Source organism: Thiovibrio sp. JS02 (assembly GCF_053485635.1).
Window position 1 is genome coordinate 2,796,547 of record NZ_CM130715.1, and the last position, 113,105, is coordinate 2,909,651.

At 58.6% G+C, this 113,105-nt stretch carries 110 protein-coding genes, 1 other RNA gene and 1 pseudogene (2 of these 112 only partly in view); 21 read left to right on the top strand and 91 right to left on the bottom strand.

All coding sequences use genetic code 11. The annotated features are described in order from the left end of the window. The 11 genes from ACUUL3_RS12815 to ACUUL3_RS12865 form a co-directional block, all read right to left on the bottom strand. Positions 1-2,299: the 5' portion of a type I restriction endonuclease subunit R gene (locus ACUUL3_RS12815; RefSeq protein ID WP_448551958.1), read on the bottom strand. The gene continues 656 nt to the left of window position 1, outside the view; the window shows 2,299 of its 2,955 coding nt (coding positions 1-2,299); the start codon lies at positions 2,297-2,299; its stop codon lies beyond the left edge, outside the window. Then, positions 2,292-3,512: a restriction endonuclease subunit S gene (locus ACUUL3_RS12820; RefSeq protein ID WP_448551960.1), complete on the bottom strand. Its 1,221-nt coding sequence runs from the start codon at positions 3,510-3,512 to the stop codon at positions 2,292-2,294. The genes ACUUL3_RS12815 and ACUUL3_RS12820 overlap by 8 nt, the downstream gene beginning before the upstream one ends. Next, positions 3,509-5,005, bottom strand: coding sequence for a hypothetical protein (locus ACUUL3_RS12825; RefSeq protein ID WP_448551962.1), 1,497 nt, complete (start codon positions 5,003-5,005; stop codon positions 3,509-3,511). Before ACUUL3_RS12825 ends, ACUUL3_RS12820 begins: the two co-directional genes overlap by 4 nt. 11 nt (positions 5,006-5,016) lie before the next feature. Beyond that, the gene (locus ACUUL3_RS12830) at positions 5,017-6,540 is read right to left on the bottom strand and encodes a type I restriction-modification system subunit M (protein ID WP_448551964.1); all 1,524 of its coding nucleotides are present in this window, start codon (positions 6,538-6,540) and stop codon (positions 5,017-5,019) included. Then, the gene (locus ACUUL3_RS12835) at positions 6,537-6,764 is read right to left on the bottom strand and encodes a hypothetical protein (RefSeq protein WP_092193052.1); all 228 of its coding nucleotides are present in this window, start codon (positions 6,762-6,764) and stop codon (positions 6,537-6,539) included. The genes ACUUL3_RS12830 and ACUUL3_RS12835 overlap by 4 nt, the downstream gene beginning before the upstream one ends. After that, positions 6,761-8,278, bottom strand: a complete 1,518-nt coding sequence (locus ACUUL3_RS12840) for a type I restriction-modification system subunit M (protein WP_092193054.1) — start codon at positions 8,276-8,278, stop codon at positions 6,761-6,763. Before ACUUL3_RS12840 ends, ACUUL3_RS12835 begins: the two co-directional genes overlap by 4 nt. Continuing rightward, on the bottom strand, positions 8,275-8,484 hold the full coding sequence (locus ACUUL3_RS12845; protein WP_063142412.1) for a helix-turn-helix domain-containing protein: 210 nt from the start codon (positions 8,482-8,484) through the stop codon (positions 8,275-8,277). The genes ACUUL3_RS12840 and ACUUL3_RS12845 overlap by 4 nt, the downstream gene beginning before the upstream one ends. A gap of 157 nt (positions 8,485-8,641) precedes the next feature. After that, the gene (locus tag ACUUL3_RS12850) at positions 8,642-9,166 is read right to left on the bottom strand and encodes a gamma-glutamylcyclotransferase family protein (protein WP_448551967.1); all 525 of its coding nucleotides are present in this window, start codon (positions 9,164-9,166) and stop codon (positions 8,642-8,644) included. Then, positions 9,163-9,960, bottom strand: coding sequence for a glucosamine 6-phosphate synthetase (locus tag ACUUL3_RS12855; RefSeq protein ID WP_448551969.1), 798 nt, complete (start codon positions 9,958-9,960; stop codon positions 9,163-9,165). Before ACUUL3_RS12855 ends, ACUUL3_RS12850 begins: the two co-directional genes overlap by 4 nt. Next, positions 9,945-10,466 (bottom strand): DUF5049 domain-containing protein, encoded by a 522-nt coding sequence (locus ACUUL3_RS12860; RefSeq protein WP_448551971.1) that lies wholly within the window; start codon positions 10,464-10,466, stop codon positions 9,945-9,947. The genes ACUUL3_RS12855 and ACUUL3_RS12860 overlap by 16 nt, the downstream gene beginning before the upstream one ends. Positions 10,467-10,477: 11 nt before the next feature. After that, positions 10,478-11,440: an amidoligase family protein gene (locus tag ACUUL3_RS12865; RefSeq protein WP_448551973.1), complete on the bottom strand. Its 963-nt coding sequence runs from the start codon at positions 11,438-11,440 to the stop codon at positions 10,478-10,480. A gap of 246 nt (positions 11,441-11,686) precedes the next feature. On the opposite strand from ACUUL3_RS12865, the gene ACUUL3_RS12870 reads away from it, so the two are divergent. Genes ACUUL3_RS12870 through ACUUL3_RS12885 form a run of 4 tightly spaced genes read left to right on the top strand, consistent with a single transcriptional unit; the run spans position 11,687 to position 14,336 of the window. Continuing rightward, positions 11,687-12,097 carry a MerR family transcriptional regulator gene (locus ACUUL3_RS12870; RefSeq protein WP_200174498.1) on the top strand — a complete coding sequence of 137 codons (411 nt, stop codon included), beginning with the start codon at positions 11,687-11,689 and terminating at the stop codon, positions 12,095-12,097. Continuing rightward, positions 12,094-12,705, top strand: a complete 612-nt coding sequence (merTP, locus tag ACUUL3_RS12875; protein WP_200174500.1) for a mercuric transport protein MerTP — start codon at positions 12,094-12,096, stop codon at positions 12,703-12,705. Before ACUUL3_RS12870 ends, merTP begins: the two co-directional genes overlap by 4 nt. Beyond that, entirely contained in the window at positions 12,705-14,156 is a 1,452-nt protein-coding gene (gene merA / locus ACUUL3_RS12880; protein ID WP_448551976.1) for a mercury(II) reductase, read from the top strand. Before merTP ends, merA begins: the two co-directional genes overlap by 1 nt. Before the next feature lie 24 nt (positions 14,157-14,180). Further along, positions 14,181-14,336, top strand: coding sequence for a hypothetical protein (locus ACUUL3_RS12885; RefSeq protein WP_200174504.1), 156 nt, complete (start codon positions 14,181-14,183; stop codon positions 14,334-14,336). 145 nt (positions 14,337-14,481) lie between these two features. Here the strand turns inward: ACUUL3_RS12885 and ACUUL3_RS12890 are convergent, their stop codons facing one another. The 35 genes and pseudogenes from ACUUL3_RS12890 to ACUUL3_RS13060 form a co-directional block, all read right to left on the bottom strand. After that, positions 14,482-14,739 (bottom strand): hypothetical protein, encoded by a 258-nt coding sequence (locus ACUUL3_RS12890; RefSeq protein WP_013219032.1) that lies wholly within the window; start codon positions 14,737-14,739, stop codon positions 14,482-14,484. A gap of 12 nt (positions 14,740-14,751) precedes the next feature. After that, positions 14,752-18,300 carry a DUF4815 domain-containing protein gene (locus tag ACUUL3_RS12895; protein ID WP_448551978.1) on the bottom strand — a complete coding sequence of 1,183 codons (3,549 nt, stop codon included), beginning with the start codon at positions 18,298-18,300 and terminating at the stop codon, positions 14,752-14,754. Positions 18,301-18,315: 15 nt separating this feature from the next. Further along, complete coding sequence (locus ACUUL3_RS12900; protein WP_448551980.1) at positions 18,316-18,849, bottom strand: hypothetical protein; 534 nt, start codon at positions 18,847-18,849, stop codon at positions 18,316-18,318. A gap of 12 nt (positions 18,850-18,861) precedes the next feature. Continuing rightward, positions 18,862-19,323 carry a hypothetical protein gene (locus ACUUL3_RS12905; RefSeq protein WP_448551982.1) on the bottom strand — a complete coding sequence of 154 codons (462 nt, stop codon included), beginning with the start codon at positions 19,321-19,323 and terminating at the stop codon, positions 18,862-18,864. Continuing rightward, positions 19,310-19,441, bottom strand: coding sequence for a hypothetical protein (locus ACUUL3_RS12910; protein ID WP_448551984.1), 132 nt, complete (start codon positions 19,439-19,441; stop codon positions 19,310-19,312). The genes ACUUL3_RS12905 and ACUUL3_RS12910 overlap by 14 nt, the downstream gene beginning before the upstream one ends. A gap of 4 nt (positions 19,442-19,445) precedes the next feature. Beyond that, on the bottom strand, positions 19,446-20,435 hold the full coding sequence (locus ACUUL3_RS12915; RefSeq protein ID WP_448551986.1) for a hypothetical protein: 990 nt from the start codon (positions 20,433-20,435) through the stop codon (positions 19,446-19,448). Positions 20,436-20,445: 10 nt separating this feature from the next. After that, complete coding sequence (locus ACUUL3_RS12920; RefSeq protein ID WP_448551987.1) at positions 20,446-21,039, bottom strand: hypothetical protein; 594 nt, start codon at positions 21,037-21,039, stop codon at positions 20,446-20,448. A gap of 10 nt (positions 21,040-21,049) precedes the next feature. Continuing rightward, the gene (locus ACUUL3_RS12925; RefSeq protein WP_448551989.1) at positions 21,050-22,624 is read right to left on the bottom strand and encodes a phage tail protein; all 1,575 of its coding nucleotides are present in this window, start codon (positions 22,622-22,624) and stop codon (positions 21,050-21,052) included. Then, positions 22,624-24,033, bottom strand: a complete 1,410-nt coding sequence (locus ACUUL3_RS12930) for a baseplate J/gp47 family protein (protein ID WP_448551991.1) — start codon at positions 24,031-24,033, stop codon at positions 22,624-22,626. The genes ACUUL3_RS12925 and ACUUL3_RS12930 overlap by 1 nt, the downstream gene beginning before the upstream one ends. Positions 24,034-24,132: 99 nt before the next feature. After that, positions 24,133-25,098 (bottom strand): GPW/gp25 family protein, encoded by a 966-nt coding sequence (locus ACUUL3_RS12935; RefSeq protein ID WP_448551993.1) that lies wholly within the window; start codon positions 25,096-25,098, stop codon positions 24,133-24,135. Next, positions 25,068-25,958: a hypothetical protein gene (locus ACUUL3_RS12940; protein WP_448551995.1), complete on the bottom strand. Its 891-nt coding sequence runs from the start codon at positions 25,956-25,958 to the stop codon at positions 25,068-25,070. Before ACUUL3_RS12940 ends, ACUUL3_RS12935 begins: the two co-directional genes overlap by 31 nt. Before the next feature lie 12 nt (positions 25,959-25,970). Beyond that, entirely contained in the window at positions 25,971-26,981 is a 1,011-nt protein-coding gene (locus ACUUL3_RS12945; RefSeq protein ID WP_448551997.1) for a YfaP family protein, read from the bottom strand. Next, positions 26,978-27,286 (bottom strand): hypothetical protein, encoded by a 309-nt coding sequence (locus tag ACUUL3_RS12950; protein WP_020886740.1) that lies wholly within the window; start codon positions 27,284-27,286, stop codon positions 26,978-26,980. Before ACUUL3_RS12950 ends, ACUUL3_RS12945 begins: the two co-directional genes overlap by 4 nt. A gap of 10 nt (positions 27,287-27,296) precedes the next feature. Beyond that, positions 27,297-27,560: a PAAR domain-containing protein gene (locus ACUUL3_RS12955; RefSeq protein ID WP_448551999.1), complete on the bottom strand. Its 264-nt coding sequence runs from the start codon at positions 27,558-27,560 to the stop codon at positions 27,297-27,299. Continuing rightward, positions 27,557-27,928, bottom strand: coding sequence for a hypothetical protein (locus ACUUL3_RS12960; protein ID WP_448552001.1), 372 nt, complete (start codon positions 27,926-27,928; stop codon positions 27,557-27,559). Before ACUUL3_RS12960 ends, ACUUL3_RS12955 begins: the two co-directional genes overlap by 4 nt. Positions 27,929-27,940: 12 nt before the next feature. Continuing rightward, positions 27,941-28,990, bottom strand: coding sequence for a phage baseplate assembly protein V (locus ACUUL3_RS12965; RefSeq protein ID WP_448552003.1), 1,050 nt, complete (start codon positions 28,988-28,990; stop codon positions 27,941-27,943). Beyond that, positions 28,983-29,402, bottom strand: a complete 420-nt coding sequence (locus ACUUL3_RS12970; protein ID WP_448552005.1) for a DUF1353 domain-containing protein — start codon at positions 29,400-29,402, stop codon at positions 28,983-28,985. The genes ACUUL3_RS12965 and ACUUL3_RS12970 overlap by 8 nt, the downstream gene beginning before the upstream one ends. Next, positions 29,399-29,773, bottom strand: coding sequence for a YcbK family protein (locus ACUUL3_RS12975; protein ID WP_448552007.1), 375 nt, complete (start codon positions 29,771-29,773; stop codon positions 29,399-29,401). Before ACUUL3_RS12975 ends, ACUUL3_RS12970 begins: the two co-directional genes overlap by 4 nt. Further along, positions 29,766-31,049 (bottom strand): phage late control D family protein, encoded by a 1,284-nt coding sequence (locus ACUUL3_RS12980; RefSeq protein WP_130958189.1) that lies wholly within the window; start codon positions 31,047-31,049, stop codon positions 29,766-29,768. The genes ACUUL3_RS12975 and ACUUL3_RS12980 overlap by 8 nt, the downstream gene beginning before the upstream one ends. A 66-nt stretch (positions 31,050-31,115) precedes the next feature. Beyond that, on the bottom strand, positions 31,116-31,406 hold the full coding sequence (locus ACUUL3_RS12985; RefSeq protein WP_013219047.1) for a LysM peptidoglycan-binding domain-containing protein: 291 nt from the start codon (positions 31,404-31,406) through the stop codon (positions 31,116-31,118). Further along, positions 31,403-31,873 (bottom strand): CIS tube protein, encoded by a 471-nt coding sequence (locus ACUUL3_RS12990; protein ID WP_011366981.1) that lies wholly within the window; start codon positions 31,871-31,873, stop codon positions 31,403-31,405. Before ACUUL3_RS12990 ends, ACUUL3_RS12985 begins: the two co-directional genes overlap by 4 nt. Positions 31,874-31,876: 3 nt before the next feature. After that, positions 31,877-32,188: a DUF7768 domain-containing protein gene (locus tag ACUUL3_RS12995; RefSeq protein ID WP_448552010.1), complete on the bottom strand. Its 312-nt coding sequence runs from the start codon at positions 32,186-32,188 to the stop codon at positions 31,877-31,879. Between the two features lie 2,444 nt (positions 32,189-34,632). After that, positions 34,633-35,832 (bottom strand): annotated as a pseudogene (locus ACUUL3_RS13000) (phage tail tape measure protein); the annotation flags it as partial. 143 nt (positions 35,833-35,975) lie between these two features. After that, positions 35,976-36,653 (bottom strand): T4 family baseplate hub assembly chaperone, encoded by a 678-nt coding sequence (locus ACUUL3_RS13005; RefSeq protein ID WP_448552012.1) that lies wholly within the window; start codon positions 36,651-36,653, stop codon positions 35,976-35,978. 15 nt (positions 36,654-36,668) lie between these two features. After that, the gene (locus ACUUL3_RS13010; RefSeq protein ID WP_227501130.1) at positions 36,669-37,115 is read right to left on the bottom strand and encodes a phage tail protein; all 447 of its coding nucleotides are present in this window, start codon (positions 37,113-37,115) and stop codon (positions 36,669-36,671) included. A 30-nt stretch (positions 37,116-37,145) separates the two neighbouring features. After that, the gene (locus ACUUL3_RS13015; protein ID WP_448552015.1) at positions 37,146-38,675 is read right to left on the bottom strand and encodes a phage tail sheath C-terminal domain-containing protein; all 1,530 of its coding nucleotides are present in this window, start codon (positions 38,673-38,675) and stop codon (positions 37,146-37,148) included. 2 nt (positions 38,676-38,677) lie between these two features. Beyond that, positions 38,678-38,935: a hypothetical protein gene (locus tag ACUUL3_RS13020; RefSeq protein WP_028577512.1), complete on the bottom strand. Its 258-nt coding sequence runs from the start codon at positions 38,933-38,935 to the stop codon at positions 38,678-38,680. Between the two features lie 12 nt (positions 38,936-38,947). Next, entirely contained in the window at positions 38,948-39,496 is a 549-nt protein-coding gene (locus tag ACUUL3_RS13025; protein ID WP_448552017.1) for a hypothetical protein, read from the bottom strand. 59 nt (positions 39,497-39,555) lie between these two features. Beyond that, entirely contained in the window at positions 39,556-40,041 is a 486-nt protein-coding gene (locus ACUUL3_RS13030; protein WP_448552018.1) for a hypothetical protein, read from the bottom strand. Further along, positions 40,031-40,390 (bottom strand): hypothetical protein, encoded by a 360-nt coding sequence (locus tag ACUUL3_RS13035; RefSeq protein WP_448552020.1) that lies wholly within the window; start codon positions 40,388-40,390, stop codon positions 40,031-40,033. Before ACUUL3_RS13035 ends, ACUUL3_RS13030 begins: the two co-directional genes overlap by 11 nt. Beyond that, positions 40,377-40,841 (bottom strand): hypothetical protein, encoded by a 465-nt coding sequence (locus tag ACUUL3_RS13040; RefSeq protein WP_015721246.1) that lies wholly within the window; start codon positions 40,839-40,841, stop codon positions 40,377-40,379. The genes ACUUL3_RS13035 and ACUUL3_RS13040 overlap by 14 nt, the downstream gene beginning before the upstream one ends. After that, positions 40,828-41,187 carry a hypothetical protein gene (locus ACUUL3_RS13045; RefSeq protein ID WP_448552022.1) on the bottom strand — a complete coding sequence of 120 codons (360 nt, stop codon included), beginning with the start codon at positions 41,185-41,187 and terminating at the stop codon, positions 40,828-40,830. The genes ACUUL3_RS13040 and ACUUL3_RS13045 overlap by 14 nt, the downstream gene beginning before the upstream one ends. A gap of 18 nt (positions 41,188-41,205) precedes the next feature. After that, positions 41,206-42,069, bottom strand: a complete 864-nt coding sequence (locus ACUUL3_RS13050; protein WP_022992997.1) for an HK97-fold major capsid protein — start codon at positions 42,067-42,069, stop codon at positions 41,206-41,208. An 18-nt stretch (positions 42,070-42,087) separates the two neighbouring features. Continuing rightward, on the bottom strand, positions 42,088-42,450 hold the full coding sequence (locus ACUUL3_RS13055; RefSeq protein WP_013219066.1) for a hypothetical protein: 363 nt from the start codon (positions 42,448-42,450) through the stop codon (positions 42,088-42,090). Positions 42,451-42,462: 12 nt separating this feature from the next. After that, positions 42,463-44,871: a DNA adenine methylase gene (locus ACUUL3_RS13060; RefSeq protein ID WP_448552025.1), complete on the bottom strand. Its 2,409-nt coding sequence runs from the start codon at positions 44,869-44,871 to the stop codon at positions 42,463-42,465. Positions 44,872-45,100: 229 nt separating this feature from the next. Here ACUUL3_RS13060 and ACUUL3_RS13065 point away from each other — a divergent pair, with 229 nt between their 5' ends. Next, positions 45,101-45,310 carry a helix-turn-helix domain-containing protein gene (locus ACUUL3_RS13065; RefSeq protein WP_239882984.1) on the top strand — a complete coding sequence of 70 codons (210 nt, stop codon included), beginning with the start codon at positions 45,101-45,103 and terminating at the stop codon, positions 45,308-45,310. Further along, the gene (locus ACUUL3_RS13070) at positions 45,307-50,100 is read left to right on the top strand and encodes an AAA domain-containing protein (protein WP_448552026.1); all 4,794 of its coding nucleotides are present in this window, start codon (positions 45,307-45,309) and stop codon (positions 50,098-50,100) included. The genes ACUUL3_RS13065 and ACUUL3_RS13070 overlap by 4 nt, the downstream gene beginning before the upstream one ends. On the opposite strand, the gene ACUUL3_RS13075 is transcribed toward ACUUL3_RS13070, so the two are convergent. From ACUUL3_RS13075 to ACUUL3_RS13095, 5 genes are all read right to left on the bottom strand, one after another. Continuing rightward, entirely contained in the window at positions 50,097-50,960 is an 864-nt protein-coding gene (locus ACUUL3_RS13075; protein ID WP_448552028.1) for a phage head morphogenesis protein, read from the bottom strand. The two genes, ACUUL3_RS13070 and ACUUL3_RS13075, sit on opposite strands and share 4 nt — an antisense overlap. Next, positions 50,960-52,507 carry a phage portal protein family protein gene (locus tag ACUUL3_RS13080; protein ID WP_448552030.1) on the bottom strand — a complete coding sequence of 516 codons (1,548 nt, stop codon included), beginning with the start codon at positions 52,505-52,507 and terminating at the stop codon, positions 50,960-50,962. Before ACUUL3_RS13080 ends, ACUUL3_RS13075 begins: the two co-directional genes overlap by 1 nt. Positions 52,508-52,582: 75 nt before the next feature. After that, the gene (locus ACUUL3_RS13085; RefSeq protein ID WP_448552032.1) at positions 52,583-54,106 is read right to left on the bottom strand and encodes a terminase large subunit domain-containing protein; all 1,524 of its coding nucleotides are present in this window, start codon (positions 54,104-54,106) and stop codon (positions 52,583-52,585) included. Beyond that, positions 54,106-54,384, bottom strand: a complete 279-nt coding sequence (locus ACUUL3_RS13090; protein ID WP_448552033.1) for a hypothetical protein — start codon at positions 54,382-54,384, stop codon at positions 54,106-54,108. The genes ACUUL3_RS13085 and ACUUL3_RS13090 overlap by 1 nt, the downstream gene beginning before the upstream one ends. Continuing rightward, positions 54,381-54,653, bottom strand: coding sequence for a hypothetical protein (locus tag ACUUL3_RS13095; RefSeq protein WP_029917946.1), 273 nt, complete (start codon positions 54,651-54,653; stop codon positions 54,381-54,383). The genes ACUUL3_RS13090 and ACUUL3_RS13095 overlap by 4 nt, the downstream gene beginning before the upstream one ends. A 140-nt stretch (positions 54,654-54,793) precedes the next feature. Here ACUUL3_RS13095 and ACUUL3_RS13100 point away from each other — a divergent pair, with 140 nt between their 5' ends. Genes ACUUL3_RS13100 through ACUUL3_RS13110 form a run of 3 tightly spaced genes read left to right on the top strand, consistent with a single transcriptional unit; the run spans position 54,794 to position 56,291 of the window. Further along, complete coding sequence (locus tag ACUUL3_RS13100; RefSeq protein ID WP_302413079.1) at positions 54,794-54,988, top strand: hypothetical protein; 195 nt, start codon at positions 54,794-54,796, stop codon at positions 54,986-54,988. A 33-nt stretch (positions 54,989-55,021) separates the two neighbouring features. Beyond that, a complete protein-coding gene (locus ACUUL3_RS13105) occupies positions 55,022-55,396 on the top strand; it encodes a hypothetical protein (RefSeq protein ID WP_448552036.1) in 375 nt (124 codons plus the stop codon). Further along, positions 55,377-56,291, top strand: coding sequence for a tyrosine-type recombinase/integrase (locus ACUUL3_RS13110; protein ID WP_448552037.1), 915 nt, complete (start codon positions 55,377-55,379; stop codon positions 56,289-56,291). The genes ACUUL3_RS13105 and ACUUL3_RS13110 overlap by 20 nt, the downstream gene beginning before the upstream one ends. Positions 56,292-56,891: 600 nt before the next feature. Here the strand turns inward: ACUUL3_RS13110 and ACUUL3_RS13115 are convergent. The 16 genes from ACUUL3_RS13115 to lexA all read right to left on the bottom strand — a co-directional run bounded on the left by ACUUL3_RS13115 (position 56,892) and on the right by lexA (position 73,919). Next, positions 56,892-57,392: a hypothetical protein gene (locus tag ACUUL3_RS13115; RefSeq protein WP_015721258.1), complete on the bottom strand. Its 501-nt coding sequence runs from the start codon at positions 57,390-57,392 to the stop codon at positions 56,892-56,894. Positions 57,393-57,483: 91 nt separating this feature from the next. Then, complete coding sequence (locus ACUUL3_RS13120; RefSeq protein WP_097010695.1) at positions 57,484-57,762, bottom strand: hypothetical protein; 279 nt, start codon at positions 57,760-57,762, stop codon at positions 57,484-57,486. A 3-nt stretch (positions 57,763-57,765) separates the two neighbouring features. After that, the gene (locus ACUUL3_RS13125; protein WP_039644758.1) at positions 57,766-58,536 is read right to left on the bottom strand and encodes a hypothetical protein; all 771 of its coding nucleotides are present in this window, start codon (positions 58,534-58,536) and stop codon (positions 57,766-57,768) included. A gap of 454 nt (positions 58,537-58,990) precedes the next feature. Next, a complete protein-coding gene (locus ACUUL3_RS13130; protein WP_082021130.1) occupies positions 58,991-60,502 on the bottom strand; it encodes an ATP-binding cassette domain-containing protein in 1,512 nt (503 codons plus the stop codon). 343 nt (positions 60,503-60,845) lie between these two features. Beyond that, entirely contained in the window at positions 60,846-64,157 is a 3,312-nt protein-coding gene (locus ACUUL3_RS13135; RefSeq protein WP_039644760.1) for a CHC2 zinc finger domain-containing protein, read from the bottom strand. After that, on the bottom strand, positions 64,154-66,382 hold the full coding sequence (gene recD2 / locus ACUUL3_RS13140) for an SF1B family DNA helicase RecD2 (protein WP_448552041.1): 2,229 nt from the start codon (positions 66,380-66,382) through the stop codon (positions 64,154-64,156). Before recD2 ends, ACUUL3_RS13135 begins: the two co-directional genes overlap by 4 nt. Then, complete coding sequence (locus tag ACUUL3_RS13145; RefSeq protein ID WP_039644764.1) at positions 66,334-66,816, bottom strand: ERCC4 domain-containing protein; 483 nt, start codon at positions 66,814-66,816, stop codon at positions 66,334-66,336. Before ACUUL3_RS13145 ends, recD2 begins: the two co-directional genes overlap by 49 nt. After that, entirely contained in the window at positions 66,816-67,289 is a 474-nt protein-coding gene (locus ACUUL3_RS13150; protein WP_011367844.1) for a DUF669 domain-containing protein, read from the bottom strand. Before ACUUL3_RS13150 ends, ACUUL3_RS13145 begins: the two co-directional genes overlap by 1 nt. 12 nt (positions 67,290-67,301) lie before the next feature. Then, positions 67,302-68,072 carry an ATP-binding protein gene (locus tag ACUUL3_RS13155; protein WP_011700579.1) on the bottom strand — a complete coding sequence of 257 codons (771 nt, stop codon included), beginning with the start codon at positions 68,070-68,072 and terminating at the stop codon, positions 67,302-67,304. A 26-nt stretch (positions 68,073-68,098) separates the two neighbouring features. Further along, positions 68,099-69,115 carry a PD-(D/E)XK nuclease family protein gene (locus tag ACUUL3_RS13160; protein WP_448552044.1) on the bottom strand — a complete coding sequence of 339 codons (1,017 nt, stop codon included), beginning with the start codon at positions 69,113-69,115 and terminating at the stop codon, positions 68,099-68,101. Then, a complete protein-coding gene (locus tag ACUUL3_RS13165; protein ID WP_039644770.1) occupies positions 69,112-69,447 on the bottom strand; it encodes a hypothetical protein in 336 nt (111 codons plus the stop codon). Before ACUUL3_RS13165 ends, ACUUL3_RS13160 begins: the two co-directional genes overlap by 4 nt. Before the next feature lie 104 nt (positions 69,448-69,551). Continuing rightward, positions 69,552-70,136 carry a sigma-70 family RNA polymerase sigma factor gene (locus ACUUL3_RS13170; RefSeq protein ID WP_015721267.1) on the bottom strand — a complete coding sequence of 195 codons (585 nt, stop codon included), beginning with the start codon at positions 70,134-70,136 and terminating at the stop codon, positions 69,552-69,554. Between the two features lie 195 nt (positions 70,137-70,331). Next, positions 70,332-70,658 (bottom strand): hypothetical protein, encoded by a 327-nt coding sequence (locus tag ACUUL3_RS13175; protein WP_013514524.1) that lies wholly within the window; start codon positions 70,656-70,658, stop codon positions 70,332-70,334. 167 nt (positions 70,659-70,825) lie between these two features. Continuing rightward, positions 70,826-72,091 (bottom strand): hypothetical protein, encoded by a 1,266-nt coding sequence (locus ACUUL3_RS13180; protein WP_052269415.1) that lies wholly within the window; start codon positions 72,089-72,091, stop codon positions 70,826-70,828. Beyond that, positions 72,084-73,250: a hypothetical protein gene (locus ACUUL3_RS13185; protein ID WP_039644774.1), complete on the bottom strand. Its 1,167-nt coding sequence runs from the start codon at positions 73,248-73,250 to the stop codon at positions 72,084-72,086. Before ACUUL3_RS13185 ends, ACUUL3_RS13180 begins: the two co-directional genes overlap by 8 nt. Positions 73,251-73,295: 45 nt before the next feature. Next, entirely contained in the window at positions 73,296-73,919 is a 624-nt protein-coding gene (gene lexA / locus ACUUL3_RS13190; protein WP_039644776.1) for a transcriptional repressor LexA, read from the bottom strand. Positions 73,920-74,221: 302 nt separating this feature from the next. Here lexA and ACUUL3_RS13195 point away from each other — a divergent pair, with 302 nt between their 5' ends. From ACUUL3_RS13195 to ACUUL3_RS13210, 4 genes are read left to right on the top strand one after another with little or no spacing between them, the layout of a single operon-like run. Beyond that, positions 74,222-74,464, top strand: a complete 243-nt coding sequence (locus ACUUL3_RS13195; RefSeq protein ID WP_039644785.1) for a hypothetical protein — start codon at positions 74,222-74,224, stop codon at positions 74,462-74,464. Positions 74,465-74,498: 34 nt separating this feature from the next. Then, the gene (locus ACUUL3_RS13200) at positions 74,499-75,023 is read left to right on the top strand and encodes a DUF2924 domain-containing protein (protein WP_039644787.1); all 525 of its coding nucleotides are present in this window, start codon (positions 74,499-74,501) and stop codon (positions 75,021-75,023) included. After that, positions 75,016-76,602: a recombinase family protein gene (locus ACUUL3_RS13205; RefSeq protein WP_448552050.1), complete on the top strand. Its 1,587-nt coding sequence runs from the start codon at positions 75,016-75,018 to the stop codon at positions 76,600-76,602. Before ACUUL3_RS13200 ends, ACUUL3_RS13205 begins: the two co-directional genes overlap by 8 nt. Then, a complete protein-coding gene (locus ACUUL3_RS13210) occupies positions 76,599-77,021 on the top strand; it encodes a hypothetical protein (RefSeq protein WP_448552052.1) in 423 nt (140 codons plus the stop codon). The genes ACUUL3_RS13205 and ACUUL3_RS13210 overlap by 4 nt, the downstream gene beginning before the upstream one ends. A gap of 419 nt (positions 77,022-77,440) precedes the next feature. Here the strand turns inward: ACUUL3_RS13210 and ssrA are convergent. From ssrA to ACUUL3_RS13250, 8 genes are all read right to left on the bottom strand, one after another. Beyond that, positions 77,441-77,795: a transfer-messenger RNA gene (gene ssrA, locus ACUUL3_RS13215) on the bottom strand. A 102-nt stretch (positions 77,796-77,897) separates the two neighbouring features. Continuing rightward, positions 77,898-78,347, bottom strand: coding sequence for an SsrA-binding protein SmpB (smpB, locus tag ACUUL3_RS13220; protein WP_448552054.1), 450 nt, complete (start codon positions 78,345-78,347; stop codon positions 77,898-77,900). A 126-nt stretch (positions 78,348-78,473) separates the two neighbouring features. Then, the gene (locus tag ACUUL3_RS13225) at positions 78,474-80,276 is read right to left on the bottom strand and encodes a GspE/PulE family protein (protein ID WP_448552056.1); all 1,803 of its coding nucleotides are present in this window, start codon (positions 80,274-80,276) and stop codon (positions 78,474-78,476) included. A gap of 89 nt (positions 80,277-80,365) precedes the next feature. Continuing rightward, entirely contained in the window at positions 80,366-86,257 is a 5,892-nt protein-coding gene (locus tag ACUUL3_RS13230; protein WP_448552058.1) for a hypothetical protein, read from the bottom strand. 53 nt (positions 86,258-86,310) lie between these two features. Next, positions 86,311-86,922 carry a pilus assembly PilX family protein gene (locus ACUUL3_RS13235; RefSeq protein WP_448552060.1) on the bottom strand — a complete coding sequence of 204 codons (612 nt, stop codon included), beginning with the start codon at positions 86,920-86,922 and terminating at the stop codon, positions 86,311-86,313. A 16-nt stretch (positions 86,923-86,938) separates the two neighbouring features. Continuing rightward, a complete protein-coding gene (locus tag ACUUL3_RS13240; protein ID WP_448552062.1) occupies positions 86,939-87,328 on the bottom strand; it encodes a type IV pilus modification PilV family protein in 390 nt (129 codons plus the stop codon). A 24-nt stretch (positions 87,329-87,352) separates the two neighbouring features. Continuing rightward, positions 87,353-87,994: a PilW family protein gene (locus tag ACUUL3_RS13245; protein ID WP_448552063.1), complete on the bottom strand. Its 642-nt coding sequence runs from the start codon at positions 87,992-87,994 to the stop codon at positions 87,353-87,355. A gap of 17 nt (positions 87,995-88,011) precedes the next feature. Next, positions 88,012-88,584 carry a GspH/FimT family pseudopilin gene (locus ACUUL3_RS13250; RefSeq protein WP_448552065.1) on the bottom strand — a complete coding sequence of 191 codons (573 nt, stop codon included), beginning with the start codon at positions 88,582-88,584 and terminating at the stop codon, positions 88,012-88,014. 565 nt (positions 88,585-89,149) lie between these two features. On the opposite strand from ACUUL3_RS13250, the gene ACUUL3_RS13255 reads away from it, so the two are divergent. The 5 genes from ACUUL3_RS13255 to ACUUL3_RS13275 are packed head-to-tail and all read left to right on the top strand — an operon-like array spanning position 89,150 to position 92,511. After that, the gene (locus tag ACUUL3_RS13255; protein WP_448552067.1) at positions 89,150-89,377 is read left to right on the top strand and encodes a type IV pilin protein; all 228 of its coding nucleotides are present in this window, start codon (positions 89,150-89,152) and stop codon (positions 89,375-89,377) included. 57 nt (positions 89,378-89,434) lie between these two features. Further along, positions 89,435-89,866 (top strand): hypothetical protein, encoded by a 432-nt coding sequence (locus ACUUL3_RS13260; protein ID WP_448552068.1) that lies wholly within the window; start codon positions 89,435-89,437, stop codon positions 89,864-89,866. A gap of 6 nt (positions 89,867-89,872) precedes the next feature. Next, on the top strand, positions 89,873-90,679 hold the full coding sequence (locus ACUUL3_RS13265) for an ABC transporter permease subunit (RefSeq protein ID WP_448552070.1): 807 nt from the start codon (positions 89,873-89,875) through the stop codon (positions 90,677-90,679). Then, positions 90,676-91,527 carry a tetratricopeptide repeat protein gene (locus ACUUL3_RS13270; RefSeq protein WP_448552072.1) on the top strand — a complete coding sequence of 284 codons (852 nt, stop codon included), beginning with the start codon at positions 90,676-90,678 and terminating at the stop codon, positions 91,525-91,527. The genes ACUUL3_RS13265 and ACUUL3_RS13270 overlap by 4 nt, the downstream gene beginning before the upstream one ends. A gap of 3 nt (positions 91,528-91,530) precedes the next feature. Continuing rightward, positions 91,531-92,511 carry an ABC transporter ATP-binding protein gene (locus ACUUL3_RS13275; protein WP_448552074.1) on the top strand — a complete coding sequence of 327 codons (981 nt, stop codon included), beginning with the start codon at positions 91,531-91,533 and terminating at the stop codon, positions 92,509-92,511. Here ACUUL3_RS13275 and ACUUL3_RS13280 read toward each other — a convergent pair. Continuing rightward, complete coding sequence (locus tag ACUUL3_RS13280; RefSeq protein WP_448552076.1) at positions 92,423-94,573, bottom strand: STT3 domain-containing protein; 2,151 nt, start codon at positions 94,571-94,573, stop codon at positions 92,423-92,425. The genes ACUUL3_RS13275 and ACUUL3_RS13280 overlap by 89 nt on opposite strands. A 31-nt stretch (positions 94,574-94,604) precedes the next feature. Between ACUUL3_RS13280 and ACUUL3_RS13285 the strand changes: the two genes are divergently transcribed. From ACUUL3_RS13285 to ACUUL3_RS13295, 3 genes are all read left to right on the top strand, one after another. Beyond that, a complete protein-coding gene (locus tag ACUUL3_RS13285) occupies positions 94,605-95,513 on the top strand; it encodes a glycosyltransferase family 2 protein (protein ID WP_448552077.1) in 909 nt (302 codons plus the stop codon). A 21-nt stretch (positions 95,514-95,534) separates the two neighbouring features. Continuing rightward, positions 95,535-96,269, top strand: coding sequence for a methyltransferase domain-containing protein (locus ACUUL3_RS13290; RefSeq protein WP_448552079.1), 735 nt, complete (start codon positions 95,535-95,537; stop codon positions 96,267-96,269). Positions 96,270-96,523: 254 nt separating this feature from the next. Next, positions 96,524-97,600, top strand: coding sequence for a UDP-N-acetylglucosamine 2-epimerase (locus tag ACUUL3_RS13295; protein WP_448552081.1), 1,077 nt, complete (start codon positions 96,524-96,526; stop codon positions 97,598-97,600). A 63-nt stretch (positions 97,601-97,663) separates the two neighbouring features. On the opposite strand, the gene ACUUL3_RS13300 is transcribed toward ACUUL3_RS13295, so the two are convergent. The 15 genes from ACUUL3_RS13300 to ACUUL3_RS13370 form a co-directional block, all read right to left on the bottom strand. Then, positions 97,664-98,878 carry an IS256 family transposase gene (locus ACUUL3_RS13300; RefSeq protein ID WP_448550836.1) on the bottom strand — a complete coding sequence of 405 codons (1,215 nt, stop codon included), beginning with the start codon at positions 98,876-98,878 and terminating at the stop codon, positions 97,664-97,666. A 99-nt stretch (positions 98,879-98,977) separates the two neighbouring features. Then, positions 98,978-99,970, bottom strand: coding sequence for a hypothetical protein (locus ACUUL3_RS13305; protein WP_448552082.1), 993 nt, complete (start codon positions 99,968-99,970; stop codon positions 98,978-98,980). Beyond that, complete coding sequence (locus ACUUL3_RS13310) at positions 99,963-100,970, bottom strand: glycosyltransferase family 4 protein (RefSeq protein WP_448552084.1); 1,008 nt, start codon at positions 100,968-100,970, stop codon at positions 99,963-99,965. Before ACUUL3_RS13310 ends, ACUUL3_RS13305 begins: the two co-directional genes overlap by 8 nt. Further along, entirely contained in the window at positions 100,967-101,737 is a 771-nt protein-coding gene (locus ACUUL3_RS13315) for a glycosyltransferase family 2 protein (protein WP_448552086.1), read from the bottom strand. The genes ACUUL3_RS13310 and ACUUL3_RS13315 overlap by 4 nt, the downstream gene beginning before the upstream one ends. Beyond that, a complete protein-coding gene (locus ACUUL3_RS13320) occupies positions 101,734-102,981 on the bottom strand; it encodes a glycosyltransferase family 4 protein (protein WP_448552087.1) in 1,248 nt (415 codons plus the stop codon). The genes ACUUL3_RS13315 and ACUUL3_RS13320 overlap by 4 nt, the downstream gene beginning before the upstream one ends. A 1-nt stretch (position 102,982) precedes the next feature. Continuing rightward, positions 102,983-104,044, bottom strand: coding sequence for a glycosyltransferase family 2 protein (locus ACUUL3_RS13325; RefSeq protein WP_448552089.1), 1,062 nt, complete (start codon positions 104,042-104,044; stop codon positions 102,983-102,985). Then, positions 104,041-104,940 carry a glycosyltransferase gene (locus tag ACUUL3_RS13330; protein WP_448552091.1) on the bottom strand — a complete coding sequence of 300 codons (900 nt, stop codon included), beginning with the start codon at positions 104,938-104,940 and terminating at the stop codon, positions 104,041-104,043. The genes ACUUL3_RS13325 and ACUUL3_RS13330 overlap by 4 nt, the downstream gene beginning before the upstream one ends. Further along, positions 104,933-105,868, bottom strand: coding sequence for a glycosyltransferase family 2 protein (locus tag ACUUL3_RS13335; RefSeq protein WP_448552093.1), 936 nt, complete (start codon positions 105,866-105,868; stop codon positions 104,933-104,935). The genes ACUUL3_RS13330 and ACUUL3_RS13335 overlap by 8 nt, the downstream gene beginning before the upstream one ends. Then, on the bottom strand, positions 105,865-107,073 hold the full coding sequence (locus ACUUL3_RS13340) for a glycosyltransferase family 4 protein (protein ID WP_448552095.1): 1,209 nt from the start codon (positions 107,071-107,073) through the stop codon (positions 105,865-105,867). Before ACUUL3_RS13340 ends, ACUUL3_RS13335 begins: the two co-directional genes overlap by 4 nt. Before the next feature lie 11 nt (positions 107,074-107,084). Continuing rightward, on the bottom strand, positions 107,085-108,485 hold the full coding sequence (locus tag ACUUL3_RS13345; RefSeq protein WP_448552097.1) for a hypothetical protein: 1,401 nt from the start codon (positions 108,483-108,485) through the stop codon (positions 107,085-107,087). A 9-nt stretch (positions 108,486-108,494) separates the two neighbouring features. Beyond that, entirely contained in the window at positions 108,495-109,442 is a 948-nt protein-coding gene (locus ACUUL3_RS13350) for a glycosyltransferase (protein ID WP_448552098.1), read from the bottom strand. 36 nt (positions 109,443-109,478) lie between these two features. Continuing rightward, on the bottom strand, positions 109,479-110,195 hold the full coding sequence (locus tag ACUUL3_RS13355; RefSeq protein ID WP_448552100.1) for a class I SAM-dependent methyltransferase: 717 nt from the start codon (positions 110,193-110,195) through the stop codon (positions 109,479-109,481). Positions 110,196-110,197: 2 nt separating this feature from the next. Further along, positions 110,198-111,091: an FkbM family methyltransferase gene (locus ACUUL3_RS13360; protein WP_448552101.1), complete on the bottom strand. Its 894-nt coding sequence runs from the start codon at positions 111,089-111,091 to the stop codon at positions 110,198-110,200. After that, positions 111,085-112,377 carry an ABC transporter ATP-binding protein gene (locus tag ACUUL3_RS13365; RefSeq protein WP_448552103.1) on the bottom strand — a complete coding sequence of 431 codons (1,293 nt, stop codon included), beginning with the start codon at positions 112,375-112,377 and terminating at the stop codon, positions 111,085-111,087. Before ACUUL3_RS13365 ends, ACUUL3_RS13360 begins: the two co-directional genes overlap by 7 nt. A gap of 10 nt (positions 112,378-112,387) precedes the next feature. Next, on the bottom strand, positions 112,388-113,105 hold the 3' portion of the coding sequence (locus tag ACUUL3_RS13370; protein WP_448552105.1) for an ABC transporter permease. The gene runs 125 nt beyond the window's last position; only the last 718 of its 843 coding nucleotides appear in the window; the start codon falls outside the window, past its right edge; the stop codon is at positions 112,388-112,390.

Here is a 113,105-nt window from a genome sequence, read left to right on the forward strand (position 1 = left end):
ACTTGTAGTCCTTTTCATAAAGGCCGAGACAGGGGTCGGGAGACAGCGCCTCCCACAGACGGGAGAGCACCGAGTATTCCGCCGCGAATTTGTCCCGGGTCTCGTTATCCGGCAGGCAATCCTGCGCCGCGATCAGCCCCTCGTAGCCGCCAACGGTGCGGTCCACGCCAGGGAAGAACGCCAGGCATCTCGCCACCACGCCGGGCAGCTCCTTCTTGAGCTCGTCCAGATTGGTGATGACCTTCTGCACCGCCTTTTCATCGAAATCGAGGGCCGTGGCCACGTCATCGAAAATGCCCAGATAATCCACGATCAGGCCGTGGGTCTTGCCGGGGTAGACACGGTTGGTGCGGCAGATGGCCTGCAGCAGGTTGTGATCCTTCATCGGCTTGTCGAGGTACATCACCTGCAGAATGGGCGCATCAAAACCGGTCAGGAGCTTGGAGGTGACGATCAGGAACTTGAGCGGGTCAATCGGATCGCGGAAACGGTCGAGGAGTTTTTCCTCCTCGTCCTTGGCCAACTTCCATTCCGCGTACTGATCGGATTTGCCGCCCTGGGTGTGCATGACAATGGCGCTGGCTTCCGGCCCGACCAGTTCGTCCATGGCCTTCTTGTAGAGCACGCAGCATTCCCGGTCGAAGGTCACCACCTGGGCCTTGAAGCCGTTCGGCTCCACCTTCTCCTGGAAGTGCTTGACGATGTGCTGGCAGATGGCGTTCACCCGCACCGGGGCCTTGATCAGCACCGCCATCTTGGCGGCCCGCTTGGCCAGGTCGTCACGATCCAGCTCGCTCAGCTCATCGGTCATCTGGGAGTAGGCTTCGTCAATGGCGTCCTTGTTGATTTTCAGCTTCACGTCTACCGCCTCGAAATGCAGCGGCAGCGTGGCCTTGTCCCGGATCGAGTCCTGGAACGAGTAGCGGCTCATATAGCCCTGCTCATCCTCGTCCGCGCCGAAGGCCCAGAAGGTGTTGCGGTCCCGCTTGTTGATCGGCGTACCGGTCAGACCAAAGAGAAAGGCGTTAGGCAGCGCGTCGCGCATCTTGCGCCCCAAGTCGCCTTCCTGGGTACGGTGCGCCTCGTCCACCATCACGATGATGTTCGAACGCTCGTTCAGGCGGCCGTCCGCCTCGCCGAACTTGTGAATGGTAGTGATGATGATCTTGCGCGTATCGGCCGCCAGCAGGCTTTGCAGTTCCTGCCGGGTGGCTGCGCCGATCATGTTCGGGATATCGGCGGCGTTGAAGGTGGCGGTGATCTGGGTGTCCAGGTCGATGCGGTCCACCACGATCATCACCGTGGGGTTGCCGAGCTTGCGATGCATCCGCAGCTTCTGCGCCGCGAATACCATCAGAAGCGACTTGCCTGAGCCCTGGAAATGCCAGATCAGGCCCTTCTTGGGGTAGCCCTTGACCACGCGGGCCACCATCAGGTTAGCGCCTTCGTACTGCTGATAGCGGCAGATGATCTTGATGCGCCGGTGTTTCTTGTCGGTGGCGAACAGGGTGAAGTTCTGCAGGATGTCCAGCACCACATGGGGGCGCAGCATGGATCGGATGGAACGCTGCACATCCGCAAGCGTCCCCTCGGCCTTGTTCCCGCCTTCGTGCCACGGCCCCCAGATATCGATGGGCATGCGTACCGAGCCGTAGCGATAGCACTTGCCCTCGGTGGCAAAGGAGAGGACGTTGGGCACGAACATCTGTGGCACGCTCTGTTCGTAGCCGTTGTGGATGTCGCTGGCCCCGTCCACCCAGGTCACCGCCGGGCGCACCGGCGTTTTGGCCTCGCCGACCACCAGCGGGATGCCGTTGACCAGCATGATGATGTCGAAGCGGCGGCCGCCTTCCTTGACCGGATAGACCCACTGGTTGGTAACCACGTAATCGTTGTTGCTGAGATTCTCGAAGTCGATCAGCCGTACCGGCGTGTGTTCGCCGCGCTCGCCGAAGGGCATGGACTTCTCGCCCCGCAGCCATTCGGCAAACAGTTCGTTGGCCCGCACCAGGCCTTCGCTCTGCACCGACAGCGGAATGGTCCGCAGGCGGTAGAGCACCTCGTCGGCCCGGTCGGGCTGGGCCTTGATTTCCGGGTTCAGGCGGATGAGGGCGTCGCGCACCATCGACTCCACCAGTGCGTCGGAGTACTGACGGGGCAGCTCCTCGGCGGACACGAAACGCCAGCCTTTGATCTCGCCGCCATAACTGGCAAGCTCTTCGGTAACCATGTTCGAAGTCACGCCGCCGCAGAGCGTGTCGAGAACCATCTGTTCGACCGTGTTTTCTTCGTTAAACATGGGCTGCTCCTAGTAATTCATTGCATAGCTGCCGCTTTAGGTTCTGCTGTGCGTCGAGAAAACTCAGCAACTCTAATTCTTTTTGATCTAGCAGATTTGCACGGCTTGCAATGTAATCCTGTTCATCTTTTGGCGGGACAACAACAGCCAAATCTCGCAACATTGACGCGTTCATTTTGAAATTTACTTGTTGAGAAGTAGCACCGCTAAAAAGACGAGTTTTCCGCATATAAGAGAGCAGGCTTAATAGATAATGCCTGTTGATGAACTCATGAGGCCTGATGCGCAGAATAAAGCTCGCGTAAGTCCATTGACCATCCAAATCAAACATGGTCGTTTTACCAACGTGCTCGGGGCTCCCTGATCGCCAATTAAAAAGGATATCGCCCTTTCTCAAAATAAACGCATCCTTCTTTGGTGCCTCTATGTAAACGATTTTTGTGAGGTCAAACTTTCCGTCTAAGGTAATGTTTGCGCCTGTCAGGATCGGCCACCCAATGCTCGGGTCTGTATTGCTGGCAACTGAGGCTGAAATGCCATAGGCGACGTCAGCAATTTCAGATAGAGGCTTTATATGCCAATGCTCCGGAATTGCCCCAAAACCAGTATTGGTTGACTTCCTGGGTTGTTTTGAAGATCCTCCCAACAGAAAATCCTTGAATGCATATTCCTTAACAACAGCCATATTCCTGTTTGCAGTCATGATGCTCTCAACTACTTCATCCGCTGCCCACAGGATCTCGGCAATGCGCTTCTGTTCATCAAGGGGCGGCAGCGGGAACACTTGCTCTCGCAGCGTTTTCCAGTTGATCGTCGGCGAAAGTGAGCCCACCGATATTTCGATGGCTCGCTCCATGAACATGTCGGATTGCAGGAAGAACGGCAAAAACTCCGGCAGAATCATCTTGGGCTTTGCACGGACGACCATGGCGTGGGCCGAGCAGATGCCATCGAACTCCGCTATGGCGAGCTTGCGCTGATATGCACGGCGACGTCCGAAAATCACATCGCCTTTCTTGAATGCCAGCTTCTGTCCGGTGACATCGGAAGGGTGACCCCACTGGCGCAGATGAATCGTGCTGGGATCGAGATGCTCCAACCCGACATAGACGTCAGTCTTGGCATCAGCCGGGTCCACCCGCACGGCAACGTTTTGGGCGATGTCGCCGAACTTGACCATCTTCCAGCCGGATTTCAGGGATTGAGAAGTCATGCGTCTTCCTCCTCAGCCTGAAGAGAGGCTGCCTTTGTTTTAAGGCTTTTTTCCAATGGTGCAGCCCAAGCATAGCCTTTCAACATAGCGATAGCGCTTTCAAAATCATCCTGATCCGTCCAATCCTTCGGCGTGCCTGCATCGACCGATGCAACGATATCCGCAATTAACTGATTCCGCAGTCTCGGCTTCAGATGTCCAAGGGCAGAAAGGACTCGGCCAAGATGGCGATCTTTGAAACGGATTTGGTTGTCCTCGTTGGTAAACGATTCGAGTGCGATACCGCGTACCACATCGAACGGCCATGAAGCCCCATCCTTTGAAAGTTCTTCAAGAAACTTGCATGCAGATTTTTCTGTTCCCTCGGCGCACTGGAGAATGTTTCGCCCTAAATCAAGCTGCTGTTCCTCATTGAGTTCAGCAGCTTGATCGGGTCCATTCGACACGACGAGGTCGATTGCCGGGTTCTGCACATACCAGTTGTGGGACTTCATGGCATCGATCAGTTTCCCATAGCAAGTAAGAGTGCTTAGACCGGCTGAACGAATTGCACCTATTTCCATCTCAGAAACATGCTCAACAAAGCGTTCCCGCTGTCGTTTGGTCAATGCGCCGCTGTTGTTGAGCCGTTCAAGGTGAGTAAGAACACTGGCACGAGTGCTGGATTCGGTCAGGATTAAACCAACCAGCGAATCCTGTGCTCGCTTCCCAATTTCTTTGAACACGCCTGCAATACCACATACACGCATCAGCACTTTTGGGAATTTGCAGGTCTTGTCATGCCAATCGTCATTGGAGAAGACGTCGACGCCAACTTCCAGCAACATCGTGCGGGAGAACCATATTCCTCGGCGAGAAAACACTGACATAGAGGAATCGCCAGATATTTTCTCAAGTTCACCCCAATAATTATCGAGGAGCCATCCATGAATACTCTCATCGAGTCTTGGAAGAATATCTTTTGCGAATGCCTCAACAGCAGTTTGCTGATCATCGAGAAAACTGCGCTCTTCAAGGAGGCTTTTGAGAAGTTGCTTGCCAAAGCCATGTCTCAGCTTGACGGGCTTTGATAGAACATGTTCAACAACCACGGCCGCAGCGTGCGACACTTGCTCTTGAGATGGCGCTTCTTCGTAAGGGTGTCCATAAAGGCAGCGCATCTCATAGATGTGGTTTAGGATGGTATGGCCGGAATCAGACACAAAGCCGTACTCATGAGCTTTCGTAAGAACGAATTTATCCACGGCCTTGTGTTCACGTTCTTTTGCTTCAATATCACCAACAATTTTACCAGCAGCACCATCACGCTTTTGGGCCTCTCGGAATCGGCGCTTCAAGGATTCAGCGCAAGCCAGCCAGATCATCACGTAAGCAGCACGAAGTGCCCCCGCCTTTCCTGCTTCGACAGCATCGTCAAAAAGCGGATGGTCTTCGGTGGAATGAATATTTTTTGCGTAGCTACTCAGGTCCACTGTTTGGAGAGCAGGTTTCATGGGAGGTTTGCTCATTTGGCACCTCCCATCACCCGTGCATCCTCAAGCACCTCGAAGAGACCATCCATCGACTCCCGCAAAGCCAGCGAGCTTTCCTGCCAGTTCGCAATGGCCTGCTTGAGGCTGACCGTTTCGGCCGCCCCATTTCCGTTGCCGTTTCCGTTGTCCGCTCGCACGTAGAGCGGGATGCTGAGGTTGCTGGCTTTCTCCCGGACCTCATCATTGCCGACCACACGGGCAAAGCCGTCCTCGTCATCAAAAGCATGGTAGGCGGCGACAATGCGCTGGAGGTGGTCGTCGGTGAGGAAGCTCTGTGCCCGCTCGCGGGTCACCTCATTCACCGCGTTGATGAAGAGCACCTTGTTCCTTCGCTCCTTGGGCTTGTTCATGCGGCAGATGACGACGCAGGCTTCCATGGGTGAGTTGTAAAAAAGGTTGGGACCGAGGCCCAGCACACACTCCACCACGTCGTGGGCGACCAACTTCTCGCGCATGGACGACTCTTCGTTGCGAAAGAGAACGCCATGCGGAAATAGAATCGCGCAGCGGCCACTCTTGGCCTTCATGCTCTTGATGATGTGCTGCCAGAAGGCATAGTCGGCGCGGCCCTGGGGCGGGGTGCCGTAGATGTTCCGGCCCCACGGATCGGCGGACCAAGCATCGCGGTCCCACTGCTTGATGGAATACGGTGGATTGGCCAGGACCACATCGAACTGCATGAGCCGGTCGCCTTCGACAAAGGCGGGGTTGGCCAGGGTATCGCCCCGGACGATGCGAAAGTCCTCGATGCCGTGCAGGAACAGGTTCATCCGGCCGATGGCGGAGGTGAGCAGGTTGCGCTCCTGGCCGAACAGCCGCAGGTTCCGCCACTCCTTGTTCTGCCGCTTCAGATGGGCGACGGCGGAGAGCAGCATGCCCGCCGAACCGCAGGTGGGGTCATAGATCGACTCACCCGGTTTGGGTTCGAGCATCTCGGTCATCAGATGGACCACGGTGCGGTTGGTATAGAACTCCGCAGCGGTATGACCGGAATCGTCGGCGAACTTCTTGATCAGAAACTCGTAGCCCACGCCCAGCTCATCCTCCGGGCAGTTGGAGAGCGAAAGCGTCTGCGAGCTGAAATGCTCGATCAGCTCGCGCAACATGCGGTCCGGCAGACGGTCCTTGTTGGTCCACTGGGCGTCACCGAAGACCCCGTACAGAGTGTCGGGATTGGCCGTCTCAATGGCCCGCAGGGCATCCTGAATGGCCTTGCCCACGTTCTTGACCTTGGTTCGGGTGGCCTTCCAGTGGGCGTCCTCCGGGATCTGGAAGCGGTGCTGTTCGGGAAGCGCGGCGTATTCCTGATCGCCGCCGGATTCCTCCAGCGCATCGGCCAGTTCCTCGTCGTACACGTCGCACAGGCGCTTGTAGAACAGCAGCGGGAAGATGAACTGCTTGTAGTCCCCGGCGTCGATGTAACCGCGCAGCAAGGTGGCCGCGCCCCAGAGGTAGGATTCCAGCTCCGATTGGGAAATGTGTTTGCTTTTCTTCATCGCGCTACCACTTCCCATTCAGAAATGTCCGTTGCAATATCAACGTCATCCAGGGAGTCCCAGTCGTAATCGCCGGTCGCCTGCATGTAAACGTCATCGGCGGCCGCCATGGCCGAGTGATAGGAGCCGAGCAGGTCATCCTTGAACCATAGCCCCCAACGACCGTTGGCTTGCGGTTTGATGAGGAAGAGGCCGATGGGTGATTTGTACTGGTAGACTTTCACAGCAGACCCTCCCGGAGCAGCAGCCCCTTCAGGCGATCCTCGGCCGCATAGGCTGCCTGCAGCGATTCCTTGAGATTGGCGATGGCCTGATCGATGGTCATGGATTCTTCCTCGATCACCGGCTCCACGTAGCGGGGGATGTTCAGGTTGAAATCGTTCTCGCGGATCTCGTCGAGCGTGACCACCCGGCAGATTCCTTCCACATCCTGATAGCCCTCGTACCAGCGATGGATGTTGTCCACGTGTTCCGGCAGCAGCTCGTTCTGGGCGCGGCCGGTCTTGAACTCCTTGGAGGCGTCGATGAACAGCACCTTCTGACGGTGCGCCTTGGGCTTGCTGTCGCGGAAGACCAGGACGCAGGGTGCGAGACCGGTGCCGTAGAAAATGTTCTGGCCGAGGCCGATCACCGCTTCGAGCATGTCCATCTCCAGTAGCTTGCGGCGGATTTCCCCCTCCTTGGACATGCGGAACAGCACGCCATGGGGAAGCACCACGGCCATGCGGCCGGTCTTGCGGGCCATGGACTTGATCATGTGCTGAACCCAGGCGAAGTCGCCGGACTTGGCTGGCGGCAGCCCGGCAAAGTTGCGGCCGTAGGGGTCGTTGATCCAGACATCGTCCCCCCACTTTTCCAGGGAGAAGGGAGGATTGGCGATGACGCAGTCAAAGGTGGCGAGGCTGTCGCCTGAATAAAAGGCGGGCAAGCGCAGGGTGTCGCCGCGTTCGATATGGAAATCTTCCGCGCCGTGGAGAAAGAGGTTCATCCGGGCGATGGAGGATGTGGTCAGGTTCTTTTCCTGGCCATAGAGCTTGCCCAGCATGAGGTTCTCGTCGCCGCCATGCTCTTTGACATGGTGCAGCGCTTCGAGGAGCATGCCGCCGGTCCCGCAGGCCGGGTCATAGATGGTTTCCCCGGCCTTGGGCGCAAGGATGCGAACCATCAGCGCGACCACGGATCGTGGGGTATAGAATTCACCGGCCTTCTTGTTGGTCAGGTCGGCAAATTTTTTGATCAGGTATTCATAGGCCTGGCCGAGAATGTCCGCCTTGCAGTGTTCATTGCCCAGGTTGAGCGACGAGAAGTGTTCGATCAGATCCTTGAGCAGCGCATCCGAAAGGCGGTCTTTATTGGTCCACTGGGCGTCGCCGAAGATGCCGTGCAGGGTGTCCGGGTTGGCCTGCTCGATGCAGCGCATGGCCTTCTGGAGCGCATGGCCGATATTGGCGCTCTTGGCCCGGACATCTTTCCAGTGGCAGCCCTCCGGAACCTGGAACCGGTGGTTCTCGGGGAATTGGGCAAATTCCACGTCGCCGTCGGACTCTTCCAGTGCCACGGCATACTCCTCGTCATAGACGTCGGAGAGCCGCTTGAAGAACAGCAGCGGGAAGATGTAAGTCTTGAAGTCGGCCGCGTCGACAGGACCACGCAGGATATTGGCCGCCTCCCAGAGATGCCCGGAGAGGGTCCCGATATCCAGATCGACTGAATTGTTATTTCCGTTCTTCCTGCTCATTCAGCTTGATCCTGTCTGCTCTTGTCCGCCGCGCCGCCAGCCTTCACCCACTCGTCAACCTCGTCTTTCTTGAACTTCCAAAGACGGCCCATGCGATGGGCGGGCATCGCATGCTTGTCGATCCAGCGGTAAACGGTGTCACTGCTGACACCGAGGTACTTGCCTATCTCGTCTACTGATAACCAGCGGTCTTCCATCTCGGCCATTTCTCTAGCTCCTCATGGGCGATTGGTTTTCTTGCCACGCCAGAGGCGGTAACGGGGATGCTAGGCGCAGCTTCCCCAACTTAAAACATCCTCTAATATATTTAGGCAGGGGCCGATTGTCAAACGCTTTCGTCAGGATAAGGCCGCAAACGTCGGCTCACGGACGTAACCACTGGCCGCTGGCGACTCTCTCCGCGTATGGAGGGCATGGCATCCAATAGGTCCAGGCTGGAATCGAGGTGCGCCCGCACAGCACCGCCACCATCACCCGCTGGTACATGCTGTGCCCGCCGGGCCGGAATCCTTCCAGCCGGTCGATGGGCGGCAGGTCACGCTGCGGGTCGGTGAAGGTCACCAGCTCTCCATGGATCAGATCCCAGTCGCCGGTCGGGCGGCCGAAGCGTGGCGTGCCGATCTCCTGTTGTCTGCGAGCGTCGGCCAGTGGATCGGCGCTGCCCCGGGCCAGGATCAGACCCTCCGGCACTTCGAGGGCCGGGAAACCGGCGTGGAGGTGGTAGAGCCTGCCCCAAACCACGGCCGGTTCGATGTTGCGGGCCTGGGCGCAGAAGCGTTGATGGTTCCAGTAGCCCCGTTTCAGGGTGCCGTAGACGAAGAGCCGGAGGATGGTCTCGGGAGCGTCTTCCGGGTTTGTGTTCAGCTTCGCGGTGTCTCGAATGTTCATGCATTCACTCCTTCGGGCAATGTCACTTTGCGCTCCTGGGGTATGAAGCGGAATTCGCTGTTTTCGACGGCCCGCACATCCTCGTGGCGGATGGTGAGCATGGTCATGGGCTGCACCTCCAGCTCGCGCCAGCCCTTCTCGTTGTCCACGGCAAAGTCGATAAAGGCGTCATCCGAGGCGTAGAGCACCACCCGGTGCTGGCGGTGGATGCGCAGGCAGAGCGGCTTGTTGCCCTTGAGCACGGTGATGGTGCCGGGGTCGAGGCGCGAGGCCAGCACGGCGCTCATCTGACCGCGACAGAGGGCGAGTGCCTTTTTCAGGCCCTCCTGGTCGATGGGGCCTTCGGGCGCGAAGCGGTCGGCCAGGCGGAAGATCAGCTCGCTGTCTACCTCGGCGTAACGCGGCAGCCCGAGGCGGCGGAACAGATAATCGGCGTTGTAGATGGTGCCGTTGTGGGTGCCGATGACGATCCCGGCCCGGATGGGATGGTTGTTGCGGTTGTTGAACTCGTTGCCCCGGGTGCGCCAGCGGGTGTGGCCCATGATGATGGTGGTCTCGTTGTCGACCTGCCCGAGCAGTTCCTGGAACGGCTTCTCGTAGACCAGCTCGTGCGCCCGCATCGGCCGCTTGAAGATGCGGTGGCTGCCGTCAGTCTTGAGCCAGGCCAGACCGGAGGCGTGCGGGCCGCGCTCCTCGCTGTGCAGCAGCATGCGGATGAAGAGCTCGCGCAGGTAATCCCGCTCGTCGGGCCGTCTGCGCTTGCGACCGAAGATGATGCCTACTTGTCCGCACATGGAGCCGGGACCTCCTTGCCGCTGAAGTTCTTGCCAAGCGGTCTCGTCCCTTCGAGGACGAAGGCCGCGTATTCGCGCCGGTGGTCCGCCAGCCACGCGGCCACCTCCGGGTAGCCCATCTCGGCGGTCAGCCGGGTCACCTCCGGGTGGTCGAGCATGTTGGTGCGCCCGGAGAGCCGCACCTTCTCCAAGGCTTCGAGGAAGCGTTCCGGCCATGGATCGCTGGCCTTGTCGTCGGGCAGGAATTCGATCAGGCCGTGCCGGGCCAGACGGGTGAGAAACTCGGCTGCCGCAGCAGCGGCATCCTCCGGCAATGGCTGGGTCGGCCCGCCTTCGATGCCGGAAAGCACCTCGGTCATGTAGTCCCGGGGCGCTCGGCTGGCGGTAAACGGCGTCTGGCCGCGCATCAGCTCGACCACCTCAAGGCAGTCGGCGGCTTGCAGGGTTTCCCCGCTACCGGGGATCGGTTCGCCGTCCAGCGTGGTGGAGCGGATCAGAATCTTCATGGGGCACCTCCTTAAACAGTGAGGCCGGGAACTTGCCCGGCCTCGTTGGTGAGAGTGGTGGTTTCGGTTTCGTCCGGCAGGACTTCCTCCGGTTTGGGCCGTCCGTTCTTGAAGGCGGCGTCGCCCGGCATGTTGGCCATCAGATGCTTGCGGGCGGTCTTGAACTCGTCGCCGATCAGGCCGAGGTGGAGCAGGAAGACCCGGAAGTCGTACTTGGCGCTCTGGGGATCAAAGTCCCGCTTGCGGCTGGAGGCTGCCCGGCCGTTGAGCGCCTTGGCGGCGACGGCGAGGCAGAATTGCAGGTAGGCCTTGATCCGCCCCGCGTGGAGGGTCGCCTCGAACCAGCGGAACTCCACCGTGCCCCGGTACCAGACGTTGTGCAGGTTGACCCCGTGGTAGCGGCTGTTGTCGTAGTGCTGGGGCTGGCGGTTGTGGTAGCCGTACCAGATGCGGTTGAGCTGGTCCTTGGTGCGGGGGCGATGCTGTTCGATGCGCTGGATCAGCTCGTCGCTGACCGGCCGGGTGTAGCGGCCCAGCCGGTCGCGGCTGATGCCGAGGGCGTGAAGGATCAGCGGCTCCTGCTTGTAGACGATCTTGGCCAGGTTACCCAGGTGTCTGCCGTCGAAGGGCGCGGCGTCGATATGGATGTGAATGCCGCACTGGCTGTTGATCTTGCCTCCGGCGCGGCGGATGGCCCGGACCGCCTCCTGCAGTTGCGGGATGTCGTCGTAGCCGAGCACCGGGCTGACCACCTCGGCCCGCAGATGGGCCGGGACGCTGGTCAGGGAGGCGTCCCCCACCACCTTCCAGACGCGGCCTCGCAGGTCCTCGACCTCCCAGGGGTCATAGCTGCTGGGGATGCCGACATGGCGGACCGTGCCGCCCACCACCGAGTGGATGGCCCAGACGATCTGTTCACGGGTGCGTTTTACGGTCTCGATCTCGATCCCGTAGTGGATCTCTTTCAGGTTCATGCGTGCCTCCGTCGTTCGTGGCGCTTCTAAGTCGTTGTCTGGCAAGGCTTTTCAGCCTCCGCTTACACAATGAATGAATGCTTCTTTCCGGACACAAATCAAGTAGAAGAACAGCCGAAGCCGATATTTAACACGTTTATTTTCAATGACTTGTGAACGCTCTTGACCGAAGCTCAGTTTTTCCTCAAAAAACCCTTGACTCCGTAGTATGGTACGGACCTTATATTTAATTCAGGAGATCGAGATATGAACAACATGACCATCGGCAAGCTGGCGAAACAGTGCGGTGTGGGGGTGGAAACCATCCGCTTCTACGAACGAGAGGGATTGATTCTGCAGCCCGAGAGAAAACCTTCCGGCTATCGCCTCTATCCCGAGGAGGCGAAAGATCAGGTCCATTTCATTCGGCAGGCGAAGGATCTCGGCTTTTCGCTGAAGGAGATCAGGGAACTTCTGGATCTCAGATTGGATGGCGAACAGGCCTGCGACGAGGTGCGTTCTCTTGCGGAGGCCAAGATTGCCGACATCGAGGAAAAGATCGCCTTGCTGCAGAGGATGCGGACTACCCTGGGAGAGCTGGTCGTCGCCTGCAAAAGCAACAAGAAAACCGAACCATGCCCGATTTTGCGGGCAATCGAAAAGGAGGACCGACCATGAACCCCAAGGCCGACAAGAAACTGATGGGCGTGGGCGTCCTATCCGCCTTCGCGGCATCACTGTGCTGCATCACGCCGGTGCTGGCGTTTCTCTCCGGTGCCAGTGGGCTGGCATCCGCGTTTTCCTGGATGGAACCGGCCCGTCCCTGGCTGATCGCGCTGAGCGTCGGCCTGCTGGGATTTGCCTGGTATCAGAAGCTCAAACCACGCACCGCCGCCGAGATTCAGTGCGCGTGCGAAGATGAACGGAAACCACCCTTCCTGCAGAGCAAGGCATTTCTTGGGATCGTCACCGTATTGGCCGCACTGATGATGGCCTTTCCCTGGTATGGCAGTCTGGTCTACCCGGAAAACCAGACCAACACTGTGATCGTCCCCGCCGACCAGGTCCATACCGTTGCCTACCAGATCGAAGGCATGACCTGCCCCAGTTGCGAGGAACATGTCCGGCATGGGGCCAGCGGCGTAGACGGTGTCATTGACGTCACGGCAGATTACCGGACCGGGAAGGCGGTGGTGCGGTTCGACCGTGGACGGACCAACGATGAAGCGATCCGGCGGGCAATTGACGCGACAGGATACAAAGTGAAAGACAAGGAGGATAGGTAATGAGCGGGCAATCGCATCGGGAAAGCTGCTGCGCATCGTCTTCGGATGATGTGCGGAAATACGACCTGATCATTCTTGGCGGTGGTTCAGCGGGATTCGCCGCCGCCATTCAGGCGCATGAGTTGGGCAGGACGGTGCTGATGGTGAACGCCGAGACCCTTGGCGGCACCTGCGTCAATGTCGGCTGCGTGCCCTCCAAGACCCTGATCCGGGCCGCCGAGGCCCTGCACAAGGGAGGCCATCACGCCTTCGCCGGAATCAAGAGTGAAGCCGCGCTGGTCGATTTCGAGGCCGTTATCCGGCAGAAGGACGAACTGGTCTCGCAGCTCAGGCAGGCCAAATACATGGATGTGTTGGAGGCCTACGACCGGGTGGAACTGATCGAAGGCGACGCCAGACTGGAATCTCCCCGGACGGTGCGGGTCAACGGCGTGGTGTACGAAGCATCGAGAATCCTCGTCGCCACCGGCTCGCGTCCCTGGCTGCCGGATATTCCCGGCCTGGCCGAGAGTGACCCGCTCGACAGTACCTCGGCCTTCGAGCTGACGCGTCTGCCGGAATCAATGATCGTGCTGGGTGGGCGCTATATCGCCCTGGAGATCGCTCAGATGTTCGCGAGACTCGGAACCAGGATCACCGTGCTCCAGCGCAGCGGGCGGATTCTCCCCACCGAAGACGCGGATCTGACCGAGGCGTTGACCGGCTATCTGCGGGATGAAAGTCTGCGCATCGAAACTTCGGTTCGGGTCCACGAGGTGAGGCGTGAGGGTTCCGGCGTGGTTGTCCGCGCTCATGTCGGTGATGCGGAGCGGGAGTTTTCCGCCGAACGGATTCTGTGCGCCACCGGCAGACGGGCCAACACCGAAACTCTTGGTCTGGAGCAAATCGGAGTGCGCCTTTCCGGGCAGGGCGAAATCCTGGTGGACGAACATCTGCAAACATCCCAGCCCGGAATCTTTGCCGCCGGAGACGTCATCGGCGAACCCGCTTTCGTTTACACGGCGGCCTACGAGGGACGCCTGGCCGCCGCCAACGCCTTGTCAGGGGAGCCACAAAGGCGCGATTACCGGGCGTTGCCCTGGGTCATCTTTTCCGATCCGCAAGTGGCCGGTGTCGGTCTGAACGAGCTGGAAGCGGCAAGCGCCGGAATCGAGGTGGAGGTGGCCAGACTCGATCTCAGGAACGTGCCCCGGGCGCTGGCGGCGAGGGACACCCGGGGCTTCATCAAGCTTATCCGCCGCAAGGGTTCCGATGAACTGATCGGGGCACGCATCCTGGCACCTGAAGGCGGCGAACAGATCATGGAGGCCGCACTGGCGATCCGCCACGGCATCGGCGTGTCGGATCTCGCTTCGGCCTTCCACCCCTATCTGACCCAGGCGGAAGGGATCAAGCTCTGCGCCCAGACCTTCGGCAAGGATGTAGCCAAGCTGTCATGCTGCTCGGCATAAACAACTACAAAGGAGAACGATTTTATGGAAGATTTGGTCTGTTACTGCTTCGGGTACACGGCGTCCGACATTGAAGAGGATGTCCGTCTCAACGGCAAATCCACGATCCTGGAGAAAATTCTGTCCGAAAAGAAAGCTGGCGCTTGCCAGTGTTCCGTGAAAAATCCCAAGGGCCGCTGATGTGTCGGTGATGTCCGCCAGTTGGTGGACAAGATTATGGGCGGTTCCAACCTCTTCGTTGGACCCTGACGGTTTCAAGAAGCAGAAACCCCGGAACGGGCTGGCCGTATCCGGGGTTTCTATGTTGGCGGTGGCAGTGAGCCGGTCAGCCGGAGGCGGTGTCAGAGGTGATCAGGCTGGCGTGCAGCTCGAGGTTGCGCGACTCGTCGGCCCGCATCCGCGCCAGCAGCGCCGTGAAGGCCTCCGCTTCTGCAGCCGGGAGCTTAGATGCCCGTTCCAGCCGCGCCAGGCGCTGGTGCAGATTCTCCAGCAGGCCCAGTGCGTGGTCGCGGATCAGCCCGTCGCGCTTCTCCTGCGGCGTAGGGATGAACTCGGTCAGGCCGCCTTTGCGTCGAACGATCATGGCCGTGCCTCCTTAGCTCAGGGTCGCGCCCAGCGAATGGATGCGTGGGTAGATCAGCGGCGTGCCGGTCATCTCGGCCTTGTAGCGGACCTTGTTGCCGGTGTTGTCGGTGAAGGTGCGCACCAGGGTGTACTCGGTCCAGTTCTCGTCGATGGGCCGGGTCTCCTGGATGGTCATCGCCTCCCAGGTCAGGCCGCCGTCGTTGCTGGCAAACCATTGCAGGGTGGTGCCGCTGGGGATTTGCATCTGCACATAGGCCTTGGTCGATTCCACTCCCTGGGTCAGCTCGTTCTCGCGGGTCAGGTAGGCCCCGGTGGTCTTGTTGAGGTAGCCCACCAGGTTGACGTCGCGGAAGTTGATGGCCGGGGTGTCGTTGGAAAGCGAGCTGCTCAGGCGCACGCGGATCTGGACCCGGGTGGCGAGGTTGGGCAGCCGTTCCTCCTCGGCGGGAACCATGGCGTCCCAGGTCACGCCGCCGTCGGTGGAGTATTCCCAGTCGAGGCCGGTGCCCTGGGGGATGGCCGAGTATTCGTCGAGGTTGATGTCGGAGAACTGCACGCCGGTGATCGGCTGGAAGCGAATCATCCCCTCGGACTGGAAGTTGTAGCCGTAGATCTTCATCGCCAGGTCGGAGCCGTTGAGCGGCGTCCAGGTTTCGGCGTTGGAGCTCTCCAGCAGCACGCCTTCCATGTAGGTCTGCCGGGTGATGATGCCCCAGCGGCCCATCTTGCCGAGGGTGGCGGTGCGGACCTTGTAATTGGTGCTGTTGGTCAGCAGCACCACGGCATAGCTGGTGTTGGCCTCGGCGTAGAACGGGTCGTCGAAGCGAATGCGGGTCTCGCCGCTCAGGCTGATCTCGTTCGGGGCCAGCACTTTCTCGGCGAACACCACACCGTTGGGCAGACCGGTGGTGACGCCGCGAATCTGCACCGTGACCGGGATGCTCGGGTCCCTGGCGGTGAACTGCAGCCCGATGCTGGAGATCACCTGGTTTTGGGTGAAACTGAAGGTCTGGGCCAGCGGATCGCGGGGTACGAAGATGGTCTGAGTGCGCCAGACCACCTGCACCACGGGCACGCGGATGATGCGGTTTTCGATGATGCGCTCGATGCGAGTAATGACCAGCGGATCGTTAATCTGCAGGCTGGCCCGGGCCGAGTAGACGCCGTCGGCCATCTCCACGATCCGGTTGCCGTTGCGGGCGTTGGTCGGAATGGTGAAGGAGGCGCTGACCCGACCGGCCTCGTCGCTGATCAGGTTGCTGGCCATCACCTGGCCGTCACAGCGCAGCACGATGCCGGATTTGCTCGGGGTGAAGTTGATGCCGATGACGGCAATGCCGGTCTGGCCGCGCCGCCCGAGGTTGGGCGTGATCTGCAGCATGGCCGGGGGCTTGTCGAACACCGCGTAGGGGTTGATGTTGCGCTCCTCGGACCAGTCGTTCTGCTCCACCAGCACGGTCTCGTTGCCCGGCAGCAGCACCAGGCTGCCGAAGAAGCTGGCGTTGCTGCCCGCCTGATCGACCGAGAGCACGGTGGAGTGCGGAATGCGGTCCGGCGCGACGAAGCGGGCGATCTCGTTCACCCGGGCGTCCCATTCGGCGTGGTAGATGTCCGACTGGGCGGTGTTCGAGAAGTCGTCCGAGTAGATGCCTTTCTTGGTCTGGGCGTCCCGGTTCTGCAGCTCGTTGTTCATCTGGTACTGGGCATCGTTGTACTTCAGGTCCTCGACGTCCTGAATGATGTCATGGATCTGGTCCATGGTGATGCGGGTCAGGCCGAAGTTGCGGATCTCCATGTCGGTGGAGTTGGGCGGGCAGTCGATGCTGCACAGCCCCAGGGCGTTTTCCGGCACGATGGGCAGCTTCGGGAAATCGGCCGGAGCCCCTTCCAGCCGCTTGATCTCGGTGGTGGTGGCGTAAACGATGTCGCGGCGGCCGAGGTAATAGTCATAGTCCAGGCTGCAGTTGGAGCCGTTCACCGGTTGGTCGCCGAGGCTGCCGCGCCCGAAGTTGATCACGTTGAGGTTGCCCAGCTCGAGCTGCACCGGCGACATGGTGAGTCCGGCCGTGTTGGTGGCCGGAGGCGAAGCGGTGCCGATCTCCTCGACGCCGTCGTCGACGTAGGAGAGCGCCTCGCTGCCCAGCTCCATCAGGCGCTTGTAATCGGTGCGTGCGCCGTTGGTGGCCGCCCGGTAGACGCGATAGCCGGTCGCGCCGCTGACCGGCAGCCAGGTGAGCTTGTTCATCTCCCCGGCGGCGGTGGCCCTGGCGATGACCGCAGCGGCGTTGAAGGCCGTCTCGCCGGTGGCGTTGTAGGCGGTCACCAGATAGAAATAGTTTCCGGCCGCCGGATGGTTGGCCTGTCCGAACCAGCCGCTGTCCACATAGTCGGTGCCCTTGACCATCTGCTTGGTGTAGGTCCAGCGCACCGTGTAGGTGGTGCCGATGGCCGGTTCGTTGCCGGAGCCGAGCCAGTCGACATGGTTGCCTGACTGCTGCCAGTCCACGCCCTCCTGGAAGATGGTCGCTCCCTGGCTGACCTCGAGGATGTCCACCACGGGATTGGGATCGAGCAGGTCTTCGCCGCCGCCCACCGAGCCGCGAGTGACGTTGCGGGTAATCTCGACGATGGCCTCCACCTGGGTCGTCTCCTTGAGCGGGGTGGAGTTGACCGGATAGCGGCGCTTGTTGATATCGAAGGTCTTCTGCTCGCCGCGCACCGACTTGGTGGCGATGGATTTGGGCACCAGGGTCGAGGTGGGCAGATCGCGCTGATGCCGGAAGCCCTGGATGTAGGCGCGTCCGGCGTTGGTGATCGCCTCCACGCTGTCGTCGTCGACGCCGCCGATAAAGGTGTCGAAGCCACGCACCAGGTAGCTTCCGGCCTGGTCGAAGGTGCGCTCGGCCAGGTTCTGAATCAGGGAATTGAGTCCCTCGGCGGCGGCGAAGGAGAGCTGGTCCTCGGTGATCGATGAGACGGTGATCCGGCTGCCCGGCAGCGTGCCCAGCAGATCCCGCAGGTAGAGGTTGGACTTCTCCTGCACCGTGGGCGTGACGTCGCCGCTCTCGCGGTCGAACTTGTAGATCGGGATCACCCGGCGCTCGGCCACGTTGTTGGGCAGCGTCTGGCCGCTGGTGTCCGTCGCCTTGAGGGAGAGCGCCCATTTTTCCCGCTCGGCGGTGGGCTCGCCGGTGGCCGGATTGATCAGGGCCGGGTCCTGGGTGTAGCCGTAGTTGTACTTCAGCAGCTCCACGTAAACGTAATCGGCCCCGCTGGTGGTGGCCGGATCATAGGTCAGAGTCGCGCCGCTCACCTGTTCCAGATGGCCGTCGATGTAGACCACGCCCGGAGCCAGGGTCAGGACGTTGGCGGCCGCGCTGACCTCGAGGCCCATGATGATGGAGCCTTCCTTGAACAGGATGTCGGCGATCTTGCGCCGCTCCAGGTTGATGATGTCCTGCTGCTCGTTGAGTTCGGAATCCAGCAGGTCGCGATCCTGATGGTAGCGGATGCGCTTGTAGTTCTTGGTCGGGTCGAATGTCTCGCGTGAGATGCTCATGATTGAATCCTCCAGTTAGATCTTGATGATCCCGACCAGCTCCACGCGGGTGTCGGAAATCTTGTTGAAGTCGGGAATGTTCTTCACCTCGTACAGGTAGCCCGGGTGCAGCACCTCGCCGGTCGGGTTGGTGTCCTGATGGAACACGCCGCCCATGGCGAGATCCCCGGTGACGCTTTCCACGTACTGCACATCGCCGCCGAAGAAGCCGTATTCGCGGATGGTGATGCCGTTGGCCTCGGCCTCGTCGAAGCGAAAGAAGATGCCGATGGTGTTGGTCTCCTCGCCGGTTTCGAGATAGCGCACGCCGTTGACCAACAGAGCCCCTTCGGCGTCCTCCTTGAGGAAGGTCCGCTTGTAGTAGCGCTTGCGGGCGCGTTCGTTTCTGAGCCCGGTCTGGCCGATGTCCGGCGCGGGCGGATTCTGCGGGTCGGCAAAGCTGGCATCCCCGTCGCCGATGGCGCAGTGGGTGATGCCGTCCACGGCCTGGCCGAGGAGGAGTTTGGCCGTCAGTATCCGGCCGGTTTTGACGATGAGTCCCAGTGCCATTGCTGTTCTCCTTTAGGTCTGAATTTCGTGGTCTTGATCGATGAGCACCGCGAACAGGATCTGGCGCGTGTCGGCCAGCAGCCCGGCCGGGATCGCGATGCGCTGAACTGTGTCGGATCGGCTGCTGTGTGCGCCAGACGTACGGACGCTGGTATCGATGCTCCGCAGCCAGGGGCGCGTCACCCGCACCGCCGTGTCGGCATCGACGCCCATACGTCCATGGATGACGAGCCACAGGTCGGAGCTCCGGTTCAGGTGGTTGTTCACGCGAAGCGCGAGGTCGGACCGACGTTCGAGCCGATGGGCGACCCGTACTGCGCTGTCGGCCCGGACCATCACCGTGCGCCTAGCCGGTGCCCCGGAAAACAGCTCGAAGAGCGCTCCGGGTTGCGCCGCGCCGATGGCGAGCAGTTCCGACCGCCGGATGCCTCTGCGGGTGGTGATGGATGCCAGTTGTCCCTTATGCACGGCCACGGCGAATCCTCCCGCAGAGCTTGAGAGCCTGGCCACGGTTCATGGACAGGAGCGTTCCCGGGCGTCGCTGGCCGGTGATCGTGGTGACGAATTTGAGCTTTCCGCTATGCGTTGCCATGGCGTTACTCCTTCACCGCGCACCAGCCGCCGGTGGTCAGGTTGAACACGCGGTAGCTGTCCGTTCCGATCTGAATGGTGTCTTCCGAGGCGACGTTGCCGCCGCCCACGGCGAAGATCTCGATGAGTTCGCCACGCAGTTCCTGGTAGGCGGCGGAGCCGGACATCGAGGCGAGCCAGGGAAAGAGGATGGTGGTGCCGTAGCGCATCTCTGGATCGGTTTCGCCCTGGAGCCCACCGTGGGCCGCGCCGCAGCGGCCCTGCTGGCCGGACGCGGAGGTCCAGCCGTCGAACTTGTTCACGGCGTAGAAGGTGCCCGGCGCGTTGTAGTAGCTGTTGACGACCGGCTGCGGGTCCTCGCCGATCTTGGCTCCCGAGGCGTAATCCCGAACGAGGGTTTCGACGGTGATGGTGTTTGGCGTGACGGCGGTGTCGATGGCGCTCACCCGCACGCGTTCGATGCCCGCGTCGTCCTTGATCACATAGTCCTGTCCGGGCGTGACCACGGTGGCGTCGTTGACCTGAAGCACCACGCCGCTTCCGGCGGTGACCGCCGCCTGCGCGAGCGCGATGGCCCCGGACCAGAAGCGTTTCAGCAAGCCGCTGTAATGGCCGTAGTAGGTGGAGACGAGCTTGGTCACCACAAAGACGTGATCCAGGTCGGCGAACAGCCAGAAGATGAAGTCGGCGCTGTCCTCCACCCGCAGGTAGGTGTAACTGGTGTGCGAAGCCTCGTTGATGCCGGTGTGGGTGGCAGCAATCCAATACTGGAATGCCGCGACGTGAATCCGCCCGGAGGTGGTGCTGATACGGAACTGCAGATAGACGTCCTCGGCCCCGGATTCCCCGTGAGACTTGAAGACGAAATACGGCTGCGGGTCGGCCGACTGGTCGTCATGCAGGGTCCAGCCGGTGGTGGTCACCAGAAAGGTCCGCAGTTGATTGAGCAGGTCGAGACGACCGTGGGCGAGTCCTTGAATGCTGTGGTATGCCATGGCGGCCTCCTTAGAGAATCGGGTTTTCCGTGCCGGTCAGGCGCAGCTTGATGTCGAGTTTGTTTTGCACCGGTGTGCCCGGGAGCACGGTGCAGCGCCGCCAGAAAGACAGCGTCTGCTGGAAGGCCTTGTCACCGAGATTGAGCGGTGCGCCCTGGGTGGCGGTGTCGAGTCCGGCCTGGGTCAGGGCCAGGCGGTACCAGACCGATTCGTCGGTGCCGGTCTCATCAATGGGATCGAGCACCAGCCCGGTGTAGTCGTAGCCGGAATAGACGGTCGTTCCGGCGTCGTGCGCGGCCGGAGCGGTGTTGGCAACGCCCCGCTGCACGGTGAGATTGGCGGTGCCGCCGCCGCTTTTGATGAGCATCTGCTCGCCGTCGATGATGATGAGTTCGCCGTCGGCAAAGCGCGGTTCGGCCAGGGCGATGGAGGTCTGCGTCGCGTCGATGGCCGAGGGGAGGCTCGTCTGCTCGTTGGCGACGTAGAGCTGCCGATCCTTGATGTCGCCGTCGGTGCCGTTGTAGCTCTCGGCCTCGGGGCGGCTGAAATCCCCCTCGGAAATCTGCTGAGTCAGCGCTTCGTCAAGATAGAGGTGAATCGCCATGGGTTCTCCTTCAGGTGGGCCACTGGGTGGCGCGATAGTTATTGGTGGCGGCCTCGAACCCGGCCTGCGTGGGCGCGTGCAGGTCCTGTTGACGGAACAGCCAACGGTAGGACGGCCGCGACCAGCGGAATCCGGCCTGGTTGAGGCGCATGCGGCTGACGCGCATCGGGCGGGTCCGATCCACGGAGAGGCGCAGGCCGGTGGTGTTGAGCGGGCTCGCGCCCAGCTTCATGGTCTCGACCCGATGGCGTTGGAGAGAACCTGTGTCCACGTAGATCTCAAGCGAGGCCCGTTCGCCGGTCAGATTCGCATTGCTCAGATACCGGGTGTTCAGGGTGTTCGCGTTGAGCCGGAACACAGGCCCTCTCCGCCCCCATCGGTCGATCCGGTCGACGGCCAGGGTGACGTCCGCGTCGCAGCCAGCGGTGGAGGCGAGCAGCAGATTGCTGATGCCGCCCTGGTTGGCGGTGAGGTCGAGACCAGCGTTGAGCCTGGCGCGGCCGAGCTGGAAGCAGAGGCGGTGTCGGGATTCCAAGGGCAGGCGCAGGTCGTACTTGGCCTCCGCACGCTCGACCGGTTCCGCCTGCGTGTCGAAAAAGAAGTCCTTCTGCCGGAAGCAGTAGCGCAGCGCGGTCTCGCCATGGGTCAGCGGCTTGCGGTTGAGATGGCTCTCGCCCAGCCCGAAGCCGCTCTCCAGCACATCCCCTTCGAAGTCGCGGCCGGTGTAGATGGACGTGCAGAAGGAAACCCGATCCTCGCCGACGCGGGTGTACGGCAGCCGCCAGTCGTTGAGGGCCTTGTGGTTCAGGCGCATCCGGTTCTGGCGGCCGTGAAAACGGGAGACTTTTACGGCGGCCCGGTCGATTTCCGGGAGCATCTCCGTGGTACTGGTGAGCTGCAGCAGCTCCCAGGCCCTCTGCTTGTTGGTCAGATGACGGCAGGAACCGAGCGAGGAGCGGCCAAGGACGAAGGTCTCGTCGAGAAACGCCAGCACGATCCGGCGCACGGCGTTGGCGTGCCCGAAGTCGAGCATTGCGCCGCCTTCGATCCATTCGAGCAGGAACTGGAGCCAGAAACAGCGCGTACCCGCCGGGTGGTGAAACACCAGGGCGTCGCGCAGCCCCTCGGTCTGGTTGAGACACAGCACGCGAAACACGCCGAGGCTGAACACCAGCCCGGGCAGCTTGGCGCTGCTGAGTCGGGAGCGGGCATTGAGACGCAGCGCCGAGCGGAAGGTTTCCTGGAGCTCCCCCTGCCAACCAAGCACCTTAAAGTCGCGTTCGATGGCCGGAATGGTGCCCTTGCGGCGATAGACTTCGACCGCCTCCCGCACACGGCGGCGCTGGCAGTCCGGCGAACAGGTGCCGTCCACTTCGAGGCCGACGAGCCTTGCCAGCAGCGGCAGAAAGCGCTCGTCGCAATGATCCACATCGAAGATGGTCGGGAAGTCGTCGATGGCCTGCTTGAGCTCGTCCAGCGTTCCGGCTGGAAGGCACAGAAATGTGCGCAGGTCACCGGCCTCGTCGTTGTGCTCGTAAAGCGGCGGCAGCAGGCCGAGCAGATTGTCCTTGAACCAATCCGACATCAACCGGCCCTCCGCAGATCGAGGTTGACTCTGCCGAGAACCGGAATTTCGCCGTGGCGCAGCTCGATGTCCTGCTGGGGCGCGTAGAGATGCATGTGGCTGACGCCGCGCACGCCGTCGATCAGGGCCACCAGGTCGGAGAAGTGAATGGTCTGCCCGAAGGAGACCCGGTCGAAAGAAAAGAAATCGGTGAGCTCGGCTTCGATACGGCTGCGCACGTTTTCCAGCGGTTCACCGGGCCAGATGTAGACCTCGGCGTCGATGGAAACGGGCCGGTAGATCGGGTCGAACAAGGTGATCTCGACCGTGATGACCTTGCGGCGTTCGAGAAACTCGGCGAGGTCCCGCTTGAGCAGCGCCGAGGGCATTCCGCCGCCGTTGGGGGCGATGGCCAGTTGGACGTTGTAATAGCGGATGTTCTGGCAGGCATTGGTGTCGAGCACCTTGGCCTTGGCGACGCCGGGGTAACCTTCGGCGAGCGCCTGGTAATCCTCCAGGGTGACGGCTTTCCAGAGACTGCGCAGCTCCGCCGGTGCCTGTCGGCGGGCATGTTCGAGGGCTTCCCGCGAAGCGCCGCCGGTGGCGGGCACCGGGTTGGTGACGGTCAGGGGAACCTGGCCTCCATCGAGGTAGACCGGGCTCAGCAGTTGGGTGATCCGGTTCGGACCGAGATTTCCCTGGTCCCCGATGGTCTGCAGATAGCTGACGGCAATGGCGCTTCCCTGAGCGGGTACAGCGCCGCTTTGCCCGTCGCCGAAAATCAGGGTGGAGATGTCGAGGGCGTCCAGGTCGGCCATGAAATGGCGGCTGTCGGCCAGGCTGTCCTGCAAGTGATCGACCTCGCTCCAGGCGTCGTCCCCCACCGTAACGGTGATGGTGCCCTGGGCGATGACGCCGCCGGTCAGGCGGATGCGCTGGAATGGCAGCCCCGTCGAAGTGAAGGTCTCGGTGCGGCGCACGCCTTGACGGGTTGGGATGTCTACCGAGAGTACGCCTCGCGGGATCAAGCCGTCCTCGACCGTCTCGAAATCCGCCTCGCCGTCACTCAGCAAGGCGCGGCAGGCTGTCCCCGCCGGAATGGTCAGGTCCTTGCCGAGCGGGGCGGAGAGCCGGAAGCGCAGCGTGGTGGTGGAGGCCACCGGCGAGTCCAACCGGTAGCCGATGAGCTTGCAGAGGTTGATGACGTTCTGCCGCTGGCGGGCCGTGGGCAGAAAGGCCTCCGCCGCCTGGGCGTCCAGGTAGTAGGCCAGCATGTCGCCCACGCCGCAGAACAGATCGAGCAGGACGACGCCGAGATCGGAGTGGTTGAAATCGGTCCAGCGGTCGGTGAGCTGCGGGATCTTCGCCAGCAGCTCTTGACGGATCGATTCGTAATCCTTGTTGATGTATCCGATGCTTGCGCGGCCCATGGTCTCTCCGGTTTTCGGCGGTTACGCGAGAGCGCCTGATGCTCTCGCCACGCCGGTTACTTACCGGAAGGGACCTGGATGTGTCGGAGGCGGGATGCCTCAGAGCGGGCCGCGCAGTTGCCAGACGGGATTGGGCTGCCCGGAGGTGTTGTTGAGGTAGTGGGATTCCTTCTTGCCCTCGAAATAGAACAGACCGATGCGGCCCGGCTCCAAGGTGGTGATCCGGTGAACGGTGCCAGCGGCGTTGTCTTCCGCCTGACTCTGGGTGTCGAAGCCCAGACCGCTCGCGGCCAGATAGAGGGCGTGCTCGGCTTGGGGCGCTTCGGTTTCTGGCGCTCCCTCGAAGACCAGGTAATGGCCGTGATTGTCACCCGGATCGCTGACGATCCATTTGCCGTTGCGGTCCTGAAAGGCTCCCTCGATGTAGGCGATCTCGTATTCTCCGGCTGGCCAGATGAAGGAATCGTCCGGATCGGGACTCATTTCGGCCGCGTCGAACCAGAGCAGATTGAACAGCGAGCGCACGTCCGGCGACAGGCGCACGCTGCGCACCGGCGGTGGTTCCGGATCGGGTTCGGGCTCTGGGGGTATTTCAGGCTGGGGATAGCTGGGCGCGGGATTGTTCGGGTCTTCTCTGTAGAAGGGATAGACCAGGTTGCCGTCCACCTGGCTCTGGATCACCCGGTAGGCGATATGTACCAGCAGCAGGTTGCCGTCGATTTTCAGCGGCCGGTCGTCGAAGCGCACCTCCGTGATGATCACCCGCTTTTCCCAGCGCTTGATGGCGTCGATCACGTAATGGCGCAGCAGGCCCTTGAGCACCTCGTCGTTCTGTTCGAACACCAGATCCTTCAGCCTGGAGCCGAACTCCGGATTCATGAACCGTTCGCCGATCCGGGTGCCGAGGATCTGCAGGATGCTTTCGCGGATATGTTCGTGCTCCCGCGAGGTGGCGGTCGAGACCTGGGTGCCGCCGGATACCGACTGAAACCGGAACGGGTAGCGCAATCCCTTGCCGAGAAAGTCATAGCTCATCAGGTACGCTCCTCGCAGTCGATGCCGCACTGTCCCGAGCAGCCATTTTCCAAAGTGTCGTCGTCGACGGCTTCTCCCTGGAACCGGATCACCAGATCCACACCGCTCTTGAGCCCCAGGTGGATGGTTCCGTCCGCCTCGATCAGCCCGCCGTGGCCGGACTGGCCGCACTGGAATCCCTTGGCTCCCCCGGAAAGCAGACGGATAGCGATGGTTTCACCGATGCCCTCGATACGGCCGATGCCGATAATGTCGATTGGCCCGGCCGGATTGATCAGGGTGATAAACCGCTCCCGGTGATCGACGTCGAGACGGATGTCCTCGGGCAGAACCACCGCGAAGCGTTCCGCGCCCATGGCGGTCGGCTCGATCCCGGCGGGCAGTCCGCTGATACCGGCTGCCTCCTGGGTCGCGCTCAGATAGGACTCGACCAGGGTGTAAAGGCGTCCCGGGGCGACCTCGACGGCCGTGCCGGGTCCGGGGGTGACGACCTGCTGCTCCCCGGCGTCGATGACGCAGATTCGCTGATCGTCAGTGGTCCGCAGGATCATGCCGTCGGGCAAGGTGAAGAGCCGGTTGCCGTCCGGCAGATCCCGGGGTTCGGTGCCCGCAGGCAGTTCGACGAAGGGATAGAAATCGGGCTCCGGCTCGACCTGTACCTGATCCAGATACTCCTGCGTCCTGGCCTGCTGGGCTTCCAGATAGGCCTGGGCCTGGCCGCGCATCGCCTCCGAGGCGGCGTGACCGGCCTCCAGCAGCGTGCGGATGCCGGAAAGCTCCTCACGGATGCCGGACAGGTGATCGCAGAGCGCCCGCAGCACATACTGCTGCTCGCCGGAATCGGTCTGTTCGATGGTGGCCTGCAAGTCGGTGGGTTCTTCGGAAATCATCGACAACCTCCATTACATGCCGACATTGGCGGGTTGGGATTGATAGCTCATGGCGTTGACCGCCGTCACTGTTCCGGTCGCGCCGTCGATTTCGAACACGGTCCAGACCGTGCCGGGGGCGTTGGGAACGGTGAAGGTCTGCTCACGGCCATCGCTCAAGAACACTTTCACCGATGCTCCGGACTGCGCCAGGCCGGTGCTCGGATTGACATTGCGGTTGGTGTAGTCGTGGACCGCGTAGCGGTAGACGCCGGGAATGAGCCGATGGATGGTGATGGTCTCCGGCCCGTAGGAACTGGTGTCGTCCACGTCCAATTCCGCCGCCTCGTTTTCGATGGTGTGGGAATAGAACACATGGAACCTGCCGCCCGATGGCGTCGGTCCGGTGAGATGGGAATCGAGATCCCGGGGGTTGAGCCCCCACTGCAACACGATGCGGGCGACCTGGCCGATGAGTTCGGGCGAGAGAACGATCTGGATGTCGCCGGAGGTGTTGGGGTCGGCGTTCACCCAGCCATGCCAGGCGATGTATCCCGGCGCGGTGACCTCCACGTAATAGAACCCTTCAGGTACGGACAGCTCAAACCCGCCATAGGCGTTGGCGAAGGTCTGGTACGCAGCCGGGCCGGATTCCGAGCGGCGGAATTCGATCAGCGCGTTGCCGACGCCGCTGGTGTTGAGGGCGTTGACCACCATGCCACTGAGAAAGACCGATGCTCCGCTGGCAAAGTCCGGGTGGTCGGCGAACCAGGACGGATCGCGGACCTCCACCAGTACATGGCGGAGGCTGTCCAGGACCGAGGATCGCCAGACCATGAGCACGGCGTTGCCGATGGTCCAGCCGCAGCGAATGACGCCATCCGGCCCGATCTCCGCGACCTCCGGATTGCTGGAGGCAAAGACCGGGACGTTCACGTCGCCGCGCAGGGAGAGCGGAATCCGTTGCTCGAACTCGCCAGCGGATAGGCGGATGGAGCGAGGCTGTACCTCCCAGTGGCTGTAGTCTGGCGCGGTATCGGTCATGAAGGAACCTCCACCGGTGCGGAGACGCCGCCGCCATAGACCTCGACCTGGACGTGACGCAGGCTGAGCCGCTCGGGCGAATCCCAGACCAGAATCATGGCCGCCCCGGGAACGAAGCCGCATTCGACATTGCCGTCTTCATCGACACTGGCCACGTCGGGATTGGACGATTCGAACACCGGCGCTTCGGGTAGACCACGGATCGAGAGCGGAATGCGCTGGACGAATGGGGATCGCGAGACCCGGATCAGTTTCGGAAAGACATCCCAGTAGTGCGGTTCCTGTGGCTGTTCGAGATTGTTCATCGCGTCCCCCTCAGTTGTCGATGGTGTCGGGACTGCCGGTGACGATGATGGCTCCGCAGGCGGTGATGTCGCCGATGCGGGCGTTGGGCAATCCTTCGGTGATGGTGTCGAAGCTGCCGGTCACGATGGGCGTCACGCCATGTCCCGGGATGGGACAGACGTGCAGATCCCCCATACGGGCCACCGGCATGCCGTTGTCCAGCGTCCGGCTCGCCCCGGTGATGATGACGCCGCCGTGGCTGCTGATGTCGCCAAGTCGAGCCTGGAAGCTCATGGGTTCACCTTCAGCAGCAGATGGATCAGAAAGCCGACGAGTCCGCCGATGGTGCTGCCGATGGTCAACACCAGGCCGACGATCTTCCACATGGTCTCGGTCCCCATCTTGGAGCCGACCCGGGCATGCAGCCGGTCGATCTCCTCGGCGTGCCGGTGCAGATCGGAATAGATCGAGCGAACCAGCACCTCGACGTTTTCCTTGTCCGATTTCTTCTCGATTTCGCGCTCGATCTTCTCGAGGCGATCCTGGATTTCCCGGCGGTGGTTTTCGAGGATGCTGCGGAATTCCTCCCGCCAATGCTCGAATGTCCGGGCCAGCAATTCCTCGCTGGCCGAGAGTCCGGAGGGCGTTGTTCTTTCTCCCATGCAATGCTTCCTTCAGGTGTTGATCAAGACGGTGTTCGTCGAGCGAATGATGATGTTTCCGGCCACCCCATCCATAAACACGAGGCTGCCGGACTTGTCGGTGGCGCTGATGCTCTCCTGGCCGGGCGCGGCGTTCATGCGCACAACCTGACCGGCCTTGTCGGTGAGCCGGATCTGTTCGGCGGCAGCGGTGGAATCGACGAGGATTTCCTGGGTGCCGTTGAGCCCCCAGATGTGAACCTTCTCCCGGCCCTTGGTGGTGTCGATGAGGATCTTCTGCCAGCGGGAGCGGCCCTTGTCGCACGAGAGGATGTGGACCTTCTCCTTGTCCTGCCAGGCTTCGAGGGTCACCTGCTGGCGGCAGAGGTCGGTGAGCTGGATGCGGGCGCGGGAGCCGACGATCTGCGAGTCGATGTCGAGCTGGTCGCCTTTCTCGGCGTCCTTCGTGCCTCGCCGCAGGGCGTTGCCGCTCTGCATTTCCGGCTTCACCTTCCCTTCCATGGTGAGGATCTGTCCGGCGCGGTCGATGATCCGCAGCAGCTCGTCGCCGTCGCGGTCATCGGCCAGGATGGTGTGGCCGGTTTCGGTCTTGAGCAGGACCTTCAGGCGCGGGCAGTAATACGGCGGATGGCCGTGGTACTTCTTGTGTTCGAGATCGTCATGCCGGTAGGCCTGATGCTCGACCTTGTCCTCGCAGTCATGGCAGAAGGCGTTCGCGCAGGTGCGCTTGGATTCCTCGGGCTGTTCGCCGGGATTGCTCTTGGCCAGCCAGACCCCGGTCCAGATCGGATACTGGACGCCGCCGCCCTCGAACTCTGCCCAGACCGAGGCCCCTTCCTCGGGGATCAGGAACATGCCGGTGTCGTCGTTGCCGCCGTAGGGAAAACAGGGCGCGGCCCATTCGGACCAGTTCTCCCGCCCGCTGCCGAGCACGGCGGGGATTTCCAGCCGGACCCGGCCGAGGCGTTCGGGGTCGTTGTTGTCACGCACGAAGGCTCGGTACTTGCCGTACCAGCGGTTGCGGTAGCGCTCCTCGGATTGACGGTCGCGGGTTTCAAGCATGCTCCGCCTCCCGTTTTCGACTGGCGTCCCAGGCCAGCCAGCCGCCCAGGCGAACCGCCCAATACATGACCTGGCGTTTCCACAGAGGCACGCCCAGGGCCGCCATCAGTTCAAGAAAGAGGCGGTCGGCCGCAAGCCGCGAGACCTTGCCGGTGTGGTAGAGGTAGTCGTGAACGACGGCCGCCGGGGAATATCGGCCCCAGGGCGGCACCACGCGCCAGAACAGGCGCGGCACCGAGGCGAAGTCGGTCTCGAACCCAGCGGGCACTTCGATGATGCGGCCAGCGCCGGTGCGGACACGGAACGGCTGGGTCAGCCTCGCGGTCATTCCATTGGGCAGGATCTCCACCCGAAGCGGTCCGGAGAGACCCAGCGCGGTGCCGGAAAACAGGGTCTTGGTTTCGGCGCTCATGATCGCCACCTCGCCTTGCCCGACTGGCGCACGTCGAGATGGACCCAGGAGGCGTAGACGCCGATGCCGCCCTCGCGGAAGAGCGGGATCTCCTCGGCGATGACCGCCAGTTCCTCGGGCGAAACGCCAGCGGGACAGCTCACGTCGGCCGCCATGCCCAGCGTGTGGAAACTATGCTCCGCGCCGCCCACCGCCTTGTTGTGTCGGTTGCAGCGAAAGCCGCTGGTGATGGACAGCGGTTTGCCAATGCGGTCGCGCAGCGTCTGCAGGGCGTCGACCAGGTCGGGATGGACCGCAGCCGAATGGCCGCAGCAGTTCGTGCCCTTGCAGGCGAATTCCGAACGGTTGAAATTCTTGCTGAGATCACCCATTGCCGCCTCCTTGTGTGACCGCGCCGGAATCCGCGTCGATGGTCACCATGGCTGGCGGCTCGTTTTGCGGCGTGGGCGGGGCCTCCTTGTCGTTGGGTTTGCCCTGGGACTCGGCGGACTTGTCGCCCGCGCCCTTGCCGAGGGCGTTCTTCTTGAGTTTGAGTTCGCAGAGATAGCCAGCGCCGCTGATGCTGTGGCGGACCGAGTGGCAGTAGTAGATGCCGGAAAACTTCCGTCCCACGCCCTTGATCTCGACGTTCTTCTTGGCGCGTAGCTGGGGAATGCCGATGGTGGCGGCGTCCGCTTCGACCTGGCGCAGCTCGGCCTCGCGGAACTTGCCTTCGGCGCTGTCCTGGGCGGGCTCCTGGCGCGGCTCTTCGTGAAAGCCTTCGGAACGGTCGAAGCTGGGCACGATCTGCCCCGTCTCCTGTTCCTTGAAGCTGCCTTCGCCGGTGTTGCCGTCGACCAGATAGGTCTGCTTGCCCAGGGCCGTCCGTTCGGGCGTGGTGGCGTTGTTGGCCTTGTGCTCGACCACGTCCTTCTTGCGCGGGTCGACGCCGACCGTCTTGGTCTCGACCCCCGCGCCCTTGGCTCCCTGGGATTGGGTGCTGGGGCGGAACGAGCGCAACAGGCCCTTGGTATCGGTGAAATATTCGAGGGTCAGAAGTGGTGTCTGGTCGAGCTCGCGGGGATGGAAATGGAGTTCGTCGTCCTGGATATAGAAGACATAGCCGCTCACGCCGTCGCCATCGCGGTCGCGGGCCTTTTCCGCCAGCTCCTTGAGGAACTGGGCGTCCGAGATGTTGCTCTGGGTGACGCGGAGATGGGTTCCCTTGGTAGCCGTGACCACCGGCGTGAGGCCGTTGGCGGCGGCGACTTGTTCGGCGATTTCCGAATAGAGGATGCCGGGAGCGGGTTTCTGCCAGACCTTCTGGTTTTCCTTGCCCGCCAGTTTGAAGCCCTTGTCGTAGGCCTTGATGCGGATGGTCGGATCACCGTTTTCCGGAAAATCGTAATCGATGTCCTTGATGACCGCCTTCTTGCGCGGGGAGAGGTTTCCCACGTAGCCGAAGCGGGCCACGATCTCGTTGCCTTCCTGGAACAGCGGATCGTCGACGAACTGCAGGTTGCGGTCGGTCACCGACAGCTCGAGAACATCCAGCTCTTCCTCGTTGTCGGTGAAGACGAACGAGGTGATCTCCTGGGTGATGTCCTTCGAGAGGTCTTGCCCCTCGATCTGAATCAGAAATGTCGGTTTGAAGGTATCCAGATCCATGCGTCTCTCCGGTGGTTCGCAGTTCCCTGCTTACTTACCGGAAGGCATGGCGAGGTGTCGGACGCTTCAGTCGAGCAGGCGCATCTGGACGTGTTCGCGGGAGGGAATGCGCAGCGCCAGACCCGGCTCGAGCGCCAACGGGAAAAAGAGGTCGTTGTAGTCGCAGATGATCCACCAGAGCCTGGCGTCACCCAGATAGCGGTGCGCGAGCAGATCCAGGCGGTCGCCCTCGACCACGGTGTGTAGGCGGTCGTCGTGTCTGGGGGTGGTGTCGATGCGCTGGCGCATGCCGAGGGAGGTACCGTCGCTGTCCCGGTAGAGAAGGCAGCGGGCGTATCGGGAATTGCGGCCGATCATGAGCGCACCTCCGACCAGTTGATGGAACGGTCCACATATTCCTCGAGGACGATGTCCACCTCGGCGCGTTGCGGCAGCAGGTTGTCCCGGTCGAACAGGCCGAAGAAACGCGCCTTCACCTGCCGGACGATGCAGGTCACGCCTGGGTAGAGATCGCCGAAAATGAGCAGTACGCGGTGCGGCGCGTTCTTGAGCATGGTTCCGGCGTGTTCCGGATATTGCAGCGAGCGGAGCCAGTCGACCTTCTGTTTGACCGGCCCCTTGAACAGCTCAACCTTGAAGGCGATCCGGCGTGGTTCCCCGGCGACGTACTGGTAGCGCGGGTGGCTCATGCCGGGGATCTTGATCGTCGCGTAGTCGGTCGACTTCTCGTCGCTGATGGAGTTGGGGTTGTACTGGAATTCAAGCCGCTCCCCCGTGTCGGCGTCCACCAGATATCCCTTGATGGGCTGTTGATCCCAGGCCATTGCTTACACCTCGGCGATCTCGAGGATCGGCTTGCCCAGTTGTCCGGCCCGGTCGAGTTCCCGCCGCATACCGCTGGAAATACCGTTACCGGTGAACGCCCACACCTCGTCGCAACATTCCATGTAGGCCAGACCGCAGGCTATGCCCGTCTCCCGCTGCTCGTGAACGCTGTCATCGGTAAAGGTTGGATACAGCAGGTGCGGCGCGAACGGCGCGTGACCGTTTCTCATGACCCGACGGCAAAGCGCCTCGGCGACCTTCACGTTTCGGGCTATGTCACCCGCGAACGGGCTGCAGACAAAGATGCGTTTCATCGGTCCTCTCAAAGTGTTTCGTAGTTTCTGATCTTCCGCTCGCGAAGGTCCTTGTAGACGGCCTCGGCCACCTTCCGGCCATCGATGTTGGTGGTCACGCTCAGTTCCACCGGGCGGTCGGCCAGGCCATCGAGGCGCGAGAGCAGCGATTCCAGCAGTTCGCGCAGCCCCGGACCGGCTTCCTCTGCCCGCAGGGGTGTCGCTGGAGCGGTGCGGGCCGGAGCAATCAACCGTTCGGAGGGCACCGTCTCGGTCAGTCCGGATTGCAGGGGCTTCGCTATCGGGGTCGGCGCGGCCGTCTTGGGCCGCTCGATCCCGCCCGGTGCCAGTGAGGCGTCTCCTCTTACTGGTGCCGGTTCCACCGCCAACGGCTGGGTATAGGTCTTACTTACCGGCTCGATGGCCGCCGCGACGGTCTGCACGGTGCCGTTCATCGGTTGCGGAGGCGGTGCGGCCGTGGCCATGACCGGCTGGAGCATCAGCATGGCGCTCAGGGCCTTGGGCACCAGGCGCTCGTCCAGACGCGGCACGAGACTGAGCACGCTTTCGATGATGCGTTGCCCAATCGATTCGGCGGGCGGCGCAGCTCCGAGCGGTTGCTTCTGCTCGGCCACCTGCGGAATCGGGGTCTGGACTCCCAGCATGGCGCGAGCGGAAGAGAGCAAACCGTTGGCGATCCCGGCGCTGCGATCCTTGAGTGCCTGGATGCCCGTGCTCGCGCCGCTGGAAAGCCTTTGCCAGAGGGATTGCCCCTCTGTACCGGCACTGGCAAAGATTCGGCCCACAGCCCCGGGGACGGCAGACAGCGTGGCAACGATCCGGTCGCGGACATTGACGGCTCCCGTGGCCAGCGCGTCCCAGGCATTGACTCGGGGCGGCTTGATCGCCAGCTCGGGCGTGTCGCCAAACAGGGATTGTTTGAGACCGCCGAAAATGGCACCGGCCTTGGCCGCGACGGTTTGTGCGCCGGAGGTCAGACCATCCCAGAGTTTTCCGGCCATCCGGAAGGGAGCCGAGGCGGCGTCCATGAGGTTTCCGCCTGCCGTTTTGATCTGCTGCCAGGCTCCCGCAGCGGCCGAGAGAATCCCGCGAGCGGCGAAACCGAACACTTTCGCAGGCAGCGACTGGGTAAGGCTCATGCCATCGGCGAGGGTCTTGAGCAGCGCGGAGCCGGAGGCGGTCAGGCTGGCGAGCGGTCCCTCACGGGCATCGGAGAACGGCAGCAGATTGCGCAGCTTGCCCAAAGCGTTCTTGAGCATGGTGAAGGGATAGGTCACCGCCGACCAGATCCCTTCGCCAAGGGTGATCAGTAGCTTCTTGCCCGCCTCGAAAAAGGTGGTATCCCCGGCGAAGAAGGAGCGCACGGTGGCAAACAGATCCCGCAGGGTGCTGATGATCGGCAGATTCAGAATCGCTTGGCCGATCTGTCCGGCGGCGTCAGCCACCAGGCGTCCGATGGAGGTGAAGATCCCGGAAATGAAATTCCAGACACCGACCACCACATCCCGCGCCCAGCGGAACGGGGTGGCAACAAAATCGTAGACCGCGCCGCCGATGGCCTTGAGACCGTCCAGCAGGGAAATGTCGCCGGTCAGCACCTGCCAGACCGCATAGACGATCTTTCCGGCGGCCACGAAGGCCTCGCCGATCATGCGCACGGGCAACAGGAACTTGTAGATAAACTTGGCCGCTCCGACCAGGGACCCGACGATGACCTTGCCGACCCAGACCACGCTGCGCACCACCACCGCCAGGGCTCGGACGATGAGCGACAGGTTCCAGGCCACGATCTTCAGCGCGAATGCCAGCCCCTGAAGAAGCACACCGGCGACGGTGCCGATAACCGTGCCGAAGGTGCGCCAGGACGACCCATCGGTGGCGCTGGCGGCCACGCCGAAGATCTCCACCACCGAAAAGACCGCGCTGGCCAGCGCCGCATAGGCGCTCATCAGGGTGCGGACGGTCGGTTCGAGGATGGCGCGGATGCGGCCAAAGGCATGGGAGAACGCGCCCCACAATCCGGCCATGGCCTCACGAACCCGGTAATAGGCCTTGAAGACGGTGACCACGAAGCCCAACAGCCCGGCGGATTCGAGCTTCTGGGCCAGTTCGGCCGACATCTGCCCGACGCCGCCGCTGAGAGAGCCCACCAGCTCTCTGACCCCCCGGAACACCAGCGAGACCTTGTTCCAGGCCCCGGTGATGATCTCCTGAATGCCGCCGAAGTTGGTTTCCCAGGCGCGTTTGAGCAGATACACCGACAAGATCACGCCCGCGATGATCGCGGTGACGGGCAAGAAATAGGTCGCGACCGCCGAACCCACTCCGGCGAGCGCGGCGCTGATAGCCACGAACCCGGCCTTGATGGCTGGAAGCATGAGTCCCACCATGCCCACGGCGGCGGTGACGGCTCCAGCCACGACCAGAATGGTGCCGAGGGCCATGGATAATCCAAGGACTACCCGGGTCACGCCCGGCATCGATTTGGCCATGCGTTGCAGGAACAGAATGAAGCGGGAGACGCCATTGATCATCGGGGTGACCACCGGTAGCAGAGTGCGACCCAGGATTTCGCTGAGGTTGGCCACCTGCTGGCGCAGGAGCAGAAACCGGGCTCCGATGTCCTGGTTCATGGCGTCGGCCATCTGTTCGGTGACCGCCGTGCCGGTCTTCATGGCTCGGCCCACCGACTGGATATTGCCTTCGAGGCTCTCCATGCCCGCCGACATCTGCAGCAGGAACTTGACCGCCTCGTCGGAACCGAAGGCCTTCTTCAGCTTCACCTGGGCGGCGGCGTTGGAGAGATCGGGGAACTGGCGCTTGATCTCCTGCAGGATGGGAACCACGCCCTTGAGACGGCCACTGGTGTCGGTGAAGGACAGGCCAAGCTCGTCACCGGCCTCGGCCGCCTTCATGATGAACGCCTTGTACAGCGTGCCCGCCTCGGAGCCGGGCATGGTGGTCTGGAGCTGGCCGAGCACGGCGAGCTGCTCGTTCAGGGGAATGTTGCTCGCGGCCGCCACCGCGCCGATGTTCTTGATGGCGTCGGCCATCTGGGTGCCGTTGGTCTTGAACGAGGCCACGGTCTGCGCCATGGCTCCGGAAAAGGCGGTCGCCCATTCCATGTCGTTCATGTCGGCCATGATGGGCTTGAAGATCCCGTAGGCCGTGGTGAAGGTGCCAACCATCTCCTGGGTGGTGGCCTTGGTCGCCTTGGCCGTCATGGCGGCCATGGAGGTGAAGACGCCCACCGCCTCGTCGCTGAGGTTGGACAGGGCCGATTTAACATCGTAGGTGGCGCTGATGAACGCAGCCTTGTCGGCACCGGACCACTGGTTGGTGAAGGATTCTGCGGCGTCCTCGATGGCCCGGAGGTCCTGCACGCCGAGGGACGCCAGCTCGCCCAGGGCCTTCTGGGTAGCGGCGGTGGAGGCGACCAGGGCGGCGGGCACCGCCATCAGGGCCAGTCCCGCCCCCAGCATCATGGTGCCTTGCTGGATGCGGTCCAGGTTGCGGGTCATCCGCTCACTGGCATCCGCCACGGTGGAATCGAGGTCCATCATGGAGCCACGGATGCGCTGCGCGTTCTGCGAGAACGCATCCTTCATCGATACCACTATGCCCAGTCCGAGATCGCCGTTCATCTATCGCCGTTCCGTTTGCTCACGTTCAAAATCAAGTTGCCGCTCGAGGGCCTCGACGAACTGACGCCGGACCCTGAGCGGCAGCGAGCGGGTTTCCGACCAGCCCCAGTGCAGTCCGCCGTAAGCGAGAAAGAATGCGTCGCTTACAAGCGAACTCCGGGGAACAAAAAAGCCGGTTCTGCCTCCAGACGGGTGCGGATCTTGGTGCCGCAGCCATCGCAATCGGTCTCGACCGAGGTGTCGATTCCCGCGTCGACCCGCGACATCTCCTGCCGCAGCGCGTTGCGGTCGCGCATCGACATTTCCGCCAGGCTCTTCTTGGAGGGAGCCTTGCCGTCGATGTCGAGGACGCGGATGAGCATGGCCGAGGTGATGTTGGGCTCGCGCAGGCTGGCCAGACGCTTTTCCTTGTGGCCGTCGAGATATCCGAAGCGCACGGTTTTCTTCGAGCCGGGCAGCTTGAAGGCGAACTCCCGCTCCTCGCCGTAGGGGGTGACCTTGAGATCCTCGAGATTGATGGTCACGAAGTTGCTCATGCGGCAGGCGCTGTTCGGACAGCTCAGCTCCAGCTCCACCTCGTCGCCGAGGGAAATCTGGCGCAGGCGGACCAGGGCGAACAGCCGGTCACCCGAGAGCAGGTTCATCACCTCGGCGAGATCGGGATCGGTCTTCTCGCCCAGCCGGACGAAACAGTTGCGGAGCACCTGGTTGATCGCCTCTCCGGAACGGATTAGGCGCTGGTTGGTGAGCAGTTCTTCCTCGGCCCCGGTCATTTCCCGAAGCTCGAGTTCAGTGCCGCTTGGCAGTTCAAAGCTGTACATGGTCGATCCTCCGGTTTAGGTCCAGTATTGGAAGCAGATGGTGAGCTTCTCGATGGTGTTCTCGGTGTTGCCGCCTTCGAGCTCGTCGTATTCGAGCGCCTTCACCCAGGCCCCGTGCAGGGTCCAGCGGCGAGTCTCGTTGCCGGTGCGGTCGTAGCGGACAACGTCGATGTCGCGCATGTAGTCGGCCGGAAGGCCGCCGGTGACGGCGTTCACGTCCACCTGTTTCTTGATCCATTCGCGGGCCGCCTCGTCGGAGCCGTCCTGCAGGGTGCCTTTCTCGAGGGTGATGTCCTCGAACTTGACCCGGCCCGCCACCTTCTGGTCGAACATCGAACCGGCCGGGGCAAAGGCCACTTCCTCGAATTCGGTTTTTGGCTCCTGTCCCTTGTGGAACAGGGCCACGTCGAAGCCATTTACCTCGATGGCGAATTGCCAGTTCTGGTAAAGGCTCTTGGGCATGTTTCCGCTTCTCATAGCCGTGTTCTCCCGTTAGAAGATTTCTTTGAAGTCCGCGCCGGTGCTGGTCAGGATGAAGTTCAGCTCAATGAACTCCGCCGTCTTGGTCGGCTTGACGAACACGCGGGCCACCATTTCGTTGCGGTCGATGACCGCCGGGGTATTGGTCTCCTCGTCGCACTGGAATGCGAAGTCGTAGAGGCCACCCTTGTCCTTGATGTCCTGCAGGAAGGGGTTGATCAGGCGGCCGAGGGCACGCCAGGTCTGGGGATGGTTCGGCTCAAACACCACGAAGCGAGAGGACTCCGAGATGGCTTCCTCCATGTACATCATCAGGCGGCGTACGTTGATGCGGTCCACGGCAGAGGGCTGGCTCTGCAGTGTCTTCTGCCCCCAGATGTTGATGCCGGTGTCGGGGAACACGGCGATGACGTTGACCCCTTCCGGATAGAGCACATCGCGCTCACCACGGCTGGTCTTGTAGGCCAGGGAGAGCGTGTTAAAGATGCGGCCACGGTCGATACCGGCGGGCGCGTTCCAGACGTTGGTCTTCTGGTCGCTGCGGGCGATGCAGCCCGCCACCGCGCCGCAGGGAGGCACCAGCTTCTTGCGCGAGTTGACCGGATCGCTGATCTCCAGCCAGGGGTAGTAAAGCGCCGCGTAGGAGGAGTTGAAGGCCGCGTGGCTGTACATCCCTTGTCCCTTGCGGAAGTCGACCGCTTCGAGCGGCTCCAGGTGCATGGGCGTGTCGGCGATGAACAGCAGATCCTTGCGCCCCTCGGCATAGGCGATTCCGGCGTTGATGACCGGCACCGTGGTGACGCCGGGGACCATCAGCAGGTTCAGGGCGTCGATCTCGTCAAAGCCATAGAGGCCGGTATGCTGCGAGGGATCGCCGATGAAGTCCGCATCGGCCAGATCGGCCAGTCCGTTGTCGCCGCCGGTGAGCGTGAACACGCCCAATGCCGGACGGTCGCCGGGCGTTCCCATTGCTGCGGCCAGATCCTGGACCAGGATGAAATCCGAGCGGTCGTTGATCGCCAGCTCCACATGGTTGGGCAGCGTCTCGTCCATGCTCAGATCCTTGAACACCTCGACCACATCGCCTTTGTGACGGACCACCAGGTTGAAATGGTTGGCCAGGTCAAGGGAGCCGTCCTCGATGGAGACGGAGAGTCGGTCGCCCCAGACGCCTTCGTTCACGGCCTCGATCCGCAGGGCGTCGGCGGGGGTCGCCTCCCGGTTCTGCAGGACGACGGATGCCTTGAGCGCCGTCAGGGTGTCACGGTCGGTGGGATCGGTGAGATGGGCGATGCGGGTGACGTAAAGGACCGAGCCGCCGTTGTCGAAAAACGCCCGGGCGGCGTAGGCCAGATAGCTCTCGTTGATGTAGGAGCCGAAACGGTTGATGAACTGTTCCCAGCTCGTCACCAGCACCGGCTTGTTGATCGGACCTTTCTCGGCCACCCCGACCATGGCGGCCGACGAGGTCGAGATCTGCTTCACATAGAAACTGAAGTCCGTTTCCCGGGTGTAAATCCCGGGCGATAGATAGGTCGGCATGGTTATTTCCTCCGCTTGCTGGTGGTCTTGGCCTCATCGGCTGCGGCGTCATCGGTTGCCGTGGGCTTTTCCGGCTCCGGTTCCGCGCCGCCGGTCAGGTCGGTGATGCGCACCAGGCCGCGTTTTCCGGCGGTCTTGATCTCGGCGGAGAGGTCCTTGCGGGCGATGCTCTTGCGCTCTCGCGGCCCGAGGTGGAGGGTTCCCTGGCCGGAGAGGTTGAACGTCAGGGGTTGGAACTGCAGGTTTCTGATCTCGATCACGGTTGTTCTCCTTTACGGTTGAATGGTTCGTTGCTCTGTCACGTCGCCGTGAAACTGGAAGGTCCGGTCCCGGATCAGCCGACCGTCGCGCAGGTCGCCGTCGTACACCGGGCAGGATTCGATGCGGATGCGTCCGGAGCTTTGCCGGAGGTTGGAGAGGTTCACCCGGGCCAGGCCGCCCAGAGGAACCAGTTCGGTAAGGTTCAGGCTGCCCTGGTCGGCGATGGCGATCTCCGGGTGAAGCTGGAGGAACCGCGATACCGATTCGTGAAACCCGAGCAGTTCGGCCTCCCGGTCCACGGTCACCACCAGGTCGAAATCGAGGTGATAGAGCCGGGGAAACCGGCACTCCTCGAAACTCAGCTCCGCGACATTCTTCTCGAACAGGCGGCTCTGGCTGCGGCGGAAACGGTCTTCCGTCAGCTTCGGCCCCTGGAGGATGACGCTGGGGGTACGCTGGACCTCGAACAGGTCATCCGGAAACACCAGCACGGTGTCCGGATGGATGGCCTGCTTGGCCAGGCGGATCAGGGTTTCTGTGACGGTCTGTATCGTGATCAAGGGACGCCTCCGTTTTCTGCCTGGTTACTTACCGGAAGCGCTGGCGATGTGTCGGAGGCTCAAAGCGTGGAGCGGATCGCCTCGCGATAGTTCTGGAGGATTTGCTCGCGGTACTTCTCCATCACCGGATGCAGAAAGGGTCTGGCGGGGATGACGATGGTCGCGCCGTTCGGATGTTTGATGGTGGCCCCGTACTCCATGACGGCACCAATGTTCACCATGTCTTCCCCGTCCTTGTTGACGGTGCCGCGCAGCAGGCCGACGAACGCCTTGTCGGCCATGATCTTCTGGGTGATGGCGTTGACGAGAAAGCCGGTGTCGATGAGCGCCTTGCTGGAGCCTTTGCGCTCGATGGTGCTCTCGGCGAGTTTCACGAAGGCCTGCCCGCCCGGGGCCTGGGAGCGAATCCCCCGCTGGATCTCGCGCACCAGAAAAAGGGCGTTGCGGATCGTGGCCTGACGCAGGGCCGTGGCCAGGCGCGGCCCCATGCCGGTGGTCAGCTTGGCGCGGGCCTTGTCCCAGTCACCGGTCCGCCTAACGCCCATTGAGCTTCACCAGTTGCAGGTTCTTGTGAGTGACGGTCCCGAAGAAGTGTTCTTCTTCCACACTCTGTATGCGATAGGTTTCCCGGTCTGCGGCCAGGCGGTCTTCACCCCGGACATCGGCATCCGGAAGGACGCAGGCGAGCGCGTCGATCTTGCCGCTCAGCTCCTCCGGCGGGGTTTCATTCAATTCAAGGGGGATGACAGAGATTTCCGCGTATTCGGCATCGTCGGTGCCGTAGAGCCGTTCGCCGGGAACGACGCGCAGGACGCGGGCGGTCTGGCCGGAGGAGAGGATCAGGCGGGCAACGTCGGCCACGGCTTCGGCGCGTTCCCGCTCATTCAACAACATCGAGATCGATCCCTTGTTCATAGATGACCGGCGTAAGGCCGCTCGGAGTCAGGATGTAGGCTTCCTGGTCGAGCTGGGTGGCCGGACGCAGCTCGGTGAGCCGCTGGCGGTAGTCGGCGAGCAGATCGGCTTCGAGCTTGGCCCAGTGGCCGGGCTGACCGGTTTTGTCCACTCGCTTGTCGCCGCTGGAAAAGGAGAAGGCGTTGGCGGTGGCGGAACGCATGACCTGGCAGGCGTGGATCTGCGCCATGATCACCAGGAGCTCGCGGACCTCGCCGGTGGGATCGGGGGTAATCTCTCCGGCCGTGATCGTCAGCGATTGGTCGAGGTCACGGCCGACACGGAAAACGGCCTTCCGGACGCATCTCTCCAGAGTCTGGTCCTCGAAGAGAGATGCGCCCGGATCGGACAGGTCGAGCCGCAGGTCGGCGATCAGGTCACTCAGCAGCACCTTGCAGACCCTCCAGACGGCTCTTGAGCGCGTCGATCACCGTGCGGCGTTTCTCGGTGTCCATGTAGCCTTTGAGGGTTTCCGGATTGGCTTCCTCGTTGACCCGGGAGATGGCGTCGGTGGCGGAGAGCTTGCTCAGGTCCACCGGTTCCGCGTCCTGATCTGGCTCTGGAGAGGCGAGCGGTTCCTGCTTCGGTTTGTCGGCCATAGCCAGGCGGCCGTTCTTGAGCGCCGCCTGGATCTGCTTGGTGAGGCGTTCCACCTCGACCACCTGACCGGGCTTGAGCTTCAACCCGGCGTCGGGGATCACCAGAACGCCGGGACGGATGTTCTTGATTCGATTCATGTCACATCACCTCCCGGATTACGGAACCAGTTTGACCTTGGCCATGATGTCGGGGCGAGTAATGCCCTGACCGATCTCGGACCACACCAGCCAGCCGGTCTTGAAGCGGGTCTTCTGATCGATGGACTCCGTCTTCAGGTTTTCGCGCACCGGCATCTTTCCGACCTCTTCATCCGGGACGATGATGATCTCGTCCAGCGGCATGGAGGCGGTCAGCAGAATGCCGCCGGTGCCATAGTTCTTGATCACACCCTTCTGGCGCAGCTCGAGCTTGGTCTGGGGATCGAGGTTCCAGCCGCGCATGTCGTTGAACCGGCGGCCGCGCATGACGATGTACTTCACCGACAGCTCCAGGTCCTCGATGATCGAGATGGCCTCGTTCAGTGCATCCTCGGTGAGCAGGTCGCCGGTGACCTCGATGGTGTTGGCCGCCGGGATGGCCGAGGAGAGCACCGAGATGGTGCGGCGGTCCATCTCCTTGCGGATGGCGTCGGCGGCGCTGGTCTGAATGTCCATCAGCGTGCCGATGTTGCCGTTTTTGAGGACGGAAACGTCCACCATCGGGTTGGAGTGGATGCGGTTGGTGGGGAACTCGACCTCGTCCTTGCCCACCTCCTGCTCCTGGGCGTCGCCGTCCTTGCTGATCCAGTGGGCCTTGACGGTCGGTTTCTTCTGGTAGACCGGACGTTCGCCCTTGGGCAGCGTGTGCTTGGTGAGCAGCAGCGAGGAAATCTCCTTGCGCTTGATCTCCTGTTCGATGGGCGCGGCGATGGCGGCGGCAAGCGCCCGCATGCCTTCGGGCGACTCGAGAGCCTCGCTCATGAGCCGCGCCATGGTTTCCATGTACTCCTGGGAGTGGATCTTCAACTGATTGGTTTTCATGTGCGTTGGCTCCTTGGGTTAGACGAGCAGGCGAAATTTGAGGACGCCGCTCTGTACGGAAATGGCGTGGGCGACCACGTGCTCTCCGGCCGCGACGCCGTTGGTCAGGCGACCGCCCGCCGAAACTTTCAGATCGTCTCCGGCGACGACGGTCCCTTCGAAGGCGTCGGTCTCGTAGACGCCGCCGTCACAGTAGATGCCGGGCATTTCGCCACCGGCGTAGTCTTTGATCAGGATGCCGAAGGAGCGCTTGGTGGGATCGGTGTTGACGGCGAACAGGTCGTCGCCGACCACGCGGACCACCTGGCCGAGTTGGCCGTCGCCCTGGATGTGGCCGTCGCCATAGGCGAGGCTGCGGTGACACGGATTGATGAATGACATGGTGTTTCCTCCTTATGCGTTGATTTGCGAGTGTTCGGGAGAGTCATCGCCGACACGGTTGCGGTAAGCGGCCATGAACCCGTCGCGCAGGCGGTCCTCCAGCGACACCTTGCGGTCGTCCACATCGTGGGGCCGGACACCGGCGTCGCTTCGGAGCGGGGTTTCCGTCGATGCCTTGGCGGCGGGCTTGCCGCCCTGGTCGCTGTCGGCGGGTTTCTCTTCCTTGTCCTTGTCCGCCTTGGCCGACTTGGGCAGGCGTTCGTAAGCGGCCTCGGTGGCGGCGAAGGCTTCGTCGGACAGTTCGGCCAGGCGTTTCAGCTCGGCTTCCCGGTCCTCATCGGAAGCGAAGGAGAGCCCTTGCTTCTCCAGCCGGGTGAGCAGCTTCTTTGCGCGGGAGCGGCAAGCGGCCGCCTTTTGTTCGGCTTCCAGTTCCTGGACGCGTTTCTGCAGCTCGGCGACCTGGGCCTTGAGCTGCCGGTTTTCCTTTTCCAGGTCGGTAACGCGAGCGGGATCGCCTTCCTGCTGGGCCGGTTTCTTCTTGGCCGCGTCAGATTCAGTCTTGGCGGCCTGGTCATCGGTGGGTTTGGTTTTGTCTTCCATCGTGGAATCTCCTTCGGGTTGGGATTGGTCGGGCTGGCTCTGAAGGGACGCCACCTGCAGAATCCTGGCGTTCTCGTCCGCGCCTTTGCGGTCGAGCAGTCCCAGTCCGGTGAAAGTGACGCCGTGCAGAATCTCGAAAACGGGTTGGCCGTTGAAATCACGGCCCTTGAATTTGCGCAGGTGGGTGCAGTAGTCGGCCTTGTTCTGGAAGCGCTTGTGGCAGACCGAGCATTCGCCTTCCTGGTAGTCGCACTCCATGGAGACCTGGGAGATGATCCCGCGCTTCATCAGCTTGTAGGCCAGCCGGGCGGCCGGGGTGTCGTGGACGTACAGCTCGCCGACGCATTCCACGCGGCCCCCGTTGTCGTCCTCCAGGTAGTCGGCGGCGACGATGCCGCCCACGATGTCGTTGAACTCCTGCGAATGCTGCAGATCGACCTTCTTGTTCACGGCCGTCATGTGCCGACCGGACAACTCCTCGGCGGTGAAGTGGTCGCCGTTCTTGTTGGTGCCGGTGCGGCAGAGCACGAAGCTGAACTGGGGGTCGCCCGCCGAGCCGACATCCATGGCCTCGGTCGTGAGGCGTTCGCCTTCGCCCAGCCGGATGTCCACGGGGATGCTGGTGTGGAAGTTCGCGGCGGCAGCCATCGGAACGGGTTTCTCCTCCCGCTCGGCGCTGGCCTTGGCCCCGGGAGCGCAGACGAACAGACGCTCCTTGGCGTTGGAAGCCTCGCCGTGCTTGGAAGTGATGGCGTAGTGGTGATCCTTGGACTTCATCCGGCTCTGCTTGCCAAAGGAGCCGATGATCCGCTTCATCTCCTGCTCGTTGGGATAGGCGTGATCGCGATAGGAGATCAGCCAGTGCGGGATGTGCTTGGCGTTGCCGAGAAAGGTCTGGAAGAACTCGCTGGCGTTGGCCTTGGTGACGGTCTTGTGGTCGGTCTCGTAATACTTGACCTTGGTGTCGGCTTTGATTTCGAGCCCTTCCCAATAGGTCATGAGCCCCTCCACGAAGTGGTAGGCCCGCTCGTAGTTGGTGGTCGAAAACTCGGTGGCGTAAGGCGGATCGAAGTAGGCCAGATCCGCCTTGGCTTTTGGCAGCAGGTCGTTGATGTCCTGCCGATGGGCCTTGTTCTCCTTGCCGTTGTCGAAGACCAGGGCGTTGATGCGCTGCAGGTTCTTGCGCAGACGATCCTTGAACTCGTCTGGGGTGTCCTGGCGGCGGCCATAGTCGGTGGAGGACGAGAAGTGGCCGAAACCGCCCTTGCCGCTCATGCAGGTTTTGCCGAGGCCGAACAGGGCGATGTCTTTCTTGAAGCCGGAGAGCTTGTCGCAGTTGGCGCGGATGGTGTCGATCAGCGCATGGACGCCCTTGGCGAAGAAGATGCCCTTGAAGTTGTCCTGGACGAAGCTGCCCGCCTTGGCGTTGTCGGCCAGAAGCGCTTCGATCTCGTCCTCGCTCAGGCGAACCGAGTTGTTCTCGATGATCGCCTTGGAGGCGTGGTGGCAGTAGCGGAGCCGGTCGTTGGCGATGACCTGGAGGCCCTTGGTCTTGTACATGTAGGCCACGACCGCAGACCCCGAAAAGGCGTCGAGCACGGTGCCAACGCCTTCCGGGGTATGCTTCCAGATCCAGTCGACGAGCTTCTGCTTACTGCCGATGTAGTTGGTGATGTACTTGGGGCGTTTCTCGGGAGGGAGCTCTTCAGGAGCGGACTGTTCGGCGGCCTCGGTCCCGAGCGCATCGGGATCGAGAGTCAGCGCCGCATCGGCCTCCAGTAGAAACGCCAGCCTTTCCAGGTCTGTGGCGAACAGTTCCATCAACGTCTCCGGTCAGTTTGCTGTGCTCTCCGCGACCTGCGGGGGAGCGTTCAGCGGTTACTTACCGGAAGCGTCGGCGATGTGTCGGAGGGTGACGGAGAATTTCAGCGGGCGGGGTCCGGCCGGAAATTTCCTGGAAGTTGCCGAGATTTGGCTTGAAAATCGGATTGCCATTCGCTACCTTGTATTGTCATCTTTTAACAGATAACCCAATGGAACGGCATCGGATATGGACCCACAAAATAAATGGCTGACCATCGAGGACTTATCGTCCTACCTGAAGATGAGCCGTACCAAGCTCTATCAGATGGCCCAGAAAGGCGAGCTGCCCGGTTCCAAGATCGGAACACAGTGGCGGTTCGACCGGGATGAGATCGACGATTGGGTGAAAAGCAAGCGGCCTGCGGCGGATAAAAAATCCACGGGGGAAACAAAATGACTACCTCGACAACGCAGAGTCCGAATGAAAAAACCGTTCGTCTGGTCGATTATTTGCTCCGGCTGGCGACTCTGCGTTCGAAACTGATTCGCGATATTGCCGAATACGAGAAGATCCTTTGGGTTTCAAGCGTCCCGCATGAGCGAGGGTGTTTTACTCAGGCGTGGGGACGTGATGAGGAGCATGAGCCGGACGAGTGGATTGAGGTGGAAAATCGGCGGGAGCCGGAATTGCCTGCCGTACCCGCTCAATGCAAAGACTGGGTAAATCAAACTGCACTACGAAATAAGGGCGACTTGCCTGAACTTCTGTCAAAAATCACTCGACAAATCCAAAATCCAGATTGGCACGAAAGATCGGATCAACCGGAAACGATTCCGCACACTGAACATATAGAAGATCATCCGACGATTCAGCGTGCATGGGATCGGTATGTTGAAGAAAAGTGGCTACCCTGGACAGAGTCACATAATGCCTGGGAGAAGGTCCACAAAGTATATTCCTCACTCTTTGCCATCCATCAGGAGCAACTCCGCCTTGGGGAGGAATATGAACTCGTGCTCGGTTTAGGCCTGCTGACTTGGCAGACGCCCACCGGGCAGCGTGCCAGGCGGCACTTGGTTGTCGCCGACGCTATTCTTGAGTTCGAAGCCCGTTTGGGCAAATTCACCGTCCGTCCTCATACCGAAGGTGCCAAATTACGCCCCGAACTCGATATGTTGGATATCGAGGAACAGCCAGCGCGTGCCGAAGAAACCTCGAAGGGTTCACTTTCCAGAGCCGAAGACGACCCCTGGGAGAAGGGATGTGTTGAAGGCGTGCTCCAGGCTTTGGTGCATTCGATCAATTCGCAAGGCGATTATGACGACTCCCTGGAAGTGAAAAATATTCGCGCCTCATCGAAGCCAGTCGTCGAATATGCTCCAGCTTTGATTCTGCGAAAACGCTCTGCCAAAGGCCTTACTGAAACCTTGAAACGGATCAAGGAGCAAATCGAAAAGGGCGAAGACATCCCCGGCGAATTTGCAGACCTTGCCGAGGTTCGCACGAAAAATGATCGTGATCAAGGCGACGGTCTGGACGATACCAATGCTGAATTCGATGGGGAAGTATTTTTCCCAAAGCCTTCGAATGATGAGCAACGCCGCATCGTGGATAAGATTCGTGCGGCAAGCGGCGTTCTGGTGCAAGGGCCGCCCGGCACCGGGAAATCCCATACTATCGCGAATCTGATTTGCCATTTGCTTGCAACGGGACAGCGAACGCTGATCACGGCGAAGACACCACGTGCGCTTCAGGTTCTTGAAGGACTTGTTCCAAATGAATTACGCCATCTCTGCATCAACTTGCTTGGCAGCGGACTTGAGGAGCGGCGCTCTTTAGAGTCCAGCGTTGGCGGCATTCTCCGCAAAAATGAGGAATGGAAAGAAGATCGCGCCACACGAGAACGTGCGGAACTTGAAGAGAGTCTCCGAAAGCTCCGGGAAGAAAAGGCCAAGGTCGACCGGCGGCTCCGTGACATCCGGGAATCCGAAACACATACGCAATCCATTGCAGAGGGGACCTATCGAGGGACAGCGGCCAGGATCGCCGAAGCTGTGAGCCGCGACCGCACCACCTTCGAATGGTTCTCGGATTCGGTGCCTTTGGAAAAGACCTGCCAGATATCCACAAGCGATTTGCGTAACGTTCTGGAGACTCTCCGTCGCTTTACGCTTGAGAAGCGCAGGGAATTGGATCTTGTGTGGCCCGACGCCTTGCTGTCCTCGGAAGGCTTCGCCGATCTGGTGAAGAACGAGACAAATGCGATTGAAGAACAGGAGGCATCAACAGGCGGAGCCGATGAACGTTTCGCCGATTTGCTGGCAAAAAACAATCCATCGACCATCGAGGCAATTCGTGACGTTCTGTCCACTTTCCGCGATACCAGAAAAAGGTTAATGGCGGTTCCGCATTCGTGGATGAACGATGCTGTGCGCGATATTCTGGGCGGAAATTCGTCCCTGTGGCACGAACTGCTCCGTGTCACGCGATACGCCATTACATCAGTCGAGGAACACATTGCGGTAGCGGATGACACCAAGATTGAATTCCCGGATACCTGCGACGTCAGAGTGCTGTGTGAAGACGCCAGAAAACTTAAAGAACACATGGATAATGGCGGTAAACTGGGTTGGGGCGTATTCCGACCAAGGCCCGTAAAAGAACGGATTTATGTGATCAAGTCTGTGAAGATCGGCGGTCGCCCTTGCTTGACAGGCGAACATTTCGCAACCCTTTCCAATGTACTGCATGTCCGCATCGAATGCGAGAAAGCATGGGGATTTTGGATAGGTCGGTCTGATAAGGCGCAAGGGCCTTATGCTCTGCAACTGACTACTCTCAAATCACTGAGCAACGCACTTGAAAGCGCCTTGTCGCTTGAAGGAATTATTGGCAATTGCCGTGAGGCAATACAGAGATGCCCGACAATAGAAGCGCCCGTATGGGCAGATGAGTCCCAGGTTGAAAGAATAATCCTGTCCTGCCGTCTCGCGTTGGCAAGTATCCACAGACGGATTACTGCTGAGGAAATCCAGCGTGTTGAAGTTCCGGTTTCTTCCATAGCCGCCAAGAGCAACGCACATCCTGTAACGAAAGAATTACTGATCGCGATTCGTGGCCGCAATGTTGACGGATTCGCACAAAGCATAAACAAGATACAGGATTTGGATAAGGAGCGCCTGCGCCTCCGGAAAGTCGAAGAATACCTAAAGAAATTACGCCACCTGCTTCCGCGCCTTGCGGATTGTTTGGAGGCCACCTGCTATGAGCCATATTGGGAGGAGCGAATTCAGCGTATTGGCGACGCCTGGCATTGGGCGCAAGCGCGATACTGGATCGAGGAATACATCCGGCAGGAAGATGTTCCGGCTCTAGCCAAGCGCGCCAAGCAAATCGAGGACGAGGTAAACGGCATAATCGCGAAGCTCGCCTCGCTTCATGCGTGGTCCTTCTGTTTCTCGCGACTCAAGGAAGACCATCGCCGCCACATGGAAGCCTGGCAGCAGTCCATGCGGCGGCTTGGTAAAGGGACAGGGAAACACGCGCATCGCCATCGCCGTGAGGCCCAAGGGCATCTGAATGAATGTCGCGAAGCGGTTCCGGCCTGGGTAATGCCCCTCCATCGTGTTTGGGATACAGTGTATCCCGCGCCGGGCATGTTCGATGTGATTATCGTTGACGAGGCTTCGCAGTGCGGCGTCGAGGCGCTCCCGTTGTTTTATCTGGGCAAGAAGATATTGATTGTTGGCGACGACAAGCAGATCAGCCCGGATGCAGTGGGTTTACCACGCGATGCGGTACATCGTCTAATGGAAGAGTTCCTTTACGATTTCCACTTCAAATCCTCTTTCGATATAGAAAGCAGCTTGTTCGATCACGGAAAACTACGTTATGGAACCCGGCGGATTACTCTGCGCGAGCACTTCCGCTGCATGCCGGAAATAATACGGTTCAGCAACGATCTTTGCTATTCGGATACACCGCTGATTCCATTGAGACAGTATGGGCCGAACCGGTTACCACCGCTTGAACATGTTTTTGTGAGTGGAGGATATCGCGAAGGTACGAACAATCGGACGATCAATCGCCCGGAGGCCGAAGCCATCGTCGCAAGGATAGCGTCACTTTGTGACGACAGCCGATACAATGACATGTCGATTGGCGTGGTTGTTCTTCAGGGTGAAGCGCAAGCTGCGTTGATCGAGAATCAATTACTTGAACGACTGGGCGCGGAAGAAATGGAACGGCGGCGCCTGGTCTGCGGCAATCCTTACAGTTTCCAGGGCGACGAACGCGACATTATGTTTCTGTCGCTCGTTGCGGCCAACAACGAAAGGATCGGCCCTCTCACGAAGGCAGCCGACGAGCGACGGTTCAATGTTGCAGCCAGCCGCGCCCGCGACAGGATGATTCTTTTCCATTCTGTCACCTGTGATGACCTCAGCACTACTTGTCTCCGGCGAAAGCTTCTCGATTTCTTCGAGAAAACAAAGCCGCAACAGATTGCTGGAATTGACCGGGACGAACTCGAACGGCGGGCGGTACAGGACAATCGGCGCGTTGTGAACCCACCTGCGCCATTTGAAAGCTGGTTCGAAGTTGACGTTGCATTGGAACTGCTTCGCAAGAAATTTGTTGTACTGTCACAGTACGAAGTCGCTGGAAAACGGATCGACCTCGTGGTTGAGGGAGGACAGGCGCGGCTGGCCGTTGAGTGCGATGGTGATAACTGGCACGGGGCTGATCGGTACGAAGACGATATGCAACGTCAGCGGCAATTGGAGCGTTGCGGATGGGAGTTTTTCAGAGTTAGGGAATCGGGGTTTTACTCAAACAAGGTTGATGCCTTGAAGGGCCTTTGGGATGCGTTAGAGGAAAGAGGCATTTACCCGCAAAATATTGATATTCCCGACGAACCAACCCCATCCACATCAGCGCCGCAAGACGAACCGGTCGAGGAAGAACCCCAAGAAAGCGAACCCGCTAGGCCCATTCATGAGCCAGAGGTTGATATCAAAGTCGAGGTTGAGGATACAGTAGTTTATGTGGATATTGAAAATCCTCAGGTCGAGAAGCAGGCATTAATAACTTGCGAAAAATCGAACCCGGAATGGGGAGCCATCAATATCAACACACCAATTGCAAGAGCACTTATAGGTGCGACACTGGGCTCCACGGTCGAGGCAAAGTTGCCCAAGGGAACGGTCTCGCTGCTCATCAAAGACATTAAGAAGCCGAGAAGTTAAATGCTTCGTAACTCCTCTTGTGCGATTACTGGAAGGTTGGTGCATCGGCAAAAGGGATGAGCGGGTTGTTGGGGAAATTTGTCGCTGGGAAAGACTTTTCCATCAAGCGGGCCGCAGACCGGACAAGTCCGTTCATCGCTCATCGTCATCCATTCCAACTTTTCGACTCCTACCTGCGTATAGAACTTTTTTCGTCCCATGTTGTGAGCGCGGAGCACCTCGGTGCGGGCGATCATCTCCATGCGGTACTGAGCCTTGCTGAACACCTTTGTCCCCGCCTGTTTGAACGAGTCCTTGTATATCACCACCTTTCCAAGATCCCGGACGATGTCGTCGGTTCCTTTTCCCTCGACGATGGCCTGCATGATAACCCGCTTGATACCGTCTGAGAGTTCGCGGTTAACGTCACCGGCGAGTGTGAGGTTGTACTGCGCCATGAAGTCGAGGGCATTGGTGTCGACGATGGTGAACACCTTGGTGGCCAGCTTGTCGATGCCCTCGGGCTTGAGGTCGGCGTAGAACGGCAGCGCCGCGTCGGCGAGCTCTCCGATTCCCTGCTGGATGCCGAGCTTGAAGGAGTCCTTTGTCGTCTTGCGAAAGACCAGGGTCTGCTCCCGCTTGAGCCGTTTCATGGTGTCGTCGAGTTCGAGCTGGAGCTTTTCCAGCCCTTTGAGGGCGGCGAGCTTGTTGTCCGGCAGGGAGCCGAGGGAGCGGTACTGGAGGATGGCGCGGGCGACCTCGTCTTCGGAGTGTTTCAGCGCCTGGGTGAGTTGGGCCGTGACCTGGTCGTTGTAGCGGTTGCGGGCCGTCAGGCTTTTCAGGGTGGCCGCCTGGATGCGCTGCTTGAGGTCCGAAGGCATCAGCGGGGCTCCCGGCGGTCGATGAAACGACAGGCCGGGGCGTCGAAAGTGCGCTCGCTGTTGTGGACCCGGCAGTGGTTGGTGTCAGCAATGAAGTGGCTGCACTCGTCACACACGGCCGCATCGCCGGTGGACTCCAGGTCGCCCGACCAGACCAAAGCCGCCTCCGCCGTGGGTTCATCGTCCTCGGCCGGAATCCCGAGCATCTTCCGGGCGCGAGGCACGCTGAGGATGCCGGAGACGACCATATCCACCACCGGCTTCACCTGCTTCTCGTCCATCAGGTCGATCTGCTTGCGTTCGGTCTCGCGGTTGGCGGCCTCGATATCCGGGTCCAGGTCCATCTTGAGCTGGAGGCTGGAGCGGCTGATGAGTTTACGGTCGTAGAGTTCGATGAGGAGCTTCTTGAAATCGACCGCATCGCTCGGGTCGAGGTCGTTGAAGATGAACTGGATGCTCTTGTCGCCATGGCCGTTCAGTTCCATCCAGTCGTCGAACACCCAGTCGAGGAGCTTGCGAGCGGCCTGTTTGATCTCGCGGATCATGACCATCATCTTCTGCATGCTCACCGAGGCAGTGGCGAAATTCGGACCGTCGCCGGTCACCAGCGAGCGTGACAGACCCAGGGCCACCACGATGTCTTCCTTCACCTCCTTGACCTTGTCCTCGACGTTGAGGACCTGGCCGTCGGTGCCGTGGGTTTCGACATTGACGTAGAACGGGACCACCAGGCCGCTTTTCATGTCCATCTTGTTGACCATGTCGCGAACCTGTTCGAGCATCCGCTGGTCCGGCATCACCATCTTCTGGCCGAACGCGCCGCCCACCTTGAGCAGGCGGAATGGCGTGGCCCAGCGCTTGGCGATGGCCTGTTCGGCTCGGCGGTAGTCGCGCAGCAGTTCGATGGCTTGAAAGGCGGGAAGCACGAGGGAGTTGCCTCGGGGCGAGAAGGCCGGTGCGTCCCATTTGAGGTGGACCACCTGCTCGACGGGCAGCGGAATGGATTCGCCGCCGCCGGGTGTGTCCTCGGGAAATTGCCGGGCCTCGATCAGCTCGCCCTGGGCGTATTTGACCTTGACCGAAACCGGGTTGACGCAGACCAGCTCCTCGATGTCCTGGCCGGACTTGGTGAAGCGTTTGAAGCCGATGGCGTCGCCTTTCACCAGGAGCTGAAGAACCATGTCCTTGATGAACTGCGAGATGTTCAGCCGCCAGGCGGCCTCCAGAGCCTGCTCCTTGAGGGTCTCGTCATCGCTGGTGATCTTGATCTCGTCGCCCACGGCGAAGGTGCGCCAGGAGTTGACGCAGTTCTTCACCAGCGGCTCCTCGACATAGTATTCCCAGGCCTTGCGGGCGCGTTCTTCCCAGGTGGCCGGAATCGCTTCGGCGGCGTTCACCTTGGCGAAGGCGGCCGAGTCGAGCGCGGCCGCTGCTGCCATCGGCGCGATGACAAAGCCGGTGGTGTCCAGGCTTTCGGGTTGTTCGTCCTGATGGGCGGTGCTTTCCACGTGATCCTCTCGATAGTTTCGGCCATGACAGCCGCACATCCGGCCCGTGTGGGCCGAGCCCGGCTCGATGCCCGTTACTTACCGGAGCGGGGTGGAAAGCGTCGGAGGATGCGGTCAGATGAAAACCGGATTGGTGAGCACCGGCTTGAGCGATACCACCTCTTCGCCGACCGGGTCGAGGTTGCCTTCTTCCCGGATCAGCATGGCGCAGCGCACCGCATCGATGATGTGGTCGTTGCCCTTGGAATAGATGATCTTGCCGTCCCGCAGGGTGTAGGTGTGGGTGGTGAACTGGTCTTCCACCTCCAGATCGTCCGAGGGGAAAATGAGCTGCTTGCGCTGCAGTGCCCCGTTGATGAGGCTGGTCATCAGCTCCTTGGTCCGCTTCTTGACTTCCTTGCCGTCGCGGACCGCCAGCCGGGTCATGCCGCCGAAGTCGTATCCCTTGAGCCTGCCTTCCAGCTCCAGCCCCTTGTACTTGTCTAGGGTGAGCAGCTCCTGGACCACGGCCAGACCGTTGCCGCCGTTGTCCACGCCGATGCCCGCCGGGGTGTAGTAACGCTCCAGCAGCGCGATGATCTGGGCGATGTGCGGATAGGAAACGTGTTCGAGATGAACGCGCAGGATCATTTTCAGCAGCGTCCGCTCGCCGATCTCCATCTCCTGGAATACGACGATCTCGGTGGGGTCGTTGGTGTAGCCCAAATCGCCGCCGACCCAGAACTGACCGCTGCGGGGCGTGAGGTTAAGCAGCATCTCCAGCCGGTCATGGGCCGCTTCCTCGGTGTCGCAGTCGCGCATCTCGGAATCGGTGATGACGATCTTCTGGTACTCCAGCAGATCCTGCCGACAGAGGTTGAACTGCTCGACATTGAAGGCCCCGTAGGAGGGCTTGCCGTGTTCACCGGCCACCTCGTGCTGCCAGCCGGAGCTGTCGCGGCCGCCGTAGAACTCCAGCAGTTCGGCCTCGCGATCCTCGGTCCACAGAGGATTGAGCCAGGACGGCCAGCGGAACACATGGAACTGATCCGACGAGGTGAGCCGGTAATAGGTGGTGTCGCGCAGGCCGTTGGGCGTGGAGTAGATGCGTAGCGTCCCCCCGGCCTTGAGGCACTGGCGCAGCGCCTTCCAGGCCCGTTCGGTCAGCCAGGCTCCTTCATCGACCCAGACGCGGCCCACGTGCAGAGACCGGAAAGCGTCGCCATAGGCCCCGGCCGGGCGGAAATAGAGCACCGAACCGTTGGTGAACTCCAGCCGGAAGTAGGGTTTGCGGTGGATCTTGGGCTTGCCGTACTTGGTCAGGGCAATGCTGTTCATCAGATCCGGGTTGGTGTCGAGCTGGAACTCGATCTCTTCGATGATGGTATCGAGGTGCCCCTGGTGCGGAGCCGCGATGAGGCCCTGGCCGCCTCGGGTGGTGAAGGCGTAATGGAGCGCGTCGGTCGAGAGCACGATGGACTTGCCCACGTCCCGGCCGTCGAGGTGGATGATGTTCTTGGCCGGGCAGCGCAGGTCCTCCACCTGGTGCGGCCAGTAGTCGCGCCCTGAGCCATCCCGGTTGTAGAGGTAGGCTTGCCCCCACAACACGGGATCGCTCAGGGTCGCCGCAAGTTTGCGCTCCTTGTCGGTTACCGCCATCAGTGCATTCCCGTCCTCAAGGCGCTGCCGAGGATGGTGCCCACCAGTTCCGTCAGGATCTGCTGCACGGCCAGAGTGTTCTTCCTGTCGTGGACAGCTTCCTGAATGTCGATGATGGCCTGGTCCAACTCCTCCCAGGCCCGGTACTGCTGCTGGGCCGCTTCCAGACGGCCGAGGGCGTTCTCGATCCGTCCCGCCGCCAGTTCGGTGCCGATTTCAACCAGGGCCTCACCGGCCTGGCGAACGGCATCGCTGTTTTCCTGAAGGATCTCTTTCATTGGCCTGCCTCCTGGTTCGAACCGTTGGCCCACTGGTCAAGGGCGTCCACGGCGGTCTGCAGGCGCAGACCGACTCCGGTCAGGCGCTCGGCGTCCGGGTGGCCGACCTCGCGCAGCGCCTTGTTGGCCTCGGTCACGTACTCGGGCGTGTGGCGGTTGACGGTGGCCACCGCCGACTGGATCTGGGCCGGTGGCCGGTAAGTGGCGCAGCCGGTCATGATTCCGGCCAGGGCCAGTGGGATGGTCCATTCGAGGGTCTTCTTCAACATGTTGATCTCCTTTGGGTTATGGGTTTGGGGCACATGCAGAAAGATCTCTGCAAACACTTGATTTCCAACGAAATAGAAGCGTCATTGGATGTGACGCGGGATGGTCCCGCATCCACGAAAAACGGAACCGGAGACAGGCCATGACCTACGACAGAAACCGCCAGCAGGCACTCAAGGCGTACCGAGAAAAGCAGGAAAACATCGCCCGGCTGATCGAGGGCATTCGCGGCAAGCTCGAAACGGACGCGAAGCAGCCGGACATCACCTGGGCGAGCGTCGGCTCCCTCGGCCACGTCGAGGAACTGCTGCGGGAGCTGGACGAGTTCCTGTCCTGAACACACCGGGCCACCGACAAAGGAGACATCGACATGACCGAATGCACCGTGCATCAAGCCGCCGAGGCTTTCATCGGCCACCTGCGGGAATCCGGAAAGAAAGAGCGGACCCTCTACACCTACCGGAAGGATCTCGACGTGGTTGAGTCCTTCTTCGGCGCGGATCGCCAGCTCGCCGAGATCCGGCTCCCCCAGGTCGGCAAGTTCTACAAGTCCGACCTGCTGCTCAAACTCCCCGACGGCAAGGAGCGGGCTGAACGCACCGTCGCCAAGACCGTCCGGGTGTTCCGCATGATGATGGTATGGGCCAGGGAATCGGGGCGCATCGAGGAGCTGCCGCTGCCCAAGAGCACACCCATGGGCCACAGCCGGGTGAAGGAGTCCAGCAATGAGCAACCGAACGGCTGACCTCGAGCTGACGGCCGCGACTGAGGCGTTCTGTGCCCGCCTGTCGGCCGAAGGGCGCTCCCCCGCGACCATAGCCGCATACCGCCGGGACCTCGCCCTGGTGGCCCGCGTTGCCGATGAGCTGGCCCCGGGTATCGTCTGTCGGGCGGTCACGGCCGGTCTCCTCGACCAGGTGTTCTCCGCCGGGGCGGTGACCGAGAGTGAGCGCGGCCCACGCTCGGCGGCGTCGCTCCATCGAATGAAGGCGGCGGTGCGGGCCTTTTTCGCCTGGGCCGTCGAAGCGGGCGTGGTCGATGACAATCCGGCCCGGTACATCCGCATGCATCGGCTGCCGAGAAAGCTGCCGGTGTTCCTGACCGCCGCCGAAAAGAAACGACTGCTCAAGGAACTCAAGGGACGGACCGACTTCTCCGCGCTGCGCGACCGCGCCATGATCGAGGTGCTGCTGGGCACCGGGATCAGGCTTGGCGAGCTGGCCGCGCTCGACATGGATGACATCGACCTCGACGCCAAACATCTGCGGGTGCGGGCCAAGGGGAATGTACCGCAGGTCAAGTTCATCAAGACCGACCTCCGCACATTGCTGCGCCGTTACCTAGCCGAGCGCCGCCGACATGGCCGTCCGGAAATGGAAGCCCTGTTCCTGTCGAACCGGGACGGCAGACTCTGCCAGCGGCAGATTGCCAACCGGCTCGCCCACTGGCTGCGGAAGGCCGGGATCGAAAAGGAACTGACGCCGCACGGGCTGCGGCATACCTTCGCCACCCACCTCTACGGCGCGACCAACGACCTGCTCGTGGTGCAGCGGGCCTTGGGGCATCGGGACGTGTCCACCACCCAGATCTACACCCACCTCGTGGACGGCCAGCTCGAGGAAGCCCTCGAACGCCTCTGATCCTTTCGGACCCGACGATGGGAGCGGCCTCGGCTGCTCCTGTTTTCGTTGGGCGAGACAGTGTCGAAGACGGTGAATGACAGTGCCCGCAAAAGAACACATCCGCCGATGATGAATGATCATGACGATGGCCCGCTGCCTCCCGGGCGGAGCGGGAAATATCGATTGACCGGAATTTCTCCTTTTCTGTCTGTCGGCCGCACATCGCTATAACTGCTTGGCTTGTGCGCTCCGGGCGCGGTACACACATGGCAATATCTGCTTGGCTTGTGCGAGGGCCGCCGCCGAAGGAATGGCTGTGTGCGGGGCTTGGCCGGTTCTGCCTGGGGCTCGACATGCCAATATTTACTTGGGTTGTGTGAGAGAGCCCCGGCGTGAACATGCCTATATCTACTTGGCTTATGCGGCTCGGCTTATACGCACACATGCCAAACAGATATCGAGAGCTGCAGGAAGAAATCGAGGAGTGGAAATGATGATCGGCCGCCGGAAGATACCGATTCCGAAAGTGCAAGGAACACGTCTTATCCGCAATTCCTGGTGAAGCTGTCTGCCGCAAGTCGCCGTGTGCCGGGGTCATCGGAAAAGCCCTCCATGGTGTTATCCGCAATTCTTTCCGCGTTTCTTGCGGCCGGAGGGTTTCGCGCCCGGGGCGTTGGCGGCCTCGGCCACCTTCTCGAGCAGCGCCGCCGCCCATTCCGCCGGAGAGGTCTGCGGGCCTTTCGGCTCCTCACCCTCGCGAGCAATCTTGGTGGTCTTGAGATCCTTCATGTGGCAGCGGATCATCCGGTCGAGCTTTTCGGCTGCATCCGTGTTCCCCTCGATCTGGGCGCGGACCAGCTTCACCGAGTAGACGCCCACCAGCTCCACCTGCAGGAAGTCGCTGGACTTGTTGAACTCGAAATCCTGGTTGAGGCGGTCGATGATCGCATCGAACATGACCTTCTCTTCCGGCGTCAGGCAACGGTCGGCGAAGATGCCGTGACGCAGCCGGTTCTGGTTGCCCTCGGGCGCACCAGGCCCGCGCCGGGGCGGTTCGGTCTTGCCCTCGTTGCGGTGCCAGCGGTCCAGCGTCTCTTTGTCCGGTTTGTTCAGTGCCACGTGGAAATCCTGCCGAATATTGTTTTCCCAAGCCGGGATACGGGGCGGGAGGCCGATTTAGCCTCCAAACGCGCTCCCGCCGGTTCAGGGGTTACTTACCGGAAGCGGCGCTAAACTGTCGGTCCCGATCCTGTTTTCGTTCGGCGGCGATGATCTGGTTGACCCGGCGGGTGGTCACTCCGGCGAGGTTGGAGATCTCCTGGCTGCTGATCCCCTGCAGATGAAGGGCAAGCACCAGGTCGCGGCGCTCCTGATAGAAGCGGCTCGGTGCCGGGACCCAGAGAATTCCGGTGTAGTGCTTCTGGATCTGCTCGAAGAGTTCCTCGGGCAGAACATCCTTGGCGTTGGCGTAGCGTTTCTTTTTCTTCACGGCTCAATCCTCCACTTTCTTCATCCACGGCTGCGGCACGTCCGGGTTGTAGAACCGCAGCGTGCTGGGACGCCCGGACTTCGGCCCGTGGATAATTTCGATAGAACGCTCGGTGACCTCGCCAATCTCCTGATCGCCATCGACGAAGCAGACCAGGCCGTAGTCCTCGCCGCAGGGAAACCGGAAGCGGCCCTGGTTCTGATAGAGGCGTGCCTCGGACCAGCCCTTGGCCATGGCCTCCTCACGGATGGCGTCGACCTTGGCGACAGCCTGGGAAGTCACCGGCTGCTTACATTTCCAAGCTTGGTTGCCGGGATAAATCCAGTCCTTTGTGTCAACTTCGACAGGTTTCTCCTGGGCCTCGGGACGAAGCGCGGGTGGCCGATAGTTCTTCGGGGAAAAAGAGTGCAGGACCTCCTGCAGGAGTTCCTTGCCGAACTCCCGGATGGCCAGCGCCTGCAGGGCGTTGAATCGCTTCCGCAGCGTGTTCCAGGCATCCTCGGGGAGCTTTCCGGCCTTGTGCGCGGCTTGGGCCGTGAGCATGCGGGAACGTAGCCAGGCAAAGTATTCAGGCGACAGGCGGCGACACAGCGTGCCGTCGATCTCCCGGTCTTCAGGCCAGTCGCGGGCGTCCTCGACCTCGTGAACATCGAGCCCGGTGGAGACATAGATGGCGGGCTGCGGTTGTTGCGGTGGTAATGATGGGGGTTCACATCCGGCCGAGGCTTCCTGCCCTCCGGCGGTGTGCTTGATCATGGTTTTTAGAAGGCTCATGGTTTCAGGCTCCAGAAATACGGGTTAATCGCTTTTCCCGTTATTTACCGGAGCTGCCCTGAAACCGTCGGAGACCATCTGCTGCGGTGGATACGTGCGGTGGCTGCGGTGGTCGTGCGGTGGAAGGTTTTCTCGTCCCACCGCAGGGGGTGGTTCTTTGTTTGTTATTTGTTTTTAGATAGTTATGAAGAAAGAGAAGATAGAGTGCGGTGGTTGCGGTGGTATTTGGGGAATGTCTCTCGCGCTGGGCCGGAATTTGCCTGGCGTCGGATGTCGGGTTGGTGAGTCAAAAAAATATTTCAGCCCATAGGGGGGTGAGACCTCTGGATTTACCACCGCATCCACCGCAAAGGCCATGAACGCCTTGTCTGGCAAGGGTTTGGCGTGCGGTGGTCATCCACCGCAAGAGACAGCGGTGTTCACCGCACCACCGCAAAACCGGAGCTGCGAATACTCAATCCGTTGTCTTTCGATTATCTATAGAAATCATAACGTTCGTTTCATGTTGACCCAGGTGCCACCGTTTACTAGTGACCTGTTGGAGGAAATGCAAATCATGGCTGATCAGCAACAGGCCACAGGGGCAATCTCTCAGGGCATTCTCTAAGCACTCGATTGCTGGAAGATCGAGATGATTTGTCGGTTCATCCATAACAATTAAATGCGGCTGACGAATAATTCCAAGCGCCAATAGCACCTTGCGCAATTCACCTGGGCTGATATCAAGGTTATGTAACAGTCGTTCAGGGCGTGACCCAAGAGCACTCACCACTGTCATGATTTTACCAAGTTGTTCATGGGAAAGGTGATTTACATCTGCCATGATTTTTCGGGTTTTCATCATGTCAATCTCTTGCGGTAAATATACCAAATGCTCATTAGGAATATCTATGTGGTTAAGAATATGTCGAATAAAAGTTGTCTTTCCCATTCCATTTGCTCCAGTAATAGCAATACGATCGTCACGTAGCATTGAAATCTCTGGTATATGCAATTTTCTTGATTCATCGAGAGCGATTATGTCAGCAGGAATAGTAAAGAGGATTCGACGTGGAGAGACGGAACCATCGATCCAGAAATGAGTTGCATAGCGTTTCTTGATTTTTATCTCAGAAATTTGTTCCTGCCCATGCTTTATACGACCTTTTAATTGCTTAGCAAGACGCCCGGCATGACCATCCTGTCCTGAAACACGAGCCAGGTCGATTTTGGCACGCCCATCGCTGTCACCACGTGCCAAATGACGTTTCGATTTCTTTTTGTTGGCGCGTGAGGCTTTAGCGCAGCGACGTTTCGACTCGTCCTTTAATCGTTCCAGGTTTTGTTGCAAACTATGACGTCTATCCTGCAAACTTGATTCTTCCCGTTTAACATCTGCGGCAGCTTTCGTATAATTGCCAGGTTGTATTATGGCTTGAGGGGGGTCGAGAAAAATACATTGCTGGCAAAGAAGGTCAAGCAAATCTCGGTCATGGCTAACCAGCAGACCAATACCACGAAATGATGTAAGCGCTTCTATAAGCAGCTCACGGGCCGTAATATCAATATGATTGGTCGGTTCATCAAGAAGAAGGACATCCGGTTGTTGCCAGAGAGCGACAGCAATTTGAGCACGCTTACGCTCGCCATGACTTAGTGTCTGCCAGCGACTTACCCAATCATCGCCAATCCTTAGCTTTCCACGCAGTACGCATGCCTCTGCTTCAACCGTAGAAATCAAAAGTGATAGCTGTGCCGGAACATCGTCAGTGCGCTGCGGGCAGAAAACTATATGTCCGGACCGTTTGATAGTCCCTTGCTGTACCTGTAGATGTCCTGCCGCAAGTTGCAGAAAAGTCGTTTTCCCTGCACCGTTTGGCCCTACGATTCCTGTCCATCCTTCCGCAAGATGAACTGTGATATCCTCAAGCAATGAGGATATTGCACTATCATAAGAAAAGGTAACGTTTTGAAAAGATATTGACATTGTTGACCTCCAAGCATGCTGTAACAAAACATACTGGACGTCCCATTCCCATGGAATCAGCTAAAATAAAAAATGCCACGTCTTAAACGTGGCATTCAAATCATAAACGCTGAAGCCACCCAAGATCTACGGAAACAGAACGCCATTTTTTGGATAATTTAACGATCCAAAATGGGAACACGAAAATTTCGTGAAGGCTCGTTTCCGTTAGATTCTCAAGGGTATACCTCCATATAAATTTACTTCTAACTTAGCATCACAGGATGATGGCGTCAAGTTTTGCCTTTGATTTTGATAAAGTTCAGTGTCGTCATATCATCCAGTTTGGGCAAAAAAATTCCATTTACCTGCTCTTGTGGCAGATCCGGTACTCGAAGTTCTTGGTGTGGGCGTTGCGCTGCCGGTCGATGTCGAACCCGGCGTCCCGGATGACGTCCAGGTCGTTGCTGATGCGCCGACCGAGCTGAGCGGGCTTCTTGTATTCGAACTCGAGGTTGAATTCCCGGCCGACCCTGCGCAGCGCAGCGAGCAGTCTTCCCGCCGACACCGGTTCCATGGTGTTCTCGTTCTCGAACCTCACCTGGTAGCGTTCGATGAACCCCACCACATGGTTTGCCCGGTCGTCCTCGCCGTAGCGGGCCTTCTCATCCAGCTCCACCGCGTTCTGATAAGCGTGGAAGAGCGACGCCAGCGCCGTTGCGATGGGGTTCGACTCCCGCGCCATCTCCTGGCTGGTGTCGTTGATGGAATGGATCTGCTCGATGAACAGCGGGCTCAGATCCTCGAGTCCGGTGGTCACCTCGTGTTCCTCGGACCCGGCCAGCATCATCAGGTACATCAGGCTCAGATAATCGTTGCACCGGCGTTTGCCATGGGTCGGCATGGTTCGGTGCAGCAGGCGCATGACCTGTTTCTGGGCTCCGTCCCGGATCATTGCCAGCACATGGCTGGTTCGCTTCATGATGGCCGAAATGATCAGATCCCGGTTCTGCTGGATGGCGGAGATGACCTCCGACTCCAGAAAGCAGTCGCTGGCCTGGTTGGCGAGGTCGAAGTTGATGACGAAGGACCTTGACAGTATCTCCGAAAGCTCCCCGCACAGCGGCTCGATGCCGGTGGTGTTCAGCAGGCATTTGGTCCGCTCGGTGATGGTCTCGCTGTCGGTGCCGCTCTTGCGCTTCTCCTTGGCGATGCCGGTGATGCTGGTCAGCATGAAGGTGGTCAGATCCTCGGTCATCTGCTTGACCTCGATGTTGTCGAGGACGATGAGCGGGTTCTGCGAGCCATCGGTGTAGTTCGCCGCGTCGGTGGCCTTCTTGTGCTGGGGCTCGCCGTAAAGCAGCGTCGACGTGATCTTGCTGGCAGTGGTCTTGCCCGATCCGGCCGAGCCCTCGAAGCGGGTCATGGGCCGCGTCCCGGCAAAATCGATCAGCAAGAAACAGGAGAGCCAGGAAAGGATGAGAAAGCGATCTCCTTGTGGACAGGTCATGTTGCCCACCAGCAGATCGACCAGGAGCCGGTCCGCCTCTTCGAGGTCGGCGTCGGGCAGGAATTTCAGCGGCTTCATCTTGCGCGAGCCGTCCAGGATGATGCCGTCCTCGTTGCCGCCATTCTTCATGATCTGAATTTCGTCCGGGGTGATCTTGGCGATCTCGTGCTCCGGATTGTTCAGGTTGAAATAGACGGTGTAGGAAGCCACATCGGTATGCAGCCAGGAGAAATGGTCGCGCACCTGGCCACGGATCATGGCCAGGCTGGGTAACACCTCGAAAAATGTTCGTCCGCCGTTGGATGTCGGCACCATGCCCGTGTGCTTGTAGAGCATGGCCGCGTAGTGGCGCTTTCGGCCCCGGTCTGGCGAATCCATCCAGTAGATGGCGTTGTCGAAATACATGAACGGCTCACCCTGCAGGGTATGAAAGAACTGGGCACCGTTGGCGGTAAACCAGTCGTAGGCCGCCTCGGCTGCCAGTGTGTAGTCGGGAGCGCCGTTCTCCAGCTCCGTGTCGATCAGCACCTCGTCGACCCGGGCGCGGCATGATCCGGGCATTGCGCCGGACATCCGCTTGGCCTTTTTCTTTTCGTTGCGGAACTCGACCTTGCGGTCCTTCTGGATGGCGCGGATCTGTTCCTTCAGGGTGGCCATGGAAACACCACCGCCGATGCGCTCCTGCACCAGCTTCAGCAGGCGTGCCTGTTCCAGCGGCGACTGTTCGGAAATCTCCCCCAGAATCGGTTCGAGCAGGCGGTTGCGTTCTTCCTCTTCAGCGCCCTCGGGCAGCGAGCGCACGCCGAACTCGATGGGCGTGCTGGCCTCGGCGAGCAGGCGTTCGAAATCCTCCAGGGTATGCCCGGCGGCAATGTAATCGTTGACGTCGATCTTGGCGATGGCGAGAAGCGCCTCGGCCGCCTTGATTTCCTCGGCGGGCCGTCCCGCCAGTAGCTTGGCCAGCTCCTTCGGCCCCACGCTCGCCGTCAGGCCGAAGCGTTCGGTCAGCTCCTGCCGGGCCGAGAGCTGTGTCTCCGACAAGGGCAGCGTCACCAGGCGGGTGTCGATCTTGTGTTCGGCCAGGGTGCGAGCGGTTTGCAGCGCCCCTTTGAGACCGGCCTGGGAGAGTTCGTTGTCCTGGCAGATGTAGACAGTTTCGACGCCGCGCAGCTTGGGGATCAGGCGCTCCCAATCGGCGGCCCGGATGCGGACGGTGACCGGAGATACGGTGGGCAGGCCCAGTTGCATCAGCGCCAAGCAATCGGTCACCCCCTCGGTGATGATCACCTTGCCGGGCCTCGCCAGCAGGCAGTCCTCGTTGAACAGCAGCGCGTTGTTGATGAAGTCGGCGACGTAAGGCCGTTGGTGTTCGTCGTGAACCGGCAGTTTCTTGTATTTCCCTTGCTCCCAGCCAACGTCCGGGGTCCACGGCGTCTTGCGGCCGATCATGAACACCACCCGGCCACGGCTCCAGTAGGGAAAGACGATGCGGCGCTCGAGAAATGGCGTCAGGCCGTCCTGGCTGGTGGGACGGAAAGCGCCGGTGGCGGCGAGCTCCCGCTTGGAGAAGCCGTCTTCACCCCCGGTCAGTTGGGCGACCGCGCCGGACGCGTTGTCCGCGTAGCCGATCAGGAGATCGTCGATGGTTTCATCGCTCAGGGCGTATTTGGATTTCAGCCAGTCGAGGACCTCCGGCGACTCCTTGAGCTTGGCGTGGTAAAGCTTGGCCAGCGCCGTCAGCGTGTCCTTGACCCGCAGCTCAAAGGCGCGGTCCGCCTCCGTCTGGGCCAGACGCTCTTGGCTCAGGCCATAGCGCGACAGCGGCGGCAAGCCCGCCTTCTTGGCGAGATAGTCCCGGGCCTGACGATGGCTGTCCGGCATCGGACCGGATTGCCCGGCGGTGACCGAGCCCGTCTGGATGAACTCCACGAACTGCAGCACATCGCCGCCGACCCCGCAGCCGAAGCAGTACCAGCCCTGTTTGTCGAGCATCACATGCAGCGACAGACGCGACTGGCTCTGATGGTTGGGGCAGTCGCACATCAAGCGCTGACCGGTCTCCTGGGTGATCCGTCCAGGCAGGAGTTCCCGGGCCACCTCACCGATGTCCATCTCGGTGACGAGCCGGTAATACTCCCTGACGTTATCCGTTCCGCCCATGCTCATTCGGCCTCCGCGACACGGGCGAAATCGGCATCCGCGTGCTGGGCGGCGTCCAGAAACAGGGGCAGAAAGGTCCGGCGGTCATCCACCTGGCACCGCTTGGCGCAGTTCTGGATGCCCCAGTGATCACCCAGGACAATGGCGGTGCGCCGGGCGCGGGTCACCCCGGTGTAGAGCAGATTGCGGTGGTGCATGAAGGAATGCGCCTTGTGGACCACCACCACGGCGCAGGGGAACTCGGAACCCTGGGTTTTGTGAATGGTGAGCGCATAGGCGAGCTGCAGGTCTTGAAGGTCGGGCGACCCTTTCTCCAGCTCCACCGGCATGCCGTCGAAATCGATGACCAGAGTGCCGTTCGCGAGGACATCGACCACATAGCCGATGGCACCGTTCATCACGTTCAGGTCGTAGTTGTTCCGGGTCTGGATGACCTTGTCGTGCTTGAGAAACGGAGCGCGACGGCCCATGGCGACCGGCGGCACCTCGGTGTTCCAGAGCTTGCGCTGGATGAGCCGCTGCAGTTCCTCGTTCAATTCCTTGGTGCCGAGCGGCCCCTTGTGGGTCGGCGTCAGCACCTGCACGTCCTTGATGATGTCGAAACCCAGGGCATCGAGCCGCTCCTGAAACAACTCCAGTAGGAACGAGCGTGCCGCCATCGGGTCGGTGAACTGATCCACCAGATACCAATCCCGGCATCCGCCCACCGACGCCTCGCTGGTCTTGCGCACCTCGCCCTTGAGAACGGCGGTGCAGTTCTCCTTGAGGACGCCAGCCTGGCGCACGACCTTGTCGAGGATGACCGTGGGGATGGCGCGTGTCTGGATCAGATCGCGCAGGATGTTCCCTGGTCCCACCGGCGGAAGCTGGTTGTGGTCCCCGACCAGCAGCACTGTGGTCCGCGACAGATCGACCGCCTCGAACAGGTGCCAAGCCAACGGCACATCGACCATCGAAAACTCGTCGACCACCAGGACATCGGCATCGATGGGATTCTCCTTGCTGCGCGAGAAACCCTTGCCGTCATAGCCGAGCAGGCGGTGGATGGTGGTGCCGCTACGGCCGCTGACTTCCTCAAGGCGTTTGGCGGCCTTGCCGGTCGGTGCGGCGAGCACAACCTCCAGATCGCTCTCCTCGCAGATGGTGTTGATGACCGAAATGGTGTAGCTCTTGCCTGAACCGGCTCCACCCGAAATCAGGCTGATGCTGTGCTGGAGGGCCGAGCGCACCGCTTCGAGCTGCTTATCGTTCAGCGTTGATGCGCAGCGCCGAATCAGGGCATCGAGTTTCTTGACGGACTGGAAATGCAGGTTGGGTGTTTCGGCCTGGCCGAACAACGAGGCCAGCTCCCGCTCCATGCGGACGATCTCCGGCAGAGCGACCACGAAACGTCCGCCGTGGGAATCGCAGGAAAGCGCCTGTTCTTCGATGAGCGCGTCGAGGGCGCTCTCGATACGGACCCGGCTGTCCAGGGCATCCATGACCAGCAGCAGATTGGCCTGGTCGACCAGATCCTCGTATTCGATCCAGCAGTGACCATTGTCCAGGGCTTCACGGACGCAGAAATTCAACCCAGCGCGGATACGAGGGGTGTGGTCCTTGGGGGTGCCAAGCTTGCGGGCGATCTTGTCGACCTTCTTGAAGCCGAATCCCCGGATCTCCCGAATGAGGATGTACGGGTCTTCCTTCAGAATATCGAGGCAGTTGCCGCCGAGTCTTTCGACCAGAGTGGTGACCTGATGATGGGTCAGGCCGAATGCCGACAACCATGCCATGACGGCGTTGACGCTGCGGTTCTTCAACCATTCGTCACGCAGCCGCCGGGCAGCATCCAAGGGCAGCCGGGCTTTGAGCGCGATGCGCTCGGGGTCATTCAGAAGGGTTTCTTCAAAGGCGTCGCCGAAACTCTCGACGATCAATCTGGCCTTGGCCGGACCAATGCCCTTGATCTCCGGATGGTTGGCCAGATAGTGGATCAGCCCCTCCGGATCGAGTTCGAGGTCGTGCTCCATCCCGTCGACCTTGAACTGACGGCCGTATTTGGGATGGGTGGCCCACGACCCGAGCAGGACCACAGGCTGATTTTCCCGGGCGAACAAATTGCCCGCGAACTGGACTTCCTCACCGGTCGGGGTGAGCAGTCGGCCTGCGGAGAACTTGGGTCCGGCATAGTAAACGCGCTCTATTCTTCCCCGGAGTCGCGCCGGGTTACTCTCATTTCTTTTTGGCATCTCGCGATCCTCCGGTGAAAACGTGTCAGGTACTCCTCGACAAAACGGCAGGCGGCCTGCCGTTCCGAGCAGAAGTAGACGGGGACACCGAAGTCGACGACGATGGAGGCGACCGTTCCGATCAGCGCATGCGGGTGGGCATCGCTGCGGTAGCGGCCATCGACCAGATCGCGAAAGTTGCATTCGACAACCACGCAGGCGGACTCGTAGGCGGAGAGCTTTTCCAACTCGCGGTGAAACCGCTTTCTCCCCCGGATGACGGTGGAGACGAAATCCGTCAGGGATTTGCGCTCCACCGCCACCCGTTCCTCGAGGCCGACCAGCGAGTAATCACCGGCGGGCAACGCCTTGCGAACCGCCGAAACCTTGTCGCTATCGAAGCTGTAGGGCTCCTGTTCGCGGGTGTCGACGACAACGGTGATCCGGTCCATCATCAGAACGGGATCATGTCGTCCATCGCCGCGCCGGGAGCCCCGGCATCGTCGGCCATGACAATGCGACGGTTGAAGTAGATGTTCTCGTTTTCACCGCGAGTGCGCTTGGTCACCTCAAGCTTAATGTTGAGAAGCTGCTCGAGATGGCCCGGCAGATCGGAGAGCTTCTGAAGCTGCAGCCCGCAGGTGTAGAGGTCCTGCTTGAGCCACTTGATGTTCTCGTTGCTGGCCATGACGTTGTTGCGCCAGAGCAGACGGCCCTTGTGGGTCGGCGCGAGAATGCGCAGGGTCCACTTGAGCATGGGGTTTCCCGAGGTCTGGGCGCGGGTCAGTTCGACCCGGTCGACGTTGACCTGGTACTTGCCGTCGGGAACGGCCTCGAACTCACGTTCCTCGACTTCGGCGGTTTCGAAGGCGTCGTCGAACTGCGCCAGGTCGAGGTTGCTGTTGGATTGGTTTTCGTAGTGTTCCATGGTCGGATCTCCTTACTGTTGGGGTTTCGCCGCCGCACTCGCGGTCGGCTCCGGCTTCGGCCGGGCGGCACTCGCCGCAGCTCCGGCTGCCGTGTTGTTGAACGCTTTCATGAAGCTCGGAAAATCGAGGGGGATGACTTCGGGGAGTCGGCCGGTGCGGTCACCGGCGTCGTAGTTGGGACTGGGCTTGGTGCGCATCACGCGCTGCCAGACCGGCTTGCCGTCCTCGCCGGTTTTCATGTCCAGGTCGCAGAACAGGATGAGGTCCACCAGACCGGTGACCAGCTTCCGCGCCTTTTCCGGCAGCGTCGGCACGATGCGGGTGTGTTTGCCGGTCCGGGTCTCGATGTCCCGCTCCTGGGAGTGGGAAATCAGGATCAGCCCGTAGGGCAGGAAGGCGAGCTTGTTGATGACGCGCTGGAACTCGTTGTTGATCAGCGCGTAGCCCTTGCCGTAGCCCAGGTCGGATTCGTGCTCGATCTTGAATTTCTTGCAGACGTAGTCCGAGCACATCTTGTAGGCGTTATCCACCGTGTCGACGACGATGGTCTTGAACTCGTGCTTGCCCTCGGCGATCTCCGCGCAGGCCTGTAGGAGGTCGTCCCAGCAGGTGATCGGGGTCTGGAACACCTCCAGGGCGTTCAGGCCCGGCTCGGTCGCCAGGAACAGTGCGTCATCGGCCTTGGAGCACCAGGTGCTCTTGCCGATCTTGCTCGGGCCGTACACCAGGGCGGTGAGGTCCGAGAGCGTGTGTTTGGGTTTGCTTTTGGTCTTGGGAAGCATGGCTTCGTCTCCTTATGGTTGGGATTTCAAAACACCGGAGCGGCGTCTTCACCGGCTCCGTCCCGCAGCTCTTCGTGCGGGGCGATCCGTTGGAAATGATTTTCGATGACGTTGGGGTTGCCGCCCGAGCGGCAGAGCTGGAAGTAGGCGCAGGGCCTTCCGTACTGGAAGCAGTAGCTGGTGTTGCGGTAGAAGGTGTCGCGCCGACGGGCGTCGAGCATGGCCTTGGAGAGTTCCCACAGCTCCGCCCGCAGTTCCTCGAACTGGTCGCGGGAGATGTAGAGCACCTCGCGATGAAACATGCCCGGCTCGAGGTACTTTTCCTGGAGCCGTTGCTGGAAGGTTTCGTCGTCCTCCGGCAGCTTGCGCTTGGCGCTGCTCTTGCCGGTTTTCGACTTGGCAATCAGCTCCGCCCGGCGGGCCTCGAATTCGGCTTCGGTCTCACCCTTGCCCTGGCGCAACTTGGCCTTGACCAGGACGTTGTAGATGATGCCGCTGACCGTGATGCCGAGGGTCTGCTCCAGGTACCAGGCGTAGAGGATGATCTGGAAATCGGTCCACAGCCGCTCCAGGTAACTGGCGTCGATCTGCGAGGCGGTTTTGTGTTCCAGTAGGAAATACTGGCCATCCTGACGGACGATGCCGTCCACCTTCCCGGCGAGAATGAAACTGCGCGAGGTCGCCCCGGTCGCCGGGTTGACGATGGGACCTTCGAAGGTCTTTTCGAGCGCGACGACCTCGAACGCTTCGGCCGGGTAGTGTTTCGCATAGGCGCTCATCATGGCCCGGGCGAGATGCCAGTCGGCCTGTTGATGGTCGTCCTGCGCCCGGTTCGGATAGGTCCGGTCGATGTGGTCGAGGACCTTGGCCAGATCCCGCTCGCCGTGCCAGCACTCCAGGCAATCGTGAATGACCGAGCCGAAGGCCAGATTGGGGTCGCGCTCTAGCGGCACCAGCTCGTCGATGTAGCGCCACTTGCAGGCCATGCGGCAGTTGCGGAACAGCCGCCACATGGAATAGGTGGTGGTCATCAGCTCGCTCATACCGCCACCCCCGCTTCGGCGGCGGGCGCTGCGCGATGCTTGGAGGTACAGGCGCAACCCGACAGCTGGGATCGTTCGATCAGGACCGAGCGTTCGCCGTATTCCTTGGTGGCGAAGCCAGTGAAGATGCGGGCAAGGTCGCTGCCGACATCGGTGGAGGCGTCGATCACGCAGGTGCGGCGGGCCTTGTCCAAATTGAACCGGCTCTCCATCCGCACACGGGAACGGCCATGCAGGCTTTCGACGGCCAGCATCGCCAGCATGAAAGTGTCTTCCAGTTCCTGGGCCGGGACCGACTCGTCAAAACGGTACTTGTAGGTGTCGTGAGTCATGGTTGAACTCCTCTTTTGTTCAGGTTCTGATTTCCGAGGCCCCGGATAGCCGCACCATGCGGCACGGTGCTTACTTACCGGAGGCGGAGCCGATGCGTCGGAGATCACAGGTAGTCCTCGAGCCCGGCCTCGCGGAACGCGTCCCGGAGCTTGCTCAGCCGGTCGTAGAGGGTGGTTCTGGGAATGCCCATTTCCCGGGCGACTTCGGCCATGGTGCTGTCGTGCAGGCGCAAGCACAGATCCCGGAGCTCTTCCGGCAGCGAGGCGATGGCCTGGCCGAGATCCATGCGGATCTCATGGGCGAGGCGCTCTCTTGTTTCGCGGGTGCCGCCCCCCAGAGAGCCTTCGCTATCCAGGAAATCGATCCGCTCGGTGGTGTCGCCCTCACCGTTGTCGAGGGGTTCGTTGAGTGATGTTTGGCAGAGCCGCCAGTCCCGGCATTGGGCGAACCGGGCCTCCAGAATGGTGGAGATGTGACGTTCGACGATCCGGGCCATGAAGGTGGTCTTCTTGGCCTTGGCGGGATTGAAATGCCGCATCCGCTGCAGCAGATCGATCATCAGTTCCTGTTCGAGGTCGGGTCTGTCGTCCTCGGTGAATCCGGCCTTGCCTACGAGTTGACGTGCTTTGTGCCGAATGAGGTCGGCGGCATACTTGTCGATGCCGTCGTAAGAATTCTGAGAAACCATCGGGGCCTCCTCGGAGCGAGGAGGAGGTCCGCGTGGGTGTCGGCACGGGCCAGATCACAGGACAAAGCTGTCGCGTGGGCGAAGGGGTCGCAGGTACGCCGCCAATTGCCGTATTCGGCTCGGCGACACCCACAACAGCCTCCGCCATGCGTCCAGCTTGTTGTCCAGTGTCTAAGGGTTCAGGTCGTTACGTGTTCAGGCTGCCCGTTCCTCGATACGCATCAGGAACGGGAGACCGTGCTTGATCTCGAGCAGGCAGACTTTTCCGCTGCCCATCTGCGCGAGGTGCTCCAGCAGCGCCACGACCTCTTGCTTGAGAATGAAGTCATCCTGGTCGCGCTCGGGCCGGGGACCGCTCTGTCCGCCCAGCTTGATCTCGCGCTCGATGACCGTGTCAGGGGTGAGTTCCGGCTCGCCGTCGCGGACCGGAATGTTGGTGATGCGGCCGAAGTTGATGTCCTGCATCAGCTCGATGAGTCGCCGCTTCGGTGGGGTGAGATGTGCTTTGTTGACTTGTGCCACTGCCAGTCTCCTTGTTCGGAAGTTCTGGCGCGCCCGGTGGCCAACCCTGTGCTGACCAATAAAAAACGCCGGATGTCGCGCCTTCAAAGCTGAAGGGGCGACATCCGGCGTCGTGCATCACGACAAAGAGCGTCGTGGGAAATTTTTTTAAACTTTTTTTGCCTGGGCTATCCGATCACGGGCTTTGTTTCCCATGATATGGATTCGGAGGGCTGATATCTCATCTCGCCACCGAATTCCAGTGAAGACTCAAGGTGTTCTGCAAAGGCAGTCATTCTGGCATCCTTGAGATTCTTCAAGGTGCGACGAACGGCCTTGCTGACATTATCTCGTGGCTTTCGAAGGGGATCGTTCGCGTGCCTCAGTTTTCCACCTGGCCCTATCATTGCCTTTACTTGAGAAAGGAGCATCTCCCGATTCTCATGTAAATCATCGAGACGTGATAAATCGGAACATTCGCGGGAATTTTCTATTTCTTGATCGATTCGGTTCAATTCGTTTCTGATTTCAGCAGCGGCCTGGTAATCGCCAACTTCCAATCCGCTGGACTCGAGCGCCTTTCTCGTTTCCTCGTCCAAAGTACCTCCGTGGTAGAGATCCAGCACCGAGATATAGCGGCCAGGTGCGGCAAGCAGGAGGGTGAGATATTCGACACCCTTTTGCCTCTCAAATGGGACTGATTCCCCACCTTGGAATCGAATTTGCCATCTGTCTCCGCATTGCCGGAAAATATTTGCCGGTAAAGGATCTGTAGATGCAGCAAAATGGTTATCGGGAAACAATATTCGGAATGGCGATTCATTCCGTATCCGCTTAAGGCGGCCGCCTTCCTGGAAGGCAACTTCCTCGCAAAGTGCCATAAACAGTGCAGCTCTTTGATTCATGAGGCGTTCAGCGCTTCTGCTTAGCAGTTTTCGAGTCGGTGCGAGCAAAACGAAAGGGTTCTGGTTTTCTAAACAAAGCTCACGGACGGTTTCAGTCATATCGTCCTTTTTCTCTGGGAGCGTCAAATAGACCGGAAACACTGTGCCGGTAGAAGGTAGAAAGTCGCCCAATCGCCAAGTATGGCTCAGGATAGGAATAGGCTCTTCGCGGTGCTGAATGTCGAGTGCTCTGCATATCGCCTTATTGACGGCCGACTGTTTGAGCCTGTAGATGAAAGTCTGTTGCCGGACAAGAGGAACCGCCCCAGCTTCCTTCTCCTGGCAGACGGCTACGATTTCGGAGTCCGAATGCACAACGACCTTGCGTGGGCATCCCAGTCCACAATCGGTTGGACAATCCACAGCAGTCGCGTGATTCTTGGTTAGCTGAAGAAAGTGGTCCCGAAACAACGGATACCGATCCCAGCCGGAGAGCGCGTGATCCCAATCGAACAGCGCCGCCGACTTTCCAGGCAGTGCTTCCAGGAACTCCCAGACAGGGTCATTCATCCAGATTCCCTCTGTTCCCCGTAATGAAGCCGCGCAAAAAGAGCCAACGTTCCAGGATTACGGAGTCATCGTCACACCTGAAGCTTGCCCTGTTCCCTGAACTAATAGTGAGCGACCTTGGCTTCTTAACTTCTTTAAATTTCACATAAAAACTAGCCTGTGTAATTCGTCCATGTTGGGGAAACTGAAAGCCTCGATCTCGGAGTGAAGCGAAAAAATCCTCAGATCTCCTGATTTCCTTGTCTTTGTAAGCTCCTGCGTAAGAGAGCTGAACTTCTTTAAGCTTTACGTATTCAAGGCCATCAACATCCTCACACGATAGCGATTCTTCTCCCACCGTGCGCAATGACTCTAAATTAAATTGGCTTCTCTGGCTGAAAAAATTCTCATCACCAAAAAGATGTTTTCCAAACATCTTTCGATACAGTTCCTTTTCTCCTTTCGTTACTGCATGCATTCTTATTTCGCCAATCAGGGGATTGTATATGAGAACATCGAATTTCTCTGGTCTGAAGTATTGGCTCTTAGACTTGCCAGATTCGATAACGGACTCACGATTGAAAGAGCTGCCATGCCTAACTACGATCCATATGTAGTCATCCTTAGAAAATATTTTCACTTTGGAATATTTGCCTTTTCGTTTCTTGGCAAACCATTCATCAAGGTCGTTTTCCAACGCGGTTATTCTTTCTGAGGATGGAATTGTGAAAACTGGCAGAGGAGTAACCACCGTTTTGAAATATTCGAATGAGCGTTTATTGAGAGGCAATAGTTCAGCGATTACTCTTTCGATGATGGATTTATCCTTCATCCAAACCTGAATCGCAAGATCAGCAGGAGTGGCGGTTTCCTCAATCTCGGTGTCGAGTTCTGTCCCGTATATTTCTGCCTGAACTGCTTCAAACCCTTCTTGAGTCGAGACCTCGTTCACATAATACAATGCCTCTGCCAAATCGCCCGGGGTCGAATTGTCCGGGGTCAATAAAACGTGACTGAGCTCGTTGTAATCCAGGCCATCTTCCTCCTGGATTGGTGGCAACTCTACGCCGCGAGCTGAAAAATAGGCGGCATGAGGCTCCAGAAAGGCAATGAGATGCTTCCTGTCGATTCGCCGGAGCATTCCCGGCTTCGAAAAGCGGCGTAGGGTGAATGATGCCATAAGTTACTCCTCTGTTTTGTCGTTACTCTTCCATATCTGTCTCGATCAATTCCGTTTCCATCCAACGATCTTGCCCAGCACGCGAAGGTCATCCTCCGGCCTGACTCGGATCTTCCGTACCTCCGGGTTCTCGGGCACCAATTCGATAAGCTCGTCTTTGATTCTCAGCCGTTTCACGGTCACTTCGTCGTTGAACAGCGCTACAACGATGTCTCCGTCCTCGGCGATGGGCTGCTGCCGCACGATGATCAAATCACCATCGTTGATACCGGCACCGACCATGCTGTCACCCACCGCACGGAGTGCGAAGTGCTGACCGGAACGAACGACGTCCGATTCGACCAGTACTTGGCCGGTGACGTTCTCTTCCGCCAGGATGGGGCAGCCAGCTGCCACCATACCCACAACAGGTACTGAAACCAGGGAGGCAGCCATCTCGCTGGGACGGCGGGCGACGGCAATGCCGCGAGACTTCCCGTCCTCTCGCTTCAGGTATCCCTTGCGCACTAGTTGGTTGATCCGGTCGTGGGCACTCGCCGGGCTGATTTCAAAGATCTCGCTCAGTTCCTTCACCGTTGGAGGGAAGCCCTTGGCATCGACAAAACGACATATCGCTTCGAGCGTTTTCCGCTGCAACGGCGTTATCTCATCCGTCTTCGCTTTGCCCATGGCGTCTCCATTTCTGTTGAAAGACAAAAAGGCGCAATGCGCCAGCAAACCCTAATAATATAAACCTGATGCATATCAGGTCAAGAAATAATCTCACACCTGATTTCCGACACTTCTACGAGCCCCTCGGTAGGTAAGGCATTGAAGAATGCCGGTTTGAAACCGGACGAGCAGTTAGAAACCAGATAACCGACCAGAGGCGGAGCTGAGGCGGTTGTGGGTGCCATCGAACGCGCATCCCGACCGCCACCGTTTTCTGGCATCCACACCATCCAGCCCCCCGGTCCCACCGGAGGTGTTCGATGTTGGATGTACAGGAAATGAATGATGGGCCGGGGCTTGATGACCTTGGCGAAAACGGCAAACCCGGCCGCCTGTCGGGTGAGGCGAGGCTCCAGTCAGCAGCCTCGATTCTGGCCACGGCGGTTCTGCGCCGAAAGGCCAAAAAAGCATGTGTGGGCAATGAGTTAGATGTTTTCGAAGATTCTTCCCCTGTGCTCGGAGAAGGACTTGATTCATTGCCGGAACAGAGCATTCATTCATGACAACTCGTCCGGAAACCAAAATAAGGAGTTGAAAATGAATGAGTTACAGAACGCCGCCTCGGGCGGCAAGAACCAGGACCGAACCCGAAACTCGGTCCTTCGGCAGATGGCCCTGCTGCAATCCATGTCCCTGGAGCAGCTCCGGGAAAAATGGCTCGACCTCTACGGCGAAGAGCCGCCCCAGTACAAGAAGCAATTCCTCATCAAGAGGCTGGCCTATCGCATCCAGGAGCTTTTCTACGGCGGGCTGTCCGAGCAGGCCAAGGTCCATCTCCAGCAGGCCGCCAAGGAGGACCCGGTAGCCACTGTCAATCGACGCATCCCAGAAGAACGGAAATCGAACGAGGCGATCCTGCCCGGAACAAGACTGGTGCGGGTCTGGAACGACCGACGATATGAAGTGACCGTCCTTGCCGATGGCTATGAGTTCGAAGGCCGCACCTTCCGGTCGCTCAGCGCGGTGGCCAGGGAGATCACCGGAACGCGCTGGAACGGCAAGGTCTTTTTCGGGCTGAAGAAGGTTTATGGCAGAAAAGCCGAGGGAGGTTCGGATGCTTGATAACAGCAGTGTCGCGCCGGGCAAGAACAAGACCCTGCGCTGTGCCATCTACACCCGCAAGAGCCACGAGGAAGGTCTCGAACAGGAGTTCAACTCGTTGGATGCGCAACGGGAATCGGCGGAACACTATATCGAAGCCCAGAGAATGCGTGGCTGGACGGCTCTGCCGGATCGCTACGACGATGGTGGTTTCTCGGGCGGGAACATGGAGCGTCCGGGGCTACGCCGCCTGCTGGCGGACATCGATGCCGGGAATATTGACGTGATCGTGGTCTACAAGGTCGACCGGCTGTCCCGCTCGCTGCTGGACTTCATGAAGATGATCGACCTCTTCAACGAGAAGGGTGTCAGCTTCGTCTCGGTCACCCAGCACTTCAGTACCACCGACCCCACCGGCCGGATGTTTCTCGGCATCCTGATCACCTTCGCCCAGTACGAGCGGGAGGTCATCGCCGAGCGTATCCGGGACAAGGTGGCGGCAGCCAAGCGCCGGGGAAAATACTGCGGTGGCGTGCCCATCCTCGGATACGACGTCGACCGGGATAACAAGAAGCTGCTGGTCAACCCGGATGAAGCCAGGACGGTACAGTACATCTTCCGCCGCTTCATCCAGATCGGCTCGGCCAAGAAACTGGGCCAGGAATTGAACGAACAGGGATACCGCACCAAGGCCTGGACCACCAAGAAAGGTAAGGTGCGCGAGGGCTCAGAATGGAATACAGGCCACATCTACCGGCTGCTGAACAACCGGATCTATATCGGCGAGATCGCCCACAAGGACCGTAGTTACCCTGGTGAGCACGAAGGGATCATCGACCGGGCGACCTGGGACAAGGTTAAGGCCATCCTGGAGGACAACAAACCGGTCAAGGTTTCCATGGCCAGAACCAAAATGGTCGCCCCGCTGAAAGGCGTCATCCGCTGCGGCCACTGCGGATGCGCGATGGGTCCGACCTACGCTCGCAAGAACGGCCGCCACTACACCTATTACATCTGCCAGAAGGACAGCAAGCGGACCGTGAGCCGGTGCCCCCTCAAACGGATTCCCGCCGGGGACATCGAGCAGGCCGTAGTCGAGCAGTTAAGCGCGGTGTTCCGCACACCGACGCTGGTCGCCAAGACCTACTTCGCCGCCCGGGATATCGAGCAGGCAGAGCGGGAGCGCCTGTTCAAGCAGAAAGGCCAGCTCGAGATGGAGCTGTCGCAGGCGCGGGAGCAGGCACTTGAACTGATGAAGCCCGGCAACGATCAGCCGGGCAAGGCCGAGATGCTGACGACCGTCAACCGCCAGGCGGTCGAGCTCTCGAAACAACTGACCCATGTGAGCGAGCGATGCAGAGCCTACCAGGGGAACAGCATCACGGAACAGGATGTGTCGGAGGCCTTCCAGAATGTGGAGGGCTTCTGGGAAGACCTTTTCCCGGTGGAGCGGAATCGCCTCATTCGTCTCCTGGTGGACAAGGTGGAGATCCGCGAGACCGGAATCGACATGGAGCTGCGCACCAACGGGCTGACAACGCTCATCGCCGAGCTGGCCGGTCTGGCATGCGAAGTCACGGAGCGGAGGACAAACCGATGAAAATGAAGCCGACCATTACCGTTGCCGACAACGGCAACCTGCAGATCCACATTCCGATGCTGATCCGGCGCATGCGCGGCCGCAAGACGGTCATCGCTCCCCAGGCCCTGGATGGAGAAATCCCCGGAGCGCAGGAACCGGTGCAGTCCGCCGTCCTCCAGGCGCTGGGCAGGGCCTTTTCCTGGGCCGACATCCTCGAATCCGGCCAGATCAGGTCCATCAGCGAGCTTGCCCGTACCCTCGACGTCGATGGCTCGTATGTGGCCCGCATCCTCAAGCTGACGACTCTGGCCCCCGACATCGTCGAAGCCCTGATCAACGGCGAGGAACCCAACGGGCTCTCTCTGGCCAAACTGACCCAGAGCTTCCCCGAGGACTGGGCCGAGCAGCGCCGCCAGTTCGGCTTCGCCACCGACTGACGACCGGACCGGAGACCGCCCCAGAGAGCCGACCATCAGCGTCGGCTTTTCTTCTTTAGGGGGCAGGAAGCCGGAGTTGACCACGCTTCTTTTCATGGCCGAGGCGGGCGATTTCGAAAAAAACGTCCGGTTGCGGCATCGAGCGATGACCTAAGACAACCGCCAAAAACGGCAACCAGCCGCAAACCCATATCAATCAAGGATGTAGCTTTCCGGACGAGCTTCGGACTTCGTCCGGAGAAAACAGAGAATCAGGGGCCAAACAGAGAAAGAAAGGCGGGAGAATGGGGAGAATCGATGGTGCTAAGAGGTGCTTTGGAAAGATGTGAAACGGGCGCAAACCCTTTAGAAACAAGGGGAAAAAGAAAACCCGTCACCCCGGAGAATGACCCCAGAGAGACGGGTTTGTCTTTTCTAAATGGTGGAGGCGGCGGGAGTTGAACCCGCGTCCGAAGATACTCCCCTCCCGATATCTACATGCTTAGTCCTGTTTAGCTGCTTATCGTGCCTTGGCCCCTCCAGGACAAGAGGCTTTCGGCACTATCCTACTGAATTTCGCCATGGGCGCGGCAGGCGCGCGCCTTAGGCTATCCCGCTGGTCGACGTTCCTTCCGGCCGCGCAGGAACAGGCCGGAGGACCGGTAGCCTTTAAGCGGCTACAGCGTAGGCATAGTCGTCTGCGACTATATTTAGCTCTACCTATTTAACGAGGTTGGTAGAAACCTCGGCATGCAACCTGAGCTTACATATCCCCGTCGAACCCGTTTCGCCCCCCTTTTTTTGAGTGCACAATGAAAAGTGAAAAATTACAAGAGCAAAGACAGAACGGTTCCGGGGCGAAACAAGCCCCTGAAAACTTTGCGCCTTTGCGTTAACTCACCGGTACTTCTGCACGGCCCGCTCGATCTCGCGGTCGGTCTGCTTTTTCTTCAGGGTCTGACGCTTGTCGTAGAGCTTCTTGCCCTTGGCCAGCCCCAAAGCGAGTTTCGCCTTGCCCTTCTCGTTGAAATAAATCTTGAGGGGAATCAAAGCATACCCCTTTTCCTTTATCTTGCCAATGAGCTTGTCTATCTCCCGCCGCTTGAGCAGCAGCTTGCGCACCCGCAGGGGATCAGGAGCATCATAGGTGGCATGGCTGTATGGCGAGATATGCACGCTGTGCAGGAAAACCTCCTCCCGCTGCACCTTGGCGTAGCCGTCGCGCAGATTGGCCTTGCCGGCCCGGAGGGATTTCACCTCCGAGCCCATGAGCTGCATGCCCGCCTCGATCTCCGACTCGATGGTGTAGTCGTGATACGCCTTTTTATTTGAACAGACAACCTTCACGGTACAATGCCAACCAGATACGCCATGGGAAATTTCAAGAAAAAAACCCTTGTTCCGCGCGGAACAAGGGAAGCAATGACGACATTATAATGCATTCTTCATAAAAAAGCGAGGGCGCCGGCGCCATTAATCCGCGCCGGTGACCCGCAGTGCCTCTTCGTAGGTGGTGATGCCGCTTTTCACCTTCTGCCAGGCATCCTCTTTCAGGGTGGTCATCCCCTCCCGGATCGCGGTATCGCGGAGTTCCGTCTCGGCCTTCATGGCGCTGATCTGCCGCCGGAGAGTGTCCGACATGGCGAAGATCTCAAAAATGCCGCAGCGGCCGAGATACCCGGTTCCGCGGCATTGCTGGCAACCTTTGCCGCGTCGGAGCTCGATCTCGCCCTCCTCGGTCACCGGCAGGCCCAAGCCCCGCAGATCCTCCGCGGCCATGCGGAAGGTTTCGCTGCAGTGCGGGCAGATCCTCCGCACCAGGCGCTGGGCCATGGCGCCCAGCAGGGTGGAGCCGATCATGAAGGGCTGTACGCCCAGGTCGATCAGACGGCTGATGGAGGAAACCGCATCGTTGGTGTGCAGGGTCGAAAAAACCAGATGGCCGGTGAGCGCGGCCTGAATGGCGTTGGCGGCGGTATCCAGGTCGCGGATCTCGCCGATCATGATGATGTCGGGATCCTGGCGCAGGATGTTGCGGAGGATGGTGGAGAAGGTCACGTCCAGTTGCGCCTGCACCGGAATCTGATTGAACTCCTCATGCACCATTTCCACCGGATCCTCCACGGTGATCACGTTTTTTTCCGGGGTGGCGATCTGCTTGAGGGTGGAGTACAAGGTCGTCGACTTGCCGCTGCCCGTGGGGCCGGTGACCAGCACGATGCCGTGCGGGGCGTACATGAAGCTCTGATAGACCTGAAAATCCCGCTTGGAAAAGCCGATCTTGCCCACGTCCTGAAAAAGAATCTCCGGATCAAGAATACGCAGAACCACCTTTTCGCCAAAGGCGACCGGCACGGTGGAAACCCGGATCTCCGCTTCCTTGCCGCCCCGGTCCACCTTGATGCGGCCGTCCTGGGGCCGCCGCTTTTCCGCGATATCGAGACGCGACAACGATTTGATCCGGGAAACCACGGCGGCATGCACCACCTTGGGCAGCTTGTAAATGGTATGCAGGACGCCGTCGATGCGCAACCGCACCTGGCTCTGCTCGCGCTTGGGCTCGATGTGAATGTCGCTGGCCCGCTGCTCGAAGGCATAGTTGAACATATGGTCCACCGCCGCGGTCACGTGCTGGTCCGAGGAAGCCGCCTCCTCGGTGGAGGAGATGCGCACATACTGCTCAAGATTGCCCAGATCCACCATGGGCCGGGCCAGATGGGTTTCCGCCGCGGTGATGGAGGACTGGAAGCCGAAAAACTCGGCCAACATCTTCCGGATATCGCTCTTGGTGCTCAGATAGGGCTTGGCGGTAAGCTGGTTGGCCCGCTCGATCTCGGCCAGAACCGTATTGCTCTCGGGATTGCAGACGGCAACCTCAAGCACGCCGTTGGCAAAGGAAAAGGGCAGCAGCAGATGCCGGAAGGCGAAGTTCCTGGGAATGGTCTTGGTGACCACCTTCAGGTCGAGCTTCAGGGGGTCGAGCTTGATAAAGGGCAGCCCCCGGTCGGCGGCGATGGCCCGCATGATCAGCTCTTCACTGAGGGGCTGCCCCTTCTTGCCGGGCAGTTCGAGATTCAGGGAAGCGATGATATCCACAAAGGTCAGGGTGTCGTCGCGCTCGCGGCCCGTGTCGTTTTTACGGCGGCCGGCATGCTGACGCAGGAGAAGCTGGCGCTGCTGGGCCTTCCTGGCCAGGATAAACTGCCGCTGCTCGGCATTGATCAAGCGATTGCCGGCAAGAAGATCCAGCAGATATTCTTCGTCATTCAACAACATCGGGCGTCACCATTTTTTGAATAAATATGGCCAATGTGCCCATCAAGACACATTGGCCATGGCGCGTCAATGCATTTTACAGCCATTGGCTACTGGACAACCTCTTCCCAGCCCAGCTTCTGGGTTTTATAGTTTTCCAGGGGTGAAATCTGGCCAATCTCCTTGATTTCACCGGTGCTGGTCTGAATAAACGCGGTGTTCCCCGCTTCGTCCGAACCGATATGGATGTTCGGCGTGGTGGCCAGGCCGCGGCCCAGGGAAATAGAGGTCTTGATGGTGCCGTCGGCATTCTCGCCCGTGGTCCCGAAAACAGACTGGTAGTAGGAAGCGCCGGTCTGATAATGGAGCCCGTACAGGAAGGCCAGGCCCTCCTGGCGGCAGGGATCGCTGAACGGCTGATAGGTCGTGAAGGTCAAAAGACCGCCGAGCAGAGTCGCCTCGCCGAGGTTCCGTTCCCTGGGCAGGGTAAAGTCGCGGAACCAGCCATCGGTCCCGGTGGGGATATCGACGGTGGCCACATCATTATCCTGGTCATAACAGCCCCGACCGGCAATCCACTCCTGCAGCTCGATAAAGGTGTTCACCGCCCCCGCGTCGGGCAGGCAGTCCGTCAGAGGCGTGTCGGTGCAAACAAGGGTCGCCTGCGAGGTGTTGGCTTTTGAGACCAGGATCTTGGTCACGTCCTGAATGCCCCTTGAGCCGTAAGCCACGGCGGGGTCGGTGGTGGCATCGTCAGAATCGATCTTGGCCACACTCCCCCAGGTAAGACGCCCGGTCGCGCAATCGATGGGCTCCTTGATTCCGTAATAGGACTGCTGCGAAGTGTCGTCCTTGTCGTTGCGGTCATAGAACCGGCCGGTGCCGAAATAGACGAAATAGTTGTTGCCGTCGCTGCCCACGGAAGGAGCGGCGACAATGGGCTGCCCGGCATTGAAGAGCGGCGCGTAGTTGGTGCCGTCGGTGGGCCAGAGGCCATGCCAATCCGCGGGCTCGGTCACCATCTCGTCATTGGCGACATAGCCGTCGGCATCGTCGTCCACCGCATCGGTGTCGTCCATCCTCTGGGTCACCATCCGGTAGAGCTTGCCGCTCCAGGAGGCGGTTGCCGGCGGCAGGACGCCGAAGCTCCCCTCCACGGTGCCGAAGTAAACGGCGTCGGATTTGTAATCCTGCAGCAGGTCGAAGTCAACGGTGATAAGATCGGAAACAAAGCCGTTGCCGGAGCCGTTCAGCACGAAGGTGCCGCCCTGGTTCGTGGCGGCGGAAGGCACGGCGGTGGGAAGCCGGAAAGCGCGGCGGGTGGTGGTGGTAAAGGTGGCAGTCCCCGCAACATCCTCCCACTTGCCGCCGGTGAGCCACTCAAGGGGCAGCACCGTGACCCGCGGCTTCTGGGTACTCTCGCCCACCACCGAGGTCGGGCCGCTGCCCATGATGAGATAGAACTCATAATTCTTGCCGTCCTTCATCACCACCGGGGTGGGGCTGGAGGTGGTGTAGCCCATGTCGGTCTGGCCGGCGCTGGTCATGGTCATCTCACCCAGCACCTTCGGCGGCGCCTCGGGGTTGGTGATGTCCAGCACAAAGTAGGATGAGGTGAAGATGCGGGTATCGCCGGCAAGGGCGCCGGGCAGGGTATTGGCCGCTTCGGGCGCGCCGCCGAACCGCATGCCGCCCACCATGACCGTGCCCCAGCCATCGGGATGGATGCAGGCAGGATCGGTTTTACTGGTCGCGCATTCATCCTCCTCCGGGAAGATCTTGGCGTCAAAGACCCGGGGCATGAGATCCACGTAATACTTATGCTCATAGGCCTCAGAGGCCAGGCACTTGAGATGGGGCAGCAGGTTGTAGGGCACATAGGCCCACATCTCCGCGCCCAACTCGGGCTTGCCCGCCTCGCTGGTACAGACAAGGTTGCCGGAGCCATCATCCCCCGTGGTGGGATCGAGACAGAATTTTTTCATGCTTTCCACATAGAAGCCGCCGTTCACCGCGTGGAGCATGCCGTCGTTGGCCCCGAAATAGGCCATGTGCCGTCTCTTCTGCCAGCGGGCGGCAAAATTGGCGTAGGTGCGGTCGCCATAGATGAAGTGCAGCGCCTCAGCCGGACGCCCCACGGCAATGGGAGTGGAATGGACGACATCGCCCATGCGCCAGCTGATATCCGTATCCAGCAGATCGACCACATTGTCGCCGTCGCTGTCATAGCCGTTGCCGTCCTCACCGCCGCCGACCAGGGTGCGGGCGATCTTCTTCTTGATCATGCGGCTGCGAAGTCCTGTGGTGTCGGGATCGTCGTATCCCCGCAGCCAGTCGATCAAGGTATTGACCTCGGCATTGGACCCGGCCGTGACCGGGTTGAAATCATTGATCACCGAACCGCGGGTGGCGGCGCTATAGGTCAGCGCCCCCCAATCCATGGCAAGCGCCGGGTTGGCCGGATTCTTCGCCATGAGCGGCAGGACTTCCGTGTCGAACACCGTATTGCTGTTGGTATCCTCCCCGGTGTCAAAGCTTGCATTCTCGTTATCGTCTTCGCCGTAGTCGACAATGCCGTCATTGTTCAGATCGTTCCAGGTAAAGAGAAAACGGCGTCTGACATTGGAGATATAATCGTCGCTCTCCCGGTTCAGATACACATCGTCGGCGCCATAGGGCGCATAAAAGACTGCCAGGGAGATCTTGGCCAGCCAGTCGGTGGTGGACCAAAGAAACCGCACCTCGTCCAGGCTGCCGCGGTCGGCGATATCACAGGTTCCGTCGGCATTGAGCTCGGCATAGCAGGCCCGGCTTGTGTTGTCCCCCTCATCGAAATAAATGATGACCCGCTTGTCCAGCCCTTCGCCGGCATCGACAAGGTCAAGTTTTCTGTTCCCGTTGGTATCCTCATAAAGATAGCCGGTGGTATCGATGAAGAGGGCATGCACCTCGCCGGCCCACTTGATGGGATCGTCGTCGCCGATGGAGGGATCACGGCTCGGCCAGAAGATGGCCTGATAGATGGCGCCCTCACCGCCGCGGGAGGAGGAGATAACCGAGGCTGCCGACCCTGCCGAGGCTCCGGCCCGGATCGCGCTGAATGTCTGCTCCAGGTTTCCCGCCAGGCTGGCTGCGTCGCCCCCCTGCTGAAGAACGGTGCCGCCGTTGGTGGCGGCGTTGGCCATCAGCACCGAGGGGCTGCATTCGGCGGTGGTGCTGGCCGTGTTGATCACCCGGGCCGTGCCGGCAACGATGATGTGGGTGGAAATGTTCTGTTTGGGGTTTCCGTCGGCATCGGTGGGAGTTGCGTAGATATCCGCCACATCGGCATTGTAGGCAAAATAGGTAAGATCGTCGAGCCAGGTGCTGTAGGAAAGATCCCCGCAACTGTCCGGGGTGGTGGTGCTGAACAGGTCGTCCGCGGTTCCCTCGCCCGCCTCGTTGACAACAAAGGCCTCGACGGCCGGGTTCAAGTCCGCGGTGGAAAAGCCCTCGGTGATCACGACCACATGGTTGTCCTGACACCAGGCGGTGATGGGATCGGGCCAGTTGACCGGGTCCTCGGTCGCGGTCTTGAAGTCATACTCCGTCGAGGCGGCGGAAGGGTTCAAGCGCCGGGTCGTTTTCTGGCCGAAATAGCCGATGGCGTTATACATCGCCTCGGCCAACGGAGTCCAGGAGTTGGCCACAATATCGTTGATGGCGTCAACCAGATTGTCGGTGTGGCTCGCGCTCTGATCGATGCGGGCAACCACCTTGCCGCCGTCCCGGTTGCCGGTGGGGCAGTCATAGGCAATGGGATCGGTGGGACTGATGGTCATGGAGGCGCACTCATAGGCCGCGCCATTGTCGTTGAAGGTCATGACTCCGATGCGCAGGTCGCTGGCAAACTCCTGAATGAGCCCGGTGGGCTCGGTTGTTTCCGTGATCAGGGCGCGCATGGTGGCAAGGGGCAGGTCCAGCTGACCGAAAACGCCGCTGTCCACCAGCATGGCCGGGGCATTCCAGGTTTCGCCGGTGAGGCTGGTCGCGTCGCTGGGGTCGATGACCTCGGGCACGCTGACAATATTGCAGAAATCCTTCAGGGCCTGATCAACGCACCGGTCGCCCACCGGATCGGCAATATAACAGGAATCCGTATCGTTGTCCCCGTCCCCGGCAACCTCCTGACAGGTCCAGACATCGCCGTCCCCGTCCGTGCAGGCCCAATCGGTATCCAGGGGATCGTTCAGGTCCGGGCAGATACTGATCAAGGCGTCATTTTCAGTGCAGGTGTTGTAGCGGCAGGGGTTGAAATAATAAAAATTGTCGTTGGTCCAGCCGGTTACTGCCACATCGCCGCCGCCGGAACAGGTCTGTTGAAGCACCCAGTCGCTGTCATCGGCCAGGTTGCAGCTGTTCAGGTTGTTGTCCGTGCACTTGTAGAGCTCGCCGATTCCATCGAAGCCGGAATCGCCGTCGTCATTTTCCACCAGATCCCGGCAGCCGAAAAACTCCTTGGTGGAGCCGCTGCCCTCCTCCCATTTGGTATTGATGGCATGGCCGCCGCAGCCGGTGATCTCGCAGTCCAGGGTGCCCGAGGCGGCATCCGGCTCCCAGCAGCGGCCCACATAGCCGTTGTCGCTCTTGTCCGGGTCCGAGGTATAGCTGCCGGAACAGACATAGCCCGAATCCCAGGCGCTGATATCGGCCGGATTCACCCCTTCTCCGTAAAGGTTTTCGCAGGAACTCTTCAGGCTGGTCACCGTGCCGGCGCCCGGCTGCCAGTGGCCGAACTTGTCATAGTACCAGCACTCCTGCATGGAGTGGTTGAAAGCCGCCTTCTTGTAGCCTTCCTCGGTGTTGGGGCTGCCCTGGTCATACCCCAGGCAGTCTTCGGTATAGGATTTCAACTGGCCAAGACGGGTGTTTTCGTCAGCATCGTCCTCGCCGGTCAGGGTGCCAAGCTCCTCAATGGCCAGCTGGCAGGATGAAACATCAAAGCCGTTGACCTTGATGTCAAAAATCTCTATTTCAGTGCCGTTGAAAGGTTCCCAGGTTATGGCGGTATCGCCGGCCAGGCTCGTGGCGGCGGCCAGGGAAGTCCCGCCGGCCCGGGTCCAGAACCAGGACTGGCTCGCCACATCGAGCACCGAAACCCCGGCCGGATACGCATGGCCAGGATACCAGCGGGTATCCTTGTACTCGGCCCATTTGCCAGGGTCCGCGGTAAAGATGGTGCCCGAGGAGAAGTTGGCGATGGCCTTGTAAAGAATACCGCCGTACTGGACAATGTTACCGACAACATAGGCGGTGTCTGGCCGCCAGGAATTATACACCTCCATGGGTCCGCGCACGCCCAAGGCGATCTTGTAATTTTCCCCGCCGCTGGTCTGGGCCAGGGTGACCTGCTTGACAAAGCGGCGGCCGGTGCAGCCCCGCGACTCCAGCATGACCACATCGTTGGTGCTGTCGTACTTGCCGCCGGTGAGGATCTGCTTCTGGATGTCGAACTTGGAGGTGGCGGCCCAGTTGAGGAAGTTGCCCTTGGCGGCAAAGCCGGAAACGCTTTCCGGGGTGGTGGTGGTGATGAGATCCGTGCAGAGATACTTGTTGGCCGCGGCATCCTGCGCGTAATACTCTTCATTGACTCCGGCCGTCCCGGTGGCGCAGAGGGTCGGTTCAGCCGCCTGTTTTACGAACTTTTTCGTGGCGAAATTGTACGCATACCAGCTGTCGTTCTCAAAGTAGCCGGCATAGGCCGTGACGCCGGTCGTATCATAGGTGTCGTCATAACACTGCATGTCCGGGTCGATATAGGCAAGATCGTACATACTGCCCGAGTTGTCGATCATGAGCAGGACGTTGGGATCGATGCCGTAGCTCAGAAAGGGCGGCTCGGCAAGGCCGTCGGAGCAGGCGGTGGCGCCGGTGCAGTGACCGGCGGCAGGCAAGAAGACAAAAGTAGCCAGACCTGCCAGGATGGAAATAGCGCGTACAGTTTTAAGCGATGCACTCTTCATAAAGCCCCCCTTTACAGCGGATCATGTGCTGCAAAAGCTTTTGTAACCGCCCCTTAATATCGGCATTCGCCTTCCATGTTGAGGGCGTGCCGCCACTGCATTTTGATCAGGGTTTCCGAGTTATTGTTCCCGCGATAGCGGGCGTAAACGTCATAATCACGGGCAATGCCGCCGCCGGCCCCGCCCTTGCCCTTGCCGAGATAGCCGCGCAACTGGGTCAGGCTGCCGCCGGAGGTACGCTTTGCCGTGGAACCGAAGCTGAGGTAGATGGGGTTTTCCAGGTCGCTGCCCTTCAGGATCTCGGCATCGCTGCTTGCCGCATCAATGGAGGGTGGCCAGCGGGGCGCGGTGGAAGGGAACTCCTCGTTGAGATAAAAATCAAGGGTGTAGACCTTGGCGTATGGCGTAATATCCTGGGAGGCAAACCCGCTGGGACAGCTCGCGTTTTCCTCCAGAAACTCGGAACTGGCCTGCGCTCCGCCGTCCGTGGCATAGAAAGTTTCATTCTGGGCCTTTTCATTGCCGCTGATCTTTGACTCGATAAAGCTCAGGTTGGAGGCGGAAAAGCCGATGATAACGAGAAGAAACAGCATGACAATGGCAAAAACCAGGACAAACCCCTGCTCATTGTTGACCCGGGCGAACATATTTACTCTCTCCTGCATTGCCTGCTTCCTCATCCTAGTACCACTTGGCCCGGTAATAGACAAATTCCGTACTCTTGAACGGGAATGTCTGACTTTGCACGGTAATTTTTATCTTTTTTGAATATTCGGTGGGATTATGGTCTTCCACGGTCCAGGAGACGTTATAACCCGGCACCGTCGTAGTTGAATGGGAACCATCGCCCAGGTCGGTGTCGTCGTAATCGAGGTTGAGCTGCTGCTCCACATACTTGGCCGCTGTGAAGGTGCCGGAGCTGGTGCCCAGGGCGCTGGCGTTGTTTGAAACCGTATTGGTGATCATGGTCAACGCCGCGAGAATGCCCACCGAAAGCAGGGTGATGGCAAAAAGCACCTCAACGAGGGTAAAGCCTCTGTCCTTGGGCATGCTGTGCGTGGTCAAATGCATCCGACTCCCCGGTCTGCTGAGATTCTAAAGATTACGGCCCGTGACAAACTTGCTGGCCATCCGCCCCCGGAAGCCGGTGTCCGTTGTCCACGGCGCGCCACTGGGAGCGGTGAAGCTCTGGGAGATCATCTCCCCCTTTACCCGCGACTCCTGGGTGGCCAGGAGGGCAAACTCGATCATCTTCACCTCGGAGGCGACGGCGGTGATGTTGCCATCCTTGTCATAATAGAGAAACTCCATGTTCTTGATGTTTTCCGCAACGACCTCGCCGCTGCGGGTCAGATCGTCGGCGGCGCCGTCACCGTCCGAATCGGTCAGGGCATAGGTGATGGTCTTCAGGTCACCGTCGAGGTCCTTATCATCGACAAAACTATCCCCGTCGTTATCTTCCCCGTCGGCATCCATATTCAGGGTAAACGATATGGTGGCCGCCCCCATGTTGGTGATGCCGCCTCCATTGTAGCCGGCAGCGTAAAGATCCTTCGTGACCGCATCGATTGCGCTGCGCAGCCGCTGCTGCATGAGCACCACCTCGTCCTGTTCCAGATAGGTGTCCTGATGCCCGGTAAAAAGGGTGAGCACGGCGAGCATGACAATGGAAGAGGCCAGAATGGCGATGGCGACCTCCACCAGGGTAAAACCTTTTTGTCTGTTCATCTCTGCCATTAACACTTCTCCGTCCGTTACTTGACCCAGGAACCGGCAACGCCGGTATCGCTGGTGGTCAGGGTGGCGTTGCCCTGCGCGGAAAGGGTAACCCGGTAAAACCGGGAGCGGTTGTTGCGGATCATCACACTGCCCGACTCAAGCGCATTGCCGTTTGATTTGAAGCCTGTGTTGTTGTCGATAAAGGTGATTCCCTCCACCGCACCCGCGGTGGTGTAAAGGGAAACATTGGCCGGCATGGTTTTTTCAGGCGGGACAGCCTCTTCGCCGGCATCGCAGGTTCCGCTCTTGTCCTCATCCACGCAGATGATGTAGCCGCCCACCTCGCCGGCCGCATCATAGGCGCCGGGCGTGAACTGGATGACAACCTGGCGGGAGCGTTTCACCGCCTCGAAACGGGCCTTGTAGAAATCGGAAACCAGCTCCCGGGCCGCGCCCCGCAACCGGTAGTTGGGCAGGGACTTGAAAAGCTGCGGCAGGCCGACGGCGGCAAGGGTGCCGACAATGGCGACGACCACCATCATTTCGGTGGCGGTAAAGCCGGCCTGCTTATAAAAATTCCCCATCATCCGTTTCAACCGCTGCAGCATGCACCACCCTTGCCCTTTCGATTTCAAAAAAAATAGTCCACAAGAGAACCGAAGCAATTTATGTACCAGTTGATTCCCCACAGCCGCCCGCCCAAAGCAATCTTTCCCATTTTCGCTCTTTTTTTGGGATAAAATCAAGCAGTATACCTCTATATACCCCCCGACCCGCTCCCCTGCCACGAAATATCCGGCCCGGCCATCGCCCCCTGCGCGGTGACACAACCAGGGTTCCGATGGTGACATTTTTTGACAAACAACGACAACAAGAGTCAATCCCCCCTGCAAAATAGCGCTGCCCAGATCGGCGCCACGAACCCCATAAAGAAGCAACACATTGTAATTAATGTAAAAAAGAAAAAATCGCTCTTTTTTTTCATCCCTGGCACAACTTCTGCTCTATACCAGCGCATTGCTTTTTTTATTTTGGCAGTAGACAACCCGACCTCAATGCCTCTATAAAAGTAGAGGAAGGATTAACGGGAGGGCAAGCCGCCCAAGGCGGCAAGATGACTTGAACCGGCCCGCGGCCATTACGGCTGGGGCGAAAAAAAAATGGAGGAAACACATGTTGAACTTCTTCAGGCAGATCAAAAAAAGCAGCCAGAAAGGCTTCACCCTGGTCGAGTTGATGATCGTTGTCGCGATCATCGGCATCCTCGCCGCCGTGGCAATCCCGCAGTTCGCAGCCTACCGCGTAAAGGCATACAACACCGCCGCCAAGTCCGACATCAAGAACGCCAAAACCGAGCTTGAGGCGTACTACGCAGATAATAACGACTATCCGACGATGTAATCTGCCAGACACACACGGCGAACTACAACTTCTCAAAAACACGATGAGGATATGAATATGAAAAAGAAATTGCTTGCTGCCTTCTGTTTGCTTGCCACCACCGGCATGGCCTCCGTAGCCTTTGCTGCTGACTATAAAGATATCACCACTCTTACCTCTGAATTCAACTTTGCGCCGTCCAACGATGTAAGCATGAATTACTGGGCAGGAAACGCAGGAGCTTTTACAACCGGCACCACGGTGCAGCAGTACCTGCTGGCTTCGAAGCACAAGGCCGGAAACCAGTACTACTTCTCCAACCAGAACTCTAATATCTTACAAAGCCAAAAAAGTGATGACCTGAAAGGCTTAACTATCACAGATGCTATGGTAAAAGAAGGAACAGACGAAGACGGCGCGGCCTTGGTAACCCTTGCCCCCGACGCAGACGACCTCGGACTCAACACCTCGACCCTCATTGATGCCCACGCTGGCTTGAGCAAACTGTAAAAATCCATGCGGTTTTTAGCTCTTGCCTGGATTACCTTTAAAGGCGGTCTTCGAGACCGCCTTTTTCTTGCCGTTTTCCTGCTCGGCATGATGGTGGTGCTTTCCATCCAGTTCCTGGCAGCCCTTTCCATGCGGCAGGCGGCGCAGACCGCCCTCACCTATAGCCTGGGAGCAACCGAGGTCATCGGTGTGCTCCTCACCCTGTTCATGGGCGTGAATCTGCTCGGCCGGGAAGTGGCAGACCGTACCATTCTCGCCGTGCTTGCCCAGCCGATCACCCGATCGCAGTATATTTTGGGGAAATTTACGGGTTTGCTCCTGCTGTTGACCGTGCTTATCGGAATCCTGGGGCTCTGCTCTGCAGGCGGAGTGTGGATTACCTACAAACTCTATCCCAGATTTTCCGACGGCGTTCCCTGGCTCAAGCTTGCCAATGCCCTGTTCTGGATTGTGCTGAGCCTCAGCCTCTTGGGTACGGTGACCATCTTTTTTACCAGCCTTGCCACCTCCAGCACCTTGCCGTTCATGATGAGTTGCGCTGTATACACCATTGGCCAGGGATTGGAGGGCGCCAAGGAGTTTGTGGCTTCGCCCATGGGACAGACGAAATACACGCCGCTGATGCGGGAATTCATCTCGGTCATCTACTACATCTTCCCAAACTTCTCCCTCTTGGACTTCAAGGTACAGGCCATCTATGACTTCACCCTCTCCCCGGCCATGCTCGGGGCAAATTTTCTTTACTGGCTCTCCTACACAGGAATTCTCCTTGTTGCGGCCATGGGGATCTTTGCAAAGAGGGAGATCGCATGACCGTGCGTTTTGGCAAGGGAGGATTTTTTTTTCTCTTCCTCCTGTTGAACCTTTTTTTCTGGTTGAGCTATCCGCACCTGAAGCAAACCTATCGTGTGCCGGTGCAATCCCCACCGCCCATGCCGGCCTGGGTTCTCAATATCATTTCTCTTGGCCAGAAGGAGATGGTGGCAGAAACCATGGTCTATCACACCATCTTTTACAATGAATTCCGGGCGGAAAAAGATCAGGCCAGCCCCGATTACAGTGTTTCATACCAGAACCTCAATGTTGCCACGCAGCTCGACCCCTGCAACATGGACGCCTATTACTATGCCCAAGCACTGCTCAGCGACCAGCAACAATTCCTGCCCGAGCTGAACTCCATGCTGGAGCGGGGGATGGCTCATAAAGAAAAGGATTTTTACATCCCCTTATTTCTGGCCACGAACTATTACTTCACCCTAGGTGACAAGGAAAAAGCCGGACGGTATTATGCGGAAGTGGCCAAAAGATTGCCGAAGAATAAAAATGCTCTGTTCACCTCCTTTTCCGCGCGGGTAATGTATGAGGCGGGAGAAACGGGGAAAGCGGTCGCCTTTCTCGAAGAGATGCTCAGGGAAGCTGATTCGCCCTTGCTGAAACAGCGGATTTCCATGCGCCTGCAGGCACTGCAGACGGTTCTTTTTCTGGAAGAAGCGCTCTTGCGCTACAAGAAAAAAACGGGCAACCTCCCTGACGCGTTAGAAGAATTGGTCACCTCCGGCATTCTTCGAGCCATCCCGCCTGACCCCTACGGGGGCCAATTCTATCTCACCAAAGGGAAACGGGTGCTCACCACAAGTAACTTTGTGCAACGGAAGCAATAGAACATGGCAATCATCCAGGCTCAATCACTTTGCAAAGTTTTCCGCACCATGAGGGGCAAAAAGGTCATCGCCCTCGACGGAATCGATCTCGCCGTCCAGCAGGGGACAATCTATGGCTTTGTCGGGCCCAACGGCGCCGGAAAGAGCACGACCATCAAACTGCTGCTCGACTTTATCCGGCCGACCTCGGGGACGGTTTCCATCAACTCCCTGCCGGCCGCAGACCCCAATAGCCGCAGCCAGGTTGGTTTTTTGCCGGAAAACCCGAAATTTTATTCCTTTCTGACGCCCAAAGAGTTCCTTCAAACCGTTGCCAGGCTGAAAGGGCAAAAGAAAAAAATCGACCCGGATGAATGGCAACGACTTCTGGACAAACTCGACCTGCGTCGGGCAGCCCAGCAACCCATCCACACCCTGTCCAAGGGCATGACCCAACGCCTTGGACTCGCCGCGGCCCTGGTGGGGGATCCGGCGGTTCTTATCCTTGATGAACCCATGTCCGGCCTGGACCCGGTGGGCAGAAACCTTGTCAACCAATTGCTGAAGGAGCTGAGTGCCCAGGGGAAAACCATCTTTTTCAGCTCCCACATCCTCCACGACGTGGAAACAATCTGCGATGAAATCGGCATCCTGCTCAAGGGGACCTTGCGGTATCAGGGAAAGGTAAAAGATATCCCGGAACAGCATTCCACGGATTGCATCGTCACCCTGAGGCCGGAACAAAATTACGAAGCAAAATTCCCCCCCTCAAATGCGCAAAGCATAACAGCCAACCAGGACGGCACCATTTCACTTCTCATCCCCAAGGAGGGCGTAACCACCTTTTTGAGAGACAATATTGCTTCCTGTGAGATCCTCAGCGTCGTCCCGCTGCAGAAGAGCTTGCAGGATTTCTTCATGGAGCTGTTTGCGGGAGAGGAGAAGGAGGAGTTGGAACAAATGTATCACCTCTCACCTCCCAAAGCTGAAAAATCGGGCTCCTGAGGATTACAGGCCTAAAATAAACCTGATCGTTTTCCGCAAGCACATAAAGCCTGTTTCCAAGAGTATCCACCATATCATGGTTCTGCAGCACGGCGAATTTCCCCGGTACATTCACATGGAAAAATCCTTTTGTGCCGTTGTCGTAGCTATGGCTTATCACGTTCTCCCCGTCATTGATGTGAACACTGAGCAAATCGACACCTTCGTTCCCCTGCTGCAAATGCCCGGTTTTTAAATTGACCTGAATCCCCCCCAAGCCACGAACCATCTCAGCACTGATGCTCACATTCAGATAGATGTTGTAAAAGGGATGACGGGATTCCTTTTTCTCAAAGTCCCAGTTGGCAAACCAGTACCACCACCAGGAAGCGCGCATCATTCGATGATCTAGAAAGAGATAGAGCGGCCGACTTGCGGCTGGGAAAAAGAAACGCAGCCAATCATCGGTTGATTGAAACTGCCCAGGAAGAGAAAACTGATATTTATCCAGCAAGCCCCTCGCGCCTTCCGGACCGGCTGCCATGATTTCCTTAATAAATTCGATTCCCCTGGCCTGATTGTTATCAAAAAGCGCATAAACCTTTTTTATGCCTCTCAAGCCTCGACTTACATAAAATTGCATGAGATTGGCGGCAAGCCGCTGATCGGATTGCACAAGAGGCAGGGCCGTCCAAAAGGTTCTCTCGCCGCCATGGACCGAGCCGTCATCGACGGTGGCCCGGTCGGCCCAGTAGAGCAGATGGTAGCCATGGTCCCACCAGGACCAGAGTACGGCATCCGCCGGGGTTTGCTGCGCGGCCAAGGCCATGCCCGCCACGATCTGTGGGGGTACCAAGGGCCAAATGGTCCGGGAGAGGGCCTTGTCGGCCGAACCGTTCACAAAGAGGAAAAGAAAGAGGAGAGCGGCATACCGCAGGACTTTGACCGCGGTGACCGCCCACAAGCGGCTGATGAAAAAAGCGGCGCCCAAGGCCAGGATCGGGCTTAGAAATATCAAAAAGCGTTCCGCGTAAAAAAAGGCAAAAAAGGAAAGCGAAAAGGGCGCTAAAAGGAAAAGACTTTCCTTGGGCTTTTTCCAAAAGAGGAAAAGGAGCCCACCGACGGCAAGCACAAACAATAATCCGCTCCCGGTCGTATTATCCACCAAGGTTTGCAGGGAAACCGCCCGTTGCTCGCTGATGGAAACACCGATATTGGGAAAGATCCCCGCATCCTCTTTGGCAATGTATTGCAACTTTTCCAGGATGCTTCTGCCAACCGTGACCAGCACATCTGGGCCCTTCCAGAAAAAGAACAGAAAAAGGCCGAACAGCAGCAATGCATAAAAAATCATCGCCTCCCTTTTCCCGGGCCGATAAAAAAGGAGCAGGGCCACCACAAGGGGAAGCCCGCAAATGGTCACCACCACCGCGCTCGCCTGATCCCACCACCACAGGAACAGGAGCGAGATAAATATCCCCCCCAAGAGGAAATAATAGCGCCGGTAGTCTTTCCCCTGGCCGAAGCGGAAAAAACAGTAGGCCACGGACATGGTCCACGTTATATTCATGCAGTCGGTATCCAGCCAGCCGATGCTGCTGCGGGCCACATAATAGATGCTGCCAAGGCCCAGCACCGCGGCGGACAAGCCCATGAGCCGACCATCCAGACTGCGGCCGAAACCATAAAGCGGCAGGGCCAGAAGAATCCCAAGAAAGGCGGGGAGTAGGGCGCCAACCCAGTTGAGGGGCAGATGGGTCAGCTGCGACGCAGTGCTCAACAGAACACTCAAAAGGGGCGGAGGGAAAGGACGTCCGGGGCTGTCCGGCACCCCCCTCTTGGCATCGACAGGCTGATAGGTATCGCGTGAAAGATCCCGGGCCAGGGATAAATAGTAATAGCCGTCAAAGGTGACCAGGGTCGGCTCGCCATTATAAAAGGCGTTTTGCGGATTTTCCTGCCACTCCTGCAAATCATCGAACCGGAGCCAGAGGCCGAAACACATGATGGCAAGCAAAGAAACAACAACCAACCATCTCTGTTGCGTTGCCCCTTGTTTTGTGCTGAAATACGCTAACGACATCGCCGGCAATCCCACCAGGGAGCATAATTGAATGGATATCCAGACAGGGCGGCAATCCAGGGAGAGAGACAAAGACGCAGACAGGGAAAAGCCTCTTGTGACGATCCTTCTCCCTGCCTATAATGAAGAAATGGCCATTGCCCAGACCATCGGAAAAATCCGCGATCTGTACCCCACCTTTGAAATTCTCGTTGTTGATGATAGCTCAACCGATGGGACAATGCAAGCAGCCATGGATGCGGGAGCAAACGTCTGGCCGCACCCTTACAACATCGGCAACGGCGCGGCAATCAAGACCGGATTGCGTTGCGCCGCAGGGGAATGGGTGGTGATGATGGACGCCGACGGCCAGCATGATCCGGCGGATATTGCCAAACTGCTCGAACATAAGGACCGCTACGATATGGTGGTGGGCGCGAGGAGCAAGCAGTCCCACGGGAGTGCGCATCGCAATCTTGCCAATTTTCTCTACAACCGCCTTGCCTCCTACATGACCAAGAGGAAGATCGAAGACCTGACCTCGGGGTTCAGGCTGGTGCGGAAGGAGGTGGCCAAAAAATTTCTCTACCTGCTCCCCAACGGCTTTTCCTACCCGACCACCATTACCATGGCGTACCTGCGCTGCGGAAGAACCGTGAAATTCGTGCCCATCACCACCACGAAAAGAAAGGGAAAGAGCAAGATCAAACTTCTCAGGGACGGCACCCGCTTTCTCCTGATCATCAGCAAGATAGCGACCCTGTTTTCGCCGTTTCGCATTTTCCTGCCGGTCAGCCTCCTGTTTTTTGTGGCCGGCGCACTCTATTATCTTTATACCTTCATAAGCTACAACCGCTTTACCAATATGTCCGCCCTCCTGCTCTCGTCCTCCATGATGATCTTCCTCCTCGGCCTTATCTCCGAGCAGATCACCCAGATGCGTTATGACAAAACAGAGTAGTTTCATAGACAGGCGCCTCAGGTGAGTAAGGGCTATTTCAAGCGCCTCTATGAGAGGACTATGCGTGAAGCTTACACAACCGCGACTGAAGAGATCGTCGCATCTCTTCGGGGAGGCGGTGCGATCCTTGATTGCGGCGCCAACAACGGCAGGATGTTTGATGTGTTAGGGCGGTCTGTTTCACTGCAGTCACCGCAGTACTTTGGCGTTGAATGGGACAGAGAGACCGCCGAAAAAGGGCAAATGCGTGGGCTCCAAATAACATGCGCGGATCTCAATATTGGCATCCCTTATGAGGATGAAAAATTTTCTTGTGTATTCGGACTGTCCCTATTGGAACATTTATTGAATGGTTGCCGATTCCTGCGAGAATGCCACCGAGTACTTCAGCCTGGTGGCAAGCTGGTGCTCCTTACACCTAATATCAGCACTTACTTCACTGCCGCCTTGATTTTAGCGGGGAAGATGCCTTCATCTGGGCCTCATCCCGATTCTGACGCCCTCCTGGAGCGGGAAGAATTGTTTAAAGTCAGCAACGAATCGCTTTTGCGCGATACGGAGCGGGATACCCCATTGCATCGGCACCTCGTCGTTTTCAGCTACCGTGTGCTAAGAGATTATCTCCAGATGCTCCATTTTTCCGAGGTGCGGGGCTATGGATTTGGCCTCTATCCCTTCCCCAACATACTACAACCACTACTGGAGCGCATAGACCCTTACCACTGTCATCAAATGGTATTCACTGCACGAAAATAGCGAATGGCAGCATTTAGATGCCGGCAAGTGTCGAGGAGTTCAGGAAGCCTTGTTTCCATAAAGTTTGTTGGCTATTAGATGCCCAATGCCGCATGAAGGGACTATGTTGTAATCCGGCTCAGGAACCGAGGTAACAAGTCGAGAGTGTCGCCCATATGCTTGGCATATCTTGACTGGAAAGAGGAGCCCTCTTATTTCCCACACCCCGACTTGAGTGACTACATTTCTTATAAAAAATGTGAAGAATTCGACCCATGATCCATGTCATCATAGGCACAAAGGCGCAACTCATCAAAATGGCGCCCATCATGGTACGATTGAAAAAAAGAGAAGTACCATATAATTTCATCTTTACAGGACAACACCGAGCCACGATTGAAGATTTGCTTGAGGAATTCGGAATCAAGCCCCCGGATGTTGTTTTGTATGACGGTCCCGATATCACATCAATGGGGCAAATGTTTTTCTGGTTTTGGCGCATCCTCAGCAAATCTGTTTTCCGGGCAAAAGAGGTTTTTGGCAACGACAAACAAGGTATCGTCCTCGTTCATGGCGATACGCTCTCAACCCTCCTTGGGGCAATCATGGGACGACTAAACGGCTTGCGGGTCGGTCACGTCGAGTCAGGGCTGCGCTCATTCAACCTCTTTCATCCCTTTCCGGAAGAAATTACGCGGCTCATAACCTTCAGACTCAGCCACACCCTATACTGCCCAGGAGAGTGGGCGATGAAAAATGTTGCCACCCTTAAGCGAGATATCATCGACACTAAAGCAAACACCATGATTGACACCCTGGCACTCCCCGTGGAAGCAGGCCGCTCTCGGGCGCACATTCCGCAACACCCCTTTGTCCTGGTAAGCCTGCACCGGTTTGAAAATATCTTTAATAAAAAAACCCTGCTCACAATCATCAAACACCTTGAACACATCGCACACTCATACCGCTTGCTCTTCATTTTGCATCCCCCGACGGAAAAACAACTCCGGCGTTTTGCGCTGTATGAGAGACTTTTGGCAAACAGCCGAATAGAACTCCGACCGCGATATAACCACTCAGATTTTGTGTCTCTGCTAAAAAGCGCCGAATTCGTGATCTGTGACGGGGGCAGCCTGCAGGAAGAAACATCATACCTGGGAATCCCCTGTCTCCTGATGCGCAAAACCACGGAACGACAAGAAGGGATCGGAGCAAACGTGGTTTTAGCAGATTACAACAGAGCGATCATTGATGAATTTATCAGAGAGTATCAAAAATATAGATGCACACAACAAAGCAACCATATCAGCCCGTCAGATATGGTGATAGAATCTGCTTTACAATATCGTTAAAATTTTCATGCAATTGTTGGATCAGGGGGCGTGTAAAGAATTTTGTGTAAATGTTTTTTGTGATCAAAATTCCGGCAGCCTGTCTTCAAACATGATGCTGAATTGATTCAGCGCCGATTTCCAGTTTTTGATCGGCATCGTCCATCGTTTCGAAATATTCGTCAGCGCCAGATAGAGCAGCTTGAACATCGACTCGTCATTCGGAAAAGAGCCCCGGTTCTTAGTGACCTTGCGCAGGGACATGTTCAACGATTCGATGGTGTTGGTCGTATAGATCACCCTGCGGATCTCCGGAGGATAGGCAAAATACGGGATGATTCGCTGCCAGTTGTTCTGCCAGGACTGACTTATCCGAGGATGGGTAGCATCCCATTTTTCCCCGAAGCTGATCAGGTTTGCCTCGGCCTGTTCTACGGTCGGGGCGCTGTAAATCTCCTTCAGGTCGTCCGCCATTTCCTTGCGCTGTTTCCAGGAAACGAAATTCAGGCTGTGCCGCACCAGGTGCACGATGCATAACTGGACCTGGGCGGCGGGGTACGCCGCTTCGATGGCCTCCGGAAAACCCTTGAGCCCATCGACACAGGCGATCAGGATATCCTTCACGCCCCGATTTTTCAGCTCGGTCAGGATGGCCAACCAGAACTTGGCGCCCTCGGTCTCGGCGGCCCACATGCCGAGAACCTCCTTCACCCCAGTCATCGTCACGGCAATCGCCAGGTAGACGGCCTTCTTGATGATCTGGCCGTTGTGCTTGACCCTGATCCGCACCGCATCCAGATAGACGATGGGGTAAACATCTTCCAATGGCCGGTTCTGCCAGAGCCGGACCTCTTCCGTGACGGCGTCGGTCACTTGGGAGATCAGGGTCGGTGAAATCTCAACGCCGTAAATCTCCTCCAGATGGCTCTGGATATCACGGGTGGTCATCCCACGGGCATACATGGAGATGATCTTGTCATCAAACCCCTTGAAGCGGGTCTCTCCCTTGGGAACGATGATCGGCTCGAAGGAGCCGTTCCGGTCACGGGGAACCGCGACGTCAATCTCGCCAAAATCTCCCTTGAGCTTTTTCTTGTAGCTGCCGTTTCTGGAGTTGCCGCTGTTTTTCCCAGCCGGAGCGTTCCGGGGATAGCCGAGGTGATCGGTTATCTCGGCCTGCATGGCCCGCTCCAGCAGGGCCTTGGTCAGTTGTTTCAGTATGCCGTTCTCGCCGATCAGGTCTTCCGGCTTTTTGTAATCCGCAATTAATTGGTCAAGCAATTCTTTGGAAATGGCCATATCTCTCTCCTTGGTTGGGGGCGAACTTTTCTACCCCCGGAATGGCCATTTACACAATCCTTTTTACACCCTCGGATCAGGATGAAAATGCCACATAAATTACATATATTTTTCTTGGATAATATTCGCTAACTCTTCTCCTGCAATTTTATGCCCAAGCCTATTCCAGTGGGCGCCATCTGCGCCCCTTACAACCTGCCGTGCTCTTTCAGCCTTTTCAACGCACATTGACACAGACTCATATGCATCAAAATCAGCCTCTGTTGCTATTGAAAGCCATGCATTGGTTTCAGCTTGATTTTTGGAGCTACAGGAAAATGTAACAACTTTGGTTTTGGGCGGCAGAGACGCCCGCATCTCCTTCATAAGGTGCAGCGTTAGCTTTGTGGCTGCTGCCATTTCTGCCTCTATCGCTGCCCGTAAATCCTCAGACGGTGCTGGGGCATACCCACCATAATACTTGTACTGGACTCCTTGCATCACGAGATCAACCGTACGAAACAGCCTAGAATTTTTCACCATAAAAACATAGGGGTGCGAAGGTGCCAAACGATAAACAACTTGATTGTTTACCAGATAGGGCCGAAGATTTTTTTGGTTTCTTACGATACGAAGCCCTTCAAGGAAGAAACTATTGTTGACGATATCGTTTGTGCAATATTGGAGCACAAAAATATCAGGATTAATAGTCTTAGAAAATTTCCTCACAAGCATGAGTTCCTGCAACGTCCCATAACCGCCCACGCCGATAGCAAATACCTCAATTGGCAGCTTTTTTTTCACAACACCGAAATATGCTTCTTCATTGGAAGTATGGGGATCGCCAGTAAAGGAATCGCCGACAAACAGGATACGTTTTTTGCCATTATCCACGTTGCCGAACATACGGAAACCATGCACATTTGTTGTTACAAGAAAGTCCTCTCGTCTTCCCTCCAGGTCATAACCAGATTTCACAGATGAAAAATTGCTTTTAGGCTTCCAACCCAGTTGTTGATCATATTCATATAGTAAGTCGACGCCAAAAATCCTTGTTACCGTCTCACCAAGTGCAAGAATAAAACACAGGAAGAGGGCAAGATATCTAACCATGGCGTATTTCCTGCTTTTCGCCAACCATATGCTCAAACAATTCGGAATACTCGCGAACCATTCTTTCCAATGTGAATTTTTGTTCTACTCTCTCACGATTATATTGTCCCATTTCCCTGCATAATCCAAAGGATGCCGCCAGCTTATTTATCTTATTGGAAAACTCTTCAACATCGCCCACCTGGCAGAGAAATCCTCCCCGGCCAGAATCGATCAACTCGGGCAATGAAGAACACTCTGAAGCGACCACTGGCAAACCAGTCGCCATGGCCTCCGCAACCGCCAAGCCGAACCCCTCTCGAACTGACGGGGAAAATAACATATCGACATCCTGATACACTTTTGCCATATCTCCATAGGCTACAGCCCCAATATTTCGTAACTTATGCCCCCCCGGGATGGCCCCTTTTGTTCTCAACCCTGTTGTGTAGAGTATCTCTATGCCACCTTCAAGCTTTTCCGCAAGCTGCGGAAGTAAGTTAGCACCCTTGCGTTTGGTCAAGTTGCCACAGAATAATACTTTGACGGTTTTACCTCTATTTTTCTTGGCAGGGCGGAAAAGATTCGTATCAACACCATTATAAATCACTTTTATCTCATCAGAATACCCCGTTTCCTTCCGAACGAGATCAGCCGTGAATTGACTAACGGCGGTAACGACACGGGCTGCATCAAGGGCCTTGAGCGTAAAATAACGGAGGTCTGTTTTATAATGAATTCTCTGGGCAAACGAACTGTACTGCATCATGAAATGATCCAGCACATAGTTATGAAAGGTAACAATCAAAGGTGTTTTGGAATGCTTGAAAAACCAGGCATAATCTGGAGTGCTATGGATAACATCGGCATTTCCTGGTTTGCATAAGAAGGGAAGCACGGGAGGGCACAAAGTCCAATACGGATTGTAGCCACAAAGCTGATAGCCGTTGATTCTCTCCGCCAACATTTTGTGCACGATGTAGGCGCCGTTTCCGGTTGCCATGGGACTGAAGATCTTCATCTCCCCCCTCTTCCGGTCAAAGTTGAGGCAATTCGACGATAGGGAAGATAGAAAAGCCAATACAGCAGGTACGCAAAAGCCCATGCCCTATCTGGACAATTTTTCCGTTGCACCATTTGCTCTTCTTTAAAACGTTCTCTCAGGCTCGGCCAGTCAAGCCGAGCACTGATCCCGCACAACCGCATTACCGATAGGAGGAAGTCGCCCTCCAGCACAGTCGCCTTTGCTCTATAGGCCCTGAGAAAAAAATCATAATCCATGGCAATGCGGAACCGGGGATCGAAGTTGCCTATTCTTTCAAAAAGCGCCTTGGAACATAACGCACTCTGGTGAAATACGCCGGTCTTGAAATTCATCCGCCAGTTCAAGCCCCTTGGCCTGGCAAGCACTCTCTCTTTCCCGTTATCAAGGAAAATATTGAACAGCAGGATCTCGGTTCCTTGTTCCGCTAATTCGGCAGCCAAGGCCAAGGAATTGGCATCAAGCAGATAATCATCGGAATGAAGGAAGAGGATGTAATCCCCTGTCGCAACACGCAGGCCCTTGTTCATTGCATCGGCGATGCCCTCATCCGGCTCTGAGGAGAAATAATCGATGCGGTATGCATATTGCTTCACGATATCCACGGTGGAGTCGGTAGATCCACCGTCAATGACGATATATTCGAGATGGGGATATGTTTGCCCGATGATGCTCTCAATTGCCTGCTCAAGATAGCGATCGGAATTGAGAGTAACGGTGATGACGGAAATTTTTGGCGGCATCATCGGTCGTTCCGCATTTCCCGGTAGAGCGTTTCGTATTGCTCGACCACCTTGGCAATATCGTAGTGTCTTTCGGCTTTTTGCCTGGCAGCCAAGGTCAACATATCGTGCTGCATATCATCTCCCAATATCCAGAGGATACCTTTTGCAAGATCATCGGGAAAAAATGGCGTTGCCAAGTAGCCAGTAATTTTATGGTCTACAATATCTACCAACCCTGTCGACGCAAAAGCGACGACAGGACAACCACACGCCATGGCCTCGCTGGCGATCTGGCAAAATGCCTCCTTCATGGAAGGGACAACTATTACATCAACGGCAGAATAGAGGGAGGCAAGACTCACATCATCGTGCAATCGCCCCACATAATGGCTGCGAAAACCTAAATCAGGAGGAGTTTCAGGCCTTCCGCGCCCGAAGATGACAAGCTCCATGTCCTTGCAGGCTTCTTCCTGCCGGAGCATGTGCAAGGCCTCCTGCAAAAGATGAAAACCTTTGTTTCGATCACTGTTGTCCATTGCCCCGAAAAGAAGCAGCTTTCTGCCCTGGGGAAGGTTCCAGAGCCGGCGGGCCACCTCCTTAACCATGGGTTTGAATGTCGTCAGATTCAGGCCATTGGGGATAACTGAAATCTTTCTCTCCCGGAACAGGGAACTCGCCCGGGCACAATCGGCCAACCACCGGCTTGGCGTGACCACATGAAAATCGAGTTTTTGCCACGCCTTTTTCTTACGCTGCCAGATGGCATGGCTCAAATCGTTTTTCCGGTTAGAGCCCAACTGCGGGCACCGCCCACAGCTTTCAGTATAGCCGGAACACTCTTCAGCCACATGACAGCCGCCGGTAAAAGCCCACATGTCGTGGAGGGTCCAGACCATGGGCTTCCGGATTTTCTTAAGACTTTCAAGACGGCAAAACCCACGGCCCAGCCAGTGCAGATGCACGAGATCCGGATCGAGATCCCGGATCCTGCCGACCAGCGTTCCCGGCAGGATCGCCGGGGTGAACTCATGACAGGCTGTGCCGAGATAAAACAGTTTTGGCAGCGCATCAAAAAACGGACGCAATAGATTAAGCCCTTTTGCGATATTTCCCTGGGCCGCGAAAACGCTCCAATCATCGCTCCGCTTATTCTGAACCAGCATCCGGGAATCTACTCCGTGCTCCATGAGTCCCCGGTGTAGACGATGGGCGGCGCGGGCCGCCCCACCATAAATGTCAAAAGTATTGCAGTGGAGAATCTTCATCTCACCTCGGCGTCCTCGGAATTTGCATTCCCTTTGCCCACCTGCTTACCAATCTGGCAAACAAAACAACAGTGGATCGCAGCCGGATCAACTTGCTTTGCATGCGAATCCCACACAGTACTCCTTCTAAACCAAAGAGCAGGCAAATATTTTCTAATTTACGACACAGATAGGATCGCAACCTGTCGCCATCAAACAACCTTTTTTCCGCATTCAAGGCAAGCAACCTGCCGAAAACCCCGACGACAAGGGCGATACCCTCCGCCGGCACCATGCCCCGGGCAGAGATATCGTCGCCGCGCAGCTCGTCAAGAAGAAAGGCCGTGAGCTCCGCTTCCGTCAAGGAGAGGCCTATCCGGTTCAGCTTTTCCGCCACGATGTTTTTATGGATCTGCAACTGGCTTTGCCGTTGCGCCTGACTTGCCTGGGCAGGATGGGCTCGGTAAAAATAGAGCACCTTGCTGATATTGGTTATCCTGCCGACTTCGGCAACCCTGCTCCAGAACCTGAAATCCTGCGCCTGCAGATCAGATTCCCGGTAGGCAATGTCATGGCGCAGGATCTGCTCTCTGCGCATCAGCGCGGTGGCGTTATAAATGGACGGGGTAAAAAGCATGGCAATGTTGACAAGATCAGGGTCGACAGGAGGGCGCTGTCGACCTGTTTTTTCCCCGAAATACTCCATTGCCGTGCCGCAGGCAATGAAATCAGGGTTGGCTTCCAGAAGGCGTACCTGTTCCGCCAATCGCTCCGGCGCGCTTCGGTCGTCGGAATCCATCAGGGCAAGGAGTTCTCCCCTGGCCATCAGCAACCCTTCATTGCGGGTAGCCGGCCTTCCTTTATTTCCCCGGCTGTACACCCTGATCCGTTTATCAGCAGCCGCGAATTGTGTGATGATCGCCAGGGAGTCATCGGTTGAGCCGTCGTCGATGATCAGGAATTCAAAATCCTCATAGGTTTGCGCCAGCACCGACTCGATGGCCTCAGACAGATAGGGGCCGGTATTGTACACCGGCATGAAAACCGTGAGTTTCGGCAAACGCTCCTGCCCGGCCATGGTCATTCGTACTCCTTGAACCACCTGCCCCACGGCGCGGAAAGCATGCCCAGCAGGTTTGCAAGCCCGCGCAATGCGGATATTACAGCAACCTGGCCTGCAAATGGAGAAACGACAAGCCGTAACAGGGCAATCAGGAGATTCCTGAGCATCGCCAGAAACCACATCCCCTTCCACCAGGGGTTTTTCCCGGCGACCAAGATGCGGTAATAACCCTGCCCGCACCGAAAAGCCCGGCGCATAAGCCAGCACAGGGAAAGGCGATCCGCCTCGATATACTCCCGCACCTCTGCCTCGTCGCACCAGATTATCTTTTTTCCCGCGACATGGAGCCGATGCAGCAGTTCACTGTCCGAACCTCCGGTTCGGCCGAACTCGGGATCGAACCGAAACACCAGCGCCTTGAAGAGCGCGGCTCGAATGAGGGCGTTCCCCGTGCCGCCGTCATCCCGGGGGGTTCCGGTCAAAAATCGCTGCCGGTCGAAAAATCCTCCTTCTTTTATCCAGGAGGCGACATCCTCCGGGAAACAAGAAACGACGGGACCCAACACCACGTCCGCCTGGAACCGGCAGGCGGACGACAACAGCTCCTTCAACCACAGAGCCGAGGGCTCTTCGTCATCATCGATGAAGGCGACAAACTCGGCTTGAACATGGACCAGGCCGCGGTTCCTTGCCAGGGCAATATTCTGGATTGGCTCCACGTCATAGATGATCGGCAGGACCATGTTTCGCCTTGCCCGATCCACAACCACGCGCGCCGTGGCTTCCCTGTCGTTATCGACCACGATAATCCGTACCGTCTCTTCAGGGGACAGCGTAAGACGGGAAAGACCCGCCAGGAGCCGGGCAAGGCTTTGTGGTCTTTTAAAGGTTATGATGCAGATATCGACACTACGCACCGGAAACCCTATTTTTGTAAAAAAACCAAAATTTGCCGCTCATAAAGGCGCATTCTTCCATACCTTTTACCAAAGAGGTCACAAATCTTTGCTCCTCTGTCACCCATCGATAAATTGTAACTCGCGTTGCAAGAAGCACGTGAGTCATGCTCGCCAACGAAAACTTCCAAAAACCATACCGTTGCCCTTCAATTTTTCCTGCGGCCATGCCGCACTGCCATTGCCGGTAAATCCGATAGAAAATTTTGGTTTTCTGCCGCGGGGTGTAGTGCTCGACCAACATCTTGGGATCGTACCAAAAACAGGGCTCTGCCTGATATATCCGAGAGAGCAGTTCCCGCTCTTCCCCCATCCGCAGTTGGTCTCCCTTCATGCCGAAATCAGGGGAAAAGCCACCATGTCTGGCCAGAGCCTCTTTCCGTATCACCATATTTCCGCCGAAAAACCCAGGCCCGTCTAAAAATCTCTCTTTTTCCCCCAAGGTCCGCACCTCAAAAGCACCATCAAACCAAGCAGGCGGCGTGAAATCAAACCACGGGAAAACAGGACCTCCCAATGCTACAGGAGCTGGTTTAACATCATGAATGGCTTGCAGAATGCGCTCGCACCATTGCGGAGAAGCCTTTGCGTCATCATCGACATAGGCGACATATTCGCCTTTTGCCTCATGCCACCCGCGGTTTCTGGCATGACTGAGCCCCTGTTCCGGTTCGAAAACCACCCGAAAATTTCCATTGGCTGCAGCAAACTCTTCTGCAACCTCCTTTGTCAGATCTGTGGAATTATTATCCACAACCACAACTTCGTAAGTATCCGGTACAACGCGCTGGCTGACGAGGGATTCCAGACACAGCCGGAGCAGGGGGGCACGATTGAAGGTGCACACCACCACTGAGAGCAGACTTTTTTGCTGTTGATCTGTTTTCATGCCGTTCTTGTCAAAAATCCGGCCCTGACGGCCTCATAATAGTTGAGCAACTGTCCTACGCGGTCCTCTTGTTCAATCTTTTGCAGATACGTTTTGATATTATGCCCCACCCGCTGCCTGCCCGTCTCGTCCATGGCAAGCAGTGTTTCCACCGCCCTTGAAAGATCCTGCCTATCCCCGTTTGCAAAAAGAAACCCCGTTGTCCCATCAACGATGATCTCATCAAGGCTGGAATCCCTGCTGCCAATCACCGGCACGCCCAGGGAAAGGGCCTCAAGGCAGGCATTGGGATAGTTGTCCACCCTGGAGGGCAGGATAACACCCAGGCTCCCGGCGATAACGGGATAGAGCTTTTCTTTGGGCAGAGGATCGAAAAAATGGATCCTCTCGTGAAATCCCGCACCCTGCTCCAAGAGATATCGAGACATCTTTTGCCCGTTGGGCAACCCGGTATCCATGCCGACAAAGACCATCTCCAGGTCGCCGTGTCTCTGCAAAAGCTCGGGCAGGATATCCCCGATAAGATCGCAGCCCTTCACGCGGCTCAACCTGCCGAAAAAAAGAAGGTAGCGCCGACCCTGCAACCGCTCTGCATACACTTCCGGATCAGTATCGACCTTCTCTAAAAACAAGGGGCTTGGGATGACCTCTGGCTGGATCCCTTCTGTCCTTTGAAAAAAATCGGCAAGGAACCTGCTTGGCGCAAAAGTACCGTCGCTTTGCAGAATTTGCCGCATTTCAAGCCGGTCTGACCAGCCATCCCACCTCCCCTTCTCCTTGCCGCTGGCGGCACGGAGCAAAGGCGTATGGCTGGAAATCCTGCACACCACCGGAAGCCTTCCGTTTCCGACCAGCGTGCAACCCGGCGCCATGTAGCTGGACACCTGCACAATATCAACTGGTTGCCGCGCATGCACCTGCCACAGCCGCCGGGCCATTTTCCCGGTGGTCAAATACTGGTCAGCAAAAACGGCAAGCCCGCCAAACCTGCGAACCATTTTGAGCGAAGCCGGAAGCGCCTTGCTTACCGCATGAATGCGCATGCCGTCTTCTTCCCACGAGGCGGCATGCTCCTGGGAAAAGACAATGGTAACCCGGTGGCCGCGCCGGCAAAGAAGGCTCCCCACCTTGCGCAGATAGTTGGCCAAGCCTCCGTGCGGCTGGGCCGCGGTCGGATACTCGGGTGAAAGATATGCGATGTGCATGGCCGCCGAACTCAAAACTCGTAACGATAGAGCATATTGCGCCTTCGTGACCAGGTGCCGGGAATGGCAATGATCTCTGCGGGCCGGGGCAGAGCCTTTAAAATATCGCTAGCATCCGGCACCGGTTTCAGGGCAAAATCAAGCGAGTGCGCATTGTGCTCCAGAACCAGCACCCTGCTGGCCAGGCGGGACGCCTTGCTGAAGGCCTTGAGAAAAATCGTCCTGTCGGCATGGTTCCCTATCAGTATGTGGAGAATAATCGCCCCATAGCGTTTTTCCTCCGCATCTTCCTTCACGAATTCGTCCAGCAGGGCATACTCGCATGAGGGCAGCTTGGAGGTACCGCCATCCTGCCGTATCCAGGCCGGAACATTGACGACCTCCAGCGCGCTCTCGCCCTGCAAAAATCTTCGCAACACCTTGAAGGCCTTGTAATGGGAGGACATGCGCCAGCGGCCCAGCCGCCCCCTTCTTTTCACGGTAAGCAGAGAGGGACAGCGCAGGTCAGCCACCGTCTCAATATCCATCTGCGGCAATCGCGCATACCCGGCGCCATAGCCGGTGATCCTGCCGGCGACATCCCGCAGGGGCGGATGCTTTTCCACAAAATATTCGGTAAAGACATTCGACACCCAGAGCAGAATCGGCTCATAGCGCATGGCCAGCAGCAGGCTATCCAGATGCTCGGCCGCATCAGCCTGTACAATATGGCAGGGGGTTTGCCGCAACATTTGTCGCAGCGCCGCAAAGCTCTCTTCGTCGGCGAGAAATCCCCGGCCGAACCGGATACTGAACGGCCAATGGTCGTACGCCTCCCTGTCGGTGGTGAAAACTGTCGCGATGTACCGGTCGAAATCGCCGATGGTGCTGCTTGTTATCAGCAGGCCGTTGGCCAATTTTTCCGCCGGCAGTCGGTATTGCTCCTGAAAGGCAACGGGATCAAAGGCAACCTGTTCCCAGAATCTCCTTTCCACCTCGGCAAACCCGGCCCCCTTTCTTCCTCCGCTGATGCGATCTTTTTTCGCATGAAAAGACTGAAGAATTTCGATCGCTTTTCCCGAAAGCTCTATGCAGAAAAGCCGCCGCAGGAACTCCTGCCTGTTTGCCGCATTGCAGATAAGTTGCAGCAGCCGCTGAAAATGCTCCAGCTGCCACGGGTTGACATCAAAGGCAACCAGACGCGACGTCCTGAGCCCACGGCTGGCTGCGCCTGAAAGAACCTGAAAAAAATCCGGGTTCGCCACCCCGACAACCGACACGGCATCCCTTGTCCTGGAGATGGCGCGAAGGTCGAACTCGTCGTTGCTCAGAAAATAATAGGCCGGCGGCCCGACCGGGAAGCGCAACGGCTTAGTACGGATGAAACAATCCACTCCGGAGGTCGAGTATCCTGCAAACGAGAGCTGCTCCATGGCTTTTTCTCAGCCCAGGCCGAAAACTTCCCGTATTCTGGCAATACGGTGGGATATGCAGTGGCGATCCCGAATCAGGGCAAGGCCGGCGCGCCTTTTGGCCAGATACTCCTCCGGCGCCATCCGGTATCGCGCCACCTGCTTACAAAAATTGTCTTTCTCGAACATGAGCATATTTTCTTCCGTAAAGCCCAGCAGTGGCAGGTCCTTGCAATATTGCCCCACCAGGAGCGCTCCCACTGCGGCGATCTCGAAATACTTGGGCGTGAGCAGATCATATTTGGGATCAGAGGAGCCGGCCGCCACCACCGCATCGAACCCGGCCAGCCACTCGAAATAGGCCCGGTCGCTCATGACCTTGTTCTCACATCCGGAAAAATCATAGCCACTCACACAGGACTGCTGCCGGCACCAGTTTCTCACATCATAGGCCGGGCTTTTTCGGCCGCCGAAGATGCAAACCTCCCGGCTGCCATGAAAGGTCACATCCGGCGCGACAAACTTGTCGGGAACCGCCCAGGGCATATGGATGAAGCGCTCTTGCGGGAACCCCTTGAAATGATAAAAGAAGGGGTGGCAATAGTAGCTGAAAACGTAGTTGAAGTTATTGTCAAAAAAATATTTTTCCCTTCTTGCCGTGTCGTTGTGTGGGTCGCTGTAAAACACCGCCTTCACGGGTTCCCGCGAGGAGTCATACCTGATCCTCGGCGCGGCCCAGCCCGGTTCCATGGAAATGATGTAGCGAAGGCGCCTTTTGTTCAGCTCGTAATCAAGCTGGGAAGAGATTATGATCGGCTGAAACGTCTTGATGATCTCCTCAGCAAGAAAATAGGTAAGGGCGGAAACCCATTTGCGCCGGGAGTGAAAATGCCAATCCAGCACCAGCCCGACATCCGACTGCAGTCGAGCAGTTGCACAGGTTCGCTTCAGATTGGCGTACAGACGTTTGAGGGCCATGCTCTTTTCAGCCTCTCGCCCAGGAATAAGGGTAAATCAGTTTATTGGCACCTGATAGAGGCCAACCCAGGAATCCTGCAGGCAAAGGATCTTGCCCCGCAGCACTCCCTTCCGGAAAAGCCTCTCCACCCCCTGACAGACATACCCTATCCAGGGATAGACCTTTGCAAGTTTCGGATTGAAATCATGCCACAGGATTATGCTGCCCGGCCTGCATCGAGAGAGGATCTTCCTGGTATCGTTATAAACAAAATCAGCGTCATGGCAGCCGTCGATGTACGCCACGTCAATGGGTCCGAAGTCCGGCTCCCAGTCTCTGGTGTTGGCCAGAATCTGCTTGATGTTGGCACAGCCCTGTTCCCGGTAGTAGCTCCCGATTTCAGACCGCGAGGGGGCAAAGGTCACGTTTTTGCCCCCTTCGAGGATCTCTTCCGGCGGAATATTTACGGTATACACCGTTGCGGCAGGAGCGTTTTGGGCCATCAATGCCGTTGTCCGTCCATGCGCGGTCCCGATCTCAAGGATGATTTCAGGATTGCCGTTGCAGCAGGCGGACGCGACGACTTCCGCATCGCGCAGGCGCCGGTCGTTGAGGTCTTCCAGGTAATGGAACTCCCTGAGCGAGCTGTCGGCAATGACAGGATCAACCGACCACCCCATGGCTTTCTTGAGATGACCGAGGGTTCTTACCTCCAGCACGTTGGCCTCAAGACAGGGATATCCTTTCAGCGATGAAAAAAACCGAAAACCCATTCCTAAGCCCCATCCTCGGAAGCAAACTCCAACCTTCTTTTTGAAAGCACGATATTAGCGCTATAGGCGAAATTGCCGCACTTCACCAGGAACTCTTCCAGATTGCGCAGTTCGACCAGGCCTTGCTCGTGATAGATGTAATATCCTTGATTTTTCAGCAACTTATAAAAATCCCAGGCATTATACCCGGCATTAAGATAATGCATATGGCTTATCTCAAGGAGAATTATCGGCTCATGCCTCTGCAGCGCTTCCTTTGCCCCTTCAAGAAATAGAGGTTCATGACCATCGACATCTATTTTGATAAAATCAAGCCTGGGAAGAGGATGGCTGCCGAGATATGCATCAAGGGGTATCAGCTGAATTTTTTCGGAAAAATTCAGCTTTTTGTTTCCTGGCACATGCAGCGTCGCGGAATGCTCTCCAATCTGAATGTCCATCTCCTGCTGCTTATCCGAAAGCCCAACCCTGAGAAGCTCAATATTCCTCAAGCCATTTGCCTGGATGTTCTTTTCCAGCACACTCCCGTAATGTTTTGTCGGCTCAAAGCAGATAACCTTGCCCTGCCCCCCGACAAGTTTTGAGAGCAGAACCGTGTAATATCCTATGTTTGCGCCCACATCCAACACAACATCACCCGGCTTCACAAGCTGCCTCACAACCCGGGTCGACAGGGGCTCAAAAATCCCGGCTTCCCTTATGCATCGGTCCACATACCCTGTCGTATTCAGCCAGAAATAATCACCGCTCGCTGTTCTGTATAAACTTCTCTCTTTTCCTTTCCGGATAAGCGTGGATCTGGTCGCTTTCCCGTGCAGCCAACGGGCAAATTCAAGCAGTCCGTTGCCTGCTTTTCTTATGGTGGCGCAAAGCATGCGTGAAACGTTTCTCAACATGCCTGTTCTTTCCTTGCGGTTGCCCAGCACAAAGCCAAAGCAAATTTGCCCCGGAAGGTATCCCCCAGATACGCCCTGTTATATTTCCCGGTGAGCACTATATCGAGAGGGAGTCTGACCGCCATGGGCGGTAGACAATTACGCACATTGAAAATCCCCGCGCCGACCCGAAGTTCATACCGTAATGGCCCCAGGAGGTTTGCGGGTATGGAGGCCCGGGACACATAGCATCCCGGCTCCACAACAGGAATGCCGTCATTGTCTTCATCATGAAAGCTGCGAAACAGGAGGGTATCCTGCGCATCGCAGAGGTCGAAATACACCCGGAGTCCTTTTATCCGTTCGAGTACGCTATAACTTAGTTCCACCTCCAGCGGCTTACCGCTTTCCACCCGCGAAGCTATCACCTGACCTTCCTGGGTCAGCCTTACACCATCAAGCCGGAAGGCCTGGTCGGCAGGGAGATTTTTGATAATATCTTCAAGACATTCCCCTTCTTCCCTCCATCTGTGATCCTGCAGGTAGCGGGTAATGACCCCGGAAGTTCCAGCGTCAGCCGCGACCCTTCCTGCCTGCAGCAACATGGCACGATTGCAAAACTGGCGGATGGCCTGCATATTATGGCTCACAAACAAGACCGTCCGTCCCTCCCTGCCCACCTCGGCCATCTTGCCCAGGCACTTCTTCTGAAATTGGGCGTCGCCCACGGCGAGCACCTCGTCGACAATGAGGATTTCCGGCTCCAGATGGGCGGCGACGGCAAAGGCAAGGCGCACGTACATGCCGGAAGAGTAACGTTTCACCGGGGTATCAAGAAATTTTTCCACCTCGGCGAAAGCGACGATCTCGTCGAACTTCCTTCTGGTCTCCTGCCGGCCCATGCCCAGGATGGCGCCGTTTAGAAAAATGTTCTCCCTGCCGGTCAGCTCCGGATGAAAACCGGTTCCGACCTCAAGGAGGCTGACGACCCGGCCCCGGATAGTCGCCTTGCCCGTTGTCGGCTCGACAATGCGCGAAAGTATTTTCAACAGCGTGGACTTGCCGGCGCCGTTTCTGCCGATGATGCCGATCCGCTCGCCCTGTTTCACCTCGAAATCCACATCCCGAAGCGCCCAGAACTCTTCGAGCGTGTCCCCAGAACCGAATTGCGGATTGCGCAGCCGCGCCCACCACTGCCTGACGCCGTCGGCGAGCACGTCCCGCAGGGCCACATAGGGGGCGCGCTGCTGGTGGCCGATCAGATAACGCTTGCCCAGGCCTTCGGCTCTGATGACGGTTTCACTCATGGGGCAGCACCTAAATGATATCGGCAAACGCCCTTTCCACGCTCCGGAAATAGCGAAAACCGATTGCCAAAAAGAACAGGGTTGCCAGCAGGGAAATTCCAAAACCGGGCCAGTACATCTTCAGGTCCCTGCCCAGGATGGCCCAGCGGAAACCGTCGATGACCCCGACCATGGGGTTCAGGGAGTAGAGCAGGCGATAGCTCTCGGGAATGACGCTGCTGCTGAAGCCCACCGGAGAAACGTACAGCCCGAACTGAACAAGAAAGGGGACGATGATGCGAAAATCCCTGTACTTCACATTCAGGGCGGTGAGGAGAAGGCCGAGGCCGAAGGAGGCCAGGAAGGCCAGCAGGGAAAAGAGCGGCAACCAGAGAAGATTCCAGCCGGGAGCGAAGTTGTAATACATCATCAAAACGAGGAGGATGGCGAATGAAAGCAGAAAATCGACCAGATTGGTGACAACCGTGCTGGCCGGGATAATCAGCCTGGGAAAATAGACCTTGGTGATCAGGCTGGTATTGCTGATCAGACTGTTGCTGCAGCCGGTGAGGGAACTGGCGAAAAACTGCCAGGGCAGCAGGGCGGCGAAAACCATGATGGCATAGGGGGCGTTCCCCTCGCTCGGCAGCCCGGCGATTTTCCCGAAAACCACCGTGAAGACGATCATGGTCAAGAGAGGCCGCAACACGGCCCAGGCAATGCCGATGACGGTCTGTTTGTAGCGCACA

Excerpts from the sequence above, each read along its gene's own strand:
- ACUUL3_RS12820 (WP_448551960.1), bottom strand. The coding sequence starts at position 3,512 with ATGACTTCTCAATCCCTGAAATCCGGCTGGAAGATGGTCAAGTTCGGC.
- ACUUL3_RS12825 (WP_448551962.1), bottom strand. The coding sequence starts at position 5,005 with ATGAAACCTGCTCTCCAAACAGTGGACCTGAGTAGCTACGCAAAAAAT.
- ACUUL3_RS12830 (WP_448551964.1), bottom strand. The coding sequence starts at position 6,540 with ATGAAGAAAAGCAAACACATTTCCCAATCGGAGCTGGAATCCTACCTC.
- ACUUL3_RS12840 (WP_092193054.1), bottom strand. The coding sequence starts at position 8,278 with ATGAGCAGGAAGAACGGAAATAACAATTCAGTCGATCTGGATATCGGG.
- ACUUL3_RS12845 (WP_063142412.1), bottom strand. The coding sequence starts at position 8,484 with ATGGCCGAGATGGAAGACCGCTGGTTATCAGTAGACGAGATAGGCAAG.
- ACUUL3_RS12850 (WP_448551967.1), bottom strand. The coding sequence starts at position 9,166 with ATGAACATTCGAGACACCGCGAAGCTGAACACAAACCCGGAAGACGCT.
- ACUUL3_RS12855 (WP_448551969.1), bottom strand. The coding sequence starts at position 9,960 with ATGTGCGGACAAGTAGGCATCATCTTCGGTCGCAAGCGCAGACGGCCC.
- ACUUL3_RS12860 (WP_448551971.1), bottom strand. The coding sequence starts at position 10,466 with ATGAAGATTCTGATCCGCTCCACCACGCTGGACGGCGAACCGATCCCC.
- ACUUL3_RS12865 (WP_448551973.1), bottom strand. The coding sequence starts at position 11,440 with ATGAACCTGAAAGAGATCCACTACGGGATCGAGATCGAGACCGTAAAA.
- ACUUL3_RS12870 (WP_200174498.1), top strand. The coding sequence starts at position 11,687 with ATGAACAACATGACCATCGGCAAGCTGGCGAAACAGTGCGGTGTGGGG.
- merTP (WP_200174500.1), top strand. The coding sequence starts at position 12,094 with ATGAACCCCAAGGCCGACAAGAAACTGATGGGCGTGGGCGTCCTATCC.
- merA (WP_448551976.1), top strand. The coding sequence starts at position 12,705 with ATGAGCGGGCAATCGCATCGGGAAAGCTGCTGCGCATCGTCTTCGGAT.
- ACUUL3_RS12885 (WP_200174504.1), top strand. The coding sequence starts at position 14,181 with ATGGAAGATTTGGTCTGTTACTGCTTCGGGTACACGGCGTCCGACATT.
- ACUUL3_RS12890 (WP_013219032.1), bottom strand. The coding sequence starts at position 14,739 with ATGATCGTTCGACGCAAAGGCGGCCTGACCGAGTTCATCCCTACGCCG.
- ACUUL3_RS12895 (WP_448551978.1), bottom strand. The coding sequence starts at position 18,300 with ATGAGCATCTCACGCGAGACATTCGACCCGACCAAGAACTACAAGCGC.
- ACUUL3_RS12900 (WP_448551980.1), bottom strand. The coding sequence starts at position 18,849 with ATGGCACTGGGACTCATCGTCAAAACCGGCCGGATACTGACGGCCAAA.
- ACUUL3_RS12910 (WP_448551984.1), bottom strand. The coding sequence starts at position 19,441 with ATGGCAACGCATAGCGGAAAGCTCAAATTCGTCACCACGATCACCGGC.
- ACUUL3_RS12915 (WP_448551986.1), bottom strand. The coding sequence starts at position 20,435 with ATGGCATACCACAGCATTCAAGGACTCGCCCACGGTCGTCTCGACCTG.
- ACUUL3_RS12920 (WP_448551987.1), bottom strand. The coding sequence starts at position 21,039 with ATGGCGATTCACCTCTATCTTGACGAAGCGCTGACTCAGCAGATTTCC.
- ACUUL3_RS12925 (WP_448551989.1), bottom strand. The coding sequence starts at position 22,624 with ATGTCGGATTGGTTCAAGGACAATCTGCTCGGCCTGCTGCCGCCGCTT.
- ACUUL3_RS12930 (WP_448551991.1), bottom strand. The coding sequence starts at position 24,033 with ATGGGCCGCGCAAGCATCGGATACATCAACAAGGATTACGAATCGATC.
- ACUUL3_RS12940 (WP_448551995.1), bottom strand. The coding sequence starts at position 25,958 with ATGATTTCCGAAGAACCCACCGACTTGCAGGCCACCATCGAACAGACC.
- ACUUL3_RS12945 (WP_448551997.1), bottom strand. The coding sequence starts at position 26,981 with ATGACCGATACCGCGCCAGACTACAGCCACTGGGAGGTACAGCCTCGC.
- ACUUL3_RS12950 (WP_020886740.1), bottom strand. The coding sequence starts at position 27,286 with ATGAACAATCTCGAACAGCCACAGGAACCGCACTACTGGGATGTCTTT.
- ACUUL3_RS12955 (WP_448551999.1), bottom strand. The coding sequence starts at position 27,560 with ATGAGCTTCCAGGCTCGACTTGGCGACATCAGCAGCCACGGCGGCGTC.
- ACUUL3_RS12960 (WP_448552001.1), bottom strand. The coding sequence starts at position 27,928 with ATGGGAGAAAGAACAACGCCCTCCGGACTCTCGGCCAGCGAGGAATTG.
- ACUUL3_RS12965 (WP_448552003.1), bottom strand. The coding sequence starts at position 28,990 with ATGCTTGAAACCCGCGACCGTCAATCCGAGGAGCGCTACCGCAACCGC.
- ACUUL3_RS12970 (WP_448552005.1), bottom strand. The coding sequence starts at position 29,402 with ATGAGCGCCGAAACCAAGACCCTGTTTTCCGGCACCGCGCTGGGTCTC.
- ACUUL3_RS12975 (WP_448552007.1), bottom strand. The coding sequence starts at position 29,773 with ATGGGTGATCTCAGCAAGAATTTCAACCGTTCGGAATTCGCCTGCAAG.
- ACUUL3_RS12980 (WP_130958189.1), bottom strand. The coding sequence starts at position 31,049 with ATGGATCTGGATACCTTCAAACCGACATTTCTGATTCAGATCGAGGGG.
- ACUUL3_RS12985 (WP_013219047.1), bottom strand. The coding sequence starts at position 31,406 with ATGATCGGCCGCAATTCCCGATACGCCCGCTGCCTTCTCTACCGGGAC.
- ACUUL3_RS12990 (WP_011366981.1), bottom strand. The coding sequence starts at position 31,873 with ATGGCCTGGGATCAACAGCCCATCAAGGGATATCTGGTGGACGCCGAC.
- ACUUL3_RS12995 (WP_448552010.1), bottom strand. The coding sequence starts at position 32,188 with ATGAAACGCATCTTTGTCTGCAGCCCGTTCGCGGGTGACATAGCCCGA.
- ACUUL3_RS13005 (WP_448552012.1), bottom strand. The coding sequence starts at position 36,653 with ATGTACAGCTTTGAACTGCCAAGCGGCACTGAACTCGAGCTTCGGGAA.
- ACUUL3_RS13010 (WP_227501130.1), bottom strand. The coding sequence starts at position 37,115 with ATGCCCAAGAGCCTTTACCAGAACTGGCAATTCGCCATCGAGGTAAAT.
- ACUUL3_RS13015 (WP_448552015.1), bottom strand. The coding sequence starts at position 38,675 with ATGCCGACCTATCTATCGCCCGGGATTTACACCCGGGAAACGGACTTC.
- ACUUL3_RS13030 (WP_448552018.1), bottom strand. The coding sequence starts at position 40,041 with ATGGGCGTTAGGCGGACCGGTGACTGGGACAAGGCCCGCGCCAAGCTG.
- ACUUL3_RS13035 (WP_448552020.1), bottom strand. The coding sequence starts at position 40,390 with ATGTTGTTGAATGAGCGGGAACGCGCCGAAGCCGTGGCCGACGTTGCC.
- ACUUL3_RS13045 (WP_448552022.1), bottom strand. The coding sequence starts at position 41,187 with ATGAATCGAATCAAGAACATCCGTCCCGGCGTTCTGGTGATCCCCGAC.
- ACUUL3_RS13050 (WP_022992997.1), bottom strand. The coding sequence starts at position 42,069 with ATGAAAACCAATCAGTTGAAGATCCACTCCCAGGAGTACATGGAAACC.
- ACUUL3_RS13055 (WP_013219066.1), bottom strand. The coding sequence starts at position 42,450 with ATGTCATTCATCAATCCGTGTCACCGCAGCCTCGCCTATGGCGACGGC.
- ACUUL3_RS13060 (WP_448552025.1), bottom strand. The coding sequence starts at position 44,871 with ATGGAACTGTTCGCCACAGACCTGGAAAGGCTGGCGTTTCTACTGGAG.
- ACUUL3_RS13065 (WP_239882984.1), top strand. The coding sequence starts at position 45,101 with ATGGACCCACAAAATAAATGGCTGACCATCGAGGACTTATCGTCCTAC.
- ACUUL3_RS13070 (WP_448552026.1), top strand. The coding sequence starts at position 45,307 with ATGACTACCTCGACAACGCAGAGTCCGAATGAAAAAACCGTTCGTCTG.
- ACUUL3_RS13075 (WP_448552028.1), bottom strand. The coding sequence starts at position 50,960 with ATGCCTTCGGACCTCAAGCAGCGCATCCAGGCGGCCACCCTGAAAAGC.
- ACUUL3_RS13080 (WP_448552030.1), bottom strand. The coding sequence starts at position 52,507 with ATGTGCGGCTGTCATGGCCGAAACTATCGAGAGGATCACGTGGAAAGC.
- ACUUL3_RS13085 (WP_448552032.1), bottom strand. The coding sequence starts at position 54,106 with ATGGCGGTAACCGACAAGGAGCGCAAACTTGCGGCGACCCTGAGCGAT.
- ACUUL3_RS13090 (WP_448552033.1), bottom strand. The coding sequence starts at position 54,384 with ATGAAAGAGATCCTTCAGGAAAACAGCGATGCCGTTCGCCAGGCCGGT.
- ACUUL3_RS13095 (WP_029917946.1), bottom strand. The coding sequence starts at position 54,653 with ATGTTGAAGAAGACCCTCGAATGGACCATCCCACTGGCCCTGGCCGGA.
- ACUUL3_RS13100 (WP_302413079.1), top strand. The coding sequence starts at position 54,794 with ATGACCTACGACAGAAACCGCCAGCAGGCACTCAAGGCGTACCGAGAA.
- ACUUL3_RS13105 (WP_448552036.1), top strand. The coding sequence starts at position 55,022 with ATGACCGAATGCACCGTGCATCAAGCCGCCGAGGCTTTCATCGGCCAC.
- ACUUL3_RS13110 (WP_448552037.1), top strand. The coding sequence starts at position 55,377 with ATGAGCAACCGAACGGCTGACCTCGAGCTGACGGCCGCGACTGAGGCG.
- ACUUL3_RS13125 (WP_039644758.1), bottom strand. The coding sequence starts at position 58,536 with ATGAGCCTTCTAAAAACCATGATCAAGCACACCGCCGGAGGGCAGGAA.
- ACUUL3_RS13130 (WP_082021130.1), bottom strand. The coding sequence starts at position 60,502 with ATGTCAATATCTTTTCAAAACGTTACCTTTTCTTATGATAGTGCAATA.
- ACUUL3_RS13135 (WP_039644760.1), bottom strand. The coding sequence starts at position 64,157 with ATGAGCATGGGCGGAACGGATAACGTCAGGGAGTATTACCGGCTCGTC.
- recD2 (WP_448552041.1), bottom strand. The coding sequence starts at position 66,382 with ATGCCAAAAAGAAATGAGAGTAACCCGGCGCGACTCCGGGGAAGAATA.
- ACUUL3_RS13145 (WP_039644764.1), bottom strand. The coding sequence starts at position 66,816 with ATGATGGACCGGATCACCGTTGTCGTCGACACCCGCGAACAGGAGCCC.
- ACUUL3_RS13150 (WP_011367844.1), bottom strand. The coding sequence starts at position 67,289 with ATGGAACACTACGAAAACCAATCCAACAGCAACCTCGACCTGGCGCAG.
- ACUUL3_RS13155 (WP_011700579.1), bottom strand. The coding sequence starts at position 68,072 with ATGCTTCCCAAGACCAAAAGCAAACCCAAACACACGCTCTCGGACCTC.
- ACUUL3_RS13160 (WP_448552044.1), bottom strand. The coding sequence starts at position 69,115 with ATGAGCGAGCTGATGACCACCACCTATTCCATGTGGCGGCTGTTCCGC.
- ACUUL3_RS13165 (WP_039644770.1), bottom strand. The coding sequence starts at position 69,447 with ATGACTCACGACACCTACAAGTACCGTTTTGACGAGTCGGTCCCGGCC.
- ACUUL3_RS13170 (WP_015721267.1), bottom strand. The coding sequence starts at position 70,136 with ATGGTTTCTCAGAATTCTTACGACGGCATCGACAAGTATGCCGCCGAC.
- ACUUL3_RS13180 (WP_052269415.1), bottom strand. The coding sequence starts at position 72,091 with ATGAATGACCCTGTCTGGGAGTTCCTGGAAGCACTGCCTGGAAAGTCG.
- ACUUL3_RS13185 (WP_039644774.1), bottom strand. The coding sequence starts at position 73,250 with ATGGCATCATTCACCCTACGCCGCTTTTCGAAGCCGGGAATGCTCCGG.
- lexA (WP_039644776.1), bottom strand. The coding sequence starts at position 73,919 with ATGGGCAAAGCGAAGACGGATGAGATAACGCCGTTGCAGCGGAAAACG.
- ACUUL3_RS13195 (WP_039644785.1), top strand. The coding sequence starts at position 74,222 with ATGTTGGATGTACAGGAAATGAATGATGGGCCGGGGCTTGATGACCTT.
- ACUUL3_RS13200 (WP_039644787.1), top strand. The coding sequence starts at position 74,499 with ATGAATGAGTTACAGAACGCCGCCTCGGGCGGCAAGAACCAGGACCGA.
- ACUUL3_RS13205 (WP_448552050.1), top strand. The coding sequence starts at position 75,016 with ATGCTTGATAACAGCAGTGTCGCGCCGGGCAAGAACAAGACCCTGCGC.
- ACUUL3_RS13210 (WP_448552052.1), top strand. The coding sequence starts at position 76,599 with ATGAAAATGAAGCCGACCATTACCGTTGCCGACAACGGCAACCTGCAG.
- ACUUL3_RS13225 (WP_448552056.1), bottom strand. The coding sequence starts at position 80,276 with ATGTTGTTGAATGACGAAGAATATCTGCTGGATCTTCTTGCCGGCAAT.
- ACUUL3_RS13230 (WP_448552058.1), bottom strand. The coding sequence starts at position 86,257 with ATGAAGAGTGCATCGCTTAAAACTGTACGCGCTATTTCCATCCTGGCA.
- ACUUL3_RS13235 (WP_448552060.1), bottom strand. The coding sequence starts at position 86,922 with ATGCAGGAGAGAGTAAATATGTTCGCCCGGGTCAACAATGAGCAGGGG.
- ACUUL3_RS13240 (WP_448552062.1), bottom strand. The coding sequence starts at position 87,328 with ATGCATTTGACCACGCACAGCATGCCCAAGGACAGAGGCTTTACCCTC.
- ACUUL3_RS13245 (WP_448552063.1), bottom strand. The coding sequence starts at position 87,994 with ATGGCAGAGATGAACAGACAAAAAGGTTTTACCCTGGTGGAGGTCGCC.
- ACUUL3_RS13250 (WP_448552065.1), bottom strand. The coding sequence starts at position 88,584 with ATGCTGCAGCGGTTGAAACGGATGATGGGGAATTTTTATAAGCAGGCC.
- ACUUL3_RS13255 (WP_448552067.1), top strand. The coding sequence starts at position 89,150 with ATGTTGAACTTCTTCAGGCAGATCAAAAAAAGCAGCCAGAAAGGCTTC.
- ACUUL3_RS13260 (WP_448552068.1), top strand. The coding sequence starts at position 89,435 with ATGAAAAAGAAATTGCTTGCTGCCTTCTGTTTGCTTGCCACCACCGGC.
- ACUUL3_RS13265 (WP_448552070.1), top strand. The coding sequence starts at position 89,873 with ATGCGGTTTTTAGCTCTTGCCTGGATTACCTTTAAAGGCGGTCTTCGA.
- ACUUL3_RS13270 (WP_448552072.1), top strand. The coding sequence starts at position 90,676 with ATGACCGTGCGTTTTGGCAAGGGAGGATTTTTTTTTCTCTTCCTCCTG.
- ACUUL3_RS13275 (WP_448552074.1), top strand. The coding sequence starts at position 91,531 with ATGGCAATCATCCAGGCTCAATCACTTTGCAAAGTTTTCCGCACCATG.
- ACUUL3_RS13280 (WP_448552076.1), bottom strand. The coding sequence starts at position 94,573 with ATGTCGTTAGCGTATTTCAGCACAAAACAAGGGGCAACGCAACAGAGA.
- ACUUL3_RS13285 (WP_448552077.1), top strand. The coding sequence starts at position 94,605 with ATGGATATCCAGACAGGGCGGCAATCCAGGGAGAGAGACAAAGACGCA.
- ACUUL3_RS13295 (WP_448552081.1), top strand. The coding sequence starts at position 96,524 with ATGATCCATGTCATCATAGGCACAAAGGCGCAACTCATCAAAATGGCG.
- ACUUL3_RS13300 (WP_448550836.1), bottom strand. The coding sequence starts at position 98,878 with ATGGCCATTTCCAAAGAATTGCTTGACCAATTAATTGCGGATTACAAA.
- ACUUL3_RS13305 (WP_448552082.1), bottom strand. The coding sequence starts at position 99,970 with ATGGTTAGATATCTTGCCCTCTTCCTGTGTTTTATTCTTGCACTTGGT.
- ACUUL3_RS13310 (WP_448552084.1), bottom strand. The coding sequence starts at position 100,970 with ATGAAGATCTTCAGTCCCATGGCAACCGGAAACGGCGCCTACATCGTG.
- ACUUL3_RS13315 (WP_448552086.1), bottom strand. The coding sequence starts at position 101,737 with ATGATGCCGCCAAAAATTTCCGTCATCACCGTTACTCTCAATTCCGAT.
- ACUUL3_RS13320 (WP_448552087.1), bottom strand. The coding sequence starts at position 102,981 with ATGAAGATTCTCCACTGCAATACTTTTGACATTTATGGTGGGGCGGCC.
- ACUUL3_RS13325 (WP_448552089.1), bottom strand. The coding sequence starts at position 104,044 with ATGACCATGGCCGGGCAGGAGCGTTTGCCGAAACTCACGGTTTTCATG.
- ACUUL3_RS13335 (WP_448552093.1), bottom strand. The coding sequence starts at position 105,868 with ATGAAAACAGATCAACAGCAAAAAAGTCTGCTCTCAGTGGTGGTGTGC.
- ACUUL3_RS13340 (WP_448552095.1), bottom strand. The coding sequence starts at position 107,073 with ATGCACATCGCATATCTTTCACCCGAGTATCCGACCGCGGCCCAGCCG.
- ACUUL3_RS13345 (WP_448552097.1), bottom strand. The coding sequence starts at position 108,485 with ATGGAGCAGCTCTCGTTTGCAGGATACTCGACCTCCGGAGTGGATTGT.
- ACUUL3_RS13350 (WP_448552098.1), bottom strand. The coding sequence starts at position 109,442 with ATGGCCCTCAAACGTCTGTACGCCAATCTGAAGCGAACCTGTGCAACT.
- ACUUL3_RS13355 (WP_448552100.1), bottom strand. The coding sequence starts at position 110,195 with ATGGGTTTTCGGTTTTTTTCATCGCTGAAAGGATATCCCTGTCTTGAG.
- ACUUL3_RS13360 (WP_448552101.1), bottom strand. The coding sequence starts at position 111,091 with ATGTTGAGAAACGTTTCACGCATGCTTTGCGCCACCATAAGAAAAGCA.
- ACUUL3_RS13365 (WP_448552103.1), bottom strand. The coding sequence starts at position 112,377 with ATGAGTGAAACCGTCATCAGAGCCGAAGGCCTGGGCAAGCGTTATCTG.